This is a genomic window from Amorphus sp. MBR-141 (assembly GCF_053628695.1).
In genome coordinates, this window is sequence record NZ_JBRJGW010000005.1 from 53,860 (window position 1) to 168,744 (window position 114,885).

Genomic DNA, 114,885 nt, shown 5'->3' on the forward strand with positions numbered 1-114,885 from the left:
GGTATCCCGATACCATAATCACAAGCTTCTGTTTTTAAGGCATGTTTTGGCGCGGAGGTGGCTTGACGCGCGCGCAGAAGCGGCCTATGTCAGCGCCCACTCGCATGAAACGTCCGTCGTCTGGACGGTCGGCGCTCGCGCCGTCCGCTGAGAGGGACTTTCACCGACGAGACAGGTTTCAGGTCAATCCGTGTTCGGCCGATCCGGAGACGAGGTCGATCCAGGAAGGGTAATGCAATGAAAACTCCCTCGGTCAAACCGGCCGAAGTCGTCAAGGGCTGGATCGTGATCGATGCCGCCGACCTCGTGGTCGGCCGCCTCGCGTCGATCGTGGCCAACCGGCTTCGCGGCAAGCACAAGGCGATCTACACGCCTCACGTCGACTGCGGCGACAACGTCATCATCGTCAACGCCGAGAAGGTGCGTCTGACGGGCCGCAAGTACGAGAACAAGAAGTACTACTGGCACACCGGTTATCCGGGCGGCATCAAGGAGCGCACCGCGCGTGCGACCATCGAGGGCCGGTTCCCGGAGCGCGTGGTCGAGGCGGCCATCCGCCGGATGATCCCCCGCGGTCCGCTCGGGCGTCAGCAGTTCAAGAACCTGCACGTCTATGCCGGTCCCGACCATCCCCATGAGGCTCAGAAGCCCGAGGTGCTGGACGTTGCCGCGATGAACACCAAGAACCACAGGGAAGCGTAATGTCCGATCAGCTTCAGTCTCTCGAAGAGCTCGGATCGGCCCTCGGCGGCGAAGGCGCCGCTGCGGAGATCGAGCAGGCCCCGGTTCACGTCCAGAAGCTCGACGCTTATGGCCGCGCCTATGCGACCGGCAAGCGCAAGGACGCGGTCGCCCGCGTCTGGCTGCGTCCGGGCACTGGCAAGATCGTCATCAACAAGAAGGACTTCACGGCGTATTTCGCCCGCCCGGTCCTTCAGATGGTGCTGCGCCAGCCGATCGTCGCCGCCGACCGCGACGGCCAGTTCGACGTCGTCGCCACGGTGTCCGGCGGTGGTCTCTCCGGCCAGGCCGGTGCCGTCCGTCACGGCATCTCCAAGGCGCTGACCTACTACGAGCCGGAACTGCGCGGCGTGCTCAAGCGCGGCGGCTTCCTGACCCGCGACTCGCGCGTGGTCGAGCGCAAGAAGTACGGCCGGGCCAAGGCGCGCCGCAGCTTCCAGTTCTCCAAGCGCTGAGTTCAGCCTTTCGCCTGCGCGGCCCGCCGCGCAGGCCTGCCTCTGCCAGCCGCTCGGACCTTCCGGTCCGGGCGGTTTTTCGTTTGTGCAGGTTTTTCGTTTGTGCCGGTCATGGGCCGCGCGCGGCTGGCCGCAGATGGCTCGAGCCGGCGATGGCCCGAGCCCATGGATCCGAGGACCGCGGGGCCGGCCCGTCGGGCCGCCCCGCCAGAGAGGGCGCTCAGGCCTTGATGTCTTTCGCGTCGTACTCGGCGCGCTCGAAGATCTTTTCCTCTTCCATGTAGCGGTCGAACTTCTGCTGGCTGAGCTTGCAGACGAGCGCGTAGCGGAACGAGCCGATCGCCAGGATGACGATCAGCAGCTGGTCCCAGCCGAACGGGATGATGCCGAGGCCGTTGCCGAAGTGGCCGAGCAGCGAGACGACGGCGATGCCGGCGAGGTAGGGCACCAGCCACACGGCCTCGCGGAGATCGAGCTCCATCTTGTTGTCGCGGGAGACGCCCCAGCGGCCGACCGCAAACCAGATGAAGCCGGCGACCAGCGCCAGTCCGAGCCGCCAGATGGTGTCCCAGCCGCTCCAGTAGACGACCAGCGTGGCGACCACGAAGGCGGCGCCGGCGGTCAGCGTGACGGCCGGCACCTTGAAGGAGCGCGCCTGGTCGGGCAGCAGCGAGCGGAGCGCCACCACGGCGATCGGCCCGACGATGAAGGACAGCACGATCGCCGCGCCGTTGAGCGCGATGATCTCGCTGAACGGCATGATGATGAAGAACAGCGAGGAGACCACGAAGTTGAGGAGCAGGGCCCGCAGCGGGACGCCGCGGTTGGAGATCTCCAGGAAGATCCGCGGGAACATGCCGTTCTGGGCGAGCGCCAGCGCCAGACGGCCGTTCGAGCCGGACGACACAAGGCCGGCGGCGAACGTCGACGTCACCGCACCCACGTTGAGCAGGCTGACCAGCCACAACATGCCGATGGCCGACGCGATCGCGGCCATCGGGCCGAGTTCGTGCCCGAGCGACAGCTTGCTCCAGCCGCCGGCCAGTTCGCCCGGCTGTACGGCGCCGATGAAGGCGGTCTGCAGCAGGGTGTAGAGCACGAAGGCGATGGCGACAGCGAGGATGAGCGCCGCAGGGATCGTGAACTTCGGGTTCTTCGCCTCGCCGGCCATGTCGATGGCATGGCGGAAGCCGATGAAGGCGAAGATGACGCCGCCGCTCGACACCGCCGCAAGGATGCCCTGGATGCCGTAGGGCGCGAAGCCGCCGGTGGAGACGTTGGTGAAGTTGCCGCTGTCGAAGATCGTCGCGATGATCATGCCGGCCAGGATCAGCGGAATGCCGAGCTTGGCCCAGGTGAGGGTGGAGTTCAGGTAGGCGAAGAACTTCACGCCGACGGCGTTGATGATGGTGAAGACCAGCAGCAGCCCCGTGCAGATGGCGACGCCCCAGGCGGACAGATCCTGGTTGGCTCCGACGTAGAGCCAGCTGGCGTGCGGCGCGAGGTAGTGCATCATCGCCTCGACCTCGATCGGCGCGGTGGTGTTGTAGCCCACCCAGGCCGACCAGCCCATGGCGATGGAGACCACGTTGCCGTGGCTGAACTGGGGAACGCGGGCGATGCCGCCGGGCACCGGCAGCATGGCGGAGATTTCGGCGAAGGTGACGGCGAGGAGCAGCATCGCGATGGCGCCGATGCCCCAGGAGATCAGCGACGCGGGACCCGCGTACTGGCTTGCCTGGAGGGGGGCGAACAGCCAGCCCGATCCAATCATGCCGCTGATCGCCACGAAGGTGAGACCGATGAGGCCGATCTCGCGCTTCATATGGTGCATGCCATCCCCCCGCGTGTGACCGGCCTTGTTGCGATGCCGGCGCCCGAATACTGAAAGCCCCTGCGGGCGACCGTACGCGGATTCAGGCTCGCAGTCAGGATTGCAACGGCCTCAATCGCCAGAAAAAGCATGGCCCGTGCAGCACTCTGGTTGCATGGCGTTGTCGATCCCGGGCAAAGCCGCTACATGGTGCGCGAGTTTTGCCCGACGGAGCGCAGAGACGTTCAGATGGCCGACCAATCGCTGCCACGGCCGACCGACAATGCCTTCCTGGGCACGTCGGTCCATGGCGGATCCCACGAGGCGACCTACGCGGGCGTGACGTCGTTCATGCGCCGGCGGCTGACGCGCGACCTCGGCGGGGTGGATCTGGCCGTGTGGGGCATCCCGTTCGACAGTGCGGTCTCCAATCGGCCGGGCGCGCGCTTCGGGCCGCAGGCCGTGCGGCGGGCCTCGGCGATCTTCGACGGCGATCCGCAGTATCCCTTCAACGCTGACCCGTTCGAGACGCTCGCCGTCGTGGACTACGGCGACTGCGCGCTGGATTTCGGATTCCATACGGAAGCGCCGGGAGAGATCGAGAAGCAGGCCGCCGCGATTCTCGACCGAAAGTGCCATCTCTTCTCCCTCGGCGGCGACCATTTCGTGACGCTGCCGCTGCTCAGGGCGCATGCGGCGCGCAGCGGCCCGCTCGGGCTCGTCCAGTTCGACGCCCATCAGGATACCTGGCCGGACCGGGAAGGCCGCATCGACCACGGCAGCTTCGTGGCGCGCGCCGTCCGCGAAGGCATCGTTGACCCGGCCCGGTCGATCCAGATCGGCATCCGCACGCACGCGCCGGAGACGTGCGGCATCGAGATCATCGACGGCGACGCGGTGGCCCGGCTCGGCTGTGCCGCGGTGACCGAGCGGATCCTGTCGCGCGTCGGCGCTGGCGCCACCTACATGACCTTCGACATCGACTGCCTCGACCCGGCGTTCGCGCCCGGCACCGGCACGCCGGTCGCCGGCGGGCTGTCGAGCCGGGAGGCCTTGATGATCCTGCGCGGGCTCGGCTCCGTCGACTTCGTCGGCGGCGACGTGGTCGAGGTCGCGCCCCCCTACGATCACGCCGACATCACCGCGATCGCGGCGGCGACGGTTGCGATGTCCTATATCGGGATGTACGCCGAGCGACGACGACACGAGGGTGCGCCGGCCGCCTGAGGTCCGTTTGCGGGACCGGCTCTCCCGGAGGGAGGGCCTTTTCGGCGGCTGCGCACCCGCTCCGCGCACATCTCGTCCAGACCATTCCTTCTGGCGCCCGCACGGGCGCACCGCCTCGAGGAGGCCATCCATGTCGAAGACCATCAACGTCGCCATCCTGGGCGCGTCCGGCTACACCGGCGCGGAGCTCGTCCGGCTGCTGCTGCGGCATCCGGACTTTCGCATTGCCGCCCTGTCGGCCGACAGCAAGGCCGGCCGCGCCATGGCGGACGTGTTTCCGCAGCTCGCCGGGGTGGCGCTGCCGCAGCTCCAGAAGATCGAGGAGATCGACCTCGACGCCATCGACGCGGTGTTCGCCGCGCTGCCCCACGGCACCACCCAGTCGGTGATCGCCGACCTCCTCGCCCGCAAGCCGGGCCTGAAGATCGTCGACCTGTCGGCGGATTTCCGGCTTGCCGATCTGGATGCCTACGCGGAGTGGTACGGCCACCCCCACAAGGCGCCGGAGCTGCAGACGGAGGCGGTCTACGGCCTCGTCGAGGTGCACCGGGAGGCGATCCGCGGCGCCCGGCTGGTGGCCAACCCGGGCTGCTACACCACCACCGCCGAGCTGCCGATCATCGCGCTGCTGGAAGCCGGTGCCATCGATCCGGACGAGATCGTCATCGACGCCAAGACCGGCATGACCGGAGCGGGGCGGGCGGCCAAGGAGGGGATGCTGTTCTCGGAGGTTTCCGAAGGCATCCACGCCTACGGCGTCGGCGAGCACCGGCACATGGCGGAGCTCGACCAGGAGTTCTCGGTTGCCGCCGGCCGGGAGGTGAAGGCGAGCTTCACGCCCCACCTGGCGCCGATGAACCGGGGCATCTACGCCACCATCTACGTCCGGGCGGCGGACAGCCTCGACGCGGCCGGCATGCACGACATCCTCACCCGGCGTTACGCCGACGAGCCGTTCGTCACGGTGCTGCCGTTCGGGCAGGTGCCCCAGTCGCGGCACGTGCGGGGCTCGAACATGGTGCAGATCGGGGTCGTCGCCGACCGGCGGCCCGGCCGCGCCATCGTGGTCTCCACCCTCGACAACCTCGTCAAGGGCGCCTCCGGCCAGGCGGTTCAGAACATGAACCTGATCATGGGGCTGCCGGAGACGGCGGGGCTGGAGCAGATCGCGCTGTTTCCGTAATGCCTGCGCGCCCCCGACGGGCGTGCGGCCCGTTCGGGGGCGTTGCCAGGACGCATCCGGGAGAGACGGGACCTCTCCCGGCGGTCAGAGGTGCTGGGCGCGTTCGCCGTCGTTGTCGACGAGCACGTAGATGCCGGCGACCAGGATGGTGATGTAGAAGCGGAACGCCGCCTCCTGTCCGTTCCAGATCTCCGACTGCCACATGGCGAACCATTCCCCGCCGATCGTCATGAAGCCGACGAACCAGGTGAAGAAGCCGAGCATCACACCGACGGCGGTGAACGACTTGGCGCGCTGGAAGGCCGCCTTGGAGGCCGTCACCGCGCGCGCCATCATGAAGGTGGCGACGACGAAGGCGAGGCAGGTGAGGCCCTCGGCGAGGATGATGAGCGCATAGGCCGTGCGCTGCGCCTCTTCGCTCCGGATGGCGCGCCATTTCACGGTCGAGTCGGGAAAGATCGTGTCCATGGCCAGAACGTGGTGCATGAACATCCAGTTGCTGCCGTAGTCGGTCAGGTTTCCGAAGGTGACGAGGAACGCGAACAGCGCCAGCCCGGCCGTCAGAACCACCTTTGAGACCCTCAGAAGTATCATCCCGCCACCCCAATTCAGCTCGTTCGACGGCCCTGGACGGCTGCGTGCGCGAAGGCCGCGTCCACAGTCGAGCACGCCGCGCCCCGAAAGACTGCGATCTGCGTCACGCTGGTGCGCGATGCGCGGTCATGCATGGCGCAACGATGCTCCAGATGGGCGGTGGTGATCAACTCCGCCGTGCGGCCGGTCGGGCGCGCAGGATCGGGCACCCATCCGGCGGGAGCGGCCGGCAGCATCGACCGGCGTCGCCGCAGAAAGACCTAGTAGCGCACCTTGACGAACCGGCCGGGGGCATCCTCGATCGGGTTGAAGGCGTCGCCGCCGGGCTTGCGGGCGGGAACGTCGTCGCCGAGGGCGTGCTCTTCCATCCACGCCTCCCAGTCGGTCCACCAGGAGCCGGGGTGCTCGGTCGCTTTCTCAATCCAGCTCTCGAAGTCGCTCTCGACGGGCGGGCCGGACCAGTACTGGTACTTGTTCTTCGCGGGCGGGTTCACCACGCCGGCGATGTGGCCGGAGCCGGCCAGCGTGTAGCGCACGTCGCCGCCGAAGAAGCGCGAGCCCTCGTAGACCGAGCGGGCAGGGGCGATGTGGTCTTCCCGGGTGGCGAGGTTGTAGACGGGGATCTTCACGTCGCCGAGGCTGACGGGCACCCCGCCGATCGAGAGTTCGCCCTTGGTCAGCCGGTTCTCCAGGTAGAACTGGCGCAGGTAGAACGAGTGGTTGGCGGCCGGCATGCGCGTCGAATCGGAGTTCCAGTAGAGCAGGTCGAACGGGAACGGCTCCTGGCCCTTAATGTAGTTGTTGACCACGTACGGCCAGATCAGGTCGTTGGAGCGCAGCATGTTGAAGGCGGAGGCCATGCGCTCGCCCTCCAGGTAGCCCTTTTCCCGCATGCGCTCTTCCAGCAGCAGGAGCCGCTCCGGGTCGACGAACACCTTCAGGTCGCCGGCATGGGTGAAGTCGACCTGGGTGGCGAGAAACGTCACCGTGTCGGCACGGGTGTCGCCGGTGGCGGCCATGTAGGCGAGGGTGACGCCGGTCAGCGTGCCGCCGACGCAGTAGCCGATGACGTCGATCTTCTCCTCGCCGGTGGCCTTCTGGACCAGGTCGAAGGTCTCCAGGATCCCCTCGCGCATGTAGTCCTCGAAGGTCTTCTCGGCGAGCTTCTCGTCGGGATTGACCCAGGACACCACGAACACCGTGTAGCCCTGATCGACCATGTACTTGATGAAGGATTTTTCCGGCGTCAGGTCGAGGATGTAGAACTTGTTGATCCACGGCGGCACGATGACGATCGGCTTGCGCTTCACCGTCTCCGTGGTCGGGTCGTACTGGATCAGCTGGCGGATGTCGTTCTCCGCGATCACCTTGCCGGGCGTGGTGGCAAGCGAGGTGCCGACGTCGAAGCCCTCCAGCGTGGTCTGGCGAATGCGCAGCGTTCCGCCGCCGCGCTCGATGTCCTCGGCCAGCATCTTCATGCCGCGCACCAGGTTCTCGCCGTTGGAGGTGGCGGTGGCGCGCAACAGCTCGGGATTCGTCAGGATGAAATTGGAGGGCGACAGCGCGTTGGCGAGCTGCCGCATGTAGAACTCCGCCTTGTGGCGGGTGTGCTCGTCGATGTCCTCGGCGCCGTCGACGAGGTCCTCGGCCCAGCGGCTGGTGACCAGATAGAGCTGCTTGAGGAAGTCGAAGAAATTGTTCTCCGACCACTCCGGGTCCTTGAAGCGCTTGTCGCGCGGATCGGGTGCGGCGGCCGGCGCGGCGTCTTCGCCGGCCATGCGCTTCAGGGTCGAGTTCCACACCGCCATGTAGCCGGTCCACAGGCGGTTCTGGGCGTCCATGGCGCGCGACGGGTCGGACAGCCAGTACTGGCCGACGTGCGACAGCGTCTTGACCCAGTCGTTGATCTCGTCCCCATAGTCGGGCTTGACCGCGCCCTTCTCGATCGGCTCGAGATAGGCGGCGAGGGCCTTGCCGCCCTGTTCCAGGACGCGCGCCAGGTTCTCCGCGAAGGTCTCCGGATTGTTGACGATGTACTGCAGGATCGGGTCGGGTCGTTTATCGTCCATAGGGCGTATCTTCCCCGGCGTCTCTGAATGGGCCATTCATGGATAGGCTTCGGGTGTGGCCCGGGCGTGACGTGCATCCTGGGAATCGAACGGATCGCACCGATGCCGTCCTTTCCTCCCGCATGGACGAAATCCTACGCCAGATCATGTCGGTCTGTACAACTTGAGGCGAGTGCAAAGCCTGCGCCATGGTGATCAAATTTCCGAACGTTCTGTCCGCGATGCCGGCGGTCCTGGCCGGCACCCTTCTGCTGGCCACGCTCGCCGGGTGTTCCAGCCAGCCCGGCGCGCCGCTGATCGGTGCCAAGAGCGCGCCGGCGATCCCGTCGCCCACCACCGGTAAGGCCGTGCTCGACAACGGGTATCCGAACCCGCTCGTCGATCCGGTGAAGGTGGAGGGGACGCCGCTGACCGCCGCCGAGCAGGTGCAGCTGCAGACGGATCTGGAGGCCGAGCGGGAATCGGCCAAGGCCCGCGCCAACTTCTGAGGCGGGGCCGAGATTGCGTCGGGGCGCAGGACCCGCACGCCGGCGGAGATAATTCGCGGTGGGCGCCCCATCAAGGGGATGCGCAGGCAAGCTTTGCCGACTATGGTGCGCGCCCCATGAACCGTTAACCAACCCGTGATAGTGTGGATCCCTCACTCCGGGTCAGGGTCATTGCGATGACGAACGATTTTCACAAGATTCGACGCTTGCCGCCGTACGTCTTCGAGCAGGTGAACCGGCTGAAGGCCGCCGCTCGGGCCGAGGGCGCCGACATCGTCGATCTCGGCATGGGCAACCCGGACCTGCCGACGCCGCAGTTCGTCATCGACAAGCTCGTCGAGACCGTCGCACGGCCGCGCACCAACCGCTACTCGGCATCGAAGGGCATCGGCGGGCTGCGACGCGCCCAGGCGAGCTACTATGCGCGCCGGTTCGGCGTGCGGCTCGATCCCGACAGCCAGATCGTGGCGACGCTGGGCTCGAAGGAGGGCTTCGCCAACATGGCCCAGGCGATCACCGCGCCCGGCGACGTGGTGCTGACGCCGAACCCGAGCTACCCGATTCACGCGTTCGGCTTCCTGATGGCCGGCGGCGTCATCCGCTCGGTTCCGGCCGAGCCGGGGCCGGAGTTCTTCCATGCGCTCGAGCGCGCGGTGATCCACTCGATCCCCAAGCCGATCGCCGTGATTCTCTGCTACCCGTCGAACCCGACGGCCTGCATCGCCTCGCTCGATTTCTACAAGGACGTCATCGCGTTCGCGAAAAAACACGAGATTTTCGTGCTCTCCGATCTCGCCTATGCGGAGATCTATTTCGACACGCCGCCGCCGCCCTCGGTGCTGCAGGTGCCGGGCGCGATGGACGTGGCGGTCGAGTTCACCTCGATGTCGAAGACCTATTCGATGCCGGGCTGGCGGATCGGTTTCGCCGTCGGCAACGAACGGCTGATCAGCGCGCTGGCGCGCGTGAAGTCCTATCTGGACTACGGCGCGTTCACGCCGATTCAGGTGGCGGCGGCGGCGGCGCTGAACGGCGGCGACGAGCCGATCGACGAGGTGCGCGAGATCTACCGCAAGCGGCGCGATGCGCTGGTCGACAGCTTCGGCCGGGCCGGCTGGGACATTCCGCCGCCGGCGGCGTCGATGTTCGCGTGGGCGCCGGTGCCCGAGCCGTTCCGCGAACTGGGCAGTCTCGGCTTCGCCAAGCTGCTGCTGGAAAAGGCCGAGCTGGCCGTCGCGCCGGGCGTCGGGTTCGGCGAAAACGGCGACGGCTATGTGCGCATCGCACTCGTCGAGAACGAACAGCGCATCCGCCAGGCCTCCCGGAACGTACGTCGCTTCCTTGAAACCGCTGGGGAAACGTTGCACAACGTCATCCCAATCGGCATGCACCGATAAACTTTCCCAGCACTCGGGCTTTCATGGAACCTGTTTTGAAAGTCGGCGTCGCCGGCCTCGGTACGGTCGGAGCGTCGGTCCTGCGCCTGTTGGAACGCCGCCGCGACGAGCTCAAGTCCGCGTGCGGTCGTTCCATCGAGGTCGTGGCTGTCTGCGCGCGCGACCGCACCCGGGACCGTGGCGTCGATCTCTCCAGAGCCGTCTGGTACGAGGATCCCGTCGCACTCGCCCGCGACGCGGATATCGACGTGTTCGTCGAGCTCATGGGGGGCGATGACGATCCCGCCGATGCGGCCGTCCGGGCGGCGCTCAACGGCAAGCGCGCGGTGGTGACCGCGAACAAGGCGCTGCTCGCCCGCCACGGGACCGAACTCGCCCGGCTTGCCGAGGCGAACGCCGTCTCGCTGTCCTTCGAGGCCGCGGTGGCCGGCGGCATTCCGGTGGTCAAGACGATGCGTGAGGCGCTGCTCGCCAACCGGATCGACCGCGTCTATGGCATCCTCAACGGCACCTGCAACTACATCCTCAGCCGGATGGAGCGCGACGGTCTCGACTTCGAGACCTGCCTGCGCGAGGCCCAGCGCCTCGGCTATGCCGAAGCCGATCCGACCTTCGACATCGACGGGTTCGACGCGGCCCACAAGCTGGCGATCCTGACGAGCCTGGCGTTCGGGACCGAGATCGACGGCGAGGCGGTCTATGTCGAGGGAATCCGCACCATCGAGCCGGCCGACCTGAAGGCCGCCGACGAGCTCGGCTTCCGTATCAAGCTGCTCGGCGTGGCGCTGCGCACCGACGACGGCATCGAATGCCGGGTCCACCCGACGATGGTCCCGAAGTCGTCGGCGATCGCCCGCATCGACGGGGTGCTGAACGCGGTTGCCATCGACGGCGACGCGCTGGGCGAGATCATCCTGGTCGGGCCCGGGGCCGGCGGCGACGCCACCGCCTCGGCGGTCATCGCCGATCTTGCGGACGTGGCGCGCGGCTACGTCGTGCCGGCGATGGGCCGCGCGGCGCACAAGCTCGAACCGTATCCGCGCGCCCGCATGCGCCGCCACGCCGGCAGCTACTACATCCGCCTGTCCGTCGCCGACAGGCCGGGCGCCTTTGCGGCGATCGCCGGACGGATGGCGGAGAAGGGCATCTCGCTCCAATCGATCGTGCAGCGGCGTCAGCCGGCGGGAGAGAACGGGCGCCAGGAGGACGGGGAGCCGCTGGTGCAGCCGGTTTTCCTGGTCACGCACCAGACGACCGAGGAAGACGTGCGGGAGGCCCTTGCGGCCATCGCCGACGACTCGGTAATTGCATCCGAGCCGCAGGTCATACGGATCGAGCGTCTCGACGACACCACGCCTTCGGCGCGACGGGAGAAAAACAATGGCTGCTGAGAAAACCGGTCTTCACCATGGCGAGGCCGTTCTCGACCGTGTTCTGACCCTTGAAGTCGTGCGCGTGACCGAGCGCGCGGCCGTTGCCGCCGCCAAGCTGCGTGGCCATGGCGACGAGAAGGCGGCCGACCAGGCCGCCGTCGACGCCATGCGCCGGGAGCTGAACCAGCTGGCGATCGACGGCACCGTCGTCATCGGCGAGGGCGAGCGCGACGAGGCGCCGATGCTCTACATCGGCGAAGAGGTCGGCACCAAGCAGGGCCCGAAGGTCGACATCGCGCTCGACCCGCTCGAAGGCACCACCATCTGCGCCAAGAACCTGCCGAACTCGCTGGCCGTGCTGGCGCTGGCGGAGGGCGGCAGCCTGCTCAACGCGCCGGACGTCTACATGGAGAAGATCGCGGTTGGCCCGGGCTATCCGGAAGGCCTCGTCGACCTCGACATTCCGCCGGCCGAGATGATGGCCAAGGTCGCCAAGGCGAAGGGCTGCTCGGTCTACGAAGTGACCGCCTGCATCCTCGACCGTCCGCGCCACGCCAAGCTGATCGAGGAAGTGCGCGCCACCGGCGCGGCCATCCGCCTGATCGGCGACGGCGACATCGCCGGCGTGATCCACACGACGAACCCGGAAGACACCGGGATCGACATCTACATGGGCATCGGCGGTGCGCCCGAGGGCGTGCTGGCGGCGGCCGCGCTGCGCTGCATCGGCGGCCAGATGCAGGGCCGGCTCGTCACCAACAAGGACGAGCAGCGCGAGCGGGCCGAACGGATGGGCGTGACCGACATCAACAAGAAGTACTCGATGGAGGAGATGGCCTCCGGCGACGTGTACTTCGCCGCGACCGGCGTCACCGACGGCAACCTGCTGCAGGGCGTGCGGTTCGGCCGGAACTCGATCACCACCCACACCGTGGTGATGCGCTCGTCCACCAAGACCGTCCGCTGGATCAAGGCCGAGCACGCGAACTTCGAGAAGTTCAAGCTCGATTGACCGAATCGGCCCGGTTTGCGATTCGATGCGGATGGCAAACGGGATCGGACTGAACGAGGGAAGCGGCGTCGCCGGAGCGGTTGCGCCGCTTCTTGGCGTTCGCACCTCCGCGACGGGGCGATTCTGGCAGGCCCGCCTCGATCCGCTTCAGGAAAACGAGGCCCGGGCGATCTCCCAGCGCCATGGCCTGCCGGAGATCATCGGCCGCGTGCTGGCGGGCCGGGGCGTCGATTGCGACGGCACCGAGGCCTTCCTCGACCCGAGCCTGAAGGCGCTGCTTCCCGATCCGTCGACGCTGACCGACTGCGAGGCCGCCGCCGAGCGCATCGCCGACGCCATCGGACGCGGCGAGCGGGTCACCGTGTTCGCCGACTACGACGTCGACGGCGCCACCTCCGCGGCGCTCGTGGTGCGGGCGCTGCGCGCCTTCGGCATCGAGGCGGCGATCTACGTGCCGGACCGCGTCACCGAGGGCTACGGCCCGTCCGTCGACGCCATCCGGCGGATCGGCCAGACCACCGACCTGCTGATCGCCGTCGACTGCGGCAGCGCTGCCCACGAACCGCTCGATGAGGCCCGGCGGGCCGGGATGGAGGTGGTCGTCATCGATCACCATCCGGTCGGCGAAACGCTGGCGCCGGCCCACGCCATCGTCAATCCCAACCGCCAGGACGACCTCTCGGGCCAGGGCATCCTCGCCGCCGTCGGCGTGACCTTCGTCGTGCTGGTCGCCCTCAACCGGGCGATGCGCCGGCGCGGCGGCGCGGCGGCGGTACGATGCCCGGACCTGCTCGGCCTGCTCGACCTGGTGGCGCTCGGCACCGTCTGCGACGTGGTCCCGCTGGCCGGCCTGAACCGGGCCTTCGTGGTCAAGGGCCTGAAGCTCATGCGCAGCCGGGTCAATCCGGGCCTGACGGCGCTCTGCGACCACGCCAAACTGTCGGCGCCGCCCGGCACCTATCATCTCGGCTTCGTCCTCGGCCCCCGCATCAACGCCGGTGGCCGGATCGGCGAAGCGGGGCTGGGCGCGCGCCTGCTGACCTCCGACGATGCCGAGACCTCGGCCCGCATCGCGGCCGAACTCGACCGCCTCAACCGCGAACGCCAGACGCTGGAGACCTCCGCGCTCAAGGAAGCGGAGGCGATGCTGCTGCCGCTGGAGATCGAGGGAAGGCTGCCGCCGGTGCTGGTCGTCGCCGCGCCGGGCTGGCACATCGGCGTGGTCGGCCTCGTCGCTTCGCGCCTCAAGGAACGCCATCGCCGCCCGGCGCTCGCCGTCGCCTTCGATGTCGACGGCAAGGGCGTCGGCTCGGCGCGCTCGGTGCCGGGCGTGGACCTCGGCGCGGCGATCCGCGCGGCGGTCGAGGAGGGGCTGCTGCTCAAGGGCGGCGGCCATGCGATGGCGGCCGGCTTCACAGTCGCCGCCGACCGCCTCGACGCGCTGACCCAGTTTCTCGGCGCACGCCTGGCCGACGAGGTGGCCGGCGCCCAGGCATCGGACGGCCTTTCCATCGACGGCGTGCTGGGGCCGCGCGGCGCCAACGAGGCCCTGGTCGAACTCCTGGAGCGGGCCGGCCCGTTCGGTGCCCGCCATCCCGAGCCGCTGTTCGCGTTCTCCAACCTGCTGGTCGACACCGTCAACGAGGTCGGAGACGTGCACCTCCGCGTCGGCCTCAAGGCGGAGGACGGGGCCAAGCTCGACGCGATGGCCTTCCGGGCGCGCGGCACGGCGCTGGGCGACCGTCTCGTCGCGGCGCGCGGCGGCCCGGTGCACGTGGCGGGCGCGCTGATGCTCGACACCTTCCGCGGCGTGCCCAAGGTGCGCCTGAGGCTCACCGACGTGTCCGCCTGACGCATCCTCAGCCACCCGCCGCCGCATTGCAGCCTTGCCGCAGTCGCTCTTGCGCCTGTATCGCTTCGGGGGGATGCTGCGGCCCGCACGGGTGCCGGCAGGGGAGAGGGACGGGGATGTACGGACGGATTGGACAGCTGGCTGCGGCGGCACTGCTCGCCACCGCCCTCGGATCGGCCCCTGGCGCGGCGCAGGACACGATCAAGATCGGCGAGCTGAACAGCTACAAGGCGATCCCCGCCTTCCTGGAGCCCTATCAGAAGGGCATGGAACTGGCCGTCGCCGAGGTGAACGCGGCGGGCGGCGTGCTCGGCAAGAAGCTTGAAGTCGTCACGCGCGACGACGGCGCCAATCCGGGCGACGCCGTGCGGGCGGCGGAGGAATTGACGACACGCGAAGGGGTGCAGGTGCTCGCCGGCACGTTCCTGTCGAACATCGGGCTCGCCGTCTCCGAATATGCCAAGCAGCGCAAGGTGTTCTTCCTCGCCTCCGAACCGCTGACCGACAAGCTGACCTGGGACAACGGCAACCGCTACACCTTCCGGCTCCGGCCCTCGACCTACATGCAGGTCGCCATGCTGATGGATGCGGTGGTGGATTCCGGCGCCAAGCGCTGGGCGGTCGTCTATCCCAACTACGAGTACGGCACGTCCGCCGCCGAAACCTTCAAGGCGCTGCTGAAGGAGCGGGTGCCGGACGCGGTCGTGGTGACCGAACAGGCGCCGCCGCTGCGTGGCATCGATGCCGGCGCGGTGGTGCAGGCGATCGCCGACAGCCAGCCCGACGGCATCTTCAACGCGCTGTTCGCCGGCGATCTCTCCCAGTTCGTCCGCGAGGGCCAGACCCGTGGGCTGTTCGACGAGATGCCGGTCGTGAGCCTTCTGACCGGTGAGCCGGAATATCTGGATCCGCTGGGTGCCGACACGCCGACCGGGTGGGTGGTCACCGGCTATCCCTGGTACGGCATCACGACGCCGGAGCACGACGTCTTCCTGACGGCCTACAAGGACCGCTTCGACACCTATCCGCGGCTCGGGTCGGTGGTCGGCTATTCCACCATCAAGTCGATCGCCGCCGGCATCGAGAAGGCCGGATCGGCCGACACCGACGCGCTCATCGCCGCGTTCGAGGGCCTGCAGGTCACGACCCCGTTCGGCGAGATCACCTACCGGGCGAGTGACCACCAGTCGACCATGGGCGCCTTCGTCGGCAACCTCGATCTCGTCGACGGGACCGGCCAGATGGTCGACTTCACCTATGTGGCGGGCGACACGGTCCTGCCCAGCCCCGAAGAGGCCGCCGCGCGCCGCCCCGCCGACTGACCGGGTGGTCCCCGGCAACGGGGCCTCCGCGCAGTCACCGCCCGCGCGCCGGACGGGTTCGAACCTCCAGTTGGATCAGATGGTTACAGGCGGTTCCTCAATGACCGGCATTGGCCCCGGCGCGGTGCCGCCGGCTGCCGTGACGGGCGGATGAGCCTCGAAGCGCTCCTGTTCCAGGCCCTCAACGGGCTTGCCCAGGCCTCGACGCTGTTCCTGGTCGCGGCGGGGCTCTCGCTGGTCTTCGGCGTCACCCGCATCGTCAATTTGGCCCACGGCTCGTTCTACATGCTCGGCCTCTACGGGGCGTGGACGCTGGCCACGACGGTGGGCGGGACGGTCGGCTTCTGGGGCGGGCTCGTCATCGCCACCCTCGGGGTCGGGCTGCTGGGTGCCGCGATCGAGGTGAGCGTGCTGCGCCGCCTCTACCGGGCGCCCGAGCTGTTCCAGCTCTTGTCGACGTTCGCCGTCCTCCTCGTCCTCAACGATCTCGCCCTCTGGCTCTGGGGGCCGGAGGATCTGCTCGGCCCCCGGGCGCCGGGGCTGAGCGGCGCCGTCACCATCCTCGACCGGCGCTTTCCGAGCTACGACATCTTCCTCATCTGCGTCGGGCCGGTCGTGCTGGCGATCCTGCATCTGGTGGTGACCCGCAGCCGCTTCGGCCGGCTGATCCGGGCCGCCACCGAGGACCGCGAGATGGTCGGCGCCCTCGGCGTCAACCAGGCGCTTCTGTTTACCGCCGTGTTCGCGCTGGCGGCCGCGCTGGCCGGGCTTGGCGGCGCGCTGCAGCTGCCGCGGCAGCCGGCGACGCTGACCCTCGATCTCGACGTGATCGCCACCGCCTTCGTGGTCACCGTGGTCGGCGGCATGGGCTCGCTGCCGGGCGCCTTCCTGGCGGCGATCCTGATCGCCGAGATCAAGGCGTTGTGCATCGGGCTGGGACAGCTCACGGTGTTCGGGCTGACGGTCAACGCCTCCAAATTCACCCTCGTCGCCGAGTTCGTGTTCATGGCCGTGGTGCTGGTGATCCGGCCCTACGGTCTGCTGGGGCGACCGCCGGCGCAGGTGCGGGACGGCGGCGCGCCGGAGGCGCCGCTGCGCCCGAGCGCGTGGCAGATGAAGGCGGCGGCTGTCCTGGCCGTTGGCCTGCTGGCGGCGTTGCCGGTGGCCACCGCCGGCTCTCCCTACACGCTGGTCATCGCCACCGACATCCTGATCGCGGTGCTGTTCGCCGCCAGCCTGCATTTCATCATGGGGCCGGCCGGGCTGCATTCATTCGGCCACGCGGCCTATTTCGGGCTCGGCGCCTATGCGGCGGCGATCGCCGTGACGCGGATCGGTCTGCCGATGGGCCCCGCGATGCTGCTGGCGCCGATCGCCGGCGGGCTCGGCGCCGCACTGTTCGGCTGGTTCTGCGTGCGGCTCTCCGGCGTCTATCTGGCCATGCTGACGCTGGCCTTCGCCCAGATCGTCTGGTCGATCCTCTACCAGTGGGAAGGCGTCACCGGCGGCTCCAACGGCATCTTCGGCGCCTGGCCTTCGGCGCCGTTCGACAGCCGCGCCGGCTTCTACCTGCTGGCACTGGCGGTCACGGTTGGGGGTGTCCTGGCGCTCCGCGTCCTGCTGTTCTCGCCATTCGGCTACGCCATGCGGGCGGGCCGCGATTCGGCGCTCCGGGCGGAGGCGATCGGCATCGGCGTGTTCCGGGTGCACTGGCTGGCGTTCATCGTCGCCGGGGCGGCCGCCGGTCTGGCCGGCGCGCTGTTCGCGTTCGCCAAGGGCTCGGTGTCCCCGGACATCGCCTCGATCGGCAAGTCGGTCGATGGTCTCGCGATGGTGCTGCTGGGCGGCGTCCAGTCGCTGCTGGGGCCGATCGTCGGGGCGACGGTCTTCACCTGGCTCTCCGACACGGTGGCGCGCACCACCGACTACTGGCGGGCGGCGCTGGGCGGCATCATCCTGCTGATCGTGCTCGTCCAGCCGGGCGGCATCATGGGCGGCGTCGGCGCGCTCGGCCGGCTGGCGCGGAGGGCGGCGCGATGACCGTTCTGGAGGTGCGCGCCCTGACGAAGCGCTTCGGCGGCGTGGCCGCGGTCGACGGCGTCGGCTTCCACGTCGGGCGCGGCGAGGTGGTCGCGATGATCGGCCCGAACGGCGCCGGCAAGTCGACCTGCTTCAACCTCATCAACGGGCAGCTCGCCCCCGATCGCGGCGACGTCCTCTACGAGGGTGCTTCGGTGGTCGGTCTCGGGCCGCGCCGGCTGTTCCGGATGGGGATTTCCCGCACCTTCCAGATCGCCGCCGTGTTCCCGACCATGACCGTGGTCGAGAACGTCCAGATGGCGCTGCTGTCGGCGCGCGGCGAGATCTTCCGCTTCCTGCGCGGCGTGCCGGTGCGCGAGCGCGCGCCCGCGCTGGCGCTGCTGGACCGGGTGGGGCTGGTCGAGCTGGCGGATGAAGCCGCGCGAAGCCTGGCCTACGGCGACGTGAAGCGGCTCGAGCTCGCCGTGGCGCTCGCCAACCGGCCGCGGCTGCTCTTGATGGACGAGCCGACCGCAGGTATGGCGCCAAAGGAGCGCGCCGATCTCGTGGCCCTGACCCGCCGGATCGTCGACGAGGAGGGCGCCTCGGTGCTGTTCACCGAACATTCGATGGACGTGGTGTTCGCCTTCGCCGACCGGATCCTGGTGCTCGCCGGCGGCCGTCTGATCGCCGACGGCGCGCCCGAGGCCGTGCGCGCCGATCCGGCCGTGCAGGCGCAGTATCTCGGCACACCGGTGGCGACCGGCGCCGGGGCGGCGCCATGAGCGAGGCACGCGGGACGGACGACCCGGTGCTGGCGGTCTCCGGGCTGTCGGCGTGGTACGGCGCGGCGCGCATCCTGTTCGACGTCGACCTTCAGGTCGGGCGCGGCGAGGTGGTCGCCCTGATGGGGCGCAACGGCGCCGGCAAGTCGACCACCCTGAAGGCGATCATGGGGCTGGTGGAGCGCACCGCCGGCGATGTCCGCTTCTTCGGAACGCCGATCCGGGGGCAGTCGGCCTACCGGATCGCCCGCCAGGGCATCGGCTACGTGCCGGAAGACCGCCGCATCTTCACCGGCCTGACGCTGGAGGAGAACCTCGACGTCGGCCGGCATCCGCCGCGCGCCTGGCCGGACGGCACGCCCGCCCCGCGCTGGACGCCGGAGCGCCTGTTCGAGCTCTTTCCCAACCTCGGCCGCATGCCGGGCCGTCCCGGCGGCCAGATGTCCGGCGGCGAACAGCAGATGCTGTCGGTCGCCCGCACGCTGATGGGCAACCCGCTGCTGCTGCTGCTCGACGAACCGTCGGAAGGTGTGGCGCCGATGATCGTGCGGGAGATGGCCCGCACCGTCCGGGACATGAAGGCGCAGGGGCTGTCGATCCTTTTGTCGGAGCAGAACCTCGCCTTCGCTTCGGAGGTCGCCGACCGGGTCTACGTGCTGGAAAAGGGCAGCGTCCAGGTCACCGGCACCATGGCGGAGCTCGCCGCCGATGCCGACGCGCAGGCGCGCTACCTGGGCGTCTGAACCGGGACGGCGCCGTCAGCCGAGGCCGCGCAGGATCGCCCGTATGCGGGACGGCGTGACGGGCAGCCGCGTCACCGCGCCGGGCATGCCGAGCGCGTCGTCGATGGCGGCGGCGATGGCCGCGCCCGCGCCACCGGTGCCGAGCTCGCCGACGCCCTTGATGCCGAGCGGCGTCAGCGGCGAGGGTGCGTCGTCGGTGATCAGGAACTCGATATCCGGGATCCGGTCCGCGGTGGGCAGCGCGTAGTCGGTGAGCGTGACCGACAGCGGTTCGCCTGTCGTGGAAAACAGGAACTCCTCCGACAGCGCGCCGCCGATCCCCTGGGCGGCCCCGCCGCCCAGCTGCCCTTCGATGAGCTTCGGGTTCACCGGATTGCCGACGTCGGCCGCCACCATGTAGCGCTCGACGGTGACGGCGCCGGTGGCTTCCTCCACGCGGACCACCGCGACGTGCAGGGCGTAGGGAAACGTCGGGCGGTCGAGGGAGACCCACGCCTCGGCCGAGAGGCCGGCGCTGTCGGTGGAATGGGGCACGTCGAGCATCGGCGCGCGGTCCGGGCGGAGCGCGTGCGCCACGGCGCCGAGCGGCAGTCCGGGCGCGCCCGCGTGCTCGATGGCGCGGACCTCGCCGTCCTCCAGCATCAGCCGGTCGGCCGACACGCCGATCATTGCGGCGGCGGCGGCCAGCACCTTCTCGCGCACCTTTTCCGCCGCCTGCTGGGCCGCCGTGCCGGTCATCACGGTGGTGCGGGATCCGTGCGCGCCCTGTCCGAAGCCGATGGCGTCGGTGCGGCCGTGCACGACCCGCACGTCGGTGTAGGGAATGGCGAGGATGTCGGAGACGATCTGCGCCACCGCGGTCTCCACGCCCTGGCCGAGGTCGGCGGCGCCGGTGATCACCTCCACCGCGCCGGTCTCGTCGACGGTGATACGTGCGCCGTCGCCGCTGCCGCCGCCGGCCCGGTCGACCAGAAACGCCATGCCCAGCCCGACCCGTTCGCCCTTCGACCGGCGCGTCGCGATGCGCTTGCGCAGGCGTGCGAGGCCGACCGTCTCGGCCGCGCGCTGGAGAAGCTTCGGATAGTCGCCGGAATCGTAGACGACCGGCTGGCCGGCGAGGGAGACACCCGGTGCGATGGGCATGTCCTGTCGCGTCAGGAAGTTGCGCCGGCGGACCTCGGCCGGATCGAGGCCGAGCCGGTCGGCGACCGCGTCCACCAGCCGCTCGCGCACGAAGGTGCTCTCGTAGCGCCCGCCCGCCCGGTAGGTGCCGGCCGGGGTCTTGTGGGTCAGCCGCACGTCGCCGACGGCGCGAAACGCGTCGAGCCGGTAGGGGCCGGGCAGCATCGCGGCGGTCAGCTGCGCCGTCAGCAGCCCGTCGGGGCGCAGATAGGCCCCCTGGTCGAGCATGAAGGTGACGTCCATGGCGACCAGCCGGCCGTCGTCCTGGGCGGCGACGCGGGCGATGTGGCGCTGGCCGCGGGCGTGGGCGGCGGCGATCATGTGCTCGCTGCGGTCCTCGATCCAGGCGACCGGCCGGCCGAGGCGCAGCGCCGCCAGGCAGACGAGGACGTCTTCCGGCCCGATTTCGCCGCGCACGCCGAACCCGCCGCCGACGTGGCTCTCGATCAGCGCCACGCGCGATGCCGGGCGGCCGATCTGGGCGGCCAGCATGTCGCGGTCGATGTGGGGGAAGCGGGCGGCGCCGAACACGTCGAGCATGTCGCGGGCGCCGTCCCAGCGGGCGACGAGACCGCGCGGCTCCAGCGGAACGGCCGAATGGCGGCCGATCTCCAGCTCCAGCTCGACCACCAGGTCGGCGGCGGCGAAGGCCGCGTCCACGTCGCCGAAGCGCTGCTCGACCACGGCGGCGGTGGCGCGGTCGCTGCTGCCGCCGAAGGTGCTGGTGGCGGGATCGACCGAGGCATCGAGCAGGTCGGCGCGGAAATCGACCCGGTCGGCGGCGTCCTCGGCGAGCGCCGCGTCCTCGGCGAACACCACGGCCACGGGCTCGCCGACATAGCGCACCACGTCGCTCGCCAGGATCGGCTGGCGGTACGGCGCCAGCGCGTCGCTCCCGTCGCGGCGGTAGCCGATCGGCGGCAGGTCGCCGAGATCGGCCCAGCTCCATGCCGCCACGACGCCCGGCAGCGCCAGCGCCTCCGACACGTCGACGCTGGTGATGCGGGCGTGCGGGAAGGGCGACCGCACCACCCGCATCGACAGCTGGTCGCCCATGTCGATGGCGCCGACGAACCAGCCGCGGCCGGCGACCAGCGGGCTTGCTTCGAGGCGGGGGAGGGAGCGCCCGAGGTGCCGCATCAGGTCGACCGCCGGCCGGTCTTGGCGGCCTTGCGCACCGCGCGGCGGATGGGGCCGTAGCCGGTGCAGCGGCAGAGGTTGGCGGACACGACGGCGTCCAGTGCCTCGTCCTCCATGAACGGGTCGTGTTCCAGCGCCGCGGTGGCGAGCATCAGGAAGCCGGGCGTGCAGTAACCGCACTGGACGGCGTCCTCGTCGATGAAGGCCTGCTGCAGCGCGCTGAGCTTGCCGTCCTTTGCCAGCCCCTCGACGGTGCGCACCTCGGCGCCGTCGAGCTGGGCGGCGAACATCAGGCAGGCGCGCACCGGCTCGCCGTCGACGATGACGGTGCAGGTGCCGCAGACGCCCTGGTCGCAGCCGACGGTGGTGCCGGTCAGGCGCAGATCGAGGCGCAGCATGTCGGCCACCGTGCGGCGGGGCTCGATCGTCACGGCGGTATCGGAGCCGTTGAGGCGGAAGCGGACGGTCCGGGGCGCGGTCATCGGGTCGATCCCTGCAGCGCGCGGAGCACCATCTCGCCCACCAGCTCCCGGCGGTGGAGGGCGTCGACCACCGGATCGTCGATGGGCTCCACGACTTCGGCGGCAAGTGCTGCCGCCTGTTCGAAGCGCACCTTGCTCGGGGCCGCGCCCTCGAGCGCCGCCTCGACCTCGGTCAGCCGGCGCGGGACCCCCTCGACGCCGCCGACGGCCACGCGAACGCGGGTCATCCGGCCGCCCTTGAGCTCGTGCAGGGTGAGCGCGAGCACGGTGGCGAAATCGCCGGTGCGGCGGGTGAATTCGGCAAAGCCCCAGCGCGCGGTCGCGGGCAGGGCGGGGATGGTCACCGCCGTCAGCATCTCGTCCTCGCGCGCGGCGGTCATCTGCATGCTCTGGAAGAACTCCGCGGCCGGCACCGAGCGCGGGCCGTCGGCGGCGCTCTCCAGCGTCAGGTTGGCTTCCAGCGCCAGCACCGCGAGACACCATTCCGATGCCGGGTCGCCGAAGGCGACGCTGCCGCAGAAGGTGCCGCGGCTGCGCACCGGCCAGGTTCCGATGTGCTCGGCAAGGTGGGCGAGGAGCTCGCTGAGCGGCGCGCGCGAGGTGGAGCGGCGCAGGTCCTCGTGGCGGACCAGCGGGCCGATTTCCAGCCGGTTATCTTCCTCCGACAACCGGGGTGCGTCGGCAAGGCGGTTGATGTCGACGATCACGCCGGGCTGCGCGAGGCGGAACGCCATCGCCGGCACGAGGCTCTGGCCGCCGGCAAGGATGCGCGCGTCACCGCCAGCCTGCGAGAGAATCCCGAGTGCCTCGTCGATCGTCCTGGGAGCGTGGTAGTCGAAGGCAGCCGGCTTCAATGGCAACCGTATCCGGTCAGAGGCGGTCATCGCTCACCGGAACCGTGCGAATCGCACGGCCGCGGCGCGCCTCCGATTGTGGCGCTGCGGGCCGGCATGGCAATGCGCAAACCGCCCCGGCGCCGACGCACCGGCGCTTTCGCCGCCGTGGTGCGGCAAATCAGGGCGAAGCGGCTGTTCCGCGATCAGGAATCGGCGGGCATCTTCAGGAGGGCGGACGCTTCGACGACCAGCGGGTCGAGCTCCGCAGCGCCGCCGCGCACCATGTCGAGAAGGCCGCGCCGCATCCGCGGATCCCAGAATTTCTGGATGTGATCCGCGATCCCCGCCACCGCCTCGTCGTGGCCGTAGGCGGAGAAATAGTCGGCCATCTGGTTGGCCATGCGGGTGAGCTCCGCCGTCTCCATCGAATGCCTCTTGGTTCTTGCCGAATGTTGCAGCCGGTGCGTCGTTTGCCTCAGACCTCAGTCGATCAGCACCACGGCGCCGTCGGGACCGGCTGCCGCAAGCTTGATGCCGGCCTGACGGGCGCAGTCGAGGGCGAGGGTGGTCGGTGCCGACACCGAGGCCACCAGCGGCGCGCCGGCGACGGCCGCCTTCAGCACCATCTCGAAGCTGGCCCGGCTCGACAGCACGATGAAGCCGTCGACGGGCAGTCCGCCGGAACGGGCGAGCGACCCGATCAGCTTGTCGAGCGCGTTGTGGCGGCCGACGTCCTCGCGCGCGGCGCGGATGGTGCCGTCGGGGCCGGCGAGCGCGGCGGCGTGCACCGAGTGGTTCACCCGGTTGAGCGGCTGGTGCTGAGAAAGCTGTGCAAAAGCCGTAGCGATTGCCTCGGGCCGGACCGGCGGCCGGGCCGGAACCGGCTTCGGCGCCCGCACCGCGTCGCCGAGCGCGGTGACGCCGCAGACGCCGCAGCCGGAGCGGCCGGCGAGGCCGCGCCCGCGCTCGATGCCGCCGGCAAGGGCCGCCTCGGCGATCGTCAGGTTGGCGACCAGGCCATCCGCCTCCCGGGACAGATCCACGGCCTCGATGGCGCCAGCGTCGTCGACGATGGCCTCGGTGAGCGCGAAGCCGACCGCGAAGTCCTGAAGGTCCGACGGGGTCACCATCATCACCGCGTGGGGCGCACCGTTGATCCGGATCTCCAGCGGGATCTCCTCGGCGAGCGCCCACACGCCCTCGGTGGCGGCCGCATCCGGTCGCCAGACGCGGGTCCGCACCCGCGGCGCCGGTGCCGAGCCGCCGGGCGCGGCGGCGAGAGGACGCGCCGGATCCGCCATGGTCACTCCGCCGCTTCGATCACGGTGCGTTCCGACCGCTGGCGGTCGTACTCGCGCTGCCAGTCGGACGGCTGGTTGGAGAGCGTCACCTGCACGGCCGTCACCTTGTATTCCGGGCAGTTGGTGGCCCAGTCGGAGTTCTCCGTGGTGACCACGTTGGCGCCGCTCACCGGGTGATGGAAGGTGGTGTAGACCACGCCCTGGGGCATCCGCTCGGTGATCCGCGCCCGGAGCGTCGTGGCGCCCTTGCGCGACGCCAACGACACCATCCCGCCGTCCTCGATGCCGCGTACGTCGGCGTCGTGGGGATGGAGCTCCAGCACGTCCTCCGGATGCCAGATCGAGTTCTCCGTGCGGCGCGTCTGGGCGCCGACGTTGTACTGGGACAGGATGCGCCCGGTGGTCAGGATCAGCGGGAAGAAGCGGTTCGTCCGCTCGTCGGTCGGCACGAACTTGGTCAGCGAGAACTGGCCCTTGCCGCGCGAGAACCCGCCCACGTGCATGGTCGGCGTGCCGTCGGGGGCGGCGTCGTTGCAGGGCCACTGCAGCGAACCCAGGCGGTCGAGCTTGTCGAACGAGACGCCCGCGAAGGTCGGCGTCATGGCGGCGATCTCGTCCATGATCTCCGCGCCGGAGGCGTAGCTCATGGGATAGCCCATGGCGTCGGCGAGCCGGCAGATGACCTCCCATTCCTGCAGGCCGGTCTTCGAGGCCATCACCGGCCGCACGCGGTTGATGCGGCGCTCGGCGTTGGTGAAGGTGCCGTCCTTCTCCAGGAACGAGGTGCCGGGCAGGAACACGTGGGCGTAGGAGGCGGTCTCGTTCAGGAACAGGTCCTGCACGACGACGCATTCCATCGCCTCCAGGCCGGCGGTGACGTGCTGGGTGTCCGGATCGGACTGGGCGATGTCCTCGCCCTGGACGAGCAGCCCCATGAAGGTGCCGTCGACGGCGGCGGACAGCATGTTGGGAATGCGCAGGCCCGGCTCGTCGTCGAGCGGCACGCCCCAGCGCTCCTCGAACAGTTCACGGACCGCGGTCTCGCCCACGTGCCGGTAGCCAGGGAACTCGTGCGGGAACGAGCCCATGTCGCAGGAGCCCTGGACGTTGTTCTGGCCGCGCAGCGGGTTCACGCCGACGCCTTCGCGCCCGAGGTTGCCCGTCGCCATGGCGAGGTTCGCCATGGCCATCACCATGGTCGAGCCCTGGCTGTGCTCGGTGACGCCGAGGCCGTAGTAGATCGCGCCGTTGCCGCCGGTGGCGAACAGCCGGGCCGCGGCGCGGATCTCGCCGGCCGGCACGCCTGTCTTCTCCGACATCGCTTCCGGGCTGTTTTCGGGCTGTGAGATGAAATCCTCCCAGCGGGCGAAGGAAACCGGGTCGCAGCGCTCTTCCACGAAGGCGCGATCGACGAGGCCCTCGGTGACGATCACGTGGCCGAGCGCGTTCATGATGGCGACGTTGGTGCCCGGCTGCAGCTGCAGATGGTGCGCCGCCCTGATGTGGGGCGAGCGGACCAGATCGATCCGGCGCGGATCGACGACGATCAGCTTCGCGCCCTCGCGCAGCCGCTTCTTCATGCGCGAGGCGAACACCGGGTGCCCGTCGGTCGGGTTCGCCCCGATGAGAAGAACGACGTCGGTCTTTTCCACCGACTTGAAGTCCTGAGTGCCGGCGGAGGTGCCGAACGCCGTCTTCAGGCCGTAGCCGGTCGGCGAGTGGCAGACGCGGGCGCAGGTGTCGACGTTGTTGTTGTGGAAGGCCGCGCGCACCAGCTTCTGGACGACGTAGACCTCCTCGTTGGTGCAGCGCGAGGAGGTGACGGCGCCGATGGAGCCGCGGCCGTATTTCGCCTGGATCGCCTTAAAGCGGTCGGTGGCGAAGCCGATCGCCTCGTCCCATGACACCGGGCGCCACGGATCCTGGATCGTGTCGCGGATCATCGGCGTGGTGATGCGGTCTTTGTGGGTGGCGTATCCGAAGGCGAAGCGGCCCTTGACGCAGGAGTGGCCCTCGTTGGCGCCGCCGTCCTTGTAGGGGACCATGCGGACCACTTCCTCGCCCTTCAGTTCCGCCTTGAAGGAGCAGCCGACGCCGCAATAGGCGCAGGTGGTGAGCACGGTGCGGTTCGGCACGCCGTGGTCGACGACCGACTTCTCCTGCAGCGTCGCCGTCGGGCAGGCCTGGACGCAGGCGCCGCACGACACGCACTCCGACGACAGGAAGTCGTCAAAGCCTGAGCCGGCCGACACCTTCGAATCGAAGCCGCGTCCCTCGATGGTCAGCGCGAAGGTGCCCTGGACCTCCTCGCAGGCGCGCACGCAGCGCGAGCAGACGATGCACTTCGACGGGTCGAACTGGAAATACGGGTTGGAGACGTCCTTCGGCTGGTCGAGGTGGTTCTCGCCGGCGTAGCCGTAGCGCACCTCGCGCAGGCCGACGTCGCCGGCCATGTCCTGCAGCTCGCAGTCGCCGTTGGCCGAGCAGGTGAGGCAGTCGAGCGGATGGTCGGAGATGTAGAGCTCCATCACGCCCTTGCGCAGCGCCTCCAGGCGCGGCGTCTGGGTCTTCACCACCATGCCGTCGGCGACAGGGGTCGTGCACGAAGCCGGGGTGCCGCGCCGGCCCTCGATCTCCACCAGGCACAGGCGGCAGGAGCCGAACGGCTCGACGCTGTCGGTGGCGCAGAGCTTGGGGATCGACAGCCCGGCCTCGATCGCCGCGCGCATCACCGAGGTGCCCTCCGGCACGGTGATCTCGTGGCTGTCGACCCGGAGCGTCACCGTCGCCGGCGCCGTCTTCTCCGGCGTGCCGTAGTTCAGTTCCTTCAGGAGTGTCATCGGGTCCTCCCGTTTCCTGTGCCCGCCGGGGTCATTCGGCTGCGACCTGCGCGGCGGCCCGGTCGAAGTCCTCCGGGAAATACTTGAGCGCGCTCATCACCGGCATCGGCGTCAGCCCGCCCATGGCGCAGAGCGAGGCGTCGGTCATCAGCGTGCAGAGGTCCTCGACGATGGCGACGTTGGCGGCGACGTTCTGGCCGGCCATGATCTTCTCCACCGTCTCGCGGCCGCGCACCGCGCCGACCCGGCAGGGCGTGCACTTGCCGCAGGACTCGATCGCGCAGAACTCGAAGGCGAAGCGCGCCTGGGCGGCCATGTCGACGGTCTCGTCAAACACCACCAGCCCGCCGTGGCCGACCATGAAGCCGGCTTCAGCGAACGCCTCGTAGTCCATCGGCAGGTCCATCCGGTCGGCCGGCACATAGGCGCCCAGCGGGCCGCCGACCTGCACCGCGCGCACCGGCCGGCCGGTCAGCGTGCCGCCGCCGAAATCCTCGACGAGCTCGCGCAGCGTCACGCCGAACGCCAGCTCGACCAGACCGCCGCGGGCGATGTTGCCGGCGAGCTGGAACGGCATGGTGCCGCGCGACTTGCCGACGCCGAACGCCTCGTAGCGGTCCGCGCCGTCGGCGAGGATGGAGGGGACGGCGGCGAAGGTGAGCACGTTGTTGACGACCGTGGGCTTGCCGAACAGGCCGGCGATCGCCGGGATCGGCGGCTTGGCGCGCACGATGCCGCGCTTGCCCTCGAGGCTGTCGAGCATCGCCGACTCCTCGCCGCAGATGTAGGCGCCGGCGCCGACGCGCACATGCAGCCGGAAGCGGCGCCCCGAGCCGAGGATGTCGTCGCCGAGCGCGCCGTCCGCCTCGCAGGCGGCGATCGCGGTGCGCATGGCGGCGATGGCGTCGGGATATTCGGAGCGGATGTAGACGTAGCCGGTGTCGGCGCCGACGGCGATGCCGGCGATCGTCATGCCCTCGATAAGCAGGAACGGGTCGCCTTCCATCAGGATGCGGTCGGCGAAGGTGCCGGAATCGCCTTCGTCGGCGTTGCAGCAGATGTACTTCTCGGCCGCCTCGATGCCGGCGACGGTGCGCCACTTGATGCCGGTCGGGAAGCCGGCTCCGCCGCGCCCGCGCAGGCCGGAGGCCAGCACCGCCTCGACGATGTCGCCGGCGGGCATGGCAAGGGCGGCCTGGAGCCCCTTGAAGCCGCGGTGGGCGCGGTAGTCGGCCACGTCGGCCGGGTCGATCACGCCGCAGCGCGCGAACGTCACCCGCTCCTGGCGGGCGAAATAGGGCAGGTCCTCGATCGGCCCGAGGTGCAGGGGGTGACCGTCCGCATGGGGGAAGCCGGCCTCGAACAGCGATTCGACGTCCTCCGGCGTCACCGGGCCATAGGCGATGCGCCCGGCGTCCGTCTCCACCTCGACCAGCGGCTCCATGAACAGCAGGCCGCGGGTGCCGGTCCGCCTGAGAACGATGGCGACACCCCGCGCAGCCGCCGCTTCGGCGATCCGCGCGGCGACGTCATCTGCGCCGACGGAGCGGGCGGCGGCGTCTTTCGGGACGGTGACGACGATGGAATTGCTCATGGCCTCACTCCGCCGGCTGGGCGGTCGCCGCGTCGGCGCGGGCCGCCGCGATCAGCCCGTCGACCCGGTCGCGCGTCAGCCGCGCCAGGAGCTTGCCGTCGACCAGCGCCGCAGGCCCGAGTGCGCAGTTGCCGAGGCAATAGACCGGCTCGACGGTCAGCGCACCGTCGGCGGTGGTGCCGCCCGGCTCAATGCCGAGCGTCACGCAAGCGTGATCGAAGAGCGCCTCGGCACCGACGGACTGGCACGCCTCCGCCCGGCACAGCTTCAGGACGTGGCGCCCCGGCGGGGCGGTGTGGAAGTCGTGATAGAAGCTGATCACCCCGTGGACTTCGGCGCGCGACAGGTTGAGCGCGGAGGCGAGCACCGGTGCCGCCTGGGCCGGCACGTGGCCGAAGTGCGCCTGCACGGCATGCAGGATTTCGATCAGCGCATCCGCCCGGTTGCCGTGCGTATCGCAGAGAACCGCAAGTTCCGTGGAAGTCTCGTCGGTTGGAATACTGGCGCCGGCCCTGCCACCGACAGGGCTTCGCCCGTTCGCCGAGCCCACCATACGTTTCCTCCGACCCACAATCAGGTGGGGGTGCTCGTTTTCGCCATTCGAATTCGCTTGGCACGCGACCCCATTCTACGCCCAAGGTTCCTGATTGTCTGGAAAAGTTCCAATCGATTGTGCGGATCGGATCATAGGGTATGCCTATTGAACGACGGCGGCCGGCGGTCCGGCGACGGCGCGCCGTTGCCGCCCGGAGAGGCGCTGCGGCGAGGCTGCCGAGGCGCTGCCCGATAGATGGATTGGAAGGTCTTTTCGTGCACTATCCATATCGAACCGTCTTGGAGAATCGTCCGCCCCATGCTCGCTGATCTGGGATATGCGCTTGCTCAGGCAGCCGTTTACTACAGCATCATGCTGGCGATGTTCCATTACCGTAAGTGGATCGGTATTGGCACTTTCTTCTGTGCGTTGTGTGCGCTGACGTTTGCCGAGAACTATCTGGCGATCACCGTGTTCGTCGGCCTGGGACCGGTGGTCTACACGCCCGGTTCCGTCGTCCTCTTCACCGGAAAGCTGCTGCTGCTGCTGCTGGTCTACATCCGCGAGGACGCGCAGGTGGTGCGGCAGCCGATCTACGGCCTGCTCATCGGCAACTTCGTCATCATCGCGGTGGTGCTGCTGGTCAGCTATCAGACCCGGATCGGAACGTCGGCCGCCGGCTTCGCGATCGACATGGTCGCGGAATCGACTTGGCTGTCCGTCTGGGGAACGGTGCTTCTGTTCGTCGATTCCGTGGTGCTGATCCTGCTGTACGAGCGCCTCTGCCGCGTCCGGTGGCTGCCCCTCTTCGGGCGCCTCTGGGTCAGCGCCGTCGTCGTGCTCGCCTTCGATCAGCTGGCCTTCTTCACCGCGCTGCATGCCTTCTTCGGCGTCCCGTTCTCGGCGGGGGCGGGCGGCTTCTTCGGCAAGGTGGTGGCATCGGGGGTCTACAGCTTCGTGCTGTGGGCCTATCTGCGCTACCTCGAGGGCCATCTCGACGCGTCGGATCACCAGAACCGGCTTCGGGACGTCTTCGGCGTCCTCACCTACCGGCAGCGATTCGAGGAAATGCGCGAGACGGCGCGCCTGGACGCGCTGACCGGGGCGGAAAACCGGCGGTCGCTGTTCGAAGGCGGAGCGGCGCTGATCCAGAAGTCGGTCGGACGCGGCGAGCCCGTCAGCCTCTTCATGATCGACATCGACGGCTTCAAGAAGATCAACGACGCACACGGGCATTCCGCCGGCGATCTGGTCCTCAATGACTTCGTCGCATTGATGCACGAGACCGTCCGCGACACCGATCCGATCTATCGCTATGGCGGCGACGAATTCGTCATCATCGCTCCGGCAGCCGACCGGACGCCCGCCGGTGTGCTGGCGCGTGCGATCCGCGATGCCGCCGAAAGGCTTGAGTTCAAGCACGGCGGCCAGGGTCTCTCCATCAGCGTCGGCGTCGCCACGGGCCCGGCCGACGGCACCACGCTGGGCGAGCTGGTGGAGGCGGCCGACCGGTCGATGTATGCGACCCGGCACGGCCGGCCCTCCGAGCGGGCCGACTGAGGCTTTCCTCCCCCGTACCGGCCGCAGCCAGCTCGGGCACGCCCGCTCCGGCTGGGGTGTGAAATCAACGGCACGTCTAGGTTGATTGGCAGTGGCAATGACGAGATAGAAAATTTCTATTTTGCGGACAGCAAAGCTCGGCGTTCGATAGCGCCGATCGCCGTCCCGCAAGAATTGGCCCTGATTCCCCTCAATAGCAAATTCTCGAAGATTGCACGCGCGCCTTTCGGTGCGGCCGGCGGTAGGCGGAAGAAAGAAAAACACTCCTGTGGGCAGCCTCTTGGCTGACGCCGGGGGTGACAGGGAGGATGTATCTACATGGCTATACCTCGATTTCTCCTCAAAGAGTCGATCGTCGCGCCGGAGGGTTTCAGCCGCTGGTGGGTCCCGCCGGCGTCCATCGCCATCCACCTGTGTATTGGGTCGGTGTACGCCTGGAGCATCTTCAACCCGGCGCTCATTCGCGAATTCGGCGTGGTGACCCCGGCGCCTGGCGATTGGTCGCTGAGCTCCGTCGTCTGGATCTTCTCGGTGGCGATCGTGTTTCTGGGCCTGTGCGCGGCGCTTGCCGGCAAGTGGCTGGAGAAGGTCGGTCCGCGCTGCGTGGGCGTCACCGCGGCGTTCTGCTGGGGAGGCGGCTTCGTGGTCGGCTCGCTGGGGATCGTCACCCACCAGCTGTGGCTCGTCTATCTCGGCTACGGGGTGATCGGCGGCTGCGGCCTCGGCCTCGGCTACGTCTCGCCGGTGTCGACGCTGATCCGCTGGTTTCCCGACCGGCGCGGCATGGCGACCGGCATGGCGATCATGGGCTTCGGTGGCGGCGCGATGATCGGCGCTCCGCTGATCGACTGGCTCCTCCACCTCTATTACGTCGCGCCGACCTATCTCGGGCCGATCGCCGACGTCGACCTGACCACCCAGGCGGGCGCCCAGTTCGCGACCGTCGCCGGCAACCTCCAGGAGGTCGTCGTGGTCACCGCGGCGGAAGTGCCGCGGATGATCGTGCCGGGCCCGGAGGGGGTCTACGTCGTCGGCACCGGCAACACCGGCGCAGCGATGACGTTCCTGACGCTGGGCATCGGCTACTTCGTGGTGATGATCATCGCGTCGTTCATCTACCGCGTGCCGCGTGCCGGCTGGCAGCCGGCCGGCTGGACGCCGCCGAGCGAGGAGGAGAGCGGCCGGCGGATGATCACCTCCGGCAACGTCCACATCGACCAGGCACTGAAGACCCCGCAGTTCTGGCTGCTGTGGATCATGCTCTGCTTCAACGTGACCGCCGGCATCGGCGTGATCGGCGTTGCCAAGACCATGATGACGGAGATCTTCGGGACGACGCTTCCCGGGCTCGTCGACGGGGCCTTCGCGGCCACGTACGTGCTGATGATCTCGGTGTTCAACATGGTCGGCCGCTTCTTCTGGGCGAGCACCTCCGACTTCATCGGCCGCAAGAACACCTATCACTGCTTCTTCGTGCTCGGGACGATCCTCTATCTGTCGATCCCGTTCACGGCGCAGGCGGTGAGCGCCAGCCCGGCGGTCATCTGGCTGGTGGTCTTCTATGCCGCCACGATGATCATCTTCACCATGTACGGCGGCGGGTTCGCCACCATCCCGGCCTATCTGGCCGACGTGTTCGGGACGATGTTCGTCGGCGGCATCCACGGGCGGCTGCTCACCGCCTGGAGCACCGCCGGCGTCCTCGGTCCGTTCGCGATCACCTATCTCCGGCAGATGTCGATCGGCAACGCGATCGACGACCTCGCCGCGAAGGTCGATCCACAGGCCTTCCAGCAGAAGTTCGGTGCGGGCCTCGACCAGCTCGACCAGCTCGTCGCGGCGAACACGGTGACCGTCGGCCGGCTCATGGAAATCGCGCCAGCGGGTACCGTCGATCCGACCCCGAGCCTCTACAACACGACCATGTACTGCATGGCCGCGCTGCTGGTGATCGCCTTCTTCGCCAACGTGGCGCTGAGGCCGGTGAAGCCGCACCACTTCATGGAGACGGAGCCCGAACGCGAGCAGGAGCGTTACGAGGCCGACGCCGCGGTCGTCGGACGGCGGGCACCGGCCGAATAGGCACACGGCCCAGCTCGTCGACCGCAGCTGCCACGGCGCCCGGGGAGATCGCGGGCGCCGTGTTTCGTGGGGGTGTCGGCCGTGCCGACGTCCCGATCGGATCGAGAAAAGGCGGCCTGGCCGATGGCTCAGGCGACCGCGAAGTGTCCGGCGCTGTAGTCTTCCGCCTTCAGAGCCGCCCGATAGACGGCATCGACCAGCGGCGAGAGCGGGTCGCGGTCGGGAACCACCAGGCCGACGGCGTGGTCGACGTGGGGCTCTTCGAGGGCGATGGCGGTGATGCCGTCCAGCCGGCCGAACGCCTCCAGCGACAGTTCCGGCAGCACGGCGGCCATCTGGCCGTCGCGCACGTGGGTGACCAGCGCGATGATGGAGTTGGTCTCGATCCTGGCGATCGGGGTCACGCCGGCCTCCACGAAGGCGGCGTTGACGATGCGGCGGTTCTGCATGTCCGGCGTCAGCAGGGCCAGCGGGTAGGCCGCCGCCTCGGCCCAGGTGACGACCTTGCGGCCGGCAAGCGGATGGTCGAGGGGCGTGATGAGGCGGAACCGCTCCCGGTAGAGGGTCGCCATGCGCACCTGGGCGATCGGCTCGTTGTCGAGATAGGTGATGCCGGCATCGAGCTGGAAGTTGTCGAGGCCCTGGCGGATTTCCTGGGACGACATCGACAGGATGGTGAACACGATGCCGGGAAATTCCTCCCCGATCTGCCGGGTCAGCAGCACCACGCGGGGCAGGGCGGAGGGAATCACCCCGATGGTCACCTGGCCGCTGAGGTGGCCCTTCATGCGGCCGAGGTCCTGCTGCATCGCCTCCCAGTCCTCGAGGATCGACGTCGCCCGCTTGACGATCTGCTCGCCTTCCGGCGTCAGGCCGTGAAACCGGTGGCCCCGCTTGACGATCGGAATGCCGAACTCTTCCTCCAGCTGGCGGATCCGGCCGGACAGCGTGGGCTGGGTCACGCCGCAGACCGCGGCTGCGCGGGTGAAGTGCTTCTCGCGGGCCAGCACGACCAGATAATTCAGTTGCCGGATATCCAAGGCCAGTCCTTCTTCCGTTCCTCCCAGACGGCCGTTGCCGCTCTGAACCAGCGCCGGGTTACGGCTTGCGTTCCCGATTGTCGAACCGTCTTATGGCAGGATCGCGGAAATGGCCGTTATAATCTACCCTTGCGCTTGGCTCGGGATGATGCACGCAAAGGTTTTCTCGGTCGCCCGAGACCCGGTCGCCTGCCTCAGCCGGTTGTCATGCGGGAGAAGATGCCGTCGCGCCGCACCAGGCCGTGAAAGAGCGCGGCCCCGATGTGGAGGGCCACCACGGCGATCATCGTGAAGCCGACCAGGACGTGCACCGTGGAAAGCCGCTCGAACAAGGCTTCGTTCTTGGCGATGACCGGCGGCAGCTCGACGATCCAGAAGAACGTCACGGAGCCGCCGTAGGCGGATTTCGTCACGTAGCCGAGCAGCGGGTTGACGACCAGAATGGCGTAGAGCAGCGCGTGGTTGGCCTCTGCCGCGAAACGCTGCCAGCCCGGCATGTCGTCGGGATATCCCGGCGACGGCCGGGTCAGGCGGAGGGCGATGCGCCAGAGCGCCAGCGGCAGCACGCAGACGCCCAGCGACCAGTGGAGAACGTAGAGGCCGTTCATCCAGGCGCCCGGCGGCACGTTATTCATGGCGATGGCGGCGGCCAACAGCAGGATCACGGCAACGGCGGTGATCCAGTGGAGGCACCGCTGCAGCACCGTGTAGCCCGCCGCCGGAAGCTGCCCATCCAACATGCCGTCGCGCCCCATCCAGCCCCCGGGTTGGCGTGGCGCGATCGCCGACGTCAGCCCGGGCATTCCCCTTTGCGCCGCCGAGACGGCACGCACCGCTTCCGAAGATCGTGTGCCTATTTGTCGTCGGCCGCAACCTGATCCAGCAGGTGGCCGGCGCGATGGGCCTTGGTCTCCAAATAGCGCCGGTTTTCCGCGTTCACGGGCGCGAGCACGGGGATCCGGCCGCCCACCTCCAGCCCGGCTTCCCTCAACGCGTCGATCTTGGTCGGGTTGTTGGTCAGCAGCACGATCTTCCGCCAGCCCAGCTCGGTGATCATCCGGCCGGCCGCCGCATAGTCGCGCTCGTCCTCGTGGTAGCCGAGGGCGGTGTTGGCATCGACGGTGTCGAGGCCGAGATCCTGCAGATTGTAGGCCCGGAGCTTGTTGGCGAGGCCGAGGCCGCGTCCCTCCTGGTCGAGGTAGATGACGCATCCGCCGCCGAGCTGGTCGATCCGCTCGATGGCCAGACGCAGCTGGTCGCCGCAGTCGCAGCGCCTCGATCCGAAGATGTCGCCGGTCGCGCAGGCGGAATGCACCCGCACGCGCAGCGGCTGCTTCGGGTCGGGATTTCCGACCACGACGGCGACGGCGGTGCCGCCCATCATGTCGCGGAAGACGACGAAGCGGCTGGGAATGTCGCCGCGCAGCGGCACCGGAGCCTCGGCCACCACCTGCAGGGTCCGCGCCACCTGGGCCCGGTAGTCGCGCGCGAGGTCGGCGTTGACCCGGCACACGCCCTCGTGGGCTCCCTCCCGCGCGGTCGCCCAGATGAGCGCCGGCAGGATCTCGGCGCATTTGGCGATCTCGAGCGCCGCGCCGCCCGCCATTCCGGCCTCGACCGTCGTATGGCCGACGCGGACCTCGTAGCCCGCCGCGAGCGTCAGCAGGTCTGCGGGAGAGCTGTCGGCCGCGATCGACACCAGCGTCGCCGGATAGGCGGTGAGCCCGATCGCCGCGGCGCGACGCTCGGTGATCAGAAGCGACGCCTCGCCATCGGCAAACCGGGTGCGGAAGAGATCGAGCTTTTCCTGATCCAGCCCGTCGATCGCCAGAACCGCGACCGTCGGCCCGTCGCCCTCGATGAGCAGCGGGCGGCCGGCGCGCAGCTCCGAGCAGGCGCGGTGGATCTCGACCAGCGCGGGGTTTCCGAACGAGGCGGCACTGGCGTCGGTCACGGGCATCGTCTTCACATCATCATCGCGGTCCTCGGCGGCGGACGAGGCGAGGGACGGATGGCCGAGGCGCTGATGCTGTGTCAATACGGTGCTCCTTTGGACTTCCGGACTGAGGCCGCAGGCGACATGCAACTGTCGAGGACATCGTGACGATCGGACAAGCAACGGGCGGCGAGCCGGACGACCAGTGGCGGGCCATGCTGTGCGCCGCCCGCGACGGCGGGCCGATCCCGCCCGCCTGGGACCTGCTTTATGGACCCATCATCAACGCCAGTCACGGAAAGTCGTTTCTTGTCGCGCAGTTGGGGCAGTCTCTCGATGGCCGGATCGCCACCTCGACGGGGCGATCCCGTTACATAAACGGCCGGGATTGTCTCGTTCACCTTCACAGACTGCGCGCCCTTGTCGATATCGTGATCGTCGGTGTCGGCACCGTGATTGCGGACGATCCGCAACTCACCGTCCGGCTTGTCGAAGGTCGAAGTCCCGTGTGCGCCGTCGTCGATCCGAACGGCCGGATGCCGGCGGGCACACGCCTTTTGTCAGATACGCAGAAATGCGTCGTCCTGATCACTCGCGAAACCACAAAAGTTGACCTGCCCGACCACGTACAGGTGGTTCGCCTCCCGGCGGATGCAAATGGACGGCTGGATCCGGTGCGTATCCGCACCGCCCTGTGGGAGGCCGGATACCGCCGCATGCTGCTGGAGGGCGGCGCCACCACGGTGTCATCGTTCCTGGATGCTGACTGCGTCGACCGGCTTCATCTCCTGGTCGCTCCGATGATCATCGGCGCCGGTCCCGCCGGCATCAGCCTGCCGGAGACCGACCGGCTCGAAGACGTGCGCAGGCCCGTGACGACTGTGCACGTGCTGGGGCCGGAGGTCGTCTTCGACTGCGATTTTCGCAGCTAGCGGTCCCCACCTCGATCGAGGCGGTCAGGCCGGAAGGGATGCCCCCAGGGGTTGCGATCGGAGCCGTGTGTCGACCAGATGAGCGCAGCCGCTCGGAAGGGCCTGTGCGGCCGGGCGCGGCCGACGGGCGGCGTCAGGGGCGGGCCAGCAGGTCCATGTGGCCGACGCGGATGGTCAGCTCGCCGGCCTCGATGGCGGCGAGCCGGGCGGTCTGCCATTCGTCGATGTCGGCGGGCGATACCAGGCCGATATCCCGGACGGCCTCGATCCAGCCGCTGACCAGCGCCGCCTGCAGCGGCTGCTCATCGGGTTCCAGCACCCAGTCGGAGCGGCCGTTGTCGATGCTGAAGCCGGCCTCGCGGAGAAGGTCCAGCGCCACCCGCGGCGCATCGGGGCCGAGCGCGGGCCCGAACCCCTTGTCCAGGTGCTGGTGCTGGTTGACCGCGTGGACGATCGCCGCATCCAGCGGATCGGCGGGCGACATGACCACCGTGCCGTCGTAGGTGAGCGCCGCGTAGATCGGCAGCTGCCGTTCAGCCAGCACGTTCACCAGCCGCCGCATCCAGGCGTCCGACACCAGGTCGAGGAGGGCGGAGCAGGTGACCAGGTCGACCGGCGTCTCCAGGGTTGCGTCGAGATCGGCGTCGATATCGAGAAACCGCGTCTCGACCTGGGCCTCGGGCAGCGTCTTCGCGGCCTTCTTGAGAAGCTTCTTGTCCGCGTCGACGAGGCGCCAGAACGTGCCTTCGGGCAGGTGGGAATCGAGGGCGCGCACGCTCGCCCCCGTGCCGGCGCCGAGATCGACGATGGCCGGCGCGCGCCGGCCCACGAACATCGTCGCCAGCTGGCCGACGAGGACGCGATTGCGGGCCCGGGCGTCGGCGGGTTCGCGCAGGCGGAGCCAGTCGCTCGAAAAACTCATGGTGTCAGGTCCTCGATCACCCGGTTGATCGTCCCGGCGCAGGTGCGCCATGTCGGCAAACTGCGCGCCGCCGTTTCCGCGCCGTGGCGAAGCCGGTCCCGCAGGCCCCGGTCCGCCAGCACGCGCCGCAGCGCTTCTGCCAGCGCGGCGGCATCGCCCGCCGCCACCTTCAGCCCGGCCGTCTCCGGCACCGTCTCGGCGAGCGCGCCAGCGTCGGTCGAGACGATCGGCAGACCGTAGGCCAGCGCTTCGGTCGCGACCATCCCGTAGCCTTCATAGCGTGACGCAATGACGAACACATGCGCCGATCGGTAGGCCTCGGCCAGGGCCTCCGCGTCGACCCGGCCGCGCAACCGCACCCGGCCGGCAAGGCCTTCCGCCTCGATCGCGCGGGCGAGGCCTGCCGCGGTCGGCGGGTCGCGGTCGGGATCGCCGACGATCTCGGCCGTCCAGTCGAGCATCCGCAGGCCGGCGAGCGCCTCGACGAGCACGTCGTAGCCCTTGCGCGGCACCAGCGCGCCGACGGCGAGAAGGACCGGGGCCTGTGCCTCGTGCCGCACGAACGGGGCAGGCCGGTCGACCCCCGGCTCGGCAACCGTGATGCGGGCCTCCGGCACGGCGAACTCGGCCGCGACGGTGCGTGCGGTCGCGCAGCTGGTGACCACGACATGGTGGGCGGCTGCAAGCGCGCGCCGTTCGCTGTCCAGGAGGTTATGGCGGCGCCCCGCGTCGAGCCCGGTCTCCAGCCCCAGCGGATGGTGGACGAGTGCGATGACCGGCACGCGCCGGGCGAGTTCGGCCGCCTCGGCGGGCAGGATGCCGAGCGCCAGGCCGTCGATGAGGGTCGGGGTGCCATCGGGGATCGCGCCGAGCGCGCGGCGGACGTGGCCTGCATCGATGGCGGCGGGATCGGGAAAGCCGTCGCCGAGCCCGGTGACGCAGACGTTGCGACCCATGTCGCGGAGTTCCGCGATGACGCGCCTGTCGTAGGCGTAGCCGCCGGTGGCGGTCGCCAGGTCTCCGGGTATCGCGAAGGCGATCCCGGTCATGCGTGGATCGGTGCCTCGTACCAGGCCCGCGCGACGTGGGATTCGGAGATCGTCACGCGGATGGCGGAGAGTTCCTGGGCCGGCCGTCCCAGGCCGCCGGCGAGGACGGCGTCCTTCATGCGGTCGAAGATGTGGCGGGTGAGGAATTCGGTGGTGGTGTTGAGGCCCTCGAACTCCGGCACCTCGTCGAGATTCTTGTAGGTGAGGGGCGCCAGCGTCTCCTTCAGCGCCTCCAGTGCGCGGCCGATGTCCACGACGATGCCGTTCGCATCGAGGCGCTCGGCCAGGAACGCCACGTCGACGACGAAGGTGGCGCCGTGCAGCGCCTGCGCCGGGCCGAACACGTCGCCCTTGAACGAATGGGCGATCATGATGTGGTCGCGAACTTCGACGGCGTGCATGGGAGGATCCTTCAGGACGCTGGGTAGTGGACGACCGGACAGCGGAACCCGCCGCCGATGGCCAGGATGCCGGGAAGCTGCGCCGGCAGGTCGGCGAAGTCGATGGGCGTGTCGAGCAACTCGTCGAGCACCGGGTCGCAGAGCAGCCCGAGCGCCTTGGCGAGCCGTCGCGCATGGCTCCAGCGCACGCGCCGCGCCGGCGACACGGCGCCCACCTGGCTCGACTGGATGGTCAGCCGCCGGCTGTGGAAGGCGCCGCCCAGCGAGGCGAGAACCGGCTTGGTGCCGTACCACGACAGCTCCACCAGCGTCGCCTCCATCCCGCACAGCCGCACCGCCGTGTCGAAGCCGGTGCCCGACGCGCTGGTGTGGAAGACGACGTCGCGGTCGCCTTCGGCGTCGCGCGGCAGCGCAAATGAGGCGCCGAAGCGCTCGGCGATCGCGTGGCGGTCGGGATCGGCATCGAGCACGGTGACCTCCGTCCCCGGGGTCCTGACGGCCAGCCGCGCGACGAGCAGCCCGAGCACGCCGCCGCCGACCACCGTCACCCGGTCGCCGGGGCCGACGCCTGAGTCCCACACGGCGTTGAGCGCGGTTTCCATGTTGGCAGCGAGCACCGCGCGGTCGGTCGGCAGGTCGTCGGGAAGCGGGATGACGGCGTTGGCCGGCACGTCGAAGACGGTCTGGTGCGGATGAAGCGCGAAGACGCGGCGGCCGCGAAGATCGTCCGGGCCCGCCTCGACCAGCCCGACGGCGGCATAGCCGTATTTCACCGGGCCGGGAAAATCGCCTTCCTGAAAGGGCGCCCGCATGCGGTCGTACTCGCTCTCCGGCACGTCGCCCAGAAGGACGAGGCGCTCGGTGCCACGGCTGACGCCGCTGGCGAGGGTGCGGACGCGCACGGCGCCGGCCTGTGGCGCGGCGAGGTGCTGCGCGCGGATCTCGGCCTGTGCGGATCCGGTGTACCAGAGGGCCTTCGAGGGGGTGGGCGTGTCCGCGGTCATTCTGTCCGATCGATCAACGGGGGCATCGGCTGCGCGATGCCTAACCCAGAGCGCGGCCGGGGTCGAGCGCCGGCAACGCCGCACGCGAACTCGGAAAGCGCCGACATCGCAGGAAGTTGATGGACATTGACGAGAGTCCGTCTTCATTTAGCGCGAAAAGGGGCCTGATATGCCGCGCCTTGCGCCGGGCTCCTCCGGTCTGCATCACGCCTCCCCTGGCTCCGTCTCCCGTTGTTCCGCCGATTTCGTCGAGGCCGTTGAATGAGTGTTTCGCCCGCGACCGCGCCGCGTTGCCGCCAGATCGAGGTGAGCCGGTCGATCCGGATGCGCAGGTGGGCGATGGCCGCTGCGGTGACGCTGACCGTTGCGCTGCTGCTCGTCCTGATGGTGGTGACGCTGTCCCCCGCGGGGATCGTCGCCGCCGACATTGTCATGATCGCCCTGTTCGCGGTGACGCTGCCGTACACGGCGGTGGGTTTCTGGAACGCCACCATCGGGCTCGTGCTGATGCGCTTCGCGAAGGACCCGATGGCGCTCGCCTGTCCGGCCGTCGCCGCCGACGATCCGGCGATGCCGATCACCGACAAGACCGCGCTCCTCGTCTGCATCCGCAACGAAGACGTCGATCTGGTGGTCCGCAACCTCGACGCCACCCTCGCCGGTCTGGTCGACAGCGGCACCGCCGACCGCTTCGACGTCTACGTGCTGAGCGATTCAAGCTGGCTCGACATCATCACCGCCGAGGAGCGGGCGATCGCCGACCTGGCCTCCCGCTACGGCGAGAAGATCTCCGTAACCTACCGCCGCAGAACGGAAAACACCGCCTACAAGTCGGGCAATATCCGCGATTTCTGCGACCGGTGGGGCGCCGGCTACGCCTATGCCGTCGTGCTCGATGCCGACAGCTACATGTCGACCGCGGCGCTGCACCGGCTCGTGCGCGTGATGCAGGCGAACCCCGGCATCGGCATCCTGCAGAGCCTCGTGGTCGGGCTTCCGACCACCAGCTTCTTCGCCCGGCTGTTCCAGTTCGGGATGCGGCTCGGCATGCGCTCGCACACCCTGGGTGCCGCCTGGTGGCAGGCCGACTGCGGTCCGTACTGGGGCCACAACGCGATCCTGCGGCTCGCGCCTTTCATCGAAGACTGCCACATGCCGGTGCTTCCCGGCCGTCCGCCGCTCGGCGGCTGGATCCTCAGCCACGACCAGGTGGAGGCGGCGTTCATGCGCCGCGCCGGCTACGAGGTGCGGGTGATCCCGGAGGAGTTCGGCAGCTTCGAGGAGAACCCGCCGACGCTGCCGGAGTTCGTCCGCCGCGATCTGCGCTGGTGCCAGGGTAACATGCAGTACGGGCCGCTGATCGGCCTGCCGGGGCTGGCCTTCCTCAGCCGCGTCCAGCTGGTGCTGGCGATGCTGATGTTCCTCGGCTCGGCCGCCTGGATCGGCCTGATGGTCGTAACCGCGCTGCGGGTGACGCTGGCAGCGGAGCCCGTCCAGATCTTCCGGCCGGACACGGGTGTGGCGCTGTTCGTGACCATCATGGCGATGGTGTTCGCGCCCAAGGCGGCGTCCGTCCTCGACGTGCTGTCGCGGAGCTCGGCGCGGCGGTCGTTCGGCGGAACCTGGCGGTTCCTCGTCAGCCTCGTCGGCGAGGTGGTGTTCTTCATGCTGCTCGCCCCGGTGGCTGCCCTGTCGCACACGCTGTTCCTGGCGGGACTTCCGTTCGGCGCGACGATCGGCTGGAACTCGCAGCGGCGAAGCGGCCACGAGGTGTCGTTCGCCCGCGCGCTGCACCGCTTCTGGCCGCAGACGCTCGTCGGCATCGCCGGGGTGGCGGCCTTCGCCGCTGTCTCCGCGACGGCGCTCTATGCGTCGCTGCCGATCGTCGCCGGGCTGACGCTGGCGGTGCCGATCGCGGTGCTCACGGCGGCCGCCGCGCCCGGCAGGCTGGCGCTGAGGCTCGGCCTGTGGCGCATTCCCGAAGAGACGCTCCGCCCCGCGGCACTCACCCCGCTGCGCCTCGATGCGCTCGCCCCGCATCCCGCCGAACCGGCCGGAAAGCTGCCGGTGGCAGCCTATTCCGAGGCGGCGAACGGCTGACGGCCTTTGCCCGCGAGGCCGGGCAGGTCCTGTGCGCCGTCGCGCCGCCCTGGCGTCACAGGGATGTGATGGCCGCGCGACGCCGCGGACAGGCGGGTGCCCGCGACGAACCGAGGATGCGCGCTACAAACGGGACGATGGCGCGAGCGAGGAGCACCCGATGACGCGGACATGCGAGGATCTGCTGCGACGGTCGATGACGTCGATGGCCGTGGCCCTCACGGTGGGTCTGCTGGCCACCGGCGCCGCGATCGCCCGCGACACCTGCGGCGAGGCCTCGGCCTGTGCCGTCGAGGGCGGCGACTACCGCGTCCACGTCCCGGCCGGCTGGGACGGCACGAAACCGCTGCCGGCGCTCCTCTATTTTCATGGCTGGCAAGGCACTGCCGACGGCGTCATGGGCAACGACGGGGTGATGAAGGCCGCCGACGATCTGGGCGTGCTGCTGATCGCGCCCAACGGGCAGGGAAAGACCTGGTCGTTCCCCGGTTCTCCGGAGCAGCACCGCGACGAGATCGCCTTCGTGGCCCATGTGCTCGACGACGTCGAGGCGCGCTACCCGATCGAGGCCGGCCGCACGGTGGCCACGGGCTTCTCCATGGGCGCGTCGATGGCGTGGTTCGTCGCCTGCGACCTCGGCGACCGGTTTGCCGGCTTCGTGCCGGTCGCGGGCGCCTACTGGAACCCGATCCCCACCGACTGTCCGTCGCCGGTGCCCAACCTGATCCACATCCATGGCACCAGCGACGATGTCGTGCCGATGGCGGGCCGGGCCATTCAGGGGAACTCCCGCCAGTCCGACGTCAACGCGAGCCTGAAGACCTGGCGCGACCGGGCCGGCTGCGAGGCGACGCCGGAGCCGGTGACCATGGGGGAGCTCGCCTGCCAGCGCTGGCGCGGCTGCGGCGGAAAGCTCCTGGAACTCTGCACCCATCCGGGCGGGCACATGATCAAGCCGGAGTGGGTCGTCGACGGCTACCGCGTTCTCATGCAGCATCTGGATGCCGGCGCCGGAACCGGCCACGACGGCTGACGCGGCGCTTGCTTGTGCGCGGGCGGGCGGTATGCGATGGCGGGTGACCGTCGTCCTTTCGGGGGAATTTCATGACATCGACCGGCTCGGCCGCCGCCGACCCTTCCGTCTTCTCGTCCATCGGGCCGCTCGCGGACCTGAAGGTCGTCGACCTGACGCGCATCCTGGCCGGTCCGTCGGCAGCGCAGATGCTCGGCGATCTCGGCGCCGACGTCGTCAAGGTCGAGCGGCCGGGGAAGGGCGACGACACCCGCGGCTGGGGTCCGCCGTTCGTGCAGGACGCCGAGGGCAACGACACCCGCGAGAGCGCCTACTTCCTCTGCGCCAACCGCAACAAGCGCTCCGTGGCCGTCGACCTCGCCTCGCCTGAGGGGCAGGAGATCATCCACCGGCTGGTCGCCGATGCCGACATCGTGCTGGAGAACTTCAAGGCCGGGCATCTGGCCCGCTACCGGCTCGATTACGCCAGCCTGTCGGCGATCAACCCGCGCCTCGTCTACTGCTCCATCACCGGCTTCGGCCAGACCGGCCCGTACGCCGCCTTCGCCGGCTACGACTTCATGGTGCAGGGGATGGGCGGCATCATGAGCCTCACCGGGTTCCCCGACGAGGAGGGAGGGCGGCCGACCAAGATCGGCGTCGGCATCGCCGATCTCATGTGCGGCCAGTATGCGGTGACCGGCATCCTGTCGGCCATTCACGCCCGCCAGCACACCGGTCGCGGCCAGCACATCGACATGGCGCTGTTCGATTCCCAGATCGCCTGGCTCGCCAACCAGGGGCTGTCCTACCTGACCACCGGCGAGGTGCCGGGCCGCCTCGGCAACGCCCACCCGACCATCGTGCCCTACGAGACCTTCGAGGCCTCCGACGGCGAGTTCATCATCGCCTGCGGCAACGACGGCCAGTTCCGCAAGCTGATGCAGATCGCCGATCACGAGGAACTCGCCGACGATCCGCGCTTCCGCACCAACCAGGACCGGATCGCCAACCGCACCGAGCTGATCCCGCTGCTCAACGCCTACACCCGCAAGCGGCCGGCCGAGGCGTGGATCAGCGCGCTGGAGCAGGCCGGCGTTCCGTGCGGACCGATCAACACCCTCGACAAGGTGTTCGCCAATCCGCAGGCCGTGCATCGCGGCGCCCGCATCACCATGCCCCACGCCGCATCTGGCAGCGGCACCGTCGACCTGATCGGCAATCCCATCAAGATGAGCGACACGCCGGTGAGCTACCGCCAAGCGCCGCCGCGCGTCGGCGAGCACACCCGGGAGGTGCTGATGGACGAACTGGGCCTGTCCGAGGACGAGTTCGCGCGTCTCGCCGCGGCCGGCGTCGTCGGAGCCCTGTCATGAGCGGCACCGGGGCCGACCTGATCGCCGGAAAGCTGGCGGCCGCCGGGTGCCGGATGGCCTACGGCATTCCCGGCGGCGAGGTCCTCGCGCTGGTCGATGCGCTCGACCGCGCCGGCATCCGCTTCGTCCTCACCAAGCACGAGACGGCGGCCGGCTTCTTCGCCGAGGGCGGCTGGCACGCGACCGGGGCGCCCGGCATCCTGGTGGCGACGCTGGGACCGGGCCTCGCCAACGCGGTGAACGCCATCGCCAACGCCCATCAGGACCGGGTGCCGATGATCGTGCTCACCGGTTGCGTCGACGCGGCCGACGCCGAGACCTACACCCACCAGGTGTTCGACCACCGCGCGCTGCTGGCGCCGATCGTCAAGGCGAGCTTCCGGGCGACTGCCGGCAGCCTCGACCGGATGATGGACAAGGTGCTGACCGCGCTGTGGGACGGCCAGCCGGGCCCGGTCCACATCGATGTGCCGATCGGCGTCGCCGAGGGCGGCACCTCCGAGACGGCCGGACCCGTCCCGGCCCATCCGGCGCCGGCCATGCCGGCGCCCGGCGGCGACCTCGACCTGGCGCGCGGCTGGCTCTCCGGCAGCCATGCGCCGATCGCCATCGCCGGCGTCGACGCCGTCAACGAGGACGCCGGCCCGGCGATCGCCGAGTTCTGCACCCGCCACGGCGTGCCGCTGATCACCACCTACAAGGGCAAGGGGCTGGTCGACGAGGATCACCCGCTGGCGCTCGGCGGTGCCGGCCTGTCGCCGCGGGCCGACGCCGAGCTGAAGCCGCTGCTGGCCGAGGCCGACCTGATCCTGCTCCTCGGCTACGACCCCATCGAGATGCGCATCGGCTGGCGCAATCCGTGGCCGGCCGGCACGCACGTCGTCGAGATCGCCCCCGAGGCGCGCACCCACGGCATGCACGCGGCCTCGGTGCTGCTGCGCGGTGCGGTGGCGCCGACGCTCGCCGCGCTCTCCGACGGCATCGCCGCGCGCAAGACCTGGCCCGGCGGCGCGCCCGCCCGGGTCCGCGAGACGCTCGCCGGCATGTTCGCGGCTCCCGACGCGTGGGGACCGGCGCAGGTGGTCGCCACCGTGCGCGACGGGCTGCCGAAGGAGGCCGTCGCCACCGCCGATTCCGGCGCCCACCGGATCCTGCTCAGCCAGATGTGGACGACCCACCATCCGCGCACGCTGCTGCAGTCGTCGGGGCTGTGCACCATGGGCTGCGCGGTGCCGATCGCCGCCGGCTACAAGCTCCAGCATCCGAACGCGCCGGTGGTGGCGTTCGTCGGCGACGCCGGGCTGGAGATGACCCTCGGCGAGCTCGCCACCATCCGCGATCTCGGGCTGGCGCTGGTCATCGTCGTGCTGGTCGACGAAAGCCTGGCGCTGATCGAGCTCAAGCAGCGCGCCCAGCAGCGGCCGTCGGTCGGGGTCGAGTTCGGCGGCACCGACTTTCCGGCCGTCGCCCGGGCGCTCGGCGGCCACGGCGTGTGGATCGACGACGCCGAGACACTGGCGTCCGAGCTCGAGGCCGCCCTCGGGCGCGACGGCTTCACCGTGCTGGCCGCGCGCATCGACCGGCACGCCTACGACGGCGCCTTCTGACCGCGGCCGGCGGCGTCACGCCGCGGTGTCGGTTTGCCCCGCCAGGATCGCGGCCGTCTGGCGCGCGATCATCGCCTCTTCGTTGGTGGGGATGACGTAGACCTTCACCGGCGAGGCGTCGGTGGAGATCGCCAGCGCGTTCGCCTCGTTGCGCGCGTCGTCGATGGCGATGCCGAGCCACTGCTCGTCGTGCAGGATCCGGTGGCGGATCGAGGCGGCGTTCTCGCCGATGCCGCCGGTCATCACCACCGCATCGAGGCCGCGCAGCACCGCCGCCATGGCGCCCAGCTCGCGGCGCACCCGGAACACGAAATAGTCGATGGCCCGGGCCGCCTCCGGCGCGTCGCTCGCCTCCAGGTCCCGCATGTCGTTGGAAATCCCCGACAGGCCCTTGAGCCCGGATTCGCTGTAAAGAAGCTCGGTAAGCTCTTCCAGCGTCATGCCTTTCTCGGTCATCAAATAGATCAGGACACCGGGGTCGATCTGCCCGCAGCGGGTGCCCATCGGCAGGCCGTCGAGCGCCGTGAACCCCATCGTCGAGGCGACCGAGACGCCGTGCTGGATGGCGCACATGGAGGCGCCGTTGCCGAGATGGGCGACGACGAGGCGGTTGCTGGCCTCCACCAGGCCGAGCTCGCGGGTCCGCGCCACGATGTACTCGTAGGACAGGCCGTGGAAGCCGTAGCGCCGCACGCCTTCGTCGTAGAAGCGCTGCGGGATGGCGAAGGTGTCGTTCACCCACGGGTGCTTGCGATGGAAGCTGGTGTCGAAGCAGGCGATCTGCAGGGCATCGGGGAAGGCGGCCTGCGCCGCCGCGACGCCCGACAGGTTGTGGGGCTGGTGCAATGGAGCCAGCGCACACAGCGCCTCCAGCCGCACCAGGATCGCCGCGTTGAGACACACCGACGCTGCGAAGTCGGGGCCGCCGTGCACGATGCGGTGGCCGACGGCGACGACCCGGACGTCCGGCCGCTGCTCGCGCAGCATTGCCAGGATCGCCGCCAGCGCGGCGGCGTGGCCGGCAGGCCCGTCGCCGGGCGGATAGCGGTGGTCGATGATCCTGTGATGGCCTTCGGAGACGACCATGCGCGGATGGCTGCCCAGGCCGTCCAGCTGGCCGCGCAGCAGCTCATCGGCGCCGCCGGCGTCGAACAGGGCGAACTTGATCGACGACGAGCCGGCGTTGATGGTCAGGATCATGTCGCTCACGGGCGGGCCTTCCGGTCAGTCGGCGGACGTGGCGTGGGTCTTCAGCCAGTGATCGTAGAGGAGGGCGAGGGCTGCGGAGGCGACCCGGGCGCGGTCGTCGTCGGCCCGGCTGGTCAGCATGATCGGCACGCTGGCGCCCATCACCAGCCCCGCCGATTCCGCGCCGCCGAGGAAGGTCAGCCCCTTCAGCAGGATGTTGCCGGCCTCGATCGACGGCACGACGAGGATCTCGGCCTTGCCGGCCACCGGCGAGTGGATGCCCTTGCTGCGCGCGGCCTGCTCGTCGATGGCGTTGTCCATGGCGAACGGCCCGTCGACCAGGCCGCCCTTGATCTGGCCGCGGTCGGCCATCTTCGCCAGGATCGCCGCGTCGACGCTCGATGGGATCGCCTGGTTGACGGTCTCCACCGCCGACAGGATGGCCACCTTCGGCTGGTCGATGCCAAGCGCGATCGCCAGGTCGATGCCGTTCTGGACGATGTCGGCCTTGGTGGCGAGATCGGGGGCGATGTTGATGGCGGCGTCGGTGATCAGCAGCGGCGCCGGATGGCGGGGCAGGTCCAGCACGAAGATGTGGGAGAGGCGCCGTCCGGTCCTGAGGCCGCCGTCGCGGGCGACCACCGGGTGCAGGAACACGTCGGTGTGCAGATGACCCTTCATCAGGCAGCGGGCGCGGTGCGCGCGGACCAGCGCGACGGCGGCAGCGGCAGCCGACGCGTCGTCATCGGCATCGACGATCTCGATCCCTTCCAGGCTGCGCCCGATCTTGCCGGCCGCCGCCTCGATCGCCGCGCGCGGCCCGACCAGGATCGGCACGATCAGCGCCCGGTCGGCCGCCTCCAGCGCCCCGGCCAGCGAGGCGCCGTCGCACGGGCACACGACGGCGGTCGGGACCGGGTCGACGGTCGCCGCGCGCCCTTCGAAGATCTCGAAATGGATGTGCTCGCCTGGCGTGCGCGCGGGGGCTCCGGTCTCGGTCATGCACGTCTCCTCGATCGGGTCTCGCGGGCACAGGGGCCCGGCGTTGCCCGGCTGTTGGCCCGGTCTGGAAGCCCCTTCCAGCCGGGCCCTCGATGGCCGCGACGAAGCTCTAGACGCGGCTGGTGACGATCGTGCAACGCCCACCGGGCCGGGACAACCCGATGCCGCAGGACGCGCCACCTGCAACCGCATGGACACCGAAACGGCGCCGGGACTGTTGCGGCGGATCAAACGGGGCGCATCTGCGCCCCGTCCGCTTCGATCGGGGTGGCCCTGCTTTACCCGGCGAGGCCGGCGTCCTTGCGGACCTGCGCGCCGAGCGCCCGGCCGCCCTTGGCGAGCAGGCCGAGATCGGTCCCGCAGGCGACGAAGCGCATGCCGGTCTTCAGCCAGTGCACCGACTGGGCCACGTCGCCGATCAGGATGCCGGCCGGCTTGCCGGCCTCGCGGACCGCCTTGCAGCCCCGCTCGATGGCCGCGGTCACGTCCGGATGGCCCGGCTTGCCGATGAGGCCCATGTCGGCGGACAGGTCGGCCGGGCCGAAGAACACGCCGGTGACGCCGTCCACCGCGGCAATCTCGGCCACCCGGTCGAGCGCCGACATCGTCTCGATCTGCACCAGGATGGCGATCTCGTCCTCGGCGCGCTCCAGGTAGTCGGTCGCCTCGCCGTAGCGGTTGCCGCGGTGGGTGAGGGAGACGCCGCGCACGCCGTGGGGCGGATAGCGGCAGGCGCGGACGGCGGCCTCGGCCTCTTCCGGCGTCTGCACCATCGGGAACAGCAGCGAGAAGCAGCCGAGATCAAGCAGCCGCTTCACCATCACCGGCTCGTTCCAGGGCGGCCGGACGACGGGCGTCGTCTTGCTGCCGGCATAGGCCTGCAACTGCGACAGCACGCTCGCCAGATCGTTCGGCGAATGCTCCATGTCGATCAGCGCCCAGTCGAAGCCCGTCGTCGAGATCACCTCGGCGGCGAGATTGGAGCACAGCGAGCTCCAGATGCCGATCTGCGGCTCGTCCGCGGTGATGGCCGCCTTGAAGCGGTTGGTCTCGATCTTCATTGAGGCATCCTTTGTTCTTTGACGTCGTTTGGCAGGGCATCGGGCCGCGCGGGCCGGCGTGCCGATGGTCGGCTGGAGTGTTAGTTCAATTCCAAGCCGGTCGGAAAGACGGTTGGGCGGATGAAGGGCGTTTTGCGGTCAGCCGGAGCCGTCGGAACTCCGGCTGCCGGGCGCGAAAACGGCTTCGGAGAGATCGTCGACCGAGGCAACGCCCAGAAGCGCCAGCGTGCGGGCGAGGTCGTCCTTCACCATGTCGAGGGCCGCCGTCAGCCCGCCGGGGCCGCCGCCGGCGATGGCCATCAGCGGCAGGCGCCCCATCAGCACGAAGTCCGCGCCGAGCGCCAGCGCCTTGGCCACGTGCTCGCCCGACCGCACGCCGCTGTCCAGCAGCACGGGGAACCCAGGCCCAACGGCCCGCCGCACGGCGGCAAGCGCGTCGATCGACGCGATGGTGCTGTTCAGCTGGCGGCCGCCATGGGTCGACACGACGATGCCGTCCGCCCCGGCGTCGCGGGCCCTGACCGCGTCCTCCGGCGACACGATCCCCTTGACCACCAGCTTGCGCGGCCAGCGGTCGCGGATGTGCTTCAGCACGGTCCAGTCGAGGCGGCCGGAACTCTGGGTCGCCATGAACGCGGCGATCTGGCCGGCGGTCGCACCCGGGTCGGCGTAGCGCTCGATGTTCTGCAGGCGCGGGGCGCCGCCGCGCGCCAGCGCCAGGCACCAGGCCGGATGCATCGCCACGTCGGCCGCCAGCCGCAGCGACGGCCGCAGCGGCAGGCCGAGCCCGCTGCGCATGTCGCGCAGCCGCCGGCCCGGCACCGGCACGTCGACGGTCACGAACAGCACGTCGATGTCGAGCGCGTTGGCGCGGTCCATCAGGTCGTCCGCAACGGACTCGTCGCGGGCGACATAGAGCTGGAACCAGGCGTGGCCCCTGCTTTCCGGGACGGCGGTCTCGACGGCGGTGGTCGCCGCGGTGGACAGGACGTAGGGCATGTCGGCCGCGATGGCCGCGTCCCACAGCATCCGGTCGGCGCCGGGCCAGATCAGGCCGGCGAGCCCGATCGGCGCGATGCCGAAGGGGACGGCATAGCGCCGTCCGAACAGCGATTTGCCGACGTCGATCCGGTCGACGTTGACGAGCGCGCGGGGCAGGAAGCGCAGCCGGTCGAGGGCGTCGACGGATTCCCGGAGGGCGATTTCGCTTCCCGAGCCGCCGTCCAGATAATCGAAGGCGACCCGGGGGATGCGCCGGCGGGCGGCGCGGCGGAAGTCCTCGTAGCTGGTGGCCTTCATCGCGCCTCAGTCGCTCCGGTTGTCGAACAGGTCGACGAGGGCGGAGATGTCGTCGTCGAGGCTCATGCCGTCGCGCTCGGCGACGCTCCTGTAGAGGTCGATCGTCCGGCTCGAGGTCGGCGTTGCCGCGCCCACCGCCGCCGCGGCCTTCTCGGCCATCAGCAGGTCCTTCAGCATCACCCCGATGCCGCCGAGCTTCGGCTCGTGGGTGTGCGTCGCCATCCGCGGCCCGAAGATCTGCAGCGGCAGGGAGTCGGCGAAGCCGCCCTTCAGCGCGTCGGCCAGATGGGCGACGTCGACGCCGGCACGCCGGCCGAAGGCGATCGTCTCGGCCATCACCATCATGTTGTTGGCGACGATCATCTGGTTGCAGAGCTTCGCCAGCTGGCCCGAGCCGCTGGGCCCGAGGTGCGTCATCCGCGCCGAGACGCGCTCGATCAGCGGCCGGGCCTTCTCGATGTCCTCGTCGCGGCCGCCGGCCAGCACGATCAGGCTGGCCTTCTCGGCGGCCGGAACGCCGCCGGAGACCGGCGCGTCGATCCAGCCGATGCCGTGTTCGGCGAGCTCGGCCGCGATCTCGCGGGCATCGTCGGGCGCGATCGACGAAAAATCCACGACCACCTTGCCGGCCTTTTCGGTGGCGGTGACGAACCCGGTCTCGCCCAGGGCGATCTCGCGCACCGCGCTGCCGTCGAGCACGCACACCCCGACGATGTCGGAACCGTCGAGCACCTCGGCGGGCGTCCCGGCACGGCGGGCGCCTTCCGCGACCAGGGCGTCGGCGCGGCTCTGGGTCCGGTTCCACACCGTGAGGGGCCCGGCCGCCAGCAGGTGGCGCGACATCGGCACGCCCATGACACCAAGGCCGGCGAACCCGAAACGGGGAGGGGAGGCGCTCATGTGGATCTCCGGAACACGGGATTCGGCAAGGTGTGCCATGGAAGCCGCAAGCCGCCGCGGAGGCAAGCGGCGAAGCGCGTATCAGCGGCCTTCGGCGAGGGCGGAAGGCTGGCCGGACGGGCGGGGAGTGGGGGCTCCCGCGCCCGGCGGCCGGTCGATGACGACGGTGTTGCGGCCCTTGTTCTTGGCCTCGTAGAGGGCCTGATCCGCGCCGATCAGGCACTTGGCCATCGACCGGTAGCAGCGGGCGTCGGCGCTGACGCCCAGGCTGACGGTGAACGTGATGGGCACGTTCTCGACGATGACCACCTCGCGCTGGGCGCGGTTCCGGATCCGTTCGGCGACGAGAAAGCCGCTGGCGCTGGAGGTGTAGGGCATGATCAGGCCGAATTCCTCGCCGCCGGTGCGGGCCACCATGTCGGAGCCGCGGGATTCCTCCAGCATCACCTTGGCGACCCGCTGGATGACGACGTCGCCGGCCGCGTGGCCGTAGGTGTCGTTGACCGCCTTGAACCGGTCGATGTCGAGCAGGACGACGACGAAGTTTTCCGAATAGCGCTCCCAGCGCCGCCACTCGCGCGTCAGGTGCGCATAGAACGCCCGCCGGTTGGAGAGCCCGCTGAGCTCGTCGATGTAGGCGAGCTGCCGCACCCGTTCCTCGGCGCTGATCCGCCGGTGGTGGTCGAGCATGATGCCGCCGAGGAACAGGACGCCGAAGATCCGGGCGAGCGACACCGGCAGCGCGGTTTCAACGAACACTTCGCTCGCGACCGACCAGGGCAGCAGGAACAGCCCCAGCCCCACCAGGATCGAGCCGGCCGCGGCCAGGAGGACGTGGCGGAACTGCACCTCGCCGGGCCCTGATCTGGCGATGTGGTGGACGGTCACGCCGATCCCGATCGAGATGCCGATGCTGACCAGCCCTCCGGCCATCCCGAGGCCGCCGCTGGCCAGTCGGCAGGCACCTGCCGCTCCCCCGGCGATGAGCGCCGCCACCGGCCCGCCGAACACGCCGGCGAGGATGACGATCGTCGCGCGGGAGTCCACCAGGATGCCCGGCATCAGCTCCACCGGGGAGAGCATCGACAGGCTGGCGCCGAGGCCAAACAGCAGGCCGAGGGCGACGTTCGCCATCATGCCGTGCACGCGCGGAAGCAGGAAGCCGTAGGCGACCGCCGCGAGGGCGAGCATGCCCGTGTTGTGAAGAAGGGGGATGAAGATGTCGAACACGGGGGTCCCTGCAACGCCGGTAGGGCCTGGCCGGCCGACCTGTCGAGGCCGCGCAGGATCGGCGCCAACAAGCAGCGCCGACCTCCCGGGATGCCTCCGCCTCCCCGGGTGCGCCCGCTGCGGACGAGATCGGCGTCTCCCCCAAGAGACCGATCTCGCGTGGACCCGCATCTGGCCGCATCACGTCGTTTGACATGCTCGAAACGCATGACATGCGCAAGGCATCCCTGGACCGGGCGGCCTGTTTTCTGCGCCCCTAAGTTATCCGCGGGAGGCCGGGCGCTCGAAAGTTGCGCATGACCGCCCGATTTGCCGCCGCGCGGTTGCGCATATCGACATATCCGGTGCGTCGTGCCGTCGAACCGTCTATGAGCGGCGAGGCGCGAGGGGACAGGACGGATGCGACGGACGGGGGATGCGAGGTCGGATGGGTCGCGGGCCGTTCGGGTGAAGCCCGTGCGTGCGCGGAAGTCCGGGCTGGCGGCGGCCGGCTTTTCGCGCGACGGGTCGATCTATCGTCGCCGGGTGCAGGGCGCGGTCGACCATCCCGACTACATCCCCGGCCTCGACGGGCTGCGGGCCCTGTCGGTGATGCTGGTCATCGTCGCGCATGCCGGCTTCCAGAGCATCGTGCCCGGCGGCCTCGGCGTCACGATCTTCTTCTTCATCAGCGGCTTCCTGATCACCAACCTGCTGATCAGCGAGGCGGTGCAGGCCGGCCGCAACGACATCGGCCGGTTCTACGTGCGCCGATATCTGCGGCTCACGCCGGAGCTCTATGCCTATCTGCTGGTCTGCCTGATCGGGTCGGCGCTGTTCTTCCGGGTGGAGATCTGGGCGTTCGTCGCCTCGGCGCTCTACTTCATGAACTACCACTTGCTCTTTTCCGCGGCGGTGACGTCGGGTCCGCCGAACCCGTTCGTGCTGGGCCATCTGTGGTCGCTGGCGGTCGAGGAGCACTTCTACCTGGCGTTTCCGCTGCTGTTCCTCGTCCTGTTCCGGCGTCCCGGCGTGTTCGCGCTCGTGCTGGTGGCGGTCTGCCTGGCGGCGATCGCGGATCGGGCAATCGCCCACGGCGTCTTTCACGACTCCGACTACACCTACTATGCCTCCGACGCCCGCATCGATTCGATCATCTACGGGTGCCTGCTGGCGCTGGCCATGCGCCATCCCGTCGGCGACCGGCTGCTGCACGGCCTCGGCCGCAGCCCCGTTCTGGTCGCCGCCGTGGTGCTCATGCTGGCGACGCTGATCTATCGGGGGGAGACCTTCCGCGACGTCTTCCGCTTCAGCGCGCAGGGCATCGCGCTCTTCATCGGCGTCGCCTGCCTCTACACGAGCGTGCTCGGTTCGTTCGCGGTGGTGCTGCTGGAAACCGGCGTCCTGCGCTTTCTCGGCCGCATCTCGTACGGCATGTATCTCTGGCACCTGCTGGCGAGCCACGCGTACTTCATCTTTCGCGGGATCGCCCCTGTCGACGCGGAACTGGCGCCGCTGGCCGACAAGGTCGGGGCGGTGCTCGTCTCGACCCTTGTCGCTATCGTGATGGGCTATCTTGGGCAGCGGCTCTTGCTGCGGCCGCTTGCCGGCCTACGTCACCGATTCGGGTCGCGCACCGCGGGACGGTTCGCGGACGGGGAACGGGCGTCGTCGGCGCCGCCCAGATAGGAGCCCCGGTCAACGGCGGGGCGGTTGGAGGGACCACTCAATGCGTACGATGAAGATCGCAGCCTGCGGGCTCGTGGCCCTGGGGGCGCTTTCGGCCGGCATGCTGTCGGCCGGGGCGAACACGCTCTACGACATCACCGAGATCAAGAAGGCCACGCCGTCGTGCGAGGCCAATCCGTCCGCTGCGTGGGTCGGCCGCGTGTCGGGCAGCGTCCAGGACGACATGACCGACGAGATCGTGCCGGTGTCGTTCGTCGGCTGCTTCAACGATCAGTCGGTGTGCGAGACCTGGAAGGAAAAGACCAGCGGCTTCATCACCGGGCCGATCATCCAGTACAAGTGCGAGCACCGCTAGGGCCCGTTCCGGTCGGGTGGACCCACCTGACCGACAGGAATCGGCTCCGGGATCAAACCCTTGAGCAAATCCTGTTCGGTCAGGTCGCTTCGATCTGAACCGGAAATGCTCCGAGGGGCAGGGCGCGCCGACGCGGGCGTCGGCGCGCGCCTGTGAGGTCAGACGGCCAGGTACTGTTCGCGCAGCTCGGCGTTGTCGAGCACCTCGCGCGAGGTGCCGTCGAACACCACCTGGCCCATGTCCAGGATGATGGCGCGGTCGGCCAGGTGCAGGGCGGCGATGGCGTTCTGCTCGACGATGATCGTCGTCAGGCCGATCGCCTTGATCTGCTCGAGCGTCCGCTCGATCTCCTGGACGATGACCGGCGCCAGCCCCTCGTAGGGTTCGTCGAGCAGGAACAGCTTGACCTCGCGCGCCAGCGCCCGGGCCACCGCCAGCATCTGCTGCTCGCCGCCCGACAGCGTCACGCCCTCCTGGCGCCGCCGTTCGCCGAGCCGCGGAAACAGCTCGAAGATCCGCTCCTTCGACCAGCCGATGGGCGGGGCGATCTGGGCGAGGTCGAGGTTCTCCTCCACCGACAGGCCCTGGATGATGCGGCGGTCCTCGGGCACCAGCGCGATGCCCTTGCGCGCCGCCTCGTGGGCGCGCAGCTTGTGGACCGGCACGTCGTCGAGCCAGATCTCGCCCTTCTTGAGGTCGGGCGTGCCGACCCGCGCGATGGAGCGCAGCGTCGAGGTCTTGCCGGCGCCGTTGCGGCCGAGCAGGGCGACGATGTCGCCCTTCTTCACCTCGAACGAGACGCCCTGCACGATGTAGCTCTCGCCGTAGTAGGCATGGATGTCGCGCACCGACAGGAACGGGGCGCCGACGTCCGACGGCGCGGCCGGGCGGTGGAGGGTGTCGGTCGTGCTCACAGGTGCGCTCCTCCGAGATAGGCTTCCTGCACCTTGGGATTGCCTTTGATGTTTTCGGGACGGTCCTCGACGATGACGGTGCCCTGGGCCATCACCGTCACGTAGTTGGCCAGCGAGAACACCACGTGCATGTCGTGCTCGATGACCACCATCGTCTGGCCGCGGCGCTCGCTGATGTCCTTCAGCAGGTCGATGGTCCGGTTGGTGTCGTGACGGGCCATGCCGGCGGTCGGTTCGTCCAGCAGCAGCAGCTTCGGGTCCTGGCTCAGGCACATGGCCAGCTCCAGTCGCCGCTTGTCGCCGCGCGACAGGCTGTTGGCGATCACCTTCGCCTTGTCCGCCAGCGCCACGTCGGCGAGGTTCGACATGGCGTGGTCGCGCACCTCCGCCTCGCCGTCGAGGCGGCTCCACGGATTGAGCTTGAAGGTCCCGTCGCGGTGGGCGAGCGACGGGATCATCACGTTGTCGAGCAGCGACAGCTCGCCGAAGATCTCCGGCGTCTGGAACACCCGGCTGACGCCGATCTGGTTGATCTCGTAGGGCCGCACGCCGATCAGCGAGCGGCCGTCGAAGGTCACCGTCCCGGAGTCGGGGATGAGGCGGCCGATCAGGCAGTTCAGCAGCGTCGACTTGCCGGCGCCGTTCGGCCCGATGATGGCGTGGACGGTTCCTTCCTTCACCGACAGCGTGACGTGGTCGAGCGCCCTGAGGCCGCCGAAGGCCTTGTTGACGTCGTTGACTTCCAGGAGACCCATGTTCGCCCCGCTCATCGTGCGGCCTGCGGCTGGTCGGCGGGAGGCGCCGAGGCGGCCTCAGGGCTGTCGGATTGTCGGTTGCCGCCGAGCCTGGCCAGCCGGCGCAGGCCCTCGATGATCCCGCCCGGCAGGAAGATCACCACGATCATGAACATCAGTCCGAGCGTCAGCTGCCAGCCCTCGCCGACGAACAGCCCGGCCACCGAGATGATCGGTTCGCGCACCGATTCCGGCAGGCTGGAGAAGACGTGTTCGAGGGTGCGGTCGTTGAACGACGAGAAGATGTTCTCGAAGTACTTGATCAGCGCCGCACCCAGCATCGGTCCCATCAGCGTGCCGGCGCCGCCCAGGATGGTCATCAGCACGACTTCGCCCGACGCCGTCCACTGCATGCGCTCCGCGCCCGCCAGCGGGTCGGTGATGCACAGCAGCGCGCCGGCGAGGCCGGCATACATGCCGGAGATGATGAACGCCGCCAGGGCGTAGGGCCGCGTGTTGAGGCCGGTGTAGCCCATGCGGTTCTGGTTGGTCTTCACCGCCTTCAGCATCAGGCCGAAGGGCGAGCGGAAGATCATGATCGCCAGCCACGACACGATGATCAGCAGCACGGCGCAGAAATAGAACCCGGCCATGCCGGTCAGATCGATGCCGAAGAGGTTGGCGATCAGCGGGCCGGTCTCGCTTCCGTTGCCGTCGAAGATGCGCGGGTCGGAGCGCAGGACGCGCAGGCCGGTCTCGCCGTTGGTGATCGGCGTCAGCACCGAATAGGCGAGGTTGTAGGACATCTGGGCGAACGCCAGCGTCAGGATCGAGAAGTAGATGCCCGACCGGCGCAGCGACAGGAAGCCGATCGCCAGCGAGAAGATGGCCGCCGCGACGATGGCCAGGATCACCGCCGGGATCGGGTTCATGCCGAGCAGCTTGAAGCTCCACACCGCGGTGTAGGAGCCGACGCCCAGGAACGCGGCATGGCCGAAGGACAGGTAGCCGGTCAGCCCGAACAGGATGTTGAAGCCGGTCGCGAAGATTCCGAAGATCGCGAACTTCTGCATCAGGTCGGGATAGGCGGCGCCGATCGGCTCGAGCCAGAACGGCATCGTCAGGATGGCGACGGTGAAGATCGCCATGAGGACCAGGTCGCTGGTCAGGGAGTCTCGGTCGAAGAATGCCAGCATGTCAGCCCTCCATCACGCCTTTGCGGCCCATCAGACCGCGCGGCCGGACCAGAAGGATCACGACGGCCACGAGATAGATGATGATCTGGTCGATGCCCGGGAAAATGGACTTGATCTCGTTCATGGAGGCGAACGACTGCAGGATGCCCAGCAGGAAGCCGGCGAGAACCGCGCCACTGAGGGAACCCATGCCGCCGACGACCACGACGACGAAGGACAGGACCAGGAAGTCCATGCCCATGTGGTAGTCGGGTGGAAGGATCGGCGTGTACATGACGCCGGCCAGCCCGGCCACGACGGCGGCGAGGCCGAACATGATGGTGAAGCGCTTGCCGATGTCGATGCCCAGGATGCCGACGGTCTCCCGGTCGGCCATGCCTGCGCGCACGACCATGCCGAAGGTGGTGAACTGTAGGAAGGCGAACACCGACCCGATCACCGCCAGCGAGAAGGCGAGGTAGACCAGTCGCCACCACGGATAGGAGATCGCGTTCTCCGCGAAGCCGAACCAGGAGCCGATATCGGCGGAGCCGGAAACGAGGTCCGGCGCCGGGATCGGGATCGGGTTCGCGCCGAACCAGACCTTGATGATCTCCTGGATGACGATCGCCAGGCCGAAGGTCACGAGGATCTGCTCGGCGTGCGGGCGCCGGTAGAAATGCTTGATCAGCCCGCGCTCCATGATGATGCCGATCGCCAGCATCACGGGGATCGCCACGAGGATCGACAAGGGCACGGCGAAGTTCAGGATCACCTGGCCGGCATCGCCGAGCCAGGCCTCGATGTAGGGCACGCGGATCTCCTGAGGCGTGCCCCATGGCGTCAGGTTGTCCGGGTCGAGCGTGACGATGTCGAGCGTCAGCAGCTCGTAGAAGCCGACGGCGCAGAACGCACCCAGCATGAACAGGGCGCCGTGCGCGAAGTTCACGACGCCGAGCGTACCGAAGATGAGGGTGAGCCCGAGGGCGATCAGGGCATAGGCCCCGCCCTTGTCGAGGCCATTGAGGATCTGAAGGAGGATCTGATCCATTGCGACGGTCTTCTCCCAAGCCACGGACAATAGCGAGAAACGGCCGGTCCGCCGGGCCGGCCGTCTTGTGTCGTCAGACCGTCAGCTCAGACGCCGTTGTTGCACTGGCCCAGGTCGCCGCCGGCGAACATCGGGTTGTCGGGCTCGTACCAGACGTCCTTGGCCGGCACTTCTTCGACCACTTCGAGAAGGTCGTACTTGTCCTTCGGGCTTTCCTTGCCGCGCACGACGAGCACCGGCTTGAAGCACTGGTGGTCGGCGGCACGGTAGAGGGTCTGGCCGTTGCCCATGCCGTCGAACAGGAAGCCCTTGTTGGACGCGGAGTCGATGCCGGGAAGCGAATCGCTGCCTTCGAAGGCCTCGACGATCGCGCAGGGAGCGAAGCTGCCCGCCCGCTCGGCCGCATCGGCATAGAGCAGCGCCTGCACGTAGCAGGTCTGGGCCGCCTGCGACGGCGGCTGGCCGTACTTCTGGCCGAACGACTTGACGAACGCCTGGGTGCCCGGATCGGTGAGCTTCCAGTCCCAGTTGGCGGAGCCGAGGATGCCCTTCACCGCCTCGCCGGCACCCTGAGCCATCAGCTCGGAGTAGAGCGGCACGACGATCTCGAACTGCTTGCCGTTCACCTGCTTGTCCTTCAGGCCGAACTGGACCGCCTGGGTGAGCGAGTTCACCATGTCCTTGCCGTAGTGGTTCAGGATCAGGACGTCGGCGCCGGAGTTCAGGACCGGGGTGATGTACTGCGAGAAGTCGCCGGCGCCGAGCGGGGTGCGCACCGCGGCCACCGTCTCCCAGCCCAGGTCCTCGGTCGATGCCTTGATCGACTCTTCCTGGGTCCAGCCCCAGGTGTAGTCGGCGGTGAGGTGGTAGGCCTTGCGGTCGGTGCCGTATTCCTTCTTCAGCACCGGCGCGAGGGCGGCGGCCGACATGTAGGCGTCGAAGAAGTGGCGGAAGCCGTTGGCCCGCTTGTCCTTGCCGGTGGTGTCGTTGGAGTGGGTCAGGCCCGCCATGAAGATGACGCCCATTTCCTGGCAGAGCGACTGCACCGCCACGGCCACGCCCGAGGACGAGCCGCCGGTGATCATCACCGCGCCGTCCTTCTCGATCATCCGCTTGGCGGACGCGCGGGCGGCGTCGGACTTGGTCTGGGTGTCGCCGGTGACGAACGCGACCTTCTTGCCGAGGACGCCGTTCCCCTTGAGCGCGGTCGGCTTCATGGTGTTCAGCATGCCGCCGTCGCCTTCGCCGTTCAGGTGTTCGACGGCAAGCTGGTAGGCGCGCAGTTCGTCGGCGCCTTCGTCGGCGTACGCCCCGGTCTGCGGCACGTTGAAGCCGAACGTCACGGTCGAGCCGCTCGGTGCGTTCAGGTAGTCCGCGGCAGAGGCGCGCCGTATGAACAGGTGAGGGGCAACCAGCGCGGTACCGCCGAGCACGGCGCCACCTTTGAGGATCGTCCTGCGAGACGTCCCGGTCTTCAGAATGCTCATCATTTCCTCCCGGAGCTTGTCGAGCGGGCTGCAGGTGTCGATCCCTGCTTCCGCCCATACAGATGGCTACGGCAAGCCCCCCACAACCGGCAATGGTGAAGCGGGGGGCTTGCAAAGTTCTGTAAATTCCGGTCGCATGGCCCCCGTTGGCTGTTAAGAAATTTACAGAACTCGCAAGAGTCACGGCAGCCGGCCTGGGGAGCAGCAAATGGTTCGTGTGCCGATCGGACAACGTATACGGGAGCGGCGGCGGCGCGCCGGCATGGCCCAGGCGGCGCTCGCCAAGGTGGTCGACATCTCGCCCGCCTATCTGAGCCTGATCGAGCACGACAAGCGCTACATCGGCGGCAAGCTGCTGCGGCGCATCGCCGACGCGCTGGAGCTCGAGCTCGACTATCTGACCGCCGACCAGGACACCCGCCTCGTCGAGGCGCTGATGGAGCTGTCGGCGGCAAGCGGGCTGGAAGGCCTCGATGCGGAAAGCGCAGCCAGCCTCGTCGGACGGTACCCGGAGTGGGCGCGCGCCTTCATCAAGCTCAACCGCAATCTCCGCGACGCCACCGAGACGGCGCTGGCGCTGTCGGAGCGTCTCAGCCGCGATCCGGAGCTGATGGCGCTCAGCCACCTGATGCTGACCCAGATCACCTCGGTGCGCTCGTTCTCCGAGATCCTGGCCGAGCACGACGATCTCGACGCCGCGGAGCGCCGGCGCTTCGCCGGCATCATCGCCAGCGAGAGCGATGCGCTGACCTCCAGCGCCCGTGCGGTCATCGACACCCTCGAACACTCGGGCGACGCGTTCCGGCCGACGTCTCCCTCCCGCGAGGTCGACGACTTCATCATCGACAACCGCAACTATTTCGCCCCCATCGAGGCGGCCGCGGCGGCGCTGCGCGACGCGCTCGGCGGCGACCGGATCCTGTCGGAGACGGTGCTCACCGAGCGGCTGCTCACCCGGCACGCGATCCAGGTGGTGCACGGCCATCAGCCCTATGGCCCCGAGATATCGGGCCATCGTCTCGTGCTGGCGGAGGGGGCCACCTCGTCGACGGTGCGCTTCCGGCTTGCCCAGCGGCTGTGCCGGGTCGAGTTCGGCGACCTGCTGGAGGAGGTGGTCGAGACGGCCCGCGTGTCGAGCGAGGAGGCCCGCACGCGGGTGCTGGACGCGCTCGCCCGCTATGCCGCCGGCGCCCTGCTGCTGCCGTACGCGCCGTACCTCGAGAGCGCCGAGGAGCTGCGCTACGATCTGGAGGCGCTCGGCGCGCGCTTCGGCGTCAGCTTCGAGCAGGCCGCCCACCGCCTCGTCACCCTGCGCGAGCCGGGCAACGAGGGCGTGCCGTTCGCCTTCCTGCGCGCCGATCCGGCCGGCAACATCTCCAAGCGCTTCTCGATCCCCGGCCTGCGCATGCCGGAATTCGGCGGGGCCTGCCCGCGCTGGCCGATCTACACCGCGTTCTCGTCGCCCGACCAGATCGTCAGCCAGCTCGCCGCCATTCCCGGCGGCGCGCGCTATCTGTTCATCGCCCGGCGGGTGACCAAGCCGTCCACCGTGCACGGACGGCCGACGACGGTGTTCAGCGTCATGCTCGGCTGCGACGCCCAGTACGCCGACCGGATCGTCTACGGCGACGCCTATTCGTCCCGCCGCGACAGCGTGCTGTCGCGCGTCGGCTTCGAGTGCCGCTCGTGCCGGCGCGAGGACTGCGAGCAGCGGGTCCATCCGCCGATCTTCCGGCAGGGCTCGCCGCAGGGCAGGGACGCGCCGCTTCCGTCGGCGGTCCGCGAACCGACCCCCGTCGGCGGCGACCGCGAGGAGGCGTTTGCCGATGGCCGCTAGCCCGTCGCAGCAGGACGGCGAGGGCGTCCGCCCGGTGATCCTGATCGCCGAGGACGAGCCCTTCATCGTGGAATCGCTGACGTTCCTGCTCGAGCGCCAGGGCTACCGGGTGGAAGCGGTGCGCGACGGCGCGGTGGCGCTGGCGCGGCTGTCGTCGCACCCGCCCGACCTGCTCATCCTCGACACCATGATCCCCAGCGAGAACGGCTTCGACGTGCTGCGCCGGCTCCGTCAGATGCCGCACGGCCGGGCGGTTCCGGTGCTGGTGCTCACCGCCAAGGGCCAGGACAGCGACCGCCGTCAGATGCTGTCGCTGGGGGCCGACGAATTCGTCACCAAGCCGTTCTCCAACCAGGACCTTCTGGCGCGCGTCGGGCGCCTGCTGGAGAACGGGGACCCGGGCCGATGAGCCGGCGTCCGGCCCGCGATCCGGAGGGCATCGCCGACCTCAGGTGGGCGGTGCCGGTGGCGATGGTGCTCCTGCTGATGCCGCCGATGCTGACGGTGTTCGACAATCCCGTGCTGATCTTCGGCATCCCGCTGCTCCACCTCTACATGTTCTCGGTCTGGTTCGCCGGCATCCTCGCCACGGCGTTCCTGTCCCACCGCCTCGGCCGGTCGGACGGCGGCTCCGGCCCGCCGCGGGACGGGGGCTGAGCCATGCTCGAGCCGGGCGTCATCGTCGCGGTGGCGGGGCTCTATCTGAGCGGGCTGTTCCTGCTCGCCTTCATCTCCGACCGGCGCGCCGAGCGCGGGGTGAAGGGCATCATCAACTCGCCCGTCGTCTACACCCTGTCGCTGGCGGTCTACTGCACCTCCTGGACGTTCTACGGCGCCGTCGGCTCGGCGGCGCGCAACGGTGTCGAGTTCGCGACGATCTACATCGGCCCGACCTTCGTGTTCGTCGGCTGGTGGCTGTTCCTGCGCAAGCTGGTGCGCATCTCGCGGGCCCAGCAGATCACCTCGATCGCTGACTTCATCTCGGCGCGCTACGGCAAGAGTTCGGCGATTTCCGCCGTGGTCACGCTGATCGCGATCGTCGCCATCGCGCCCTACATCGCGCTGCAGCTGAAGGCCGTCGCCACCAGCTTCGAGGCGATCGCCAGGCCGTCGCCGTTCGTCGACGGCACCGCCGCGCCACCGGGTTTCCTGAGCGACACCGGCTTCTGGGTGGCGGCGTGCATGGCGGTGTTCGTGATCCTGTTCGGCACCCGCAAGATCGGCGCCGACGAGAGCCATCCGGGCGTCGTCGCGGCCATTGCGTTCGAATCGATCGTCAAGCTGTGCGCGCTGATCGCGGTGGGGGTGCTGGTGGTGGCCGGCTTTGCCGGTGAAGACATCCCGGGCGTGCTGTCGGCCGAATGGACGCCGCGCGTCACGCATCTGGCGACACTCGCCGAATCCGACCGCAGCCGCTGGGTGGCGATCAGCTTCCTGTCGGCCGCCGCGATCATCTGCCTGCCGCGCCAGTTCCAGGTCGCGGTGGTGGAGAACCAGGACGAGCGCCACCTGAAGACGGCGGCCTGGCTGTTCCCGCTCTACCTGATGCTGATCAGCCTGTTCGTCGTGCCGATCGCCATCGCCGGCATGACGCTGCTGCCGGAGGGCTCCAACCCCGACCTCTTCGTGCTGACGGTGCCGCTCGCCGCCGGCTACGAGTGGATCGCCATCCTCGCCTTCATCGGCGGGCTGTCGGCCGGCACCTCGATGGTGATCCTGTCGTCGATCGCCCTGTCGATCATGATCTCCAACCACCTGATCACGCCGCTGCTGCTGCGCACGCGGCTGATCGAAGGCCACGCCCAAGGCGACCTGTCGCGCACGGTGCTGCTCATCCGGCGGATCAGCATCGTGGCGATCCTCGGCCTCGGCTACCTCTACTACCGCAGCACCGCCGGGCCGAGCGGGCTTGCCTCGATCGGGCTGATCTCGTTCGTCGGCGTGGCGCAGTTCCTGCCGGCGCTGGTGGGCGGCGTGTTCTGGCGCCGGGCGACCCGGGCCGGCGCACTTTCCGGGCTGGTCATCGGCTTCCTGGTGTGGGCCTACACGCTGCTGATCCCGAGCTTCGGGGCCGGCGGCTGGTCGCTCGGCTGGCTGGTCGACACCGGCCTGTTCGGCGTCAGCCTGCTGCAGCCGACGGCGCTCCTCGGCCTCTCCGGCTGGGATCCGCTGGTCCACTCGATGTTCTGGAGCCTGGTGCTCAATGCCGGCGCCTACGTGTTCGTGTCGATCGGCACGATCCAGTCGCCGATGGAGCGTCTGCAGAGCGCCTTGTTCGTCGACGTGTTCGCGCGCTCTCCCGCCGCCGAGGAGCCGGTTCTGCCGCGCTCGGCGCGGGCGGAGGATCTCTACCGGCTGAGCGAGCGCATCCTCGGCGCCGAACGCACCAGCACCGTCTTCGAGGCCCAGGCGGCGCGCCAGGGCAGGGCGGGACGGCTGCCGCTGCCGGATCCCCAGTTCATCGCCCTGGTGGAGCGCCAGCTCGCCTCCGGCATCGGCGCCTCGTCCGCCGGGCTGATGGTGTCGCGCATCGCCAAGGGCGAGCCGATCGCCGTCGACACCGTGATGGCGCTCCTCGACGAGACCCGGGAGGCGATCCGCTACTCGCGCGAGCTGGAGAGCAAATCGGTGGAGCTCGAGCGCATCGCCGAGCAGCTGCGCGACGCCAACGAGAAGCTCACCCAGCTCGACCGCATGAAGGACGACTTCCTCAGCCGCGTCAGCCACGAGCTGCGCACGCCGATGACGTCGATCCGCTCGTTCGCCGAACTGCTGGTGCAGGCCGATGGCCTCGACGAGGAGCGGGCGCGCCGCTTCGTCACGATCATCGACGAGGAAAGCCGCCGGCTGACGCGGCTTCTCGACGAGATCCTCGACCTCAACCGCATGGAGAGCGGCCAGGTCAACTGGACGATGATGACGATCGACGCCGCCGTCGTCCTGCAGCAGGCGATGGCGATCATGAGCGGGCTGGCCGAGCGGCGCGGCGTGCGCCTGATGATGGCGCCGCAGACCTGGCCGGCAATGGTCGACGTCGACGCGGACCGCCTGAAGCAGGTGTTCGTCAACCTGCTGTCCAACGCCATCAAGTTCAACACGTCGCCGGACCCCGAGGTGCGGCTGTCGTTCTCGGTCCTCGACGACCTGGTCGACGTGCGCATTTCCGACAACGGGCCGGGCATCCCGGCCGACGAGCGCGGCCACCTGTTCACCAAGTTCGCGCGCGCCTGGAACGACCGGGCCGGCGACGCCAAGGGCAGCGGGCTCGGCCTGGCCATCTCCATGCAGATCGCCCGCGTGCTGGGCGGCGACATAAGGCTGGTCGCCACCGGTCCGGAGGGGTCGGAGTTCTCCGTCACCCTGCCGCTGTCGCGCCGCAGGCAGGCGACGCCGCCGTTCGGCGAGGCGGCGAAGTAGGAGGCTGCCGGAACGGCCGGCCCGGGCCGGCTATCTCCAGCCGGCGACGAGCCGGTCCACCCCGTCCACCAGTGCGTCGTAGTGGCTGATCACCAGGTCGGGCGCGATCTCGGCCATCGGCGTGTCGGTGTAGCCGAAATCGACGCCGATCACCGGCACCGAGGCGGCCCGCGCGGTGTCCACGTCGGTGCGGGAATCGCCGACCATGATGGCGCGGGCGGCGTCGCCGCCGGCGGCGTCGATGGTGCGCAGCAGGTGGGCGGGATCGGGCTTGGCCATGCCGTAGGTGTCGGGGCCGGCGATGACCCGGAAGCGGCCGCTCATGTCCAGCGCGTCGAGCAGCTTGTTGGCCAGCGGCGCGCGCTTGTTGGTGCACACGGCGAACTGCCAGCCGTCGGCCTCAAGCCGGTCGAGCGCGTCGGCGACGCCCGGGAACGGATGGCTCTCGTCGGCGATGTGGTCGACGTAATAGTCGAGGAACTCCGCCAGCAGCCGGTCCAGCCGGGCGTCGTCGGTCGGTTCGGAGATGTCGGTGAGCGCCCGACGGATCATCGCCCGCGCCCCGTGTCCGATGGCGTTGCGGGCCCGAATCGGGTCGGCGCGCGGCAGGCCTTCGATGGCGAGCACGGTGTTGAGGGCCGCCGTCAGGTCCGGCGCGGTCTCGACCAGCGTGCCGTCCAGGTCGAACACGAGCGTGTGTGGGCGCGTCATGGGGAAAACTCCGCGTGTGGCGTTTGCCGCTTCGCATAGCAGGAAGCGTCGGGCCGGGACACCGCCACGGCGCGGCGCGGATGCGCCGGGGCGTCCGTCCCGGGGGGCGGCGCGTGGATCCCCGATTCCCCTGCGCCTGAAAATGCTCTAAGTGCACCGGTCAGGTGTGGGCGCGCCGCGATCGGCGGCGTGCGCCCGGCGACCAGACCATGCGCCGTTGCGCTGAAAACGATGTGACGGGAACGTTGGACGGATGAACGATCAGGCTGGCGCATCTTCGATGAAGGAGAAGGCGGCCGCGGCTGCCCTTGGCCACGTCGAGCGCGGCATGCGGCTCGGCCTCGGCACCGGCTCGACGGCGGAGGCGTTCGTGCGGCTGCTAGGCGTGCGCGTCGCCGAGGGGCTGACCGTCGATTGCGTCGCCACCTCCGAGCGCACCGCCAATCTGGCCCGGGAACTCCGGATCCCGCTGTCCACCCTCGACGAGTTGCCGGAACTCGACCTGACGGTCGATGGCGCCGACGAACTCGACGACCGGCTGCGTCTGGTCAAGGGCGGCGGAGGCGCGCTGCTGCGCGAAAAGATCGTCGCGGCCGCCTCGAAGGACATGATCGTCATCGCCGACGCCTCCAAGCGGGTCGAGACCCTCGGCCGGTTCCCGCTTCCCATCGAGGTGGTGCCGTTCGGACTGCAGGCGACGCTCCGGGCGATCGGGTCGCGCAGCCGGGCCCTCGGGCTTGACGGCACGCTTGCCGTCAGGCAAGCGGCGGGCGGTGGATCCTATGTGACGGATGGCGGTCATCTGATCGTGGATGCGGCATTCGGACGGCTGCCGGAGCCCGAAGCGCTTGCCGAAACCCTCAATTCGGTGCCCGGCGTCGTCGAGCACGGATTGTTCATAGGACTTGCGAGTGCCGCGCTGATAGCCGACACCGATGCAGTCATTCACCTTGTGCCGGCCTGAACCCATTCGGCCGGTGCAGCAACGGACCAACATGCGGAGATCGTTGATGCGCTTTATCTCCTTGAGCCGTACGGCGGGCGTGGCGATGGCCGCGGCACTCGTCGTGGCCGGCTCTTCGGGCCTTTCGGCCCAGACGTCGACCAACGCCAATCAGTCCGGCGAACAGCAGACGTTCACTCGCGAGCACCTGCATGCCGCCCAGCGGGCCATCGATGCGTCGAAGGCCACGGAAGGGTTCGACCAGATCCTGCCGACGATCGCCGAACAGACCACGGGGCTGTTTACCCGCAGCTATCCGGCACTCGCCGGCCAGATCGAGGAAGTGACCACCCAGGTCGCGATCGAGATGGCGCAGCGGCGCCCGCAGCTCGACCGCACCATCCAGGAGATCTGGGCCCGTCGCTTCACCATCGAGGAGCTGGACGAGATCACGGCGTTCTACACCTCGCCGATCGGCGAGAAGGTCGCCGACCTCAGCCCCAGCATCTCCGCCCTCTCGGTGGGGGCGTCCAAGCAGTGGGCCGATGCGCTGTCGACCGAGATGGTCGAGGAAGTGCGCCGCCGCATGCAGGCGCAGGGCGCGCCGCTCTAGGAGCCTTTCCGCTCGGGTGGTCACGCCTGATCGAGAGGAAACGGCTGCGGCATCAAGACCTTGAGCAAGTCCTTTTCGTTCGGGCCGGTTCGATCTGATCGGGAAACGCTCCAAAGGCCGTCGCCGGGACCGGTGGCAGCCGGACCGGATGGCTGGCCGCCCGCCGGATCACGTGACGGGAGAGGGCGCCCGGGCGATGCCCCGGTGCCGGCGAGGCGATGAGGGGGACAATGGCCGAATTCGACTATGACCTGTTCGTCATCGGCGGCGGTTCGGGCGGCGTGCGCGCGGCGCGCATCGCGGCCCAGCACGGCGCCCGCGTGGCGCTTGCCGAAGAGTACCGCTACGGCGGCACCTGCGTCATTCGCGGCTGCGTGCCGAAGAAGCTGCTGGTCTACGCCTCGCACTTCTCCGAAGCCTTCGAGGATGCCGCCGGCTACGGCTGGAGCGGGCTGGACGGCGCGTCCTTCGACTGGCCGACCCTGATCGCCAACAAGGACCGCGAGATCGACCGGCTCGAAGCCGCCTATCTGCGCAATCTGGAAGGCGCCGGCGTCACCGCGATCCGCAGCCGCGCCACGCTGCAGAGCGAGCACCGCGTCTATCTGGAGGCGGAGGATCGCTCGGTTACCGCCGGCACCATCCTCATCGCCACCGGCGGGCGGGCGAACGTCGATCCGAAGCTGCCGGGCGTCGAGCACGTCATCACCTCCAACGAGGCCTTCCACCTGGAGCGGTTTCCCGAGCGGATCGTGATCGCCGGCGGCGGCTACATCGCGGTCGAGTTCGCCGGCATCTTCAACGGCCTCGGGGCCGAGACGACGCTGATCTATCGCGGCGAGGAGATCCTGCGCGGCTTCGACGACGATCTGCGCAAGGCCCTTCACGAGGAGATGGAGCAGAAGGGCATCCGGATCATTCTCGGCGACGTGTTCAGCGACATCGAGAAGACCGATGCGGGCCTGATCGGCCGCACCCGGGCCGGCCACATCCTGGCCGCCGACGAGATCATGTTCGCCATCGGCCGCAGCCCGAACACCGGCGGCCTCGGCCTCGACGAGGTCGGCGTGACGCTCGCCCAGGACGGCTCCGTCGTGGTCGACGAATGGTCGCGCACCAGCGTCCCGTCGATCTACGCGGTCGGCGACGTCACCAACCGCATCAACCTGACGCCGGTGGCGATCCGCGAGGGGCATGCGTTCGCCGACACCGTCTTCGGCGGGCGCGAGGTGAAGGTCGATCACCGGGCCGTCGCCAGTGCGGTGTTCTCGCACCCGGAGATCGGCACCGCCGGGCTGACCGAAGCGGAGGCCCGGCTGTCGGTGCGGGTGGTGGACATCTACAAGACCGCCTTCCGGCCGATGTTCCACACGCTGTCCGGGCGCAGCGAGAAGATGCTCATGAAGCTCGTCGTCGACGGCGAGACCGACATCGTCCTCGGCGTCCACATCATGGGCCCGGCCGCCGCCGAGATGATCCAGTTCGTCGGGATCCTTCTGAAGATGGGCGCGACCAAGGCGGATTTCGACGCGACGATCGCCGTCCATCCGTCGGCCGCCGAAGAGCTCGTCACCATGCGCATGAAGCCGGAACGGCACGTTCGCGAAGCGGCGGAGTGAACATGCGGACTGAGGCGGATGCCGAGGACGGCGTCTTCCACTATTTCGGCTACGGTTCGCTGGTGAACGCGGCAACCCGGCCCCAGAGCCACGTGGTGATCCCGGCGCGGCTGTTCGGCTACCGCCGGGCCTGGCGGGTCTCGACCCGTCGCTCGCTGCTCGCCGGCGCCTGTTCGCTCACCATCCGCCCCGCCGGGCCCGACAGCGTCGTGCACGGCGTGCTCGCCTCGGAGAACCGGGTCAGCCTGCCGACGCTGGACCGGCGCGAGCGCCACTACGACCGGCTGACGGTGGCGGCGGACGGCGTCGCGCCGGACGCGCCCCACGATCACCCCGGCGCGGTCTACGTCTACCGGGTCAAGCGCGCCCACGACCGCTTCGGCAGCCGCCGCTTCCCCGTCCTCCTGAGCTACGTCGACTGCGTCCTCCAGGGCTACCTGAAGGTGTTCGGCGAGGCGGGCGTCGCCGACTTCATGGCGACCACCGACGGCTGGCACGTGCCGGTCCTCGACGACCGCGCCGCGCCGCTCTATCCGCGCGCCCAGACCCTGTCGCCGGCCGAGCAGGTCCTCGTCGACGATGCGCTCGCCACCGCCGGCGCGACCCGCTTCAAACGCCGCTGACGGCGGCGGACCGCCGCGGCACCCGGGCGCGATTTCCAAAAACTTCGCTATCGCAGAGGTTTGGAGCGACTTCCTTGCGTGGGAAGCCGCCTCTCTCGGCGTGCGTTTCCGGTCCGGAGGTGCCGGGATCCCGCGCACCGCTGCCGCCCTCGCACCTTGGATGCATAAAATGCAGGCGTCCGACTTAAGTGGCGCTTACGTGTGCACGCCGTGGTTAGCGCCGGTGTCCTGTCTGCAACGAATAATCCGTTGTCGGCTCCGGGTTGGGCCCCGACACTTCGGGCATCGACGCACCACCGGACCCGTCCGGTTTCGCCTGCGCCTCGGAGTGGTTCATGAAGTTCGGTCTCTTCAACCTGATGACGCACCAGGACAATCCCGGCGGGATTGCCGGCGTCGTCGACGATACGCGGACGATGGTGGAGCTCGCCGACCAGGGCGGCTTCGACACCGCCTGGTTCGCCGAGCACCATTTCACCAACTACTCCCTGTCCGTCTCCCCCCTGATGATGGCGGCGCATCTCGCCGGCACGACGTCGCGCATCAAGCTCGGCCCCGCGGTGGTGGTGCTGCCGCTGCACAATCCGCTGCGCGTCGCCCAGGAGATCGCGCTGCTCGACCAGCAGAGCGGCGGCCGCGCCGCGCTCGGCCTCGGCAGCGGCTACCAGCGCTACGAGTTCGACCGCTTCGGCATCGACATCGAGCAGAAGAACGAGGTCTTCCTGGAATACTGGGAGGTGGTGGAGCAGGCGCTTTCCACCGGCCGCGTGGCGTTCTCCGGCAAACACTTCTCGGCGCCCGAGACGGTGTTCGCCATGCGCCCCGTGCAGCGCCCGATGCCGCCGCTGTTCATGACCTCGCTGCATCCGACGATCCTCGCCCGGCTCGGGCCGCTGGGCGCCGTGCCGTTCGTCTCCGGCGCCTGGGCCGGCAAGCCCGGCGCCTTCGCCGCCTCGCGCGAGCATGCGCTGAAGTCGTGGGCGGCGGCCGGCCTCGACCCCGCGACGATGCCGCTCGCCGCCCAGCAGTACATCGCCATCACCGACGACAAGGCCGAGGCGCTGGAGGCGGCCGAGCGCGGCCGCTCCTATGCGCGCATGGTATACGCCCTGCGTGCCTCGATCCTCGAGCTCGACGGCGCCCGGCTCGCCCCGGTGCCGCTGCCTGACGAGGCGAGCCTGGAGGGCTTCCGCGACAACTTCGTCATCGGCGATCCGCACCGCTGCGCCGAGCGCATCGTCGAGGACATCCGGACCCTCGATCCCATCCACTACAACTGCTTCTTCCAGTTCGGCGACATGCCGATCGCCCGCGCCCGGCGCTCGCTGGAGCGCTTCGTCACCGAGGTGATCCCGCTGATCGAGAAGGAGGTCGGGCCGCTGGAGGCGATCGGCCGGCGGCCGCCGGCGGCGCGCGCGCCGGCCCGGGCCTACGCGTGAGCGCGCGCCTCCGGACGGGGCCGACGCCCCGGATGGCATGCCAATTGCCTTGGACAGCGGGGATGGAGTGCAGATGAGCTGGAGAGTGGGAGTGGATATCGGCGGCACCTTCACCGATGTCGCGATGGTGGAGGAGGCGACCGGCCGCATCGGCGTCGCCAAGGTGCCGACGACGCCGCTCGACTTCGCCGAGGGCGTGCTGGCCGGCCTCGCCGGCGGCCTCGCGGGGGCGGGCATCGCGGCCGCGGACGTGGCGCTGCTCTCCCACGCCACGACGATCGTCACCAACGCCCTCCTGGAGGGCAAGGGCGCCAGGACCGCCTTCGTCGGCACCCGCGGCTTCCGCGACCTGCTGGAGCTCCGCCGCTCGACCCGCGTCGACCTCTACGACCTGTTCCAGGATCCGCCGCCGGTGCTGGTGCCGCGGCTCCACCGCTACGAGATCACCGAGCGCGTCGACGCCCAGGGCGAGGTGGTGACGCCGCTTGCCGAGGCCGAGGCGGGACCGCTGATCGAGGCGCTGCGCGCGAGCGGCGTGGAGACGGTCGCCGTCTCGCTGCTGTTCTCCTTCCTCAACGACGCCCACGAGCGGCGGCTCGGCGAGCTGCTGCGGGCCGGGCTGCCGGGCGTCGAGGTGTTCCTCTCCTGCGACGTGCTGCCGGAGATCCGCGAGTTCGAGCGCGCCAGCACCACCGCCGTCTGCGCCTATGTCGGCCCGCTCCTGAAGAGCTACCTGGAGCGGCTCAGCGAGGCGGTCCGGGGCGAGGGGATGCCGGACCTCCACGTGATGGGATCGAGCGGCGGCGTCGTCGACATCGCCGAATGCCTGCGGATGCCGGCCCAGGCGGTGGAATCGGGGCCTGCGGCCGGCGTGATCGCCGCCGCGCTCGTCGGCAATCAGCTCGGCGAGGACCGCATCATATCGTTCGACATGGGCGGCACCACCGCCAAGGCGAGCGTCATCGTCGGCGGCGAGATCGCGGTGACCGCCGACTACGAGGTGGGCGGCGCCAGCCACGCCAAGCGCTGGATCAACGGCACCGGTCACCCGATCCGGGTGCCGGTCGTCGATCTCGCCGAGGTCAGCTCCGGCGGCGGCTCGATCGCCTGGATCGACCCCGGCGGATCGCTGAAAGTCGGCCCGCACAGCGCCGGCGCATTGCCCGGCCCGGTCGCCTACGGCAAGGGCGGCACCCTGCCGACGGTCACCGACGCCAACGTCGTGCTCGGCTACCTCAATCCGGTGGCGCTGCTCGACGGCGAGCTGCCGATCGACCACGCCGGCGCCGTCGCCGCCGTCGCCCGCCACGTCGGCGATCCGCTCGGCCTCTCCGCGGCCGAGGCGGCGGCGCGGGTGGTGGAGGTCGTCAACGCCAACATGGTGGAGGCCCTCAACATCGTCTCCGTCGAGCGCGGCCACGACCCCCAGGAATTCGTCATGATCGCCTTCGGCGGCGCCGGGCCGATCCATGCCATGGCGCTCGCCTCCGAACTCGGCATTCCCCGGGTGATCATCCCGCCGGCGCCGGGCGCCTTCTCCGCCCTCGGCCTGGTCGCCACCGACCTCAAGCGCGATTATTCCCGCACGCTCTACGCCGATCTCGCCACCGTCGAGCTGGCGCGCCTCGCCGAAGGCGTGGCGGCGATGGAGGCGGAGGGCACCGCCATGCTCGAGGCGGCGAAGATGCCGGCCGGCCAGCGTCAGCTGCAGCGCTTCGCCGACGTGCGCTACCGCCGCCAGGCCTACGAGCTGACCGTGCCCATGGCCGACGGGCCGATCACGGCGGACACGGTGGCGCTCCTCGCCGAGGCGTTCCATCGCAGGCACGAGCAGACCTACGGCCATTCGAACGCCAGCGAGCCGGTCCAGATCGTCAACATCCGCGTCACCGCGCTCGGCAAGCGGCCGGCGCTGACGCTCGCCCAGCCCGGCCGGGCGGAGGCGGCCCGCGCCGCCACCCGCGAGGTCTGGTTCCCGTCGATCGGCTTCGTCGCGACCAAGGTGCTGTGGCGCGAGGGCCTCGCCGAGGGGGCCGCCATCGACGGGCCGGCCATCATCGAATCGCTGGAATCGACCGTGGTGGTGCCGCCGGGCTGGTCGGCCCGGGTGGATGCCAGCGGGTTTCTGATCGCCGGAAAGCGGAGCCACACCCATGCTTGATCGGGCCGATCTGGGCGTCGACGCCGCGCGCTTCGAGATCGTCAAGAACGCGCTTTTGTCGGCGGCGGAGGAGATGAAGATCGTCCTCGCCAAGACCGCCTATTCGCCGCTCCTGAAGATGGCCGGCGACTATTCGTGCGGCATCTTCGATGCGGACGGCAACATGGTCGCCCAGGGGCCGGACCTGCCGGTGCACCTCGGATCCATGCCCGATGCGGTGCGCAGCGTCGTCGCCGCCTTCCCGAACCCGGATCCGGGCGACGTCTTCATCCACAACGATCCCTATCACGGCGGCTCGCACCTGCCGGACGTCAACGTGGTGATGCCGGCCTATTCCGGCGACACGCTGATCGGCTACGGCTGCGTGCGCGCCCACTGGCCGGACATCGGATCGGCGACGCCCGGCAGCTACGGCGCGGTCACCGAGATCTACGGCGAGGGGCTGAGGATGCCGCCCGTCCGCATCTACGTGGACGGCAAGCCGGATCCCAACGTCGAGGCGCTGATCTTCGCCAACGTCCGCGCGCCCGGCGAACGGGTCGGCGATCTGAGGGCCCAGGTCGCCGCCAACCGCCGCGCCGTCGCCCGCCTGCAGGGGCTTGCCGAGAAATACGGCGTCGACGAGCTCCTGAAGATCATGAGCCGCATCCTCGACTATTCGGAGACGATGATGCGGGCCGCCCTCGCGCGCGTTCCCGACGGCACCTCGTCGTTCGAGGACACCATCGACGGCGACGGCATCCTGGAGCCGGGCGAGACCGAGGACGCCCAGTTCCGGGTGAAGCTGAAGATCACCAAGACCGGCGAGTCCATCGTCCTCGATTTCGACGGCTCCGATCCCCGCGTGCCCGGGCCGATGAACTCGCCGCTGACGGTCACCCGCTCGGGCGTCTACGCGGCGCTGAAGATGATCCTCGATCCCGGCAATCTCATCCCGCCGAACTCCGGCGCCTGGCGGCCGGTCGACGTGCGCGCGCCGAAGGGCTGCGTCGTCAACGCCCAGGAGCCGGCCGCCGTCACCTACGCCAACCACGAGATGTCGGTGCGCATCGGCGACATGGTGTTCGCGGCCATGTACGCGCTGACGCCGGGCAACGTGCCCGCCGGCTCCCACGGCACCGGCGGCGTCGTCATCTTCGGCGGCACCGACTACCGGACCGACGAGACCTTCATCAGCTACGAGGTGACCAAGGGGGGCTTCGGCGCCCGCCCGGTGAAGGACGGCATGAACGCCGTCTCCACGCCGATCGGCAACATGATGAACACGCCGGTCGAGATCCTGGAGATGAGCTTCCCGCTGCGCGTCGAGGAATACGCGCTGGTTCCGGACTCCGGCGGCGCCGGCAAGTGGCGCGGCGGCCTCGGCGTGCGGCGCACCTGGCGGATCCTGAAGCGCGACGTCCACTGCGCGACCTGCTGCGAGCGCGTGCTGACGCCGCCGTTCGGGCAGGCCGGCGGCAAGGAGGGGGCGACGTCGAGGATCGACCTGGAACTGCCGGACGGCACGACCCGTCCGATCCGGGGGAAGGGGGCGTTCATCGCCCCGGCGGAATCGCGGCTGGTCTTCCACGTGGCCGGCGCGGGCGGGTTCGGTCTGCCGTCCGAGCGCGATCCGGAGCTGATCCGGCGCGACGTCGCCTACGGCTACGTCAGCGAGGAGGCCGCACGACGCGACTATGGTGAGAACTGGGGGGAAGCGGCCGGGAAGAGCGCCGACGAGCAGCCGGAGGCTGCCGAATAGGGACGCCGGAGGCGAGGAGCCTTCGGGGTTCGCCCGACACGCAGGGGAAGGTCCACGACCATGTTTCGCTTCAACCGACGCAGTCTGTTTGCACTCGCCGGGGCCGTTTCGATGGCCCTTCTCCTGGACGCTCCAGCCCAGGCCCAGTCCCGGGCGGAGACGCTCCGCTACGTCACCGGCGGGGTCGTCAACACCCTCGACCCGATGATGCTCGGCGCCACGCCGGCCGCGGTCTCGCTGAGCGCGGCCACCTACGACCGGCTGGTCGCCTTCGAGCGCAAGCCGGCCGATCCGGCGGCCGGCACCTACGTGTTCGATTTCGGCGCCATGCGCGGCGAACTTGCCGAGAGCTACGAGGTGAGCGAAGACGGCCTCACCATCACCTTCCACCTCCGGCCCGACGCCACCTGGCAGGACGGGTCGCCGGTCACGGCGGAGGACGTGAAGTGGTCGCTCGACCGCGGCGTGACGGCCGAGACCATGTCGAAGGCCCAGCTCAAGACCGGCTCGCTGACCAGCCCCGACCAGTTCACCGTGATCGACGACAAGACCGTGCAGATCACGCTGCCGAAGGTCGACCGGCTGACCCTGCCGAACCTCGCCTCGCTCTATGCGCCGATGTACAACAGCAAGCTCGTCAAGGCGAACGCCGGCCCGGACGATCCGTGGGGCGTCGAATGGCTGAAGTCCAACACGGCCGGCAGCGGCGCCTACACGGTGGAGACCTACACGCCCGGCCAGCAGGTGGCGCTCGCCCGCAACGACGCCTGGACCGGCGGTGATGCCCCGGCCTTTTCCCGCGTCATCATGCAGACCGTTCCCGACGCCTCGACCCGCGCCAACCTCGTCGAGCGGGGCGACGCCGACATCACCATCGATCTCCAGGCCGAGGACCTGATCTCGCTCCGCGAGAAGGGCGACGTGAAGGTCGTTTCCGCGCCGATGCCGACGGCCTTCGCCGCGCTGATCTTCAACACGCGGATGGAGCCGTTCGACAAGCCGGAAGTCCGCCAGGCGATCGCCCTGGCGCTGCCCTACGACGACATGCTGGCGACCGCCGTCTCCGGCCTCGGCGGCAAGCTGTACGGGGCGTCGTGGACCGGCGAGCCGGACACGTCGGTCTTTCCCCAGGCCCTGCCGCTGCACACCGACATCGAGCTGGCCAGGACGAAGCTCGCCGAGGCGGGCTATCCGGACGGCTTCGAGACGACGCTGTCGTTCGGCGTCAACCGCGCCACGTGGGCCGATCCGGCCGCCTCGCTGGTTCAGGAGGCGCTCGGCAAGATCGGCATCACGGTCAACATCGACAAGCTGCCCGATCCGCAGATGGCCGAGGCCGAAACCAACAAGACCCTGCCGATGCTGCTGGAGCGCTCCTACGCGATGTTCCCCTCGGCGGAATACTTCTTCCGCATCTTCATGAGCGGCGAGTCGCGCTGGAACTTCTCGAGCTGGAACAACGAGGAGGTCAACGCGCTGCTGCCGCAGGCGCGTTACGAGGCCGATCAGGCCAAGTACGATGCCATCGCCGAAAAGCTCATCGGCATGGCCGCCGACCAGGTGCCGATGGCGCTCCTGTGGCAGCCCACCCAGGACGTGGTGATGGGCAAGGACATCGACGGTTTCACGACCTGGTACCACTACTATGTCGATGTCCGCGATCTGGAGCGGAAGTAGCACGATCGCAGGACCGCGCGGGGCGCGGGAGGATGCGTCGGTCCCGACCGGATTTGCATCGTCCCGCGCTTCCGTGCGCGTCTCCGGCAGGTAGGGTGGCGTGATGGCATTCGTTCGATTCCTGCTCCTGGCCGTCCCGAGGCGGCTCGCCTCGGCGCTTCCGGCCCTGTTCGGGGTGCTCGCCCTGACGTTCGTCCTGATGCGCGTGCTGCCCGGCGATCCGGCGAGCCTGTTCGCCTCCTCGCCGTCGGCGGGGGAGGAGGAGATCGCCCTGATCCGGGCGCGGCTCGGCCTCGACCGTCCGATTCCCGAGCAGTTCGTCCTCTATCTCGGCGATCTCGCCCAGGGAGACCTCGGCCACTCGATGACCACCGGCCAGCCCGTCGCCACCGACCTCTGGCAGCGGCTGCCGGCCTCCCTGGAGCTGTTCCTGACCGCCCTCATCGTCGCCTTCGCCGTCTCGCTGCCGCTCGGCGTGGCCGCCGCGCTGCGTCCCGGCTCGCTGTTCGACCACGCGGTCCGGCTGATCGGGACGTTCGGGGTGGCGGTGCCGACCTTCGTGTCGGGGCTGCTGTTCATCTACGTCTTCTACTACCTGCTCGGCTGGGCGCCCGACCCGACCGGCCGGATGGACATCTTCATGATCCCGCCGCCGCGGGTGACGGGCTTCCTGCTGGTCGACACCCTGCTCGCCGGCGACGTCGAGGCATTCCGCTCGGCGCTGGGGCAGCTCGTGCTGCCGGCGCTGACGCTCGCCCTGTTCGTCATCGCGCCGCTGTCGCGCATCACCCGGGCCTCGATGCTGGCCGTCATGAAGAGCGATTTCGTCCGCGCCGCGGAATCGGTCGGGTTGAGCCCGGCCCGCATCATCGTCGTCTACGGCCTGCGCAACGCGCTGATCCCGGTGCTGACCATTTCCGGCACGGTGATCTCGACGATGCTCGGCTCCAGCGTGCTGGTGGAAAAGGTGTTCGCCTGGCCCGGCATCGCCTCCTATTCGGTCGACGCGCTGATGGCCGGCGACTTCGCGCCGGTGCAGGGCTTCGTGCTGCTGATGGCGCTGATCTACGTGCTGGTGAACCTGACCATCGACGTGCTCTACCGCGTCGTCGATCCGCGGGTGTCGCTGGCATGAGCGCGCGCGGCGACATCGACGGCGAGGGCGCGGCCCTTGCCCCCGTCCGCCTCGGGGCGCGCCTGCGCCGGCTCAACCCGGTCACGGCCGCGGCCGGAGTGGGCACCGCCATCCTGGTGCTGGTCGCGCTGTTCTCGCCGTGGATCGCGCCGTACGACCCGCTCGCCTCGAACGCCGCCGCGGCGCTGTCGCCGCCGAGTGCGGCCCATTGGGCCGGCACCGATCAGATCGGCCGCGACGTGCTGTCCCGGCTGATCGCGGCGACCCGCCTCGACCTCGCCATCGCCGCCTCCGCGGTGCTGATCTCGTTTGCGATCGGCGCGGTGCTCGGCGCCTTCTGCGGCTATGTCGGCGGGCTCTTCGACAAGATCGTCGGGCGCTGCGTCGACGTGCTGATGGCGTTCCCGCTGTTCATCCTGGCGATGGCGCTGGTCGCGGCGCTGGGCAGCGGCGTGTCCAACATCATCTACGCCACCGCCATCATCAATCTGCCGTTCTACGTCCGCTTCGCGCGCGCCGAGGTGAACGCGCGGCGCGGGGCGGGCTGGGTCGAGGCGGCCCGGCTGGCCGGCAACAGCCATCAGCGCGTCGTGCTGCTGGTGCTGCTGCCCAACGTCCTGCCGGTGATGATGGTGCAGATCTCCCTCAATCTCGGCTGGGCGATCCTTAACGCCGCCGGCCTGTCCTTTCTCGGTCTCGGCGTCCAGCCGCCGACGCCGGAATGGGGGGTGATGGTCGCCGAAGGCGCCCGCTACATCTCCTCCGGCAAGTGGTGGTTGGTGGCCTTTCCAGGCCTCGCCCTGATGATCGCCGTGCTGTGCTTCAACCTGCTCGGCGACGGCCTGCGCGACGTGCTCGACCCGCGGGGCCGCGATGACTGAGCGCCTCCTCGACATCCGCGGCCTCAGCGTCACCTTCTCGACCCTCGCCGGCGACGTGCGGGCCGTCCGCGACGTGTCGCTCGGCGTCGACCGTGGCGAGATCCTGGCGATCGTCGGCGAGAGCGGCTCCGGCAAGACGACGCTCGCCGCCGCGGCGATCCGGCTGATGGCGCCGAACGCCCGCATCGCCGGCGGCACCATCGGCTTCCTCGGCGAGGACCTGGCGGCCGCCAGCCCGCGGCGCCTGCGGGCGCTGCGCGGCTCGTCGATCTCGATGATCTTCCAGAACCCGCGCGCCGCCCTCAACCCCGTCCGCCGCATCGGCCTGCAGATCGGCGACGCCATCCGCGCCCATCGCCGGATGAGCGCCAAGGCCGCCCGGGCGCGGGCGGTCGAGCTGCTGGACTCGGTCCGCTTCCGCGATCCGGAACGGCTGGTCGACGCCTATCCGCACCAGCTCTCCGGCGGCATGTGCCAGCGCGCGATGATCGCCATGGCGATCGCCTGCGAACCGGCGCTGCTGATCGCCGACGAGCCGACCACCGCCCTCGACGCCACCACCCAGAGCGCCGTGATGTCGGTGCTGGAGACGCTCATCCGCGAGCGCGGCATGGCGATGCTGCTGATCACCCACGATCTCGGCCTCGCCGCCCAGCACTCCGACCGCGTCGCGGTGATGGAGAAGGGGCTGCTGGTGGAGACGGCGCCGCCGCGCAGGCTGTTCCTCCAGCCGCAGCACCCGTACACGCAGCGCCTGGTCGCCGCGACGCCGCTCAAGGAGACCCGCATCGAGGATCTGGCGGCCGAGCCGCTGCCGCCGGTCCGGCCGCCGTCGCGGCAGCCCGGCCGGGGGCTGGTGCTCGACGTGCGCAACCTCACCCGGCGCTTCGACGGGGTGGCCGCCGTCGACGACGTGTCGTTCACGCTGGCGCCGGGCGAAAGCCTCGGCCTCGTCGGCGAGAGCGGCTCCGGCAAGAGCACCGTGGCGCGGCTCGTCTGCCGGCTCCTCGATCCGTCGGCGGGCACCATCCTGTTCAACGGCGAGGACATCGGCGGCATCGCCGAGCGCAATTTCCACAACGCCCCCCAGCGCCGGCGCATCCAGCTGGTGTTCCAGGACCCGACCGACAGCCTCAACCCGCGCCTCACCGCCTTCGACGCCATCGCCGATCCGCTCAGGCGCCTGAACGGCCTCGGCGGCCGGGCGCTCGCCGAGCGCGTCCACGCGCTCTGCGACCAGGTGCGCTTCCCGCACGCGCTGCTGCGCCGCCGGCCGCACCAGCTCTCCGGCGGCCAGAAGGCCCGCGTCGGCATCGCCCGGGCGATCTCGGTGGAGCCGGACCTGCTGGTCCTCGACGAACCCACCACCGCGCTCGACGTCTCGGTCCAGGCGGTGATCCTGGTGCTGCTGGAGCGCCTGAAGCGTGAGATCGGGCTCAGCTACCTGTTCATCAGCCACGACCTCAACGTCGTGAAGATGATGTGCGACCGCACGGTGGTGCTGCGGGCCGGCAGGGTGGTCGAGGCGGCCGACAGCCGCCAGATCTTCGCCGCGCCGGCCGACCCCTACACCCGCTAGCTGCTGGCGGCGATCCCGCATCTGCGCTTCGAGGACGACCCGGCCGGCGAGGCTCCGGCGGACGCCGGCGCGCAAGACGAGGAGACGTCGGCCCGGCTGTCCGCCGGGATCCGGCCGTGAGGGAAGAGGACGATCACGATCGATGACGCGGCGTCGGTGCGACCCGCGCCCGTGATCCAGCGCGTTGGGATTTTCAGGAGATGACGATGCAGCCGAATTCCGACCGCGCCCGCGACCGGGCCTACGTGGTCCACCAGCAGACCAACCTCGCGACCTTCGACCGGGACGGCGGCACCCTGATCACCGGCGGCGACGGCATCTACGTCTTCGACGAGGACGGCAAGCGCTACCTGGAGGCGATGGCGGGCATGTGGTCGGCCTCGCTCGGCTTCAGCGAGAAGCGCCTCGCCGAGGTCGCCTACCGGCAGATGCAGGAGCTGCCGTTCTACCACGTGTTCCACGCGCGCGGCCACGTGCCGAGCGTCGATCTCGCCGACCGGCTGCTCGCCATCGCGCCGCGCGCGCCGGGCGCCGAGCCGCTCACCAAGGTGATGTTCCAGTGCTCCGGCTCGGAGGCGAACGACACCGCCATCAAGCTCGCCTGGTACTACCACAACGCCATCGGCAAGCCGCGCAAGAAGAAGATCATCGGCCGCACGCGCGGCTATCACGGCTCGACGATCGCCACCGCCAGCCTCTCCGGCCTGCCGCTGATGCACGCCGACTACGACCTGCCGCTGCCGATCTTCCGCCACGCCGACAACCCGCACTTCTACCGCCTGCACGAGGACGGCGAGAGCGAGGAGCAGTTCTCCGAGCGCATGGCCCGCAACCTGGAGCAGCTCATCCTCGACGAGGATCCCGACACGGTCGCCGCCTTCTTCGCCGAGCCGGTGCAGGGCGGCGGCGGCGCCATCACCCCGCCGGCCGGCTATTTCGAGCTGATCCAGCCGATCCTGAAGAAGTACGACATCCTGTTCGTCGCCGACGAGGTGATCTGCGGCTTCGGCCGCACCGGGAACATGTGGGGCTCGGAGACCTATGGCCTGCAGCCCGACATGATCTCCTGCGGCAAGGCGCTGTCGGCCTCCTACCAGCCGATCTCCGCCCTGATGCTCACCCAGAAGATCTACGACGCGATGGTGGCGGAGAGCGCCAAGCTCGGCAACTTCGCCCACGGTTTCACCTTCGCCGCCCATCCGGTCGCCTGCGCCGTCGCGCTGGCGACGCTCGGGATCTACGAGGAGGACGCGATCCTCGACCACGTGCGGGCGGTCTCTCCGGTCTTCCTCGATGCCCTGGGCGGGCTGCGCGACCATCCGATGGTCGGCGACGTGCGCGGCGTCGGCCTGTTCGCCGGCGTGGAATTCGTCGCCGGGCCGGGCCGCACCGCGTTTGCGCCGGAGCTGAAGGTCGGCGAGCGCGTGCAGGCCGAATGCTTCCGCAACGGCCTCATCGTGCGCTCGATCGGCGACCGCATCGCCTTCACGCCGCCGCTGATCATCGACGAGGACGGGATCGGCGAGATGACCGACCTTTTCCGGAGGTCCGTCGACGCGGTGTTCGACGAAATCGGCGCGCGCGCGGCGGAGTGACCGCGCGCGTCCCGCCGCAACAGGCACGGGGTGGAGGAAATCACGCGATGACCAGGCTCGGACTGTTCAACCTGATGGGTCTCTACGACCACAACACCTCGCCGATGTCGGTCCTCAGGATGACCGTCGACATGGTGGCGATGGCGGAGGATTTCGGCTTCGACACCGTCTGGTTCGCGGAGCACCACTTCACCAACCACTCGATCTGCCCGTCGTCGCTGCTGATGGTCTCCCACTGCGCCGCCGCCACCCAGCGCATCCGGCTCGGCACGGCGGTGCTGGCGCTGCCGTTCCACAACCCGCTGCGGCTGGTCCAGGAGGCGGCCTTCGCCGACCTTCTGACCGGCGGCCGCCTCGTCCTCGGGCTCGGCACCGGCTACCAGCCCTACGAGTTCGAGCGCTTCGGCATCGACATGGCCACCCGGGTCGACCGGATGCTCGAGGTCTGGGACATCCTGGAACAGGGGCTGACCACCGGCCGGATCGAGCATCACGGCAGGTTCTACGACATCCCGGCCAGCGAACTTCCCATGCGGCCGTTCGGCATGGCGATGCCGCAGACCTTCGTCGCCAGCCGCCGCGCCGAGGTGGTCGCCAGGTGCGCCCAGGGCGGCCACACGCCGTTCATCGGCTTCGGCCACCGCGGCATCGGGCCGGCGCTCGCCGCCAAGCGCACCATCGCCGGCCACTGGGCCGCGGCCGGCGGCAATCCGAACACCATGCCGCTGGCGGTTCAGCGCTTCGTCTACGTCACCGACGACAAGGAGGACGCCCTGCATGCCGCCCGCTGCGTGCGCGATTTCGCCCGCGCCTGGGTCACCCTCAACGAGCGGGTTCTCGACAAGGAGGGACCGTTCGTCCGCCTCATGCCGCTCAACGACGAACCGCCCCTCGACGATTTCCTGGAGACGGCGGTGATCGGCCCGCCGGACTACTGCGTGGAGAAGCTGCGGGAGGAGCTTGTCGCCCTCGCGCCCAGCCATCTGTGCTGCATGATGGGGCCGACCGGGATCGGCCGGAGCGAGACGCTTGCCTCGCTCGAGCGCTTCGGATGCGAGGTGCTGCCGAAGCTCGGCGAGTATCTCGACGTCAGCCCGGTCGACGAAATGGCGGCATAGACCATGAAAGACGTCGTGCACCTGCCGCGAAAGGCCATCGCGATGGATCGTCCCACCGAGGCGCCGCGCGAGGAGCGATCCGTCCCGCGACGCGGGCCGCGGCTGCCGCCGCTCAACCTCTTCCGCGCCTTCGATGCCGCCGCCCGCCACAACAGCTTCCGGCTCGCCGCCGAGGAGCTGTGCGTCACGCCGTCGGCGGTCAGCCAGCAGATCCGGCAGCTCGAGGAGTTCCTCGACGCCCGGCTGTTCCGGCGGCTGACGCGGCGGGTCGAACTCACCCGCGAGGGCACCGTGCTGGCCGGCTCGGTGCAGGAGGCGCTGGCGCTGCTGTCCGGCAGCTGCGAGCGGCTGCGCGACCCGAAGGTGCCGGCCGTCCTGTGCATCAACGCCGTTCCCGCGCTCGCCCTGCGCTGGCTGGTTTCGCGACTCAAGCGGTTCATGGAGGAGAACCAGCACATCAAGGTGTCGCTGCTGGCGTCCTCCGATCCCCTCGACTTCGAGCGCCAGGATGTCGACATCGGCATCCGCTGGGGCAGCGGCAACTTCGCCGGCATGCGGGCCGAACGGCTGGTCGACGAGCCGATCTTTCCGGTCTGCAGCCCGGAGCTGCGCGACCAGGTCACCTCGCCGGCCGATCTGCAGGGGCTGCCGCTGCTGCAGGCGCAGAACGCGGTGCCGTGGGCGACGTGGTTCGAGGCGGCCGGCGCGGGCGGCGGGCTGTCCGGCGCCGACGCGGTGTTCTTCAACGATGCGGGGCTGATGCTGGAAGCCGCCGCGTGCGGGCAGGGGATCGGGCTGGCGAGCTCGATCCTCGTCGAGGCCGACCTGCGGTCGGGTCGGCTGGTGCGGCTGTTCGACATTGACGTGCACGTGGAGGAGGGGTTCTACGTCCTCTCCTCCGAGACGCTGGGCGAGAAGCCGCCGATCGCCAGACTGCGCGAGTGGCTGCAGAGCGAGGCGTTTCTCACCGCCGAGATCGTCGCCGGCCGCGTCGCCTCGGTCTCCGGCGGTCCCTGAACCCTGGTCCGGCCGGAATGGCCCCGCCTCCTCAACTCACGCATTTCCGGTCCCCGAGTAGTTCCAGTTGACGGTCCCCCAGATGCATCTGTTTGGCTCGCATTTCGGCACCTACGAAGTCCGCACCACCGGCTCCGGAGGTCCCGAGCTGCACCCGTTCCCGGGCGATCCGGCCCCGTCGCCGGTCGGTGCCGCCTATCTCGATCTCGCCGGCCATCGCCAGCGGGTGCTGACGCCCATGGTGCGGCGCGGCTGGCTGGACGCCCGGTCCGAGCCGGAGGGAAGGGGGCAGGGCCGCGGACGGGACGACTTCGTGCCGCTCGGCTGGGACGAGGCGGCGCTGCTGGTCGCGGGCGAGCTCGAGCGGGTTCGCTCCGCCCATTCCAACGAGGCGATCTTCGCCGGCTCCTACGGCTGGGCGAGCGCCGGCCGCCTGCATCATGCCCAGAGCCAGCTCAAGCGGTTCCTGAACCTCTGCGGCGGCTTCGTTTCTTCGGCCCACACCTACAGCTACGGCGCCGCCACGGTCCTGCTTCCCCACGTCGTCGGCAAGCGGGCGAAGGCGGAGGCCGATGCGCCGAGCTGGGACCTGATCGCCGCCCATGCCGACGCGCTGGTCTCGTTCGGCGGCTTCCGGCTCAGCAATGCCCAGGTCGGCGCCGGCGGCGTCGGCCGTCACCGCTCGGGCGAATGGCTGGAGCGGGTGCTCGACCGGGGTGCGCGGGTGATCGTGGTGAGCCCGGTGCGCGCCGACGTGCCGGACATCGCCGGGCGCGAGCGCATCGAGCACGTGCCGCTCCGGCCGAACACCGACACCGCCGTCCTGTTGGCGGTGGCGCACGAACTGGTCGTCTCCGGCCGCGCCCGCAGCGACTTCCTCGCCCGCTACACGGTCGGCTACGAGACCTTCGCGGCCTACCTGCTCGGCGAACCGGACGGCACTCCCAAGTCGGCCGAATGGGCGGCCGCGATCAGCGGCGTGCCGGCGGACACGATCCGCATGCTGGCGGACCTCCTGGCCGCGGGCACGGTCACCCTCAATGCCGCGTGGTCGCTGCAGCGCGCCCGCTTCGGCGAGCAGCCCTACTGGGCCCTGGTCGCCCTGGCCGCGATCGCCGGCCAGATCGGCCGGCCCGGTGGCGGCCATTCCTTCGGGCTGACGGCGACGAGCTCCATCGGCCAGCCGATCCGCCGCCTGAAGGGGCCCGCGGTTCCCCAGGGCGTCAATCCGGTGAAGGCGTTCATTCCGGTGGCCCGCATCACCGAGCTCCTGGAGCGCCCCGGCGAGACGCTGTCGTTCAACGGCACGGACCTCCGGCTGCCGGATATCCGCCTCGTCTGGTGGGCCGGCGGCAATCCCTTCCACCATCATCAGGATCTGAACCGGCTCGCCGAGGCGTGGCGGCGGCCCGAGACGGTGATCGTCAACGAGCCGATGTGGACGGCGACCGCGCGCCACGCCGACATCGTGCTGCCGGCAAGCCTGCCGTTCGAGCGCAACGACATCGTCGCCGCCTCCCGCGACAACTGGCTGATCGCCAGCCGGATGGTGTCGCCGCCGCCGCGGGCGGTGCTGTCCGATCGCGACATCTTCGCGCGCATTGCCCGCGCGTTTCAGCTCGAGGACGCCTTCACCGGCGGGCTCGACGAGATGCGCTGGATCGAGCGGATCTACGACGGCTACCGGACGAACCACCCCGAGCTTCCGGCCTTCAGCGCCTTCTGGAACGCCGGCTACGCGGCGCTCGACCCCGGCGCCGACGCGCCGGCGCCGTTCGTGCCGCTGGCCGACTTCATCGCCGATCCCGATGGCGCCCCGCTCGACACGCCGTCCGGGCGCATCGAGATTGCGTCGGAGACCATCGCCGGGTTCGGCTACCGCGACGCGCCCGGCCATCCGGCCTGGCTCGCGCCGGATGACGGCACGCCCGCCGGCGCGGCGGGCGGCGCCGTCTACCCGCTGCACCTGCTGTCGCCGCAACCCGCCCAGCGCCTCCACAGCCAGCTTGAGCACGCGGCGGTGGCCCAGTCCGCCAAGCGGAACGGCTGCGAGGTCGCCGACCTCAATCCGGACGACGCGCGCACGCGCGGCATCGCCGACGGCGATGTGGTCGAGATCGCCAACGGGCGCGGCCGCTGTCTCGCCGCGGCCAGGATCAACCCCGAGATCGCGCCGGGGATCGTCGTGCTGCCGACCGGCGGCTGGTTCGATCCGGTCGCGCTGCCGGACGGCTCGACCGTCGATCGCGGCGGCAACCCGAACACGCTCACCTCCGACCTGCCGACCTCGACGCTGTCCCAGGCGAGCGCGCCGAACAGCTGCCGTGTCGAGGTGCGGCGGGCCTCGGCGGCGCTGTGCCGGCTGCTCTGAGCGGCCGGGCTGGGGCCGTCCCTCACACCGCCGCTTCGGCGACCGCGTCGAATGCCAGCGATCGGGCGAAGGCGTCCACCGCGCACGCGAGGTCGGATCGGGCGCGGGCGTCGGCGATCGGCTCGTCGTCGCCGCCGAACCAGCTGTCGAGCACGAAATAGCCCTGCACGACGTGATGGGCGCCGAGCGACTGCAGCACCGGCCGCAGCGCGTAGTCGAGGGCGAGCACGTGGGCGAGACTGCCGCCCGTCGCCAGCGGCAGCACCACCTTGTCGCTGAGGGCGAACTGCGGCAGCAGGTCCAGGAAGGTCTTCAGGATCCCGGAATAGGAGGCCTTGTAGATCGGGGTGACGATGACGATCCCGGCTGCCTCGGCCACCGCCTCGACCGACCGGGCGACGGCCGGGTGGCGGGTGTCGGCGTTCAGCAGCGCCTCGGCCGGCAGGCCGGCGATGCGGATGTGCTGGGCGGCGATCGCCCGGCGCGCGAGCTGCGCGTTGACGTGCTCGGCGAGGCGGGCGCTGCGGGAGGCCGGCGAGGGGCTTGCCGAAAGGGTGACGATGGACATGGGGGCCTCGGCGGGTGGAAGGGGCCGTCGCCGCGCAAGGGGCGGCGTCAGCGAGTGTGCAGAGGCGGACGGCCGCCGACAAACGGGGACTGCTCGCCTGCACGTAACCGCTGCTAATGCTTTCGCCCGCCGCAGCCGGGCCGCTCGGCCCGTCGCTTGCGCCGGTTCCGACCAGGTGGCCTCACCTGACCGATCGGAAATGACTCCGGATTCGATGCTTTAGAACAATCCGGCCAGCCCGACGCCGACCCCGTAGGCGACGGCGGCGGCGGCCAGTCCGATGGCGAACGTCTCCAGCCCGCAGACGGCCCAGCCGCGCGTCGACCAGCGGCTGCGCGCCGAGCCGATCGCGAAGAACACCGCGCCGGCGAGCACCGTCGCGACCGCCGGCGCCTGCGGAAGGCCGAGGACGAACGGGAGCAGCGGCACCGACCCGCAGATCACGAACGCGGCGAACGTCGCGGCGGCCGTCCGGCGCGGATCCAGCGAGACGTTGGCGCGGCCGTACTCCTCCGCCAGCATGGTGTCGATCCACAGCTCCGGCCGGTCGGTGATCAGCGTCACCATCTCTTCCAGCGGCTCGCCCTCGAAGCCCTTGTTGGCGAAGATCTGCCGGATTTCCTGGCGTTCTCCCTCCGGGTAGACCCGCACGTGGCGCCGTTCGACGCCGCGCAGCCGGCGGTAGTCCTCCGCGTCGGCGCGGTTGGCGGAGTAGTTGGCGGCCGCCATGGAGAAGCCGTCGGCCATGAGGTTCGCGGCGCCCAGGATCAGCATCACCCTCGGCGAGAAGTCCGCGCCGATCGAGCCGGCCACCACCGCGAAGGTGGTCACCGTGCCGTCGATGCCGCCGTAGACCCAGTCGCGGAGATAGGAGACACTGGGGCCGTGGGCGAGCCGGCGCCGGATCGCCTCGGGCGCATGGCTGTGGTCGGTGTCCATGCCTCGATCCGCTCCCTGCGGGCGGCTTCCGCGACGCGGCGCCCCCGGCCCGTGGCCTCGTCTGGCCATTGACGGGTGGCCAACGACCAGCCCGCATGTGTATAACTGCGTCCCGCCGCGCCGGCGGGGGTGAAATGTGCCTGCAGCGCCTCGACGAGGCCGCGCCTGTTTGGAACGATACCAATGAACGAGCCGTGGACACCAGCATCTTGGCGGTCGAAGCCGATCGCTCAGGTTCCCGAATATCCCGACGAGGCGGCGCTCGCCGCCGCCGAGGACCGGCTGTCGACCTATCCGCCGCTCGTTTTTGCAGGCGAGGCGCGCCGGCTGAAGACGGAGCTCGCCGGGGTCGCCGCAGGCAAGGGGTTCCTGCTCCAGGGCGGTGACTGCGCGGAATCCTTCGCCGAGCACCACCCCGACCAGATCCGCGACTTCTTCCGCGTGTTCCTGCAGATGGCGGTGGTGCTCACCTACGCCGCCGCCTCGCCGGTGACCAAGGTCGGCCGCATCGCCGGCCAGTTCGCCAAGCCGCGCTCGTCGGCCACCGAGAAGCAGGGCGACGTGGAGCTGCCGAGCTACCGCGGCGACATCATCAACGACATCGCCTTCACGCCCGAGGGCCGCGCCGCCGATCCGGCGCGCCTGGAGATGGCCTACCGCCAGTCGGCGGCGACGCTGAACCTTCTGCGCGCCTTCGCCCAGGGCGGCTTCGCCAACCTCGACAACGTCCACCAGTGGATGCTCGGCTTCGTCTCCGACAGCCCGCAGAGCCACCAGTACCGCACCATCGCCGACCGGATCTCCGAGTCGCTGTCGTTCATGCGGGCCTGCGGCATCGATCCGACCAACGCGCCGCAGCTGCGCTCGACGGATCTCTACACCAGCCACGAGGCGCTGCTGCTCGGCTACGAGCAGGCGCTGACCCGCGTCGATTCCACCAGCGGCGAGTGGTACGCCACCTCCGGCCACATGATCTGGATCGGCGACCGCACCCGCCAGCTCGACCACGCCCACGTGGACTTCTGCCGCGGCGTGAAGAACCCGATCGGCCTCAAGTGCGGCCCGTCGATGTCCGCCGACGAGCTGCTGGCGCTGATCGACGTGCTCAACCCGGCCAACGAGCCGGGCCGGCTGACGCTGATCGTCCGCCAGGGCGCCGACAAGGTCATGGACCACCTGCCGGGGCTGATCCGCGCGGTCACCCGCGAAGGCCGCCAGGTGGTGTGGTCGTGCGATCCCATGCACGGCAACACGGTGTCGATGAACGGCTACAAGACCCGGCCGTTCGACCGCATCCTGCGCGAGGTGGAGACGTTCTTCGCCATCCACCGCGCCGAGGGCACCCATGCCGGCGGCATCCACATCGAGATGACCGGCAAGAACGTCACCGAGTGCACCGGCGGGGCGCGGGCGGTGACGGCGGAGAGCCTGTCGGACCGCTACCACACCCATTGCGATCCGCGCCTCAACGCCGAGCAGGCGATCGAGCTGGCGTTCCTGGTGGCCGAGAACGTCCGCAAGGAGCGGCTGGCCCAGGGCTTCCAGGTGCCGTTCGCCGCCGCCGAGTAGGCCCGCCCGGCGCCATCGTTCGGGCTTCTGTGAACACAGCGTCTCCGGCGGCGCCCCTGCCGGAGACGACCGGCGATCCCTATACTCCGGAGACGCCGCAGGCCGCGCCCGACGCCGGGCCGCCGGTCCGTTCGCCATGGAGTTCCCGATGCTGCCGTCCTTGTTCATCTCCCACGGCTCGCCGATGCTGATCCTGTCGGACACGCCGGCGCGCCATTTCCTCGCCGGCTACGGCGGCGCGCTGCCGCGACCCGACGCGATCGTCATCGTCTCCGCCCACTACGAAACGCGCCAGCCGGCCGTGCTCGGCGTCGCCGCGCCGCCGATGATCTACGACTTCGGCGGCTTCGACCCGAAGCTGCGCCAGATCGTCTATCCGGCGCCCGGCGACCCGGCGCTTGCCGAGCGCGTCGCAGGGCTCCTCGCCGACGCCGACCTGCCGGCCACCGTCGACACCCGCTGGGGCTACGACCACGGCACCTGGGTGCCGCTGGCGCTGATGTACCCGGACGCCGACATCCCGGTCGTGGTGGTGTCGGTCCAGCCCCACGAGGACGCCCGCCACCATTTCGAGCTCGGCCGCGCGCTGGCGCCGCTGCGCGCCGACAACATTCTGGTGGTCGGCTCCGGCTCGCTCACCCACAACCTCGGCGCCATCCGCACCCAGCTCGGCCGCAACCCGGTCGAGGCGGACGCGCCGGAGTGGGTGGTGGCGTTCGCCGACTGGATGAACGACCGGATCGCCGCCGGCGACGTCGAGGCGCTCCTCGACTACCGCGCCCAGGCGCCGTACGCGGCCGAGAACCACCCGACCGACGAGCACCTGATGCCGCTCTACGCCGCCATGGGGGCTGCCGGCCCGACGGGGCAGGGCGCGCGCGTCCACTCCTCGCACGAGTACGGCGCGCTGATGATGGACACCTACGCGTTCACCTAGCGCCGGGCCGTCCGGCCGCGCCCGATTGCGGATCGCCGGGTCGCGCGTTAAGAGCAGGAAAGCGCTTCGCGGCGCAGCATCTGCGGGCGGCATCCGGCCCGATCGCGGACCGCCGCCGCGTTCCCTCGCGACCTGAGTGCCCCGAGTGCAATGACGATGTCCATGCCCGACGCCGCCTCCACGCTCCGCATCGCCGTCGCGCAGCTCAATCCCGTCCTCGGCGACATCGCCGGCAACCTGGCGCTCGCCCGCGACACGCTGCGGACCGCGACCGGGCAGGGCGCCGACATCCTGGTGCTTCCCGAGCTGTTCATCTCCGGCTACCCGCCCGAGGACCTGGTCCTCAAGCGCGCCTTCACCGACGCCTGCCGCGCCGCCGTCGAGACGTTGGCGGCCGAGACCGCCGCCGATGGTCCCGCCGTGCTCATCGGCACGCCGTGGCGCGAGGGCGACAAGGTCTACAACGCCGTCGCCTGCCTCGACGCCGGCGCCGTCACCGCGATGCGCTACAAGGTGGCGCTGCCCAACTACGGCGTCTTCGACGAGATGCGCGTCTTCGCCTCCGGGCCGATGCCGGGGCCGATCTCGGTGCGCGGCGTGCGCGTCGGCGTGCCGATCTGCGAGGACATCTGGGTCGAGGACGTGGTCGAATGCCTCGCCGAGACCGGCGCGGAGATCCTGATCGTCCCCAACGGCTCGCCCTACGACCAGTTCAAGGCCGACACGCGCATGCAGGTCGCGGTCGCCCGCGTGGTGGAGAGCGGCCTGCCGCTGGTCTACGTCAACCAGCTCGGCGGCCAGGACGACCTCGTCTTCGACGGCGCCTCGTTCGGCCTCAACGCCGACCGCACGCTGGGCTTCCAGCTCGCCCAGTTCGGCGAGGCCGTGGTCTCGATCGACTGGCAGCGCGACGGCGAGGGCTGGCGCTGCGTCGACGGGCCCATCCACGCGCTGCCGGACATCGACGAGGCCAACTGGCGCGCCTGCGTGTTCGGGCTCAAGGACTACGTGAACAAGAACGGCTTCCCGGGCGTTGTGCTCGGCCTGTCGGGCGGCATCGATTCCGCCATCTGCGCGGCGATGGCCGTCGATGCGCTGGGCGACGACCGGGTCCACGCGATCATGCTGCCCTACCGCTACACCTCGGAGGACAGCATCGCCGACGCGGCCGAGGTCGCCGAGCTGCTGGGGCTGCGCTACGACACCGTGCCGATCGCGCCCGGGGTGGAGGGAATCGGCGCGTCGCTCGAGCCGCTGTTTGCCGGTCGCGAGCCGGACGTGACGGAGGAGAACATCCAGTCGCGGGTGCGCGGCACCATCCTGATGGCGGTCTCCAACAAGTTCGGCGCCATGGTCGTCACCACCGGCAACAAGTCGGAGGTGTCGGTCGGCTACTCGACGCTCTACGGCGACATGAACGGCGGCTTCAATCCGATCAAGGACCTCTACAAGACCGAGGTGTACCGTCTGTCGCGCTGGCGCAACGCCCACCGGCCGGTGGATGCGCTCGGCCCCGACGGCGTCGTCATCCCGGAGCGGATCATCACCAAGGCGCCGACGGCGGAACTGCGCGAGAACCAGACCGACCAGGATTCGCTGCCGCCCTACGCCGATCTCGACGCCATCCTCGCCGGCCTTGTCGAGGAGGACCTCGGCGTCGCCGAGATCGTCGCCCGCGGCTTCGACGTCGAGGTCGTCCGCCGCATCGAGCGGCTGCTCTATCTCGCCGAATACAAGCGCCGGCAGGCGGCGCCGGGCGTGAAGATCAGCCGGCGCAACTTCGGCCGCGACCGGCGCTATCCGATCACCAACAAGTTCCGCGACCGGTCATGACGGTCCGGCTCCGCTTCGCGCCGTCGCCCACCGGCTTCCTGCACATCGGCAACGCCCGCACCGCGCTTCTCAACGCGCTGGTGGCGCGGCGCGAGGGCGGTGCCTTCGTGCTGCGGCTCGACGACACCGATCTCGCCCGCTCCGAGGAGCGCTTCGCCACCGCGATCGTCGAGGACCTGGAGTGGCTGGGCATCCCGCCCGACGAGGTGGCGCGCCAGTCGGAGCGCTTCGACCTCTACCGCGAGGCCGTCGAGCGCCTGAAGGCGGCCGGGCTTCTCTATCCCTGCTACGAGACGGCCGAGGAACTCGACACGAAGCGCAAGCGCCAGCTGGCCCGGCGCCTGCCGCCGATCTACGACCGCGCCGGCCTGCGCCTCGACGACGCGGCGCGCCAGCGCCTGGAAGATGACGGACGCCAGCCCCACTGGCGGTTCCTGCTGCCCAATTTCGACGGGGATCCGTCGAGGATCCGCCCGACCCATGTCAGCTGGCAGGACCTCTGCCGGGGCGAGCAGAGCGTCGATCTCGGCTCGCTGTCCGATCCGGTGCTGGTCCGCGAGGACGGCACCTTCCTCTACACGCTGCCCTCGGTGGTCGACGACATCGAGCTCGCCATCAGCCAGGTGCTGCGCGGCGACGACCACGTCACCAACACCGGCGCGCAGATCCCGATCTTTCACGCGCTGGGCGCCGCGCCGCCGGCCTTCGGCCATCACAATCTGCTGGTGCGCGCCGATGGCGAGGCGCTGTCCAAGCGCTCCGGCGCGCTGTCGCTGCGCGCGCTCAGGGAGGAGGGGTTCGAGCCCGCCTCCGTCGCCTCCCTGGCGGTGCTCACCGGCACCTCCCAGGCGATCGAGGCGGTGCCGACGCTCGATGCCCTGGCCGCCCGCATCGACCTGTCGGGCATCAGCCGGTCGGCGGCGTCCTTCGATCCGGCCGACCTGAACGCCCTTAATGGCCAGATCCTGCAGCAGCTTGCGTATGCGGACGTCGCGGGCCGGCTGGCCGAGCTGGGCGTCGGCGGCGGCGAAGCCTTCTGGCTCGCGGTGCGCGACAACATTGCGCTGCTGCGCGAAGCCGCCGAGTGGTGGCAGGTGGTGACGGGGCCCATCGCGGCAGACATCGCGCCGGAGGACCGGGCGTTCCTGGCCGAGGCGGCGGCCGTGCTGCCGCCGGAGCCGTGGGACGAGACGACCTTCTCCGCCTGGACGAAGGCGGTCGGTGCCGCCACGGGGCGGAAGGGCAAGGCGCTCTTCCAGCCGCTGCGGATCGCCCTTACCGGGCGTTCTGCCGGGCCTGAGCTGCGCCGGCTGATACCGCTATTTGGTCGGCGTAGTACGTTGGACCGACTTTCCGGACATTGAGATCCTGCTCGGTGATCGGCCGGGCTTCCGACACGCCCGGCTCGTCGGCGGACGGCCGCGCGACGACGTCGACCACCGCCGTTCCGTCCGCGGAGGTGTCGTCGCTGTCGCTGGGCGCGCGGGCGACGGTCGCCGCCGGCGCGCCGGCGGAAGCGGATCCCGTGTCGCTGAGGCTGCCGATCGCCGTCAGCCCGGCAAGCTCGCTCGCGGCGTCCTTGGCGTAGTCCGCGGCGGTCGCGGAGCCGGTGTCGCCTTCGGTGGCGAACGCGGCGACCTGCACGTCTTCCGTCTGCTGGGGCTCGCCGTCGGCGACGACCGCATCGCCTGCCGAGGGATCGGCCTCCGTGTCCTCGGCGCCGGCGGACTTCACCTGCGGCGTCTGCAGTTCGCAGCCGCAGTTGCCCGAGACCGTGGTGCGGTAGGCGAACGCCGTCGGCAGTTTCGTGTAGCGCTCACCGGATACCGTGGAGACCATGTCCTCGGGATCCATGTAGCTCGGATGGGAATACAGCGACACGTCGGCGCCGGGGCAGCGGCCCTGGCAGATCGCCAGGTCGCGCTGATATTCGCTCGAGCTCGTCGAATAGCTGACCGGGAAATAGAAGCCGTCGCAGAGGCGCACGCACCAGGTCTTCATGCCGCCGCCGCGAAAGATGCCGTGCACGCCCTCGACGCCGCCGCTGACCGCCGCCGTCTTGCTGCGCTCGACCTTGGCCTTAGCCGCGGGATCGGTGGCGACCGGCTCGACGCGGGTGCCGTCCTCGCGCAGCCGCTCGACGCGTCCGCGCCCGAACAGGGTGGAAAAGAAACCGGTCGTCTGCTTGACCTCGGAGCCGAGGAAATTGTCCGGTCGGGTGCCGTGGATGATGACGCTGCCGTGGGTGGTCATCCGGTCCGGCTGGTAGCCGGCATTGTCGCGTGCCGGTTCCGCCCTGGCAGGCTGCGCCTGGCTCGGCTTGCGCGCCTGGCGCTGCGGCTGCGGTTTCGCGCAATTGGCAGCGATCGCCCGCTGAAGCTGGCGCACCCTGGCCGGATTGCTGGCCCCGCCGCCCTGGCGCTTCAGCTCGGAAAGCCGGGCATCGATGCCGGCACAGGCACGCGGCCGGCCCCAGCTGTTGCTGCCCCGGCAGCCGTTCGCCACCGCCTGGCGTTCAAGAGAGGCGATCTGGGATTTGACGGCGCCATTGCCGGACGCGCTGAGACGGGCAAGCTCCGACTGCATGGCGGAACAGCTCTGCGCCGCCGCGCCACCGACACCGAACGCAAGCGCGCTGGCCGCGAAGGCGGCGATCGCGAGGCTTCTACGGACCGGCATCCACATTCAGGCGCCTTTCGCGACACGATACTGGCAGGCTCGACAACTGGCTCGGCGACGGGGGGATGGTTGCCCCTCGGGCCGGGCTCCCTTCGTTAGTCCCGTTGACCCGGCGCGGGCAAATCAAATCCCCGCGTGCGCCCCTGGAGGAGACGCGATGTGCCCCTCCTGCAACATGACCGTTGCCTGCGCAGCAGGCGGTCGGAACATGAAGCTGGAGGTGCAACCCCTTCGAAAGATGGATGTTCCGGCGCTGGCCGTGTTTTGGACGGCCTACTCGAGCCGGTCTTCGGCGACCGCCCGGGCGAGATCGCGGGAGCGCGAGGTCAGGCGGTCGAGCATGGAGCGCAGCAGCGCCTTCTCGTCGTCCGTCAGCATGGACTCCAGCGCCTTGTTGAAAGCCCGGGCCGAAGGGACGAGTTCGTCGTAGACGCGCCGTCCCTCGTCGGTCAGCTGAAGCAGCGCCTCGCGCTGGTCGGCGCTGTTGCGCTCGCGCAGGACGTAGCCCCGGGTCGCCAGACCGGACACGGCACGCGACACCTTCGTCTTGTGCATCTGGGCGTGGGTGCCGATTTCCGTCGCCGTCATGGTGCCGCGCTGGCCGAGGTTGGCGAGCACCCGCCATTCCGGAACGCCGAGCCCGTAGCGGTCGCTGTACAGCCTGGAGAGGGACTGGCTCATCGTGTCGGCGAGAACCGCGAGCTGGTAGGGCAGGAAGGCCTCCAGTTCGAGCGCTTCGGGCGCCTCTCCCGGCCGGGTGTGCTCGTTTGACGCATCTCGCGCGGCCTTGTCGAGGTTAGTTGCGTCTGTAACCAATGTCGCCTACCAATTTCGTGTCGGATACCGTCGGCGGGGGCCGAAGCGCCGCCGCGCGGACGGGTCGGGACGGGGTGGCAAGTCCGGGAGTGTCCTGGCCGCTTTCTGCTCCGCAATCCACCTGTACCACAACCCCTGCGACCGTCCGATCCATGTTGCTTTCGCATGTGGTTGGTTCAAAACAGGGGCCGGCAACGCTCCGCAGGCATCGCGCAAGACGGTGCCGCGACACACGGGAGATCGAACATGGCCGAGGACCGCGGGAGTGATGGCGCCTACGAACGCGCCAGCGTCTTCCAGTTCGCCTATCGCCGCAGCGCCGACCAGGACGCGCCGTCGCCGGTGCGCCGGCCGGTGGTCGTGGTGGGGGCGGGGCCCGTCGGACTGACGCTCGCCATCGATCTCGCCCAGCGCGGCATTCCCGTGGTGATCCTCGACGATGCCGACCGCATCGGCGAGGGTTCGCGAGCGATCTGCTTCGCCAAGCGGACGCTCGAGGTCTGGGACCGGATGGGGGTCGGCCAGCGCATGGTCGACAAGGGCGTGACCTGGCAGATGGGCAAGGTCTTCCTCGAGGACGACCTGGTCTATCAGTTCGACCTTCTGCCCGAGGCCGGCCACCGGATGCCGGCCTTCATCAACCTGCAGCAGTATTATGCCGAGCATTTCCTGGTCGAGCGGGTGCTCGAACTCGACGCCATCGACCTGCGCTGGAGCAACAAGGTGACCGCGGTGACGCCCCGCGACGACGGGGTCCTGGTGTCCATCGACACGCCCGACGGCCCGTACCAGCTCGACGCCGAGTGGCTGATCGCCTGCGACGGCGCCCGCTCGCCGGTCCGCTCGATGATGGACATCGGCTTCACCGGCCACGTCTTCGAGGACCGCTTCCTGATCGCCGACGTGAAGATGACCGCCGACTTCCCGAGCGAGCGCTGGTTCTGGTTCGACCCGCCGTTCCACTCCGGCCAGTCGGCGCTCCTCCACAAGCAGCCCGACGACGTCTGGCGCATCGATCTCCAGCTCGGCTGGGACGCCGATCCGGAGCTCGAGAAACGGCCCGAACGCGTCATCCCCCGCATCGAGCAGATGTTGGGCCACGGCAATTTCGAACTGGAATGGGTGTCGGTCTACACCTTCCAGTGCTGCCGCATCCCGCGCTTCGTCAACGGCCGCGTGGTGTTCGCCGGCGATTCCGCCCATCAGGTGTCGCCGTTCGGGGCGCGCGGCGCGAACTCGGGCGTCCAGGATGCCGAGAACCTCGCCTGGAAGCTGGCGCTGGTGCTCGCCGGCGCCGCGCCGGAGGCGCTGATCGACAGCTACGACGACGAGCGCTCGGCGGCGGCCGACGAGAACATCGCCCACTCCACCCGCTCGACCGACTTCATCGCCCCGCGCTCGCCGTTCGAGAAGCGCCTGCGCAACGCGGTGCTCGACCTCGGCCGCGAGCAGCCGTTCGCCCGGCGGATGGTGAACTCCGGCCGGCTCTCCATCGCCACCGTCTACGACACCGGCCTGTCGACGCCCGACGAGGCGCCGTTCGCCGGCTCCGCCCATCTGGGCGCGCCGCTGCCCGACTGCCCGATGCGGACCGCGAAGGGCGAGGACACCCACCTCCTGAACGCGCTCGGTGACGGCTTCACGGTGCTGTACGTGCGCGACGGCGGCCGGCCCAACGCGGTCGCGGGGGCGGACCTCAGGGTGATCGGCGAGGACATCCTCGACAGCGAGGGCCTGTTCGCCCGCCGCATGGACGCCACGCCGGGCGCCACCTACGTGGTGCGGCCGGACCAGCATCTCGCCGCCCGCTTCCGGACGTTCGACGGCGACAAGGTCGCCCGGGCGATCGCCCGGGCCAGCGGCAACGCGTGAGGAGACGGCAATGAGCAACCCCGCGACGGGCACCCTGGTGACCGAATCCCGTTTCCCCAATCCGGACGCGGCCTACCAGGCCATCGTCGACGCCCACCGCGGGCTGTCGGATGCCGAGAGCGCCGACCTGAACGTCCGCCTGCTGCTGGTGCTGGCCAACCACATCGGCGACCTGGACGTGCTGCAGGAGGCGATCGCGGTGGCGAAGTCCGCCATGGCGGACCCCGGCCGGACGCCCGACGTCTGACGCGTCGGCCGGAGTGCGCAGTGCGCAGGCGCGTGCGCAGCGACCAGAGCGCAGTTTGGGCCGCCGAAACCGGCAAAATGCGCGCAAATGCGCAGATGCGTCCACCGCGTGCGCGGACTGCGCACGCGCGCTGCGACCTTACCGATCCGTCATGATTAAATCTTCTCCATGTGGTTGAAACCGGCTCGAATTCCGCCAATTTTCGTGCCACAAGAGTATTCCCCGAGTTCGCCCGACTGATTTTTCGGCGAAACCTGTATTCGGGGCTGGTGGGCGCGTTTTCTGTTTCGTTCCAAGTCTGCGTAATCCGGTGTGGTGGCGCGCGTTAGCGCCACCGGCCGGTTGCGCATTTGCTGTTTCTTTCGCTTCCGGCTGGACACAGCCGGGCGCGGGCAGGATGCTGTTGTTCTGAGCTGAGGTCTGTCCGGGCTGCGTGCATCGTCACGGAGACCTTGTCAGGCTGACGACGAACGCTTCCGGAGGGCGGTCCGGAGCGAGTTGAACGGACGTTTTGTCTGTCCATCAACGCGACCTGCGGCGGCCAATCCCGCTGCGGGAAGGGGGCCGCCGTGAATCCTCGTACTCCTCGATCCGCCTTCGACGGCCTGCGCCGCGCCTTCGTCGGCGTCGGCCTGTTCAGCGCCGTGGTCAACATCCTGATGCTGGCCGGGCCGATCTACATGTTGCAGGTCTACGACCGCGTGCTCACCAGCCACAGCGTTCCGACGCTGGTCGCGCTGTCGGTGATGGTCGGCTTTCTCTATCTGATGATGGGGATCCTCGATGCCATCCGGCAGCGGCTGCTGGTGAAGATCGGCCACCGCATCGACGAGCGGGCGAGCCCGGCGGTGTTCGCCAGGATCCTGCGCGGTCCGCTTTCGGACGACGCCGAGACGGCGCGCCAGCGGCCGCTCGCCGACCTCGACCAGATCCGCCAGTTCTTCAGCGGACCGGGGCTTTCGGCGCTGTTCGACCTGCCGTGGATCCCCGTCTACCTGGCGATCGTCTACCTCATCCACCCCGTGCTGGGCCTGGTGGCCACCGCCGGCGCGATGCTGCTGCTGGTCATCGCGATCGTCACCAACCAGCGCGCCCGCCGGCTGGCGGCGCTGGCCTCGTCGACCGGCGCCGAACGGGCGGCGATGGCGGAGGCGGCCCGCCGCAACGCCGACGTGGTGGCCGGCCTCGGCATGGAGCAGGCGCTGGCGGTCCGCTGGGCGGCGGTGAACGACCGCTTCCTCGGCGCCAGCGCCCGGGCCGGCGAGGTGGTGGCAAACTCCAGCACGATGACCCGGGTGGTCCGGCTCGGCCTGCAGTCGGCGGTGCTCGGCACCGGCGCCTATCTGGCGATCCAGGAGCAGTTGACCGGCGGCGCAATGATCGCCGCCGCCATCATCATGGCGCGCGGCCTGCAGCCGGTGGAGACGGTGGTCGGCAACTGGCGCGGCATGCTCGCCGCCCGCTCGGCCTACGCCAACCTCAAGTCCGAGCTGGCCGGAGCGATTCCGGCGGAGCCGATCCGGCTGCCGGCCCCGGTGCGCGAACTCATGGTCGACCGGGTCACCATGCTGCCGCCGCGCAGCCGCACGCCGGTGCTGGTGGATGCCTCGATGCGGGTCGCCGCCGGCACCATCGTCGGCGTCATCGGCGCCACCGGCAGCGGCAAGTCGACGTTCGCCCGCGCCGTGGTGGGGGCCTGGAAGCCGATGCGGGGACGGGTGACCCTCGACGGCGCGCCGCTGGAGCAGTGGCCACGCGCCGATCTCGCCCGCCATCTCGGCTATCTCCCCCAGGACGTGGAGCTGTTCGACGGCACGGTCGCCGACAACATCGCCCGCTTCGACGCCGATCCCGATGCCGAGGCGATCATCGCGGCCGCCAGGGCCGCCGGCATCCACGAGCGCATCCTGTCCCTTCCCCAGGGCTATTCCACCGTCATCGGCGAGCGCGGCGTGATGCTGTCGGCCGGCCAGCGGCAGCGGGTCGGGCTCGCCCGGGCGCTCTACCGCGACCCGTTCCTGGTCGTGCTGGACGAGCCGAACGCCAACCTCGACGCGGAGGGCGAGGTGGCCCTCTCGGCGGCGCTGGCGGCGGTGCGGGCGCGCGGCGGCATCGCCATCGTCATCGCCCATCGGCCGGGCGCAGTGGTCACCGCCGACAGGATCGCGGTGATGGAGGCGGGCCGGATCGCCCGGTTTGGACCGCGCGAGGAGATCCTCGGCAAGGGTGCCACCCGGGCCGCCCCCCAGCGGGTCGAGCGGCGGCAGACGGGCGAGGGACCGCGGGTGGCGCAGAATAATACGCCGGCTAATAAGCGTGTCATGGCGGAGGCGAAGTGATGGGCGAGCACGGAGGATTCCAGCCGGTGTCGCGGCGCCTCGGGCGCGAGCTGGTGGCGGGCGGGCTGGTGTGCGTGTTCCTGGTCGGCGGCGTCGGCGGCTGGGCGGCGACCGCGGAGCTGGGCGGCGCGGTGATCGCGCCCGGCCAGGTGGTGGTCTCGTCGAGCGTCAAGACGGTCCAGCACCGGGACGGCGGCATCGTCGGCGAGATCTACGTGGAGAACGGCGCGTCGGTGAAGGCGGGCGACCTGCTGATCCGGCTCGATGCGACGGCGGCCCGGGCCCGCAAGGCGATCCTCGACGCCGAGCTGGTGGCGCTCGAGGCGCGGCACGCCCGCCTCGACGCCGAGCGCGAGGAGCGCGACAGCCTGACGCTGGGCGATCCGCTGGCCGGCCGGCTCGACGAGCCGGCGGTGGCGGAGGCGGTCGACGGCGAACGGCGGGTGCTGGCGGCAAGCCGCGAGACGCTGGCCGGGCAGGTCGCGCAGCTGGAAGAGCGCAAGGCGCAACTGCGCCAGGAGATCGTCGGGCTGGAGGCCCAGCGCGACGCCAAGGACGCCGAGATCGAGCTGATCTCCGACGAGCTGGTCGGGCTGCGGTCGCTGCTGGCGAAGGGCCACGTTCCGAAGACGCGGGTGATGGCGCTGGAGCGCAACGGCGTGCGACTGCGCGGCGAATACGGCGAGCTGGTCGCCCGCATCGCCATGACCGAGGGGCGGATCAGCGAGACCGAACTGGAGAAGCTGCAGCTGTCGCGGGACACCCGCGAGGCCGCCCAGGCGGAGATCCGCGAAGTGGCGACGCGGCTCTCCGATCTGCGCGAACGGCTGATTGCCGCCGAGGACGATCTCGCCCGCATCGACATCCGCGCCCCGAGCGAGGGCGTCGTGCACGAGCTGGCGGTGCACACCGTCGGCGGAGTCGTCGCCCCGGGCGAGGCGGTGCTGCAGATCGTGCCCCACGACGACCGGCTGGTGATCGACACCCGCGTCGCCCCGACCGACATCGAGCAGCTCAGGATCGGCCAGGCCTCGGTGGTCAGCCTCAACGCCTTCGACATGCGCGAGACGCCGCAGCTGAACGGCGAGGTACAGCGCATCTCGCCGGATCTCAGCCAGGATCAGCGCACGGGCGCCTCCTACTACACGGTCCGGGTGGCGCTGAGCGAAGCGGAGCTGGCGCGCCTGGAGGGCAAGGAACTGGTGCCGGGCATGCCGGCGGAGGTGTTCATCCAGACCCGCTCGCGCACCGTGCTCGGCTACCTGCTGGAGCCGCTGCAGGCGCAGATGCGCCGGACCTTCCGGGAGGGGTAGGGCGAGGCGCTGTCCTGCGCCGGTCGGTGCATGGCCATGCGGGATGACCGACAGATGATCGGAACGCCGGCCATGCCTTCCGCGCTCCGCAAGGGGTGTGGCGGCAGGCCGGGCTGGCAAGAGGGAAGGTGAACCGGCCCGTTCGGGCAGAAAGACGTGGAAAGGTCCGGGCGGAGGTCTTCGCCCGTGGGTGGCCGGGAAGCCGCCGTATTTGGACCATTTTCAAAAACCTGAATGCCGGACGGGAATGCTGCCGAATCTCCTGCCTGCGTGAGGCCGGAGGCGCGGCGCGAACGGAAACGAGAGGCACGAATTCCGGGGGGCGGCGACCGAGCCGGGCCCGGATCGACGCGGATGGTCCGGTGGGCGGATCGGACCGCCGCACATCAAGGCCCGGGCGGCGATCCGCGCGGGCCGAATCCGACAGGGCCCGACCGTGCGTGCGGCGGGACCGTCGGTTGGTCCTGGTGAATGCGAGGAGGCTGAGAAGCTGCGATGGTTGACGTTGTCTGGAGTGATTTCGAGGGTGACCGCCCCGCCTATTTCAACCCCTACGGACTTGGCTATCCGGTCGGATCGCAGCAGAGCTGGGCATCGGGCGGAAACGCCGAGTGGCCGGCCGGCAGCGGCCCCGAAACCGGGGACGTCTACGTGGTCGGATCCGATGACCTGAGCGGCTACGATCCCGCCACGGACATCCTGGTGTTCGGCTTCCGCGACGGCGACGCCGTGACCGAGATGGGCGCCCACAACTACTGCGTCCTGTGGACGGAGGAGCCTGGCGGGACCTACACGCTGAGCGTCATGCCGGTGAGCATCTGGGAGTCCCAGGAGCCGATCGCCAGCATTTCCGGGATCGATCCGGCGGACCTGCCGACGCTCATCCAGAGCTGGGCGGCCACCAACAACCATTTCCAGGACGACCTGGTCGCCTCGGTCTATGCGATCGATCCGGCGAACGACTTCCCGGACAACCAGATCGTGGTGAAGACCGGCGTCGCCGGCGAGACGACGACCTACGACTTCGCCGCCATGCAGGCGCTCTACGGCGACGACATCGTGCTGAACTTCGCGACCTTCACCGGCCGCGAAATGAAGATCGAGTACGACGACGCCTCCGACACCATGACGATCTCCCACTTCGGCGACAGCTGGGGCGGCTACAACGACGTCTGGGGCAAGACCGTCATCACCAACGTCGAGCCGGCCGACCTGGAAGGGCTCACGCAGCTCTGGCGCTACGATTCCGCGCTGGAGGACGGCCGCCTGCAGAAGGACCGCTTCAACGCCTTCCTGGAAGACAATTCCGACGGGAGCGACGGCGGCGCCGGCACCGATCCGAACCTGGTGCTGGTCATCGATTCCAGCAGCGCCGGGATGGACCACGTCCACCTTCACGGGGCGGACGACTACATCCGCGTCGATGTCGATGCCGACGATTTCAGCGTGTTCGTCGACGACGGCGGCTACCTGAACCTCAAGGTGGACTCGACCGGCTTCGTCGCCATGGTGATGATGCCGACGGCGGAAGAACTGGTCGACACGCTGGGCGACCGCATCCGGTTCGCCGACGCCGACGCGCGCACCGAGGTCGAGCAGGCGCTGGCGGCGCTCACCGACACGGGCGGAGAGAGTGGTGGTGAAACCGGTGGCGAGACGGGGGGCGGAACGCCGCCGGATCCGACCGCCGGCGAGATCCTCTACGCCGCCAGCAACGCCGACCTCGTCTATGAGGTGCGCTCGTCGTGGACCGGCGGCTTCGTCGCCGACCTGAGCTTCACGCCGGACGCTGCTGTCGGCAGCTGGCAGATCGCCTTCACCCTCGACGCCGAGATCACCAACATCTGGAACGCCCGCATCGTCTCGCACACGGGCAACACCTACGTGGTCGAGAACGTCAGCTACAACGGCTCCGTCGGGGCCGGACAGTCGACGGGCTTCGGCTTCCAGGGCTCCGGTACTGCCGAAGCGTTGACGGCGGTGACGCTGAACGGCGTGGCCGCCCCCTATGACGGCGAGGCGACGACCGATCCCGAGCCGGTGCTGCCGGAGCTGACCATCCACGACACCCTCATCGACGAGGATGCCGGCACCGCGACCTTCATGGTGCACCTGTCCGAGGCGTCCGACAGCGACGTGACCGTGGACTTCGCCACCGCCAACGGGTCGGCCACGGCCGGCGCCGACTATGTCGCCAGCTCCGGCACGCTGACCATCGCGGCCGGGGCCACCATGGGGCAGGTGACCGTCGACCTGATCGACGACGGCGAGGTGGAGGCGGCCGAGACCTTCACCGTTTCGCTCGCCAATGCCCAGGGTGCGACCATCGCCGACGGCACGGCGGCCGGCACCATCGAGAGCGACGACGTCGCGCCGGTGGTGCCCGCGGTGTCGATCCTCGACACCGGCGCCGACGAGGAGAGCGGGGCGGCGACCTTCACCGTGCAGCTGTCCGAGGCGGCCGAAGCCGACGTGACCATCGACTTCGAGACGGTGGCGGGTACCGCGGAGGCCGGCGCGGACTTCGTGGCGCAGACCGGCAGCCTGGTGATCGCCGCCGGCGAGACCGAGGGCACGGTGACCATCGACCTGGTCGACGACGCCGCGGTGGAGGCCGACGAGACCTTCCAGGTGCGGCTGACGGCCGCCGACGGGGCGACGCTCGCCGATGCGACGGCGACCGCCACCATCGCCAGCGGCGACGTCAGCGTGCCGACCGACCCGCAGGTGACGGTGTCGTCCGGCCACAGCGTGTCGGAGGCGCCGGAGGGCGGCGGCGGCGGAGCGTCGACCTTCGCCGACGGCCCGCTGTCGACCAGCGGCTCCGCGATTGTCGATTCCGCCGGCAACGAGGTGGAGATCCGCGCGGTCAACTGGTTCGGCCTGGAGACGCACGATTCCACGCCGCACGGGCTGTGGGCGCGCAACTGGCAGGACATGATGGACCAGATGAAGGAGGAGGGCTTCAACGCCATCCGCCTGCCGTTCTCCGGCGAGCTGGTCGCCACCGGCGGCAACCCGCAGGGCATCAACTACGCCAAGAACCCGGACCTGGTCGGTCTTTCCGGACTGGAGATCATGGACAAGGTCGTCGCCTACGCCGACGAGATCGAGATGAAGGTCATCCTCGATCACCACCGCGTCGACGCCGGCAACTCCGCCCAGGAGAACGGGCTCTGGTACACCGGCGAGTACAGCGAGCAGGACTGGATCGACCATTGGGTGGAGCTCGCCCAGCGCTATGAGGGCAACGACGCCATCATCGCCGCCGATCTCCACAACGAGCCGCACGGCCCGGCGACCTGGGGCGATGGCGGCGCAACCGACTGGGCAAGGGCGGCCGAGGCCGCCGGCAACGCCATCCACGCGGTGAACCCCGACTGGCTCATCGTGGTGGAGGGCATCGGCTCCTACCAGGGCGACAACTACTGGTGGGGCGGCAACCTGCAGGGCGTCGCCGACCGTCCGGTGGTGCTCGACCAGGACGACAAGCTCGTCTACTCCGCCCACGATTACCCGGCGTCGATCTACGACCAGCCGTGGTTCTCCGACGGCTCCAACCTCGCCGAGGTGTTCTCCGAGCACTGGGGCTTCATCCACGAGCAGGGCATCGCGCCGATCCTGATCGGCGAGTTCGGCTCCAAGCTGGAAACCGACGTCGACCGGGCCTGGGCCGACGCCATCGTCCGCTATCTGGGCGGCGACTACGATCTGGACGGCGTCAGCGATCTCGATCCGGGCGCGTCCGGCATGAGCTGGGCGTGGTGGTCGTGGAACCCGAACTCCAGCGACACCGGCGGCATCCTCAACGACGACTGGACGACGGTGCGCCAGAACGCCCTCGACGCGCTGGATCCGCTGATGCAGGACGAGGACGGCGGCAACGACGGCGGCCCGTCGACGGTGACGTTCACCGTGTCGCTGGACCAGGCCTATTCCGACGAGGTGACGGTGTCGTTCGAGACCCTCGACGGAACGGCGGTGTCGGGCCAGGACTATCAGGCGGTGTCGGGCGAGCTGACGTTCGCGGCCGGCGAGACGGAAAAAACCGTGACGGTGGCGATCCTCGACGACCAGGCGGCGGAAGGCGACGAGACGTTCCAGCTGTCGGTCACCACAGCGGGCGGCGACGCGGTCCTCGGCACGGCGACCATCCGCGACGACGACGCGGACGGCGGCGGGCCGGTGGATCCGGTGGATCCGGTCGATCCGGTCGATCCGCCGGCGACGGGCGAGCTGTCGTTCGAGCTGAAGATCGTCAACGACTGGGGCTCGGGCGCCCAGTACGAGATCGCCATCGCCAACCAGGGCGACGCGGCGATCGACGGCTGGCACCTGGGCATCGACCTGCCGTTCGAGATCACCCAGCTGTGGAACGGCACGCTGGTGGAACAGGAGGACGGCCGCTTCGCCATCGAGAACGCCGACTGGAACGGCACGCTGGCGCCGGGACAGGAGGTGTCGTTCGGGTTCCTCTCCGACGAGGGCAACTTCGACCTCGACGCGCTGCTGCGCGACGCCGACGCCGAGCTGTTCGCGGCCTGACCCCCGTCTGCCGGCGCGGCCCGATCGGGGCCGCGCCGGCAGCGCGCCTGCGGCGGCGCGGGAAGCGGTGGGAAAAACGCCGCCGTCTCCCGCCTGCCGATTGATCGGGCGGCCGTTTCCCGGCACTGTCCGGTCCCGATCGGCAGCGGCAGTCCGGACCGCGTTCCGCCCTCGGGAGATCCCATGCTCGATATCGGTCACGACGTGCTCACCGCACGCCAGTTCGAACGCTCAGACCTGACCCGTCTCGCCGCCGTCGCCGCCGCGCTGGAGCCGATCGCCCGGGGCGAGAAGGTCTGCCGGGTGCTGGAAGGCGCGGTGATGGCCAACCTGTTCTTCGAGCCGAGCACCCGCACCCGCATCTCGTTCGGCGCCGCCTTCGCGCGCCTCGGCGGATCGGTGCTGGACACCTCCGGGCTGGAGACGACGTCGATCGTCAAGGGCGAATCGCTCTCCGACACGGCGCGGGTGATCTCCGGCTACGCCGACGTGATCGTCGTGCGGCACCCGACGCCCGAGGCCGCCAAGATCATCGCCGGCGCGGCGCTGGTGCCGGTCATCAACGGCGGTGACGGCGAGGCGGAGCACCCGACCCAGGCGCTCACCGACTTCTACACCATCTCCAAGGAGCTCGAGGCGCGCGGCAAGCAAATCGACGGGTCGACCATCGTCATCCTCGGCGACCTGCGCTACGGCCGCACCACCCATTCGCTGATCACCCAGATGTCGGTGTTCGACGACGTCACCTTCCACCTGGTGTCGCCCGAGGCGCTGGCGATGCCCGAGCGCTACGCCGACATCGCCCGCGAGCGCGGCCACACGGTGAAGGTGTTCCGGACGCTGGAGGAGGGGCTCGCCGGCGCCGACGTGATCTACGCGACGCGCTACCAGAGCGAGCGCTTCCAGATCGACCCGCAGGTGCGCGAGGCGGCCGAGCGGCTGCGCCTCGACGCGGCGAGCTTCCGGGCGCACGCGCCGGACGATGCGGTGATCCTGCACCCGCTGCCGCGCGACGAGGTGTTCGGCGAACTCGCCACCGACATCGACCAGATGAGCAACCTGGCGGTGTTCCGCCAGACCGACAACGGCGTGCCGATCCGCATGGCGCTGTTCGTGACGATCCTCGGTGTGGCCGACAGCTTCCAGGCGATGATCCGCGAGCCGAGCTGGCCGCTCCGGCGCCGGCCGGCCAATCCCTGAGCATCCATCGCACCCTCCGCCGGGGTCCGGACGATCAGGCCGCGCATACGCGGCCCAGCGCACCGCGTCGGTCGCTCAGGATCCCGCGGGATGCTCCGGCGGGCGGCGCACCGCTCCGGAAAGCTCGGCCTCCAGCGCCCGCTCGATGGTGGCGCGCGGCCGGGTGAAGCGGGCGAGCAGGTCGTAGAGGACCGGCGTCAGGAACAGCGTCAGCGCGCTCGACAGCACCAGCCCGCCGACGATGACGGTGCCGATGGCGATGCGGCTTTCCGCCCCCGCGCCCGAGGCCAGCACCAGCGGCACGGCGCCGAGCACGGTGGACACCACCGTCATCACGATCGGCCGCAGGCGCAGCACGGTGGCGTCGACCACCGCGTCGCGGACGCCGTGGCCCTCGTCGCGCAGCTGGTTGGCGAACTCGACGATCAGGATGCCGTTCTTCGCCATCAGGCCGATCAGCAGGATCATGCCGATCTGGCTGTAGATGTTGAGCGACAGCCCGGCGAACGACAGCGAGAACACCGCGCCGGCGACGCCGAGCGGCACCGTCAGCATGATCACCAGCGGGTGGACGAAGCTCTCGAACTGGGCGGCCAGCACCAGGAACACGATCAGCAGCGCCAGGCTGAAGGTGAGCAGCACGCCGCTGGCGGTCTCCTTGAACTGCAGCGACTGGCCGGCGAGCCCGATCCGCGCCTCGGCGGGGAGCGACTCCGCCGCCGCCTGTTCCATGTAGGCGATGGCATCGCCGAGCGCGTAGCCGTCGGCCAGCGAGCCCTCGACCTGGATGGAGGGCAGGCGGTCGTAGCGGCGCAGTTCCGCCGACGCCGCGCCCTCGTCGACGCTGACGAGGGCGGAGAGCGGCACCAGCGAGGTGCCGTCGCCGGCGCGGATGAAGATGAAATCGATGTCGGCCGCCGACGCCCGGTCCTCGTCGGCCGCCTGCAGCAGCACCGGATACTCGCGGCCGCGGTCGATGAACGAGGTCGCCTCGCGCGACGCCAGCAGCGTCTGCAGGGTGGAGGCGATCGTCTCCACAGAGATGCCGAGATCGTCGGCGCGGGTGCGGTCGACCGAGACGTTGAGCTGCGGCTGGTTCTCCTCGTAGTCGAGCTCGACGTTGCGCAGGCCCGGGTTCTCGCGGGCGCGGACGAGCAGCGTGTTGGCCCAGCCCTTGACGCTCTCGAAGTCGGGGCCGCTGACGACGATGCGCAGCGGCGTGCTGGAGCCGCGCAGGCCGAGGCCGGCCGGGCTGACGGGGAAGCCGCGGGCGGCCGTCACCGAGCCCATGTTCTTCGACAGTTCGGCAACGATCTCGCGCAGCGACTTGTCGCGCTTCTCCCAGTCGGCGAGCCGCATCACGACGAAGGCGCGGTGAGGCCGGTTGAAGGAGCCGGTGTAGGTGAAGACGGTTTCGATGTCGCCGGAGGCCCGCAGCGGTTCGGCGATCTGCTCGACCTGCCGGGAGGCCTGGTCGGTGAACTCCACGGTGCTGCCCTGGGGCGCGGTGAGGGGAATGAACACGACGCCGCGGTCTTCGCTCGGCGTCAGCTCCTGGGGCAGCGTCACGAACACCATCGCGCCGGCGAAGGCGACGGCGAGCGCCACCGCGATGACGACGAGCGGCATCCGCACGCAGGCGACCAGCAGGCGGCGGAAGCGGCGCAGCAGGAAGCCCTCGCGCGCCGGCGCGCCCGCGACGTCGCCGGGCCTGGCGCGCTTGGCCCGGAGCACCTTCGAGGCGAGCGCCGGGCAGGCGGTCAGCGCCACGAAGGTGGAGATGATGACGGCGCCGGCCATCACCAGCCCGAACTCGACGAACAGCTTGCCGACCTGGCCCTGCAGGAACGACAGCGGCACGAAGACGGCGACCAGGGTGAACGAGGTGGCGATCACCGCGAACGTCACCTGGCGGGTGCCGAGCGTCGCGGCGACCAGCGGCGTTTCGCCGAGATCGATGCGGCGCTGGATGTTCTCCAGCACGACGATGGCGTCGTCGACGACCAGGCCGATGGCGAGCAGGAGCGCCAGCAGCGTCAGCACGTTGATGGAGAAGCCCATCGCGCTGATCAGGACGAAGGTGCCGATGAGCGCGATCGGAATGGTGATCGCCGGGACGAGCGTCGCCCGCCACGACATCAGGAACACCAGGATGACCAGCACCACCAGCACCAGCGAGATGCCGAGCGCGGTGACCACCTCCTTGATCGAGGCGGCGACGAAGATGGCGTCGTCCGACGACACCTCGATCACCATCCCCTCAGGCAGGGTGCGCGCAAGCGAGTCGATCTCGGCGCGCACGGCGTTGGAAATGGCGATGGTGTTGGACTGGCTCTGGCGGATGACCGCAAGCCCGACCGCAACCTCGCCGTTGTTGCGGACGACGGTGCTTTCGTCCTCGACACCGCCGACCACCTGGGCCACGTCGGAGAGGCGGATCGGATAGCCGGCCACGCGATCGATGACGACGTCGCGGAACGCCTCGACGGACGGAATGCGGCTGTCCAGGCGGACGGTGAACTGGCGCGCCGCCGTTTCGATCTCGCCGGCCGGCAGCTCGACGTTGGCCCGCTTGAGGCCCGCCTCGACGTCGGCGACGGTGAGGTTGCGGGCCGCCAGTGCCCGCCGGTCGAGCCAGACGCGGACCGCGAACGGCCGGGCGCCGTAGATGTCGACGTTGGCGACGCCGCTGACGGTGGCCAGCCGGTCGACCACGTAGCGATCGACGTAGTCGGTGATCTCCGCCGCGCTCATCCGGTCGCTGGTGACGGCCAGCCGCATCACCGGGTCGCTGTCGGAATCGTTCTTGACGATCTGCGGCTCGTCGGCGTCGACCGGCAGGTCGGAGCGGACCCGCGCGACGGCGTCACGCACGTCGTTGGCCGCCTCGTCGATCTCCCGGTCGACGTTGAATTCGATGGTGACGCGGCTCTGGCCGCGCCGGCTCTGGGAGGAGATCGTCTTCACCCCGGCGATGCCGGCGACCGAGCCTTCGACGATCTCGGTGATGTCGGTGTCGATGATCTCGGGGGAGGCGCCAGTGTAGCTGGTCGACACCGTCACCACCGCGGTGTCGATGTTGGGCAGTTCGCGGATCGGGATCCGCGTCAGCGCGCCGATGCCGAACACGATGATCAGGAGGCTCGCGACCGCGGCGAGGACCGGACGACGGATCGACAGGTCGGAGAGCGACATCAGCCCCGACGCCCCCCCGTGCGCATGTCGCCCGCGCTCGGGCGGCCGGGGGCCTCGGCGGTGCCGTTGAGGATCTTCACCTTGCTGCCGTCGCGCAGCGACTGGATGCCCCGCGTCGCGATCACGTCGCCCTCGGCGACGCCCTCGACGATCTCCACGTCGCCATTGCGGCGCTGGCCGGTCTCGACCTTCTGCTGGCGCGCGACGCCGTCCTCGATGACGTAGAGATAGGTCGCGGGACCCTGAACCAGCAGCGCTTCCTCCGGCACGACGATGCCCTGGCGGGAGGCGAGGTTCAGGTCGAGGCGCATGAACATGCCGACCGGCAGCACGCGATCCTCGTTGGGCAGGCGGGCCCTGACCCGGAACGACCGCGAGGTCTGGTCGATGCGGCTGTCGATCGCGTCGACCTTGCCGGTGAAGCGCCGGTCCGGGAACGCCGCGCTGGTCGCCTCGATCGCCTGGCCGGCGCTGATCTGGCCGTAGACGGTTTCGGGAAGGCGGAACTCGATCTCCACCTCGCTCAGGTCGTCGAGCGTCGTCAGCACGGTGTCGGTGTCGACCCGGGCGCCGAGATCCACCGAGGTGATGCCGAGGACGCCGTCGAACGGGGCGCGGATGGTGCGGTCGGCGAAACTGCGCTCGGCGCGGGCCAGCGCCGCCTGGGCCACGGCATTGCCCGAGCGGAGCTGCTCGAGGCTGGCCTGGCTGATGGTGTTGGAGCGGATGAGGGTCTGGGCGCGTTCGAGCGCCCGCTGCTTCTCCTCCACGGCCGACTTGACCTCCTGGAGGGTGGCGACCTCCATCTCGTCGTCGAGCTGGGCGATCACGCTGCCGGCCTTGATCTCCTGGCCGGGGGTGATGTTGATGGAGGTGATGCGGCCCTCGGCGGAGGGCACGATGTCGATGGACTGGAGCGCGCGGGTTGTGCCGACGGCCTCGACCTTGCGATCGAGGGTGGCGACCCGGGCCGGAGCGACCTCCACGGACACCACCTGGGCTCCGCGCTTGGGAGCGGCATCGGCCGTCTCGTCCGAAGGTTGAAAGTAGGTGTTGTAGAGAAGGTATCCGCCGTAGCCGGCGCCGGCCAGGACGAGCACGATGAGGAGTTGCCTAAGAAGTCCCATTCGCCTCCGCCAGTCGCGAATTCAGGCGTCCTCCCTCCGCATCGACGTCAGGCGCGGGGCGAACACATCAGGCACGAGCACGTTGGAACAGATATCATAACTCTCTGAGCGCTTCGCGGGCGAATTTGCGCACGCACTCATATTTGAAGTCGGCATTGAAGTCTGTGTTCGACGTCTGCCACGGACAGGCGCTGCAGGCCGCGCGCCCTACTGGGAAGGCGCGCGGAACTGGTCGAGCAGCTGGTAGCTGGTCGGGTTGTCCGGGCAGAGGCCGCCGCCGCATTCGAGCACCGTGGACACGCCGTTGGCCAGCACGACCAGGGCGAACAGTCCGACGGCGATGGAGCCGAGGCCGCCGCGGTCCCGCCGGGTGCCGGAGAACTGGCTTTCCAGGAGCAGCATCAGCCCCGAACCGGCCACGACAAGGGCGAACACGATGAACGCCCAGGTGTAATAGTGCAGGCCGAGGAACGGGTCGCCGTAGGCCCCGGTGCCCGGCACCACGTGCAGCGCGATCTGGCGAAGCGCGACGGCGGCGCCGACGAACGCGCCCAGCAGCATCAGCCCGTAGTGGGCCGGGCGCGGCCCGCACAGCACGTTGAGCGCCAGACCGGCGCCGACGATGACGAAGCCGACGCGCTGCAGAAGGCACAGCGGGCAGGGCAGTTCGCCGTAGACGAGTTGCTCGAAGAAGGCCACCAGCAGCACGCCGGAGATGGCGAGGAGGCCGAGGGCGTTCAGGGGACGGGCGAGGTATCCGAACATGGCCTTGCCCTACAGGTCGATGTTGATGGCGTCGGTGGCATGGAAGCGGAACAGGACGAGCGTGAGCACGATGGTCGCGATCACGGTCCACACCGCCGGCAGCCGCGCGTTCATCCAGGCAAGGATGCAAGCCAGCAGGATTCCGAAAAAGGGCAGTGCCATCATGGGTTTTTCCTCTTCCACTCTTATATCGGGCCGAGAATCCATCGGGCCGAGATTCGGCCTTCGTCCCGCAGCGGTCCGGTGACCTAAACACCGGGACGGGACGGCTGCAACAAGAGGACCGCCAATGACGACCGACGATCTCGAGGCCCGGTCGGGCCTGCCGGACGCGCTGCGGGTGCTTCTGGAGAAATATCCGCGGGAAGGCTGGGCGGGCGGCACGCCGATGGGCGGGCTGACCCAGTTCTGGCTGGAGCGGCACCTGATGTTCCGCCAGCTGCTCACCCAGCTCGGCGAGGATGGGCGGGCGCTGGTCGATGCGGGCATCGCGCCGGAGGAATACGGAAAGCGGCTGTCGCGATTCGGCGGGTTCCTGGTGAACCAGCTGCACGAGCATCACCACGTCGAGGACGCGCACTATTTCCCGCTGCTGGCCGCGAAGGAGCCGCGCCTCGCCGCGGGCTTCGAGCTGCTCGACCGCGACCACGTCGCCCTCGACGGGCATCTGACGACCTTCACGAACGAGGCGAACGCACTGCTGGGCGCGCTGCAGGCCAGCGCCGTGACAGGGGGCGAGGACGGGCGCCTGGTGGAGACGCTGGCGCGGCTCGAAGGGTTTCTCGACCGGCATCTGACCGACGAGGAGGAAATTGTCATCCCGGTGCTGCTGGAGCACGGCGAAGGGTCGCTCGGCTGAGCGTAGCGGACAGGCGCGACGCTGTCCCGGACCGGGTCGCCGCAAGCACTCGCGTCGATGAATCGTAATGTTATAATATTCATCTGACGAGATCTGTTGGCAGTTTAGAATTCAACTAGGAACGCGGGCCGGGAAATCCAGGGGAAGACTTGGCGGGGAAGTATTCGTCATTCGCTTGTCATCGAACTGGCGCGAGAGTGTCACGTCCGGGGTGTACCTGCCCGGCAACAGTCCAGACCCGGACTTGAGCCCAGGAGCCCGCCATGTACCGTCACGCCCTTCTTTCGACCGTCGCGCTCGGCCTCGTGTCGACCGCCGCCTTCGCTCAGGACACGTCCATCGCCCAGAAGGACAGCCAGTGGTACACCGATGCCCAGTCGCGCATCGAGGAGATGGCCTCCCGCCAGATCAACACCGGCAAGGCGAAGAACGTCATCCTGTTCATCGCCGACGGCAACGGCATCGGCACCAACTACGCCGTGCGCCTCTATGATGGCCAGCAGAAGGGCATGCTCGGCGAAGAGAACGTGCTTCCCTACGAAGCCTTCCCGAACGTCGCGCTGGTGAAGACCTACAACATCAACGCCCAGACGCCCGATTCCGCGCCGACCGCCGGCTCGATGAACACCGGCGTCAAGCAGCGCTTCAACACCATCAACCTGAACGAGAACGCCATCCACGAGGACTGCGCGTCGGAAAAGGGCAACGGCCTGACGACCTTCTCCGAGATCGCCAGCGGCGAGGGCAAGGCCGTCGGCGTCGTGTCGACCGCCCGCATCACCCACGCCACCCCGGCGGCGGTGTACGCCAAGACGGCGAACCGCGACTGGGAAGCCGAGGCGGACGGCGACTGCATGGACATCGCCACGCAGCTGCTGCAGGCGATGCAGAACGGCACGATCGACTTCGCCATGGGCGGCGGCCGCGGCTACTTCCTGCCGAGCGACGCGACGGATGAAGAAGGCAAGGGCGGCAAGCGCAAGGACGGCAAGAACCTCGTCCAGGCGGCCCAGGATGCCGGCATCCAGTACGCCTGGAACACCGAGACGGTGGACGCCCTCGACCTCGACGGCAAGACCCCGGTGCTGGCGCTGCTGGAAAGCAGCCACATGAAGTACGAGATCGACCGCACCGAAGCCGACGAGCCGTCGCTCACCGAGATGACCAAGGCGGCCATCGAGTACCTCTCCAAGAACGAAGGCGGCTACTACCTCGAGATCGAGTCCGGCCGCGTCGACCACGCCAACCATGACGGCAACGTCTTCCGCGCGCTCACCGACGGCGTCGAGTTCGCCAAGGCCGTCGCCGCCGCCGACGAGCTGACCGACGACGCCGACACGCTGATCATCGTCACCGCCGACCACGAGCACGCGATCGCCTTCAACGGCTACTGCGGCCGTGGTTCGGCCATCAACGGCCTGTGCATGGGCGTCGCCAAGGAAGGCATCAAGCACACCGACGAGCCGGAGCTGGCCGCCGACGGCAAGCCCTACACGGTGGTGGGCTACCTGAACGGCGTTGGCTCGGTGCTGAAGCA

The 114,885-nt window shown here is 69.6% G+C and carries 91 protein-coding genes (1 of these 91 only partly in view); 53 read left to right on the forward strand and 38 right to left on the reverse strand.

What is annotated here, in order from left to right:
• Nucleotides 1–237: 237 nt before the first annotated feature.
• Both rplM and rpsI read left to right on the forward strand, forming a co-directional pair.
• A complete protein-coding gene (gene rplM / locus ACSSVZ_RS08440; RefSeq protein WP_453969361.1) occupies nucleotides 238–702 on the forward strand; it encodes a 50S ribosomal protein L13 in 465 nt (154 codons plus the stop codon).
• A complete protein-coding gene (rpsI, locus tag ACSSVZ_RS08445; RefSeq protein ID WP_453969362.1) occupies nucleotides 702–1,196 on the forward strand; it encodes a 30S ribosomal protein S9 in 495 nt (164 codons plus the stop codon). Before rplM ends, rpsI begins: the two co-directional genes overlap by 1 nt.
• 220 nt (nucleotides 1,197–1,416) lie before the next feature.
• On the opposite strand, the gene ACSSVZ_RS08450 is transcribed toward rpsI, so the two are convergent.
• The gene (locus ACSSVZ_RS08450; RefSeq protein WP_453969363.1) at nucleotides 1,417–3,030 is read right to left on the reverse strand and encodes an APC family permease; all 1,614 of its coding nucleotides are present in this window, start codon (nucleotides 3,028–3,030) and stop codon (nucleotides 1,417–1,419) included.
• Nucleotides 3,031–3,258: 228 nt separating this feature from the next.
• Between ACSSVZ_RS08450 and speB the strand changes: the two genes are divergently transcribed.
• Together speB and argC are read left to right on the forward strand one after the other, a co-directional pair.
• Nucleotides 3,259–4,236, forward strand: coding sequence for an agmatinase (speB, locus tag ACSSVZ_RS08455; RefSeq protein WP_453969364.1), 978 nt, complete (start codon nucleotides 3,259–3,261; stop codon nucleotides 4,234–4,236).
• Between the two features lie 130 nt (nucleotides 4,237–4,366).
• Complete coding sequence (argC, locus tag ACSSVZ_RS08460) at nucleotides 4,367–5,419, forward strand: N-acetyl-gamma-glutamyl-phosphate reductase (RefSeq protein ID WP_453969365.1); 1,053 nt, start codon at nucleotides 4,367–4,369, stop codon at nucleotides 5,417–5,419.
• An 84-nt stretch (nucleotides 5,420–5,503) separates the two neighbouring features.
• Here argC and ACSSVZ_RS08465 read toward each other — a convergent pair whose 3' ends face one another.
• Both ACSSVZ_RS08465 and phaC read right to left on the reverse strand, forming a co-directional pair.
• Nucleotides 5,504–6,013: a DUF2165 family protein gene (locus ACSSVZ_RS08465; RefSeq protein ID WP_453969366.1), complete on the reverse strand. Its 510-nt coding sequence runs from the start codon at nucleotides 6,011–6,013 to the stop codon at nucleotides 5,504–5,506.
• Nucleotides 6,014–6,273: 260 nt separating this feature from the next.
• Nucleotides 6,274–8,082 carry a class I poly(R)-hydroxyalkanoic acid synthase gene (gene phaC / locus ACSSVZ_RS08470; RefSeq protein ID WP_453969367.1) on the reverse strand — a complete coding sequence of 603 codons (1,809 nt, stop codon included), beginning with the start codon at nucleotides 8,080–8,082 and terminating at the stop codon, nucleotides 6,274–6,276.
• Nucleotides 8,083–8,270: 188 nt separating this feature from the next.
• Between phaC and ACSSVZ_RS08475 the strand changes: the two genes are divergently transcribed.
• The 9 genes from ACSSVZ_RS08475 (at nucleotide 8,271) to ACSSVZ_RS08515 (ending at nucleotide 19,073) form a co-directional block, all read left to right on the forward strand.
• On the forward strand, nucleotides 8,271–8,570 hold the full coding sequence (locus tag ACSSVZ_RS08475) for a hypothetical protein (RefSeq protein WP_453969368.1): 300 nt from the start codon (nucleotides 8,271–8,273) through the stop codon (nucleotides 8,568–8,570).
• 176 nt (nucleotides 8,571–8,746) lie between these two features.
• The gene (locus tag ACSSVZ_RS08480) at nucleotides 8,747–9,967 is read left to right on the forward strand and encodes an LL-diaminopimelate aminotransferase (protein ID WP_453969369.1); all 1,221 of its coding nucleotides are present in this window, start codon (nucleotides 8,747–8,749) and stop codon (nucleotides 9,965–9,967) included.
• 23 nt (nucleotides 9,968–9,990) lie between these two features.
• Nucleotides 9,991–11,358, forward strand: a complete 1,368-nt coding sequence (locus ACSSVZ_RS08485) for a homoserine dehydrogenase (RefSeq protein WP_453969370.1) — start codon at nucleotides 9,991–9,993, stop codon at nucleotides 11,356–11,358.
• Nucleotides 11,348–12,352, forward strand: coding sequence for a class II fructose-bisphosphatase (glpX, locus tag ACSSVZ_RS08490; protein ID WP_453969371.1), 1,005 nt, complete (start codon nucleotides 11,348–11,350; stop codon nucleotides 12,350–12,352). Before ACSSVZ_RS08485 ends, glpX begins: the two co-directional genes overlap by 11 nt.
• Nucleotides 12,353–12,383: 31 nt before the next feature.
• Nucleotides 12,384–14,204 carry a single-stranded-DNA-specific exonuclease RecJ gene (gene recJ / locus ACSSVZ_RS08495; RefSeq protein ID WP_453969372.1) on the forward strand — a complete coding sequence of 607 codons (1,821 nt, stop codon included), beginning with the start codon at nucleotides 12,384–12,386 and terminating at the stop codon, nucleotides 14,202–14,204.
• Nucleotides 14,205–14,320: 116 nt separating this feature from the next.
• Entirely contained in the window at nucleotides 14,321–15,526 is a 1,206-nt protein-coding gene (locus ACSSVZ_RS08500; protein ID WP_453969373.1) for an ABC transporter substrate-binding protein, read from the forward strand.
• A gap of 150 nt (nucleotides 15,527–15,676) precedes the next feature.
• Entirely contained in the window at nucleotides 15,677–17,566 is a 1,890-nt protein-coding gene (locus ACSSVZ_RS08505; protein WP_453969374.1) for an ABC transporter permease, read from the forward strand.
• Entirely contained in the window at nucleotides 17,563–18,330 is a 768-nt protein-coding gene (locus ACSSVZ_RS08510; protein ID WP_453969375.1) for an ABC transporter ATP-binding protein, read from the forward strand. The genes ACSSVZ_RS08505 and ACSSVZ_RS08510 overlap by 4 nt, the downstream gene beginning before the upstream one ends.
• Entirely contained in the window at nucleotides 18,327–19,073 is a 747-nt protein-coding gene (locus ACSSVZ_RS08515) for an ABC transporter ATP-binding protein (RefSeq protein WP_453969376.1), read from the forward strand. The genes ACSSVZ_RS08510 and ACSSVZ_RS08515 overlap by 4 nt, the downstream gene beginning before the upstream one ends.
• A 15-nt stretch (nucleotides 19,074–19,088) precedes the next feature.
• Here ACSSVZ_RS08515 and ACSSVZ_RS08520 read toward each other — a convergent pair whose 3' ends face one another.
• From ACSSVZ_RS08520 to ACSSVZ_RS08555, 8 genes are all read right to left on the reverse strand, one after another.
• Entirely contained in the window at nucleotides 19,089–21,395 is a 2,307-nt protein-coding gene (locus tag ACSSVZ_RS08520) for a xanthine dehydrogenase family protein molybdopterin-binding subunit (RefSeq protein ID WP_453969377.1), read from the reverse strand.
• Nucleotides 21,395–21,877, reverse strand: a complete 483-nt coding sequence (locus ACSSVZ_RS08525; RefSeq protein WP_453969378.1) for a (2Fe-2S)-binding protein — start codon at nucleotides 21,875–21,877, stop codon at nucleotides 21,395–21,397. The genes ACSSVZ_RS08520 and ACSSVZ_RS08525 overlap by 1 nt, the downstream gene beginning before the upstream one ends.
• Nucleotides 21,874–22,731 (reverse strand): FAD binding domain-containing protein, encoded by an 858-nt coding sequence (locus ACSSVZ_RS08530; protein WP_453969379.1) that lies wholly within the window; start codon nucleotides 22,729–22,731, stop codon nucleotides 21,874–21,876. Before ACSSVZ_RS08530 ends, ACSSVZ_RS08525 begins: the two co-directional genes overlap by 4 nt.
• 185 nt (nucleotides 22,732–22,916) lie before the next feature.
• Complete coding sequence (locus tag ACSSVZ_RS08535; protein ID WP_453969380.1) at nucleotides 22,917–23,138, reverse strand: formate dehydrogenase subunit delta; 222 nt, start codon at nucleotides 23,136–23,138, stop codon at nucleotides 22,917–22,919.
• A gap of 57 nt (nucleotides 23,139–23,195) precedes the next feature.
• Nucleotides 23,196–24,014 carry a formate dehydrogenase accessory sulfurtransferase FdhD gene (gene fdhD, locus ACSSVZ_RS08540; protein WP_453969381.1) on the reverse strand — a complete coding sequence of 273 codons (819 nt, stop codon included), beginning with the start codon at nucleotides 24,012–24,014 and terminating at the stop codon, nucleotides 23,196–23,198.
• A 2-nt stretch (nucleotides 24,015–24,016) separates the two neighbouring features.
• Complete coding sequence (gene fdhF, locus ACSSVZ_RS08545) at nucleotides 24,017–26,854, reverse strand: formate dehydrogenase subunit alpha (protein ID WP_453969382.1); 2,838 nt, start codon at nucleotides 26,852–26,854, stop codon at nucleotides 24,017–24,019.
• 31 nt (nucleotides 26,855–26,885) lie between these two features.
• Nucleotides 26,886–28,448 carry a formate dehydrogenase beta subunit gene (locus ACSSVZ_RS08550; protein WP_453969383.1) on the reverse strand — a complete coding sequence of 521 codons (1,563 nt, stop codon included), beginning with the start codon at nucleotides 28,446–28,448 and terminating at the stop codon, nucleotides 26,886–26,888.
• Nucleotides 28,449–28,452: 4 nt separating this feature from the next.
• Entirely contained in the window at nucleotides 28,453–29,001 is a 549-nt protein-coding gene (locus ACSSVZ_RS08555) for a formate dehydrogenase subunit gamma (RefSeq protein ID WP_453969384.1), read from the reverse strand.
• A 300-nt stretch (nucleotides 29,002–29,301) separates the two neighbouring features.
• Here ACSSVZ_RS08555 and ACSSVZ_RS08560 point away from each other — a divergent pair, with 300 nt between their 5' ends.
• Together ACSSVZ_RS08560 and ACSSVZ_RS08565 are read left to right on the forward strand one after the other, a co-directional pair.
• Entirely contained in the window at nucleotides 29,302–30,543 is a 1,242-nt protein-coding gene (locus ACSSVZ_RS08560) for a GGDEF domain-containing protein (RefSeq protein ID WP_453969385.1), read from the forward strand.
• Nucleotides 30,544–30,861: 318 nt separating this feature from the next.
• A complete protein-coding gene (locus ACSSVZ_RS08565) occupies nucleotides 30,862–32,625 on the forward strand; it encodes an OFA family MFS transporter (RefSeq protein ID WP_453969386.1) in 1,764 nt (587 codons plus the stop codon).
• 128 nt (nucleotides 32,626–32,753) lie between these two features.
• Here the strand turns inward: ACSSVZ_RS08565 and ACSSVZ_RS08570 are convergent, their stop codons facing one another.
• From ACSSVZ_RS08570 to ribA, 3 genes are all read right to left on the reverse strand, one after another.
• On the reverse strand, nucleotides 32,754–33,665 hold the full coding sequence (locus ACSSVZ_RS08570; RefSeq protein ID WP_453969387.1) for a LysR family transcriptional regulator: 912 nt from the start codon (nucleotides 33,663–33,665) through the stop codon (nucleotides 32,754–32,756).
• Between the two features lie 194 nt (nucleotides 33,666–33,859).
• The gene (locus ACSSVZ_RS08575) at nucleotides 33,860–34,405 is read right to left on the reverse strand and encodes a cytochrome b (RefSeq protein ID WP_453969389.1); all 546 of its coding nucleotides are present in this window, start codon (nucleotides 34,403–34,405) and stop codon (nucleotides 33,860–33,862) included.
• Between the two features lie 113 nt (nucleotides 34,406–34,518).
• A complete protein-coding gene (gene ribA, locus ACSSVZ_RS08580) occupies nucleotides 34,519–35,703 on the reverse strand; it encodes a GTP cyclohydrolase II RibA (RefSeq protein WP_453969390.1) in 1,185 nt (394 codons plus the stop codon).
• 62 nt (nucleotides 35,704–35,765) lie between these two features.
• Between ribA and ACSSVZ_RS08585 the strand changes: the two genes are divergently transcribed.
• On the forward strand, nucleotides 35,766–36,533 hold the full coding sequence (locus ACSSVZ_RS08585) for a RibD family protein (RefSeq protein ID WP_453969391.1): 768 nt from the start codon (nucleotides 35,766–35,768) through the stop codon (nucleotides 36,531–36,533).
• A gap of 133 nt (nucleotides 36,534–36,666) precedes the next feature.
• On the opposite strand, the gene ACSSVZ_RS08590 is transcribed toward ACSSVZ_RS08585, so the two are convergent.
• Genes ACSSVZ_RS08590 through ACSSVZ_RS08605 form a run of 4 tightly spaced genes read right to left on the reverse strand, consistent with a single transcriptional unit; the run spans nucleotide 36,667 to nucleotide 39,909 of the window.
• Nucleotides 36,667–37,455 carry a methyltransferase domain-containing protein gene (locus ACSSVZ_RS08590; protein WP_453969392.1) on the reverse strand — a complete coding sequence of 263 codons (789 nt, stop codon included), beginning with the start codon at nucleotides 37,453–37,455 and terminating at the stop codon, nucleotides 36,667–36,669.
• On the reverse strand, nucleotides 37,452–38,504 hold the full coding sequence (locus ACSSVZ_RS08595; RefSeq protein WP_453969394.1) for a glycosyltransferase family 4 protein: 1,053 nt from the start codon (nucleotides 38,502–38,504) through the stop codon (nucleotides 37,452–37,454). The genes ACSSVZ_RS08590 and ACSSVZ_RS08595 overlap by 4 nt, the downstream gene beginning before the upstream one ends.
• Complete coding sequence (locus ACSSVZ_RS08600; RefSeq protein ID WP_453969396.1) at nucleotides 38,501–38,905, reverse strand: 6-pyruvoyl trahydropterin synthase family protein; 405 nt, start codon at nucleotides 38,903–38,905, stop codon at nucleotides 38,501–38,503. Before ACSSVZ_RS08600 ends, ACSSVZ_RS08595 begins: the two co-directional genes overlap by 4 nt.
• An 11-nt stretch (nucleotides 38,906–38,916) precedes the next feature.
• Nucleotides 38,917–39,909, reverse strand: coding sequence for a zinc-dependent alcohol dehydrogenase (locus tag ACSSVZ_RS08605; RefSeq protein ID WP_453969398.1), 993 nt, complete (start codon nucleotides 39,907–39,909; stop codon nucleotides 38,917–38,919).
• 261 nt (nucleotides 39,910–40,170) lie between these two features.
• On the opposite strand from ACSSVZ_RS08605, the gene mdoH reads away from it, so the two are divergent.
• The 4 genes from mdoH (at nucleotide 40,171) to ACSSVZ_RS08625 (ending at nucleotide 46,004) form a co-directional block, all read left to right on the forward strand.
• Nucleotides 40,171–42,009 carry a glucans biosynthesis glucosyltransferase MdoH gene (gene mdoH, locus ACSSVZ_RS08610; protein ID WP_453969399.1) on the forward strand — a complete coding sequence of 613 codons (1,839 nt, stop codon included), beginning with the start codon at nucleotides 40,171–40,173 and terminating at the stop codon, nucleotides 42,007–42,009.
• Between the two features lie 160 nt (nucleotides 42,010–42,169).
• Nucleotides 42,170–43,042, forward strand: coding sequence for an alpha/beta hydrolase family esterase (locus tag ACSSVZ_RS08615; RefSeq protein ID WP_453969401.1), 873 nt, complete (start codon nucleotides 42,170–42,172; stop codon nucleotides 43,040–43,042).
• Nucleotides 43,043–43,113: 71 nt separating this feature from the next.
• Nucleotides 43,114–44,397, forward strand: a complete 1,284-nt coding sequence (locus tag ACSSVZ_RS08620; RefSeq protein WP_453969402.1) for a CaiB/BaiF CoA transferase family protein — start codon at nucleotides 43,114–43,116, stop codon at nucleotides 44,395–44,397.
• Nucleotides 44,394–46,004, forward strand: a complete 1,611-nt coding sequence (locus ACSSVZ_RS08625) for a thiamine pyrophosphate-binding protein (protein WP_453969403.1) — start codon at nucleotides 44,394–44,396, stop codon at nucleotides 46,002–46,004. Before ACSSVZ_RS08620 ends, ACSSVZ_RS08625 begins: the two co-directional genes overlap by 4 nt.
• Before the next feature lie 15 nt (nucleotides 46,005–46,019).
• Here ACSSVZ_RS08625 and ACSSVZ_RS08630 read toward each other — a convergent pair whose 3' ends face one another.
• From ACSSVZ_RS08630 to ACSSVZ_RS08655, 6 genes are all read right to left on the reverse strand, one after another.
• The gene (locus tag ACSSVZ_RS08630; protein ID WP_453969404.1) at nucleotides 46,020–47,213 is read right to left on the reverse strand and encodes an acetate/propionate family kinase; all 1,194 of its coding nucleotides are present in this window, start codon (nucleotides 47,211–47,213) and stop codon (nucleotides 46,020–46,022) included.
• Between the two features lie 15 nt (nucleotides 47,214–47,228).
• Complete coding sequence (locus ACSSVZ_RS08635) at nucleotides 47,229–48,386, reverse strand: bifunctional enoyl-CoA hydratase/phosphate acetyltransferase (RefSeq protein WP_453969599.1); 1,158 nt, start codon at nucleotides 48,384–48,386, stop codon at nucleotides 47,229–47,231.
• A gap of 86 nt (nucleotides 48,387–48,472) precedes the next feature.
• Nucleotides 48,473–49,255, reverse strand: a complete 783-nt coding sequence (locus ACSSVZ_RS08640; RefSeq protein ID WP_453969405.1) for an HpcH/HpaI aldolase family protein — start codon at nucleotides 49,253–49,255, stop codon at nucleotides 48,473–48,475.
• A 138-nt stretch (nucleotides 49,256–49,393) separates the two neighbouring features.
• The gene (locus ACSSVZ_RS08645; RefSeq protein WP_453969406.1) at nucleotides 49,394–50,554 is read right to left on the reverse strand and encodes an alpha-hydroxy acid oxidase; all 1,161 of its coding nucleotides are present in this window, start codon (nucleotides 50,552–50,554) and stop codon (nucleotides 49,394–49,396) included.
• 6 nt (nucleotides 50,555–50,560) lie between these two features.
• Nucleotides 50,561–51,454, reverse strand: coding sequence for an NAD(P)-dependent oxidoreductase (locus ACSSVZ_RS08650; protein WP_453969407.1), 894 nt, complete (start codon nucleotides 51,452–51,454; stop codon nucleotides 50,561–50,563).
• An 81-nt stretch (nucleotides 51,455–51,535) separates the two neighbouring features.
• Nucleotides 51,536–52,684, reverse strand: a complete 1,149-nt coding sequence (locus tag ACSSVZ_RS08655) for a GGDEF domain-containing protein (RefSeq protein WP_453969408.1) — start codon at nucleotides 52,682–52,684, stop codon at nucleotides 51,536–51,538.
• A 456-nt stretch (nucleotides 52,685–53,140) separates the two neighbouring features.
• Between ACSSVZ_RS08655 and ACSSVZ_RS08660 the strand changes: the two genes are divergently transcribed.
• Complete coding sequence (locus ACSSVZ_RS08660; protein ID WP_453969409.1) at nucleotides 53,141–54,352, forward strand: acyltransferase family protein; 1,212 nt, start codon at nucleotides 53,141–53,143, stop codon at nucleotides 54,350–54,352.
• Between the two features lie 40 nt (nucleotides 54,353–54,392).
• Nucleotides 54,393–54,707: a hypothetical protein gene (locus ACSSVZ_RS08665; protein ID WP_453969410.1), complete on the forward strand. Its 315-nt coding sequence runs from the start codon at nucleotides 54,393–54,395 to the stop codon at nucleotides 54,705–54,707.
• 158 nt (nucleotides 54,708–54,865) lie between these two features.
• Here the strand turns inward: ACSSVZ_RS08665 and ACSSVZ_RS08670 are convergent, their stop codons facing one another.
• The 5 genes from ACSSVZ_RS08670 to ACSSVZ_RS08690 all read right to left on the reverse strand — a co-directional run bounded on the left by ACSSVZ_RS08670 (nucleotide 54,866) and on the right by ACSSVZ_RS08690 (nucleotide 60,068).
• Entirely contained in the window at nucleotides 54,866–55,621 is a 756-nt protein-coding gene (locus ACSSVZ_RS08670; protein WP_453969411.1) for an ABC transporter ATP-binding protein, read from the reverse strand.
• The gene (locus ACSSVZ_RS08675) at nucleotides 55,618–56,376 is read right to left on the reverse strand and encodes an ABC transporter ATP-binding protein (protein WP_453969600.1); all 759 of its coding nucleotides are present in this window, start codon (nucleotides 56,374–56,376) and stop codon (nucleotides 55,618–55,620) included. Before ACSSVZ_RS08675 ends, ACSSVZ_RS08670 begins: the two co-directional genes overlap by 4 nt.
• 11 nt (nucleotides 56,377–56,387) lie before the next feature.
• Nucleotides 56,388–57,551: a branched-chain amino acid ABC transporter permease gene (locus ACSSVZ_RS08680; protein ID WP_453969412.1), complete on the reverse strand. Its 1,164-nt coding sequence runs from the start codon at nucleotides 57,549–57,551 to the stop codon at nucleotides 56,388–56,390.
• A gap of 1 nt (nucleotide 57,552) precedes the next feature.
• Nucleotides 57,553–58,581 carry a branched-chain amino acid ABC transporter permease gene (locus ACSSVZ_RS08685; RefSeq protein WP_453969413.1) on the reverse strand — a complete coding sequence of 343 codons (1,029 nt, stop codon included), beginning with the start codon at nucleotides 58,579–58,581 and terminating at the stop codon, nucleotides 57,553–57,555.
• Nucleotides 58,582–58,667: 86 nt separating this feature from the next.
• Entirely contained in the window at nucleotides 58,668–60,068 is a 1,401-nt protein-coding gene (locus tag ACSSVZ_RS08690) for a substrate-binding protein (RefSeq protein WP_453969414.1), read from the reverse strand.
• A 208-nt stretch (nucleotides 60,069–60,276) separates the two neighbouring features.
• Here ACSSVZ_RS08690 and ACSSVZ_RS08695 point away from each other — a divergent pair, with 208 nt between their 5' ends.
• From ACSSVZ_RS08695 to ACSSVZ_RS08710, 4 genes are read left to right on the forward strand one after another with little or no spacing between them, the layout of a single operon-like run.
• The gene (locus tag ACSSVZ_RS08695; protein WP_453969415.1) at nucleotides 60,277–61,905 is read left to right on the forward strand and encodes a helix-turn-helix domain-containing protein; all 1,629 of its coding nucleotides are present in this window, start codon (nucleotides 60,277–60,279) and stop codon (nucleotides 61,903–61,905) included.
• Complete coding sequence (locus ACSSVZ_RS08700; protein ID WP_453969416.1) at nucleotides 61,895–62,314, forward strand: response regulator transcription factor; 420 nt, start codon at nucleotides 61,895–61,897, stop codon at nucleotides 62,312–62,314. Before ACSSVZ_RS08695 ends, ACSSVZ_RS08700 begins: the two co-directional genes overlap by 11 nt.
• Entirely contained in the window at nucleotides 62,311–62,562 is a 252-nt protein-coding gene (locus ACSSVZ_RS08705; RefSeq protein WP_453969417.1) for a hypothetical protein, read from the forward strand. The genes ACSSVZ_RS08700 and ACSSVZ_RS08705 overlap by 4 nt, the downstream gene beginning before the upstream one ends.
• A gap of 3 nt (nucleotides 62,563–62,565) precedes the next feature.
• Nucleotides 62,566–65,322, forward strand: a complete 2,757-nt coding sequence (locus ACSSVZ_RS08710; RefSeq protein WP_453969418.1) for a sodium:solute symporter family transporter — start codon at nucleotides 62,566–62,568, stop codon at nucleotides 65,320–65,322.
• Nucleotides 65,323–65,352: 30 nt separating this feature from the next.
• On the opposite strand, the gene ACSSVZ_RS08715 is transcribed toward ACSSVZ_RS08710, so the two are convergent.
• A complete protein-coding gene (locus ACSSVZ_RS08715; RefSeq protein WP_453969419.1) occupies nucleotides 65,353–66,033 on the reverse strand; it encodes an HAD-IA family hydrolase in 681 nt (226 codons plus the stop codon).
• Nucleotides 66,034–66,286: 253 nt separating this feature from the next.
• Here ACSSVZ_RS08715 and rpiA point away from each other — a divergent pair, with 253 nt between their 5' ends.
• From rpiA to ACSSVZ_RS08790, 15 genes are all read left to right on the forward strand, one after another.
• Nucleotides 66,287–66,997 carry a ribose-5-phosphate isomerase RpiA gene (rpiA, locus tag ACSSVZ_RS08720; protein WP_453969420.1) on the forward strand — a complete coding sequence of 237 codons (711 nt, stop codon included), beginning with the start codon at nucleotides 66,287–66,289 and terminating at the stop codon, nucleotides 66,995–66,997.
• A 46-nt stretch (nucleotides 66,998–67,043) separates the two neighbouring features.
• Entirely contained in the window at nucleotides 67,044–67,589 is a 546-nt protein-coding gene (locus ACSSVZ_RS08725; RefSeq protein WP_453969421.1) for a DUF2059 domain-containing protein, read from the forward strand.
• Between the two features lie 230 nt (nucleotides 67,590–67,819).
• The gene (gor, locus tag ACSSVZ_RS08730) at nucleotides 67,820–69,208 is read left to right on the forward strand and encodes a glutathione-disulfide reductase (protein WP_453969422.1); all 1,389 of its coding nucleotides are present in this window, start codon (nucleotides 67,820–67,822) and stop codon (nucleotides 69,206–69,208) included.
• 2 nt (nucleotides 69,209–69,210) lie between these two features.
• Complete coding sequence (locus ACSSVZ_RS08735) at nucleotides 69,211–69,831, forward strand: gamma-glutamylcyclotransferase family protein (RefSeq protein WP_453969423.1); 621 nt, start codon at nucleotides 69,211–69,213, stop codon at nucleotides 69,829–69,831.
• A 335-nt stretch (nucleotides 69,832–70,166) separates the two neighbouring features.
• Nucleotides 70,167–71,270, forward strand: a complete 1,104-nt coding sequence (locus ACSSVZ_RS08740) for an LLM class flavin-dependent oxidoreductase (RefSeq protein WP_453969424.1) — start codon at nucleotides 70,167–70,169, stop codon at nucleotides 71,268–71,270.
• A gap of 73 nt (nucleotides 71,271–71,343) precedes the next feature.
• Nucleotides 71,344–73,431, forward strand: coding sequence for a hydantoinase/oxoprolinase family protein (locus ACSSVZ_RS08745; protein ID WP_453969425.1), 2,088 nt, complete (start codon nucleotides 71,344–71,346; stop codon nucleotides 73,429–73,431).
• Nucleotides 73,424–75,172, forward strand: coding sequence for a hydantoinase B/oxoprolinase family protein (locus ACSSVZ_RS08750; RefSeq protein WP_453969426.1), 1,749 nt, complete (start codon nucleotides 73,424–73,426; stop codon nucleotides 75,170–75,172). The genes ACSSVZ_RS08745 and ACSSVZ_RS08750 overlap by 8 nt, the downstream gene beginning before the upstream one ends.
• 111 nt (nucleotides 75,173–75,283) lie before the next feature.
• Nucleotides 75,284–76,849 (forward strand): ABC transporter substrate-binding protein, encoded by a 1,566-nt coding sequence (locus tag ACSSVZ_RS08755; RefSeq protein WP_453969427.1) that lies wholly within the window; start codon nucleotides 75,284–75,286, stop codon nucleotides 76,847–76,849.
• A gap of 103 nt (nucleotides 76,850–76,952) precedes the next feature.
• Entirely contained in the window at nucleotides 76,953–77,984 is a 1,032-nt protein-coding gene (locus tag ACSSVZ_RS08760) for an ABC transporter permease (RefSeq protein ID WP_453969428.1), read from the forward strand.
• Nucleotides 77,981–78,865: an ABC transporter permease gene (locus ACSSVZ_RS08765; protein WP_453969429.1), complete on the forward strand. Its 885-nt coding sequence runs from the start codon at nucleotides 77,981–77,983 to the stop codon at nucleotides 78,863–78,865. Before ACSSVZ_RS08760 ends, ACSSVZ_RS08765 begins: the two co-directional genes overlap by 4 nt.
• Complete coding sequence (gene nikE, locus ACSSVZ_RS08770) at nucleotides 78,858–80,444, forward strand: nickel ABC transporter ATP-binding protein NikE (RefSeq protein WP_453969430.1); 1,587 nt, start codon at nucleotides 78,858–78,860, stop codon at nucleotides 80,442–80,444. The genes ACSSVZ_RS08765 and nikE overlap by 8 nt, the downstream gene beginning before the upstream one ends.
• A 200-nt stretch (nucleotides 80,445–80,644) precedes the next feature.
• Nucleotides 80,645–82,039 (forward strand): aminotransferase, encoded by a 1,395-nt coding sequence (locus ACSSVZ_RS08775; protein WP_453969431.1) that lies wholly within the window; start codon nucleotides 80,645–80,647, stop codon nucleotides 82,037–82,039.
• A gap of 47 nt (nucleotides 82,040–82,086) precedes the next feature.
• Nucleotides 82,087–83,157, forward strand: coding sequence for an LLM class flavin-dependent oxidoreductase (locus ACSSVZ_RS08780; RefSeq protein ID WP_453969432.1), 1,071 nt, complete (start codon nucleotides 82,087–82,089; stop codon nucleotides 83,155–83,157).
• Between the two features lie 3 nt (nucleotides 83,158–83,160).
• A complete protein-coding gene (gene gcvA / locus ACSSVZ_RS08785; protein ID WP_453969433.1) occupies nucleotides 83,161–84,174 on the forward strand; it encodes a transcriptional regulator GcvA in 1,014 nt (337 codons plus the stop codon).
• Nucleotides 84,175–84,256: 82 nt separating this feature from the next.
• A complete protein-coding gene (locus ACSSVZ_RS08790) occupies nucleotides 84,257–86,545 on the forward strand; it encodes a molybdopterin-dependent oxidoreductase (protein ID WP_453969434.1) in 2,289 nt (762 codons plus the stop codon).
• Between the two features lie 22 nt (nucleotides 86,546–86,567).
• Here ACSSVZ_RS08790 and ssuE read toward each other — a convergent pair whose 3' ends face one another.
• Nucleotides 86,568–87,113, reverse strand: a complete 546-nt coding sequence (gene ssuE / locus ACSSVZ_RS08795; protein ID WP_453969435.1) for an NADPH-dependent FMN reductase — start codon at nucleotides 87,111–87,113, stop codon at nucleotides 86,568–86,570.
• 219 nt (nucleotides 87,114–87,332) lie between these two features.
• Entirely contained in the window at nucleotides 87,333–88,052 is a 720-nt protein-coding gene (locus tag ACSSVZ_RS08800; protein WP_453969436.1) for a VIT1/CCC1 transporter family protein, read from the reverse strand.
• Between the two features lie 183 nt (nucleotides 88,053–88,235).
• Between ACSSVZ_RS08800 and ACSSVZ_RS08805 the strand changes: the two genes are divergently transcribed.
• From ACSSVZ_RS08805 to ACSSVZ_RS08820, 4 genes are all read left to right on the forward strand, one after another.
• Nucleotides 88,236–89,621 carry a class II 3-deoxy-7-phosphoheptulonate synthase gene (locus tag ACSSVZ_RS08805; protein WP_453969437.1) on the forward strand — a complete coding sequence of 462 codons (1,386 nt, stop codon included), beginning with the start codon at nucleotides 88,236–88,238 and terminating at the stop codon, nucleotides 89,619–89,621.
• Between the two features lie 148 nt (nucleotides 89,622–89,769).
• The gene (locus ACSSVZ_RS08810) at nucleotides 89,770–90,558 is read left to right on the forward strand and encodes a DODA-type extradiol aromatic ring-opening family dioxygenase (protein ID WP_453969438.1); all 789 of its coding nucleotides are present in this window, start codon (nucleotides 89,770–89,772) and stop codon (nucleotides 90,556–90,558) included.
• A gap of 156 nt (nucleotides 90,559–90,714) precedes the next feature.
• Complete coding sequence (locus ACSSVZ_RS08815) at nucleotides 90,715–92,391, forward strand: NAD+ synthase (protein WP_453969439.1); 1,677 nt, start codon at nucleotides 90,715–90,717, stop codon at nucleotides 92,389–92,391.
• Nucleotides 92,388–93,755, forward strand: a complete 1,368-nt coding sequence (locus ACSSVZ_RS08820) for a glutamate--tRNA ligase (protein ID WP_453969440.1) — start codon at nucleotides 92,388–92,390, stop codon at nucleotides 93,753–93,755. The genes ACSSVZ_RS08815 and ACSSVZ_RS08820 overlap by 4 nt, the downstream gene beginning before the upstream one ends.
• Here the strand turns inward: ACSSVZ_RS08820 and ACSSVZ_RS08825 are convergent.
• Both ACSSVZ_RS08825 and ACSSVZ_RS08830 read right to left on the reverse strand, forming a co-directional pair.
• Nucleotides 93,667–95,070 (reverse strand): DUF2865 domain-containing protein, encoded by a 1,404-nt coding sequence (locus tag ACSSVZ_RS08825; RefSeq protein WP_453969441.1) that lies wholly within the window; start codon nucleotides 95,068–95,070, stop codon nucleotides 93,667–93,669. The genes ACSSVZ_RS08820 and ACSSVZ_RS08825 overlap by 89 nt on opposite strands.
• A 273-nt stretch (nucleotides 95,071–95,343) precedes the next feature.
• Nucleotides 95,344–95,886: a MarR family winged helix-turn-helix transcriptional regulator gene (locus ACSSVZ_RS08830; RefSeq protein ID WP_453969442.1), complete on the reverse strand. Its 543-nt coding sequence runs from the start codon at nucleotides 95,884–95,886 to the stop codon at nucleotides 95,344–95,346.
• Nucleotides 95,887–96,132: 246 nt separating this feature from the next.
• Here ACSSVZ_RS08830 and ACSSVZ_RS08835 point away from each other — a divergent pair, with 246 nt between their 5' ends.
• The 6 genes from ACSSVZ_RS08835 to pyrB all read left to right on the forward strand — a co-directional run bounded on the left by ACSSVZ_RS08835 (nucleotide 96,133) and on the right by pyrB (nucleotide 107,402).
• Nucleotides 96,133–97,758, forward strand: a complete 1,626-nt coding sequence (locus ACSSVZ_RS08835) for an FAD-dependent oxidoreductase (protein WP_453969443.1) — start codon at nucleotides 96,133–96,135, stop codon at nucleotides 97,756–97,758.
• Nucleotides 97,759–97,768: 10 nt separating this feature from the next.
• A complete protein-coding gene (locus tag ACSSVZ_RS08840) occupies nucleotides 97,769–98,005 on the forward strand; it encodes a DUF2783 domain-containing protein (RefSeq protein WP_453969444.1) in 237 nt (78 codons plus the stop codon).
• Nucleotides 98,006–98,574: 569 nt separating this feature from the next.
• Complete coding sequence (locus ACSSVZ_RS08845) at nucleotides 98,575–100,344, forward strand: type I secretion system permease/ATPase (protein ID WP_453969445.1); 1,770 nt, start codon at nucleotides 98,575–98,577, stop codon at nucleotides 100,342–100,344.
• Nucleotides 100,344–101,657: an HlyD family type I secretion periplasmic adaptor subunit gene (locus ACSSVZ_RS08850; RefSeq protein WP_453969446.1), complete on the forward strand. Its 1,314-nt coding sequence runs from the start codon at nucleotides 100,344–100,346 to the stop codon at nucleotides 101,655–101,657. Before ACSSVZ_RS08845 ends, ACSSVZ_RS08850 begins: the two co-directional genes overlap by 1 nt.
• A 495-nt stretch (nucleotides 101,658–102,152) precedes the next feature.
• The gene (locus ACSSVZ_RS08855) at nucleotides 102,153–106,202 is read left to right on the forward strand and encodes a cellulase family glycosylhydrolase (protein WP_453969447.1); all 4,050 of its coding nucleotides are present in this window, start codon (nucleotides 102,153–102,155) and stop codon (nucleotides 106,200–106,202) included.
• A gap of 183 nt (nucleotides 106,203–106,385) precedes the next feature.
• Nucleotides 106,386–107,402, forward strand: a complete 1,017-nt coding sequence (gene pyrB, locus ACSSVZ_RS08860; protein ID WP_453969448.1) for an aspartate carbamoyltransferase — start codon at nucleotides 106,386–106,388, stop codon at nucleotides 107,400–107,402.
• Between the two features lie 75 nt (nucleotides 107,403–107,477).
• Here pyrB and ACSSVZ_RS08865 read toward each other — a convergent pair whose 3' ends face one another.
• The 4 genes from ACSSVZ_RS08865 to ACSSVZ_RS08880 form a co-directional block, all read right to left on the reverse strand.
• The gene (locus ACSSVZ_RS08865) at nucleotides 107,478–110,597 is read right to left on the reverse strand and encodes an efflux RND transporter permease subunit (protein ID WP_453969449.1); all 3,120 of its coding nucleotides are present in this window, start codon (nucleotides 110,595–110,597) and stop codon (nucleotides 107,478–107,480) included.
• Nucleotides 110,597–111,724, reverse strand: a complete 1,128-nt coding sequence (locus ACSSVZ_RS08870; protein WP_453969450.1) for an efflux RND transporter periplasmic adaptor subunit — start codon at nucleotides 111,722–111,724, stop codon at nucleotides 110,597–110,599. The genes ACSSVZ_RS08865 and ACSSVZ_RS08870 overlap by 1 nt, the downstream gene beginning before the upstream one ends.
• 207 nt (nucleotides 111,725–111,931) lie before the next feature.
• Nucleotides 111,932–112,489 carry a disulfide bond formation protein B gene (locus tag ACSSVZ_RS08875; RefSeq protein ID WP_453969451.1) on the reverse strand — a complete coding sequence of 186 codons (558 nt, stop codon included), beginning with the start codon at nucleotides 112,487–112,489 and terminating at the stop codon, nucleotides 111,932–111,934.
• A 9-nt stretch (nucleotides 112,490–112,498) separates the two neighbouring features.
• Complete coding sequence (locus tag ACSSVZ_RS08880) at nucleotides 112,499–112,654, reverse strand: DUF5993 family protein (protein ID WP_453969452.1); 156 nt, start codon at nucleotides 112,652–112,654, stop codon at nucleotides 112,499–112,501.
• A gap of 124 nt (nucleotides 112,655–112,778) precedes the next feature.
• Between ACSSVZ_RS08880 and ACSSVZ_RS08885 the strand changes: the two genes are divergently transcribed.
• Nucleotides 112,779–113,348, forward strand: coding sequence for a hemerythrin domain-containing protein (locus tag ACSSVZ_RS08885; protein ID WP_453969453.1), 570 nt, complete (start codon nucleotides 112,779–112,781; stop codon nucleotides 113,346–113,348).
• A gap of 263 nt (nucleotides 113,349–113,611) precedes the next feature.
• On the forward strand, nucleotides 113,612–114,885 hold the 5' portion of the coding sequence (locus ACSSVZ_RS08890; RefSeq protein WP_453969454.1) for an alkaline phosphatase. It continues 229 nt past the right edge of the window; the window shows 1,274 of its 1,503 coding nt (coding positions 1–1,274); it begins with the start codon at nucleotides 113,612–113,614; its stop codon lies off the right edge, out of view.

Bases quoted from the DNA above. Each gene is read 5' to 3' on its own strand.
- rplM (WP_453969361.1), top strand. From the start codon at position 238: ATGAAAACTCCCTCGGTCAAACCGGCCGAAGTCGTCAAGGGCTGGATC.
- rpsI (WP_453969362.1), top strand. From the start codon at position 702: ATGTCCGATCAGCTTCAGTCTCTCGAAGAGCTCGGATCGGCCCTCGGC.
- ACSSVZ_RS08450 (WP_453969363.1), bottom strand. From the start codon at position 3,030: ATGCACCATATGAAGCGCGAGATCGGCCTCATCGGTCTCACCTTCGTG.
- speB (WP_453969364.1), top strand. From the start codon at position 3,259: ATGGCCGACCAATCGCTGCCACGGCCGACCGACAATGCCTTCCTGGGC.
- argC (WP_453969365.1), top strand. From the start codon at position 4,367: ATGTCGAAGACCATCAACGTCGCCATCCTGGGCGCGTCCGGCTACACC.
- ACSSVZ_RS08465 (WP_453969366.1), bottom strand. From the start codon at position 6,013: ATGATACTTCTGAGGGTCTCAAAGGTGGTTCTGACGGCCGGGCTGGCG.
- phaC (WP_453969367.1), bottom strand. From the start codon at position 8,082: ATGGACGATAAACGACCCGACCCGATCCTGCAGTACATCGTCAACAAT.
- ACSSVZ_RS08475 (WP_453969368.1), top strand. From the start codon at position 8,271: ATGGTGATCAAATTTCCGAACGTTCTGTCCGCGATGCCGGCGGTCCTG.
- ACSSVZ_RS08480 (WP_453969369.1), top strand. From the start codon at position 8,747: ATGACGAACGATTTTCACAAGATTCGACGCTTGCCGCCGTACGTCTTC.
- ACSSVZ_RS08485 (WP_453969370.1), top strand. From the start codon at position 9,991: ATGGAACCTGTTTTGAAAGTCGGCGTCGCCGGCCTCGGTACGGTCGGA.
- glpX (WP_453969371.1), top strand. From the start codon at position 11,348: ATGGCTGCTGAGAAAACCGGTCTTCACCATGGCGAGGCCGTTCTCGAC.
- recJ (WP_453969372.1), top strand. From the start codon at position 12,384: ATGGCAAACGGGATCGGACTGAACGAGGGAAGCGGCGTCGCCGGAGCG.
- ACSSVZ_RS08500 (WP_453969373.1), top strand. From the start codon at position 14,321: ATGTACGGACGGATTGGACAGCTGGCTGCGGCGGCACTGCTCGCCACC.
- ACSSVZ_RS08505 (WP_453969374.1), top strand. From the start codon at position 15,677: ATGAGCCTCGAAGCGCTCCTGTTCCAGGCCCTCAACGGGCTTGCCCAG.
- ACSSVZ_RS08510 (WP_453969375.1), top strand. From the start codon at position 17,563: ATGACCGTTCTGGAGGTGCGCGCCCTGACGAAGCGCTTCGGCGGCGTG.
- ACSSVZ_RS08515 (WP_453969376.1), top strand. From the start codon at position 18,327: ATGAGCGAGGCACGCGGGACGGACGACCCGGTGCTGGCGGTCTCCGGG.
- ACSSVZ_RS08520 (WP_453969377.1), bottom strand. From the start codon at position 21,395: ATGCGGCACCTCGGGCGCTCCCTCCCCCGCCTCGAAGCAAGCCCGCTG.
- ACSSVZ_RS08525 (WP_453969378.1), bottom strand. From the start codon at position 21,877: ATGACCGCGCCCCGGACCGTCCGCTTCCGCCTCAACGGCTCCGATACC.
- ACSSVZ_RS08535 (WP_453969380.1), bottom strand. From the start codon at position 23,138: ATGGAGACGGCGGAGCTCACCCGCATGGCCAACCAGATGGCCGACTAT.
- fdhD (WP_453969381.1), bottom strand. From the start codon at position 24,014: ATGGCGGATCCGGCGCGTCCTCTCGCCGCCGCGCCCGGCGGCTCGGCA.
- fdhF (WP_453969382.1), bottom strand. From the start codon at position 26,854: ATGACACTCCTGAAGGAACTGAACTACGGCACGCCGGAGAAGACGGCG.
- ACSSVZ_RS08550 (WP_453969383.1), bottom strand. From the start codon at position 28,448: ATGAGCAATTCCATCGTCGTCACCGTCCCGAAAGACGCCGCCGCCCGC.
- ACSSVZ_RS08555 (WP_453969384.1), bottom strand. From the start codon at position 29,001: ATGGTGGGCTCGGCGAACGGGCGAAGCCCTGTCGGTGGCAGGGCCGGC.
- ACSSVZ_RS08560 (WP_453969385.1), top strand. From the start codon at position 29,302: ATGCTCGCTGATCTGGGATATGCGCTTGCTCAGGCAGCCGTTTACTAC.
- ACSSVZ_RS08565 (WP_453969386.1), top strand. From the start codon at position 30,862: ATGGCTATACCTCGATTTCTCCTCAAAGAGTCGATCGTCGCGCCGGAG.
- ACSSVZ_RS08575 (WP_453969389.1), bottom strand. From the start codon at position 34,405: ATGTTGGATGGGCAGCTTCCGGCGGCGGGCTACACGGTGCTGCAGCGG.
- ACSSVZ_RS08590 (WP_453969392.1), bottom strand. From the start codon at position 37,455: ATGAGTTTTTCGAGCGACTGGCTCCGCCTGCGCGAACCCGCCGACGCC.
- ACSSVZ_RS08595 (WP_453969394.1), bottom strand. From the start codon at position 38,504: ATGACCGGGATCGCCTTCGCGATACCCGGAGACCTGGCGACCGCCACC.
- ACSSVZ_RS08600 (WP_453969396.1), bottom strand. From the start codon at position 38,905: ATGCACGCCGTCGAAGTTCGCGACCACATCATGATCGCCCATTCGTTC.
- ACSSVZ_RS08605 (WP_453969398.1), bottom strand. From the start codon at position 39,909: ATGACCGCGGACACGCCCACCCCCTCGAAGGCCCTCTGGTACACCGGA.
- mdoH (WP_453969399.1), top strand. From the start codon at position 40,171: ATGAGTGTTTCGCCCGCGACCGCGCCGCGTTGCCGCCAGATCGAGGTG.
- ACSSVZ_RS08615 (WP_453969401.1), top strand. From the start codon at position 42,170: ATGACGCGGACATGCGAGGATCTGCTGCGACGGTCGATGACGTCGATG.
- ACSSVZ_RS08620 (WP_453969402.1), top strand. From the start codon at position 43,114: ATGACATCGACCGGCTCGGCCGCCGCCGACCCTTCCGTCTTCTCGTCC.
- ACSSVZ_RS08625 (WP_453969403.1), top strand. From the start codon at position 44,394: ATGAGCGGCACCGGGGCCGACCTGATCGCCGGAAAGCTGGCGGCCGCC.
- ACSSVZ_RS08635 (WP_453969599.1), bottom strand. From the start codon at position 48,386: ATGCGGTTGCAGGTGGCGCGTCCTGCGGCATCGGGTTGTCCCGGCCCG.
- ACSSVZ_RS08640 (WP_453969405.1), bottom strand. From the start codon at position 49,255: ATGAAGATCGAGACCAACCGCTTCAAGGCGGCCATCACCGCGGACGAG.
- ACSSVZ_RS08645 (WP_453969406.1), bottom strand. From the start codon at position 50,554: ATGAAGGCCACCAGCTACGAGGACTTCCGCCGCGCCGCCCGCCGGCGC.
- ACSSVZ_RS08650 (WP_453969407.1), bottom strand. From the start codon at position 51,454: ATGAGCGCCTCCCCTCCCCGTTTCGGGTTCGCCGGCCTTGGTGTCATG.
- ACSSVZ_RS08665 (WP_453969410.1), top strand. From the start codon at position 54,393: ATGCGTACGATGAAGATCGCAGCCTGCGGGCTCGTGGCCCTGGGGGCG.
- ACSSVZ_RS08675 (WP_453969600.1), bottom strand. From the start codon at position 56,376: ATGGGTCTCCTGGAAGTCAACGACGTCAACAAGGCCTTCGGCGGCCTC.
- ACSSVZ_RS08680 (WP_453969412.1), bottom strand. From the start codon at position 57,551: ATGCTGGCATTCTTCGACCGAGACTCCCTGACCAGCGACCTGGTCCTC.
- ACSSVZ_RS08685 (WP_453969413.1), bottom strand. From the start codon at position 58,581: ATGGATCAGATCCTCCTTCAGATCCTCAATGGCCTCGACAAGGGCGGG.
- ACSSVZ_RS08690 (WP_453969414.1), bottom strand. From the start codon at position 60,068: ATGAGCATTCTGAAGACCGGGACGTCTCGCAGGACGATCCTCAAAGGT.
- ACSSVZ_RS08695 (WP_453969415.1), top strand. From the start codon at position 60,277: ATGGTTCGTGTGCCGATCGGACAACGTATACGGGAGCGGCGGCGGCGC.
- ACSSVZ_RS08700 (WP_453969416.1), top strand. From the start codon at position 61,895: ATGGCCGCTAGCCCGTCGCAGCAGGACGGCGAGGGCGTCCGCCCGGTG.
- ACSSVZ_RS08705 (WP_453969417.1), top strand. From the start codon at position 62,311: ATGAGCCGGCGTCCGGCCCGCGATCCGGAGGGCATCGCCGACCTCAGG.
- ACSSVZ_RS08710 (WP_453969418.1), top strand. From the start codon at position 62,566: ATGCTCGAGCCGGGCGTCATCGTCGCGGTGGCGGGGCTCTATCTGAGC.
- ACSSVZ_RS08715 (WP_453969419.1), bottom strand. From the start codon at position 66,033: ATGACGCGCCCACACACGCTCGTGTTCGACCTGGACGGCACGCTGGTC.
- rpiA (WP_453969420.1), top strand. From the start codon at position 66,287: ATGAACGATCAGGCTGGCGCATCTTCGATGAAGGAGAAGGCGGCCGCG.
- ACSSVZ_RS08725 (WP_453969421.1), top strand. From the start codon at position 67,044: ATGCGCTTTATCTCCTTGAGCCGTACGGCGGGCGTGGCGATGGCCGCG.
- gor (WP_453969422.1), top strand. From the start codon at position 67,820: ATGGCCGAATTCGACTATGACCTGTTCGTCATCGGCGGCGGTTCGGGC.
- ACSSVZ_RS08735 (WP_453969423.1), top strand. From the start codon at position 69,211: ATGCGGACTGAGGCGGATGCCGAGGACGGCGTCTTCCACTATTTCGGC.
- ACSSVZ_RS08740 (WP_453969424.1), top strand. From the start codon at position 70,167: ATGAAGTTCGGTCTCTTCAACCTGATGACGCACCAGGACAATCCCGGC.
- ACSSVZ_RS08745 (WP_453969425.1), top strand. From the start codon at position 71,344: ATGAGCTGGAGAGTGGGAGTGGATATCGGCGGCACCTTCACCGATGTC.
- ACSSVZ_RS08750 (WP_453969426.1), top strand. From the start codon at position 73,424: ATGCTTGATCGGGCCGATCTGGGCGTCGACGCCGCGCGCTTCGAGATC.
- ACSSVZ_RS08755 (WP_453969427.1), top strand. From the start codon at position 75,284: ATGGCCCTTCTCCTGGACGCTCCAGCCCAGGCCCAGTCCCGGGCGGAG.
- ACSSVZ_RS08760 (WP_453969428.1), top strand. From the start codon at position 76,953: ATGGCATTCGTTCGATTCCTGCTCCTGGCCGTCCCGAGGCGGCTCGCC.
- ACSSVZ_RS08765 (WP_453969429.1), top strand. From the start codon at position 77,981: ATGAGCGCGCGCGGCGACATCGACGGCGAGGGCGCGGCCCTTGCCCCC.
- nikE (WP_453969430.1), top strand. From the start codon at position 78,858: ATGACTGAGCGCCTCCTCGACATCCGCGGCCTCAGCGTCACCTTCTCG.
- ACSSVZ_RS08775 (WP_453969431.1), top strand. From the start codon at position 80,645: ATGACGATGCAGCCGAATTCCGACCGCGCCCGCGACCGGGCCTACGTG.
- ACSSVZ_RS08780 (WP_453969432.1), top strand. From the start codon at position 82,087: ATGACCAGGCTCGGACTGTTCAACCTGATGGGTCTCTACGACCACAAC.
- gcvA (WP_453969433.1), top strand. From the start codon at position 83,161: ATGAAAGACGTCGTGCACCTGCCGCGAAAGGCCATCGCGATGGATCGT.
- ACSSVZ_RS08790 (WP_453969434.1), top strand. From the start codon at position 84,257: ATGCATCTGTTTGGCTCGCATTTCGGCACCTACGAAGTCCGCACCACC.
- ssuE (WP_453969435.1), bottom strand. From the start codon at position 87,113: ATGTCCATCGTCACCCTTTCGGCAAGCCCCTCGCCGGCCTCCCGCAGC.
- ACSSVZ_RS08800 (WP_453969436.1), bottom strand. From the start codon at position 88,052: ATGGACACCGACCACAGCCATGCGCCCGAGGCGATCCGGCGCCGGCTC.
- ACSSVZ_RS08805 (WP_453969437.1), top strand. From the start codon at position 88,236: ATGAACGAGCCGTGGACACCAGCATCTTGGCGGTCGAAGCCGATCGCT.
- ACSSVZ_RS08810 (WP_453969438.1), top strand. From the start codon at position 89,770: ATGCTGCCGTCCTTGTTCATCTCCCACGGCTCGCCGATGCTGATCCTG.
- ACSSVZ_RS08815 (WP_453969439.1), top strand. From the start codon at position 90,715: ATGTCCATGCCCGACGCCGCCTCCACGCTCCGCATCGCCGTCGCGCAG.
- ACSSVZ_RS08820 (WP_453969440.1), top strand. From the start codon at position 92,388: ATGACGGTCCGGCTCCGCTTCGCGCCGTCGCCCACCGGCTTCCTGCAC.
- ACSSVZ_RS08825 (WP_453969441.1), bottom strand. From the start codon at position 95,070: ATGCCGGTCCGTAGAAGCCTCGCGATCGCCGCCTTCGCGGCCAGCGCG.
- ACSSVZ_RS08835 (WP_453969443.1), top strand. From the start codon at position 96,133: ATGGCCGAGGACCGCGGGAGTGATGGCGCCTACGAACGCGCCAGCGTC.
- ACSSVZ_RS08840 (WP_453969444.1), top strand. From the start codon at position 97,769: ATGAGCAACCCCGCGACGGGCACCCTGGTGACCGAATCCCGTTTCCCC.
- ACSSVZ_RS08850 (WP_453969446.1), top strand. From the start codon at position 100,344: ATGGGCGAGCACGGAGGATTCCAGCCGGTGTCGCGGCGCCTCGGGCGC.
- ACSSVZ_RS08855 (WP_453969447.1), top strand. From the start codon at position 102,153: ATGGTTGACGTTGTCTGGAGTGATTTCGAGGGTGACCGCCCCGCCTAT.
- pyrB (WP_453969448.1), top strand. From the start codon at position 106,386: ATGCTCGATATCGGTCACGACGTGCTCACCGCACGCCAGTTCGAACGC.
- ACSSVZ_RS08865 (WP_453969449.1), bottom strand. From the start codon at position 110,597: ATGTCGCTCTCCGACCTGTCGATCCGTCGTCCGGTCCTCGCCGCGGTC.
- ACSSVZ_RS08870 (WP_453969450.1), bottom strand. From the start codon at position 111,724: ATGGGACTTCTTAGGCAACTCCTCATCGTGCTCGTCCTGGCCGGCGCC.
- ACSSVZ_RS08875 (WP_453969451.1), bottom strand. From the start codon at position 112,489: ATGTTCGGATACCTCGCCCGTCCCCTGAACGCCCTCGGCCTCCTCGCC.
- ACSSVZ_RS08880 (WP_453969452.1), bottom strand. From the start codon at position 112,654: ATGATGGCACTGCCCTTTTTCGGAATCCTGCTGGCTTGCATCCTTGCC.
- ACSSVZ_RS08885 (WP_453969453.1), top strand. From the start codon at position 112,779: ATGACGACCGACGATCTCGAGGCCCGGTCGGGCCTGCCGGACGCGCTG.